Annotated in this window: 109 protein-coding genes and 1 tRNA gene (1 of these 110 only partly in view); 55 read left to right on the top strand and 55 right to left on the bottom strand. The window is 62.7% G+C overall.

The annotated features are described in order from the left end of the window. The 4 genes from WA950_RS01000 to iolG form a co-directional block, all read left to right on the top strand. Positions 1-518: the 3' portion of a sugar ABC transporter substrate-binding protein gene (locus tag WA950_RS01000; protein ID WP_424549804.1), read on the top strand. It extends 412 nt beyond the left edge of the window; only the last 518 of its 930 coding nucleotides appear in the window; the start codon falls outside the window, past its left edge; it ends in the stop codon at positions 516-518. Positions 519-623: 105 nt separating this feature from the next. Then, positions 624-2,162, top strand: coding sequence for a sugar ABC transporter ATP-binding protein (locus WA950_RS00995; RefSeq protein WP_424549803.1), 1,539 nt, complete (start codon positions 624-626; stop codon positions 2,160-2,162). 51 nt (positions 2,163-2,213) lie between these two features. Continuing rightward, positions 2,214-3,233: an ABC transporter permease gene (locus WA950_RS00990; protein ID WP_424549802.1), complete on the top strand. Its 1,020-nt coding sequence runs from the start codon at positions 2,214-2,216 to the stop codon at positions 3,231-3,233. Between the two features lie 101 nt (positions 3,234-3,334). Continuing rightward, entirely contained in the window at positions 3,335-4,327 is a 993-nt protein-coding gene (gene iolG / locus WA950_RS00985) for an inositol 2-dehydrogenase (protein WP_424549801.1), read from the top strand. A 50-nt stretch (positions 4,328-4,377) separates the two neighbouring features. Here the strand turns inward: iolG and WA950_RS00980 are convergent, their stop codons facing one another. Continuing rightward, positions 4,378-5,598 (bottom strand): ROK family transcriptional regulator, encoded by a 1,221-nt coding sequence (locus WA950_RS00980; RefSeq protein WP_424549800.1) that lies wholly within the window; start codon positions 5,596-5,598, stop codon positions 4,378-4,380. A 245-nt stretch (positions 5,599-5,843) separates the two neighbouring features. On the opposite strand from WA950_RS00980, the gene xylF reads away from it, so the two are divergent. The 4 genes from xylF (at position 5,844) to WA950_RS00960 (ending at position 9,469) form a co-directional block, all read left to right on the top strand. Next, positions 5,844-6,884: a D-xylose ABC transporter substrate-binding protein gene (gene xylF / locus WA950_RS00975; RefSeq protein WP_424549799.1), complete on the top strand. Its 1,041-nt coding sequence runs from the start codon at positions 5,844-5,846 to the stop codon at positions 6,882-6,884. Positions 6,885-7,102: 218 nt separating this feature from the next. After that, a complete protein-coding gene (locus WA950_RS00970; RefSeq protein ID WP_424549798.1) occupies positions 7,103-8,416 on the top strand; it encodes a sugar ABC transporter permease in 1,314 nt (437 codons plus the stop codon). Positions 8,417-8,430: 14 nt separating this feature from the next. Continuing rightward, positions 8,431-9,216 (top strand): ATP-binding cassette domain-containing protein, encoded by a 786-nt coding sequence (locus tag WA950_RS00965; RefSeq protein WP_424549797.1) that lies wholly within the window; start codon positions 8,431-8,433, stop codon positions 9,214-9,216. 176 nt (positions 9,217-9,392) lie between these two features. Continuing rightward, positions 9,393-9,469: transfer RNA gene (locus WA950_RS00960), tRNA-Arg, on the top strand. A gap of 301 nt (positions 9,470-9,770) precedes the next feature. Here WA950_RS00960 and WA950_RS00955 read toward each other — a convergent pair. Continuing rightward, positions 9,771-10,430: a GntR family transcriptional regulator gene (locus WA950_RS00955; protein ID WP_424549796.1), complete on the bottom strand. Its 660-nt coding sequence runs from the start codon at positions 10,428-10,430 to the stop codon at positions 9,771-9,773. 363 nt (positions 10,431-10,793) lie between these two features. On the opposite strand from WA950_RS00955, the gene WA950_RS00950 reads away from it, so the two are divergent. The 7 genes from WA950_RS00950 to WA950_RS00920 all read left to right on the top strand — a co-directional run bounded on the left by WA950_RS00950 (position 10,794) and on the right by WA950_RS00920 (position 17,634). Then, entirely contained in the window at positions 10,794-11,915 is a 1,122-nt protein-coding gene (locus WA950_RS00950) for a mandelate racemase/muconate lactonizing enzyme family protein (protein ID WP_424549795.1), read from the top strand. A 137-nt stretch (positions 11,916-12,052) separates the two neighbouring features. Beyond that, complete coding sequence (locus tag WA950_RS00945) at positions 12,053-12,952, top strand: amidohydrolase family protein (RefSeq protein WP_424549794.1); 900 nt, start codon at positions 12,053-12,055, stop codon at positions 12,950-12,952. 15 nt (positions 12,953-12,967) lie between these two features. Then, positions 12,968-13,939, top strand: coding sequence for a hypothetical protein (locus WA950_RS00940; protein WP_424549793.1), 972 nt, complete (start codon positions 12,968-12,970; stop codon positions 13,937-13,939). 259 nt (positions 13,940-14,198) lie between these two features. After that, complete coding sequence (locus WA950_RS00935) at positions 14,199-14,861, top strand: ABC transporter permease (RefSeq protein ID WP_424549792.1); 663 nt, start codon at positions 14,199-14,201, stop codon at positions 14,859-14,861. After that, positions 14,858-15,973, top strand: coding sequence for an ABC transporter ATP-binding protein (locus WA950_RS00930; RefSeq protein WP_424549791.1), 1,116 nt, complete (start codon positions 14,858-14,860; stop codon positions 15,971-15,973). The genes WA950_RS00935 and WA950_RS00930 overlap by 4 nt, the downstream gene beginning before the upstream one ends. Continuing rightward, entirely contained in the window at positions 15,970-16,722 is a 753-nt protein-coding gene (locus WA950_RS00925; RefSeq protein ID WP_424549790.1) for an ABC transporter permease, read from the top strand. Before WA950_RS00930 ends, WA950_RS00925 begins: the two co-directional genes overlap by 4 nt. Before the next feature lie 21 nt (positions 16,723-16,743). Then, on the top strand, positions 16,744-17,634 hold the full coding sequence (locus tag WA950_RS00920) for a glycine betaine ABC transporter substrate-binding protein (protein WP_424549789.1): 891 nt from the start codon (positions 16,744-16,746) through the stop codon (positions 17,632-17,634). A gap of 178 nt (positions 17,635-17,812) precedes the next feature. On the opposite strand, the gene WA950_RS00915 is transcribed toward WA950_RS00920, so the two are convergent. Continuing rightward, positions 17,813-18,859, bottom strand: coding sequence for a CatB-related O-acetyltransferase (locus tag WA950_RS00915; RefSeq protein WP_424550051.1), 1,047 nt, complete (start codon positions 18,857-18,859; stop codon positions 17,813-17,815). A gap of 293 nt (positions 18,860-19,152) precedes the next feature. On the opposite strand from WA950_RS00915, the gene WA950_RS00910 reads away from it, so the two are divergent. Beyond that, positions 19,153-19,965, top strand: coding sequence for a chromate resistance protein ChrB domain-containing protein (locus WA950_RS00910; RefSeq protein ID WP_424549788.1), 813 nt, complete (start codon positions 19,153-19,155; stop codon positions 19,963-19,965). Positions 19,966-19,970: 5 nt separating this feature from the next. Continuing rightward, positions 19,971-21,371: a chromate efflux transporter gene (gene chrA, locus WA950_RS00905; RefSeq protein WP_424549787.1), complete on the top strand. Its 1,401-nt coding sequence runs from the start codon at positions 19,971-19,973 to the stop codon at positions 21,369-21,371. A 134-nt stretch (positions 21,372-21,505) separates the two neighbouring features. On the opposite strand, the gene mntR is transcribed toward chrA, so the two are convergent. Then, the gene (gene mntR, locus WA950_RS00900; RefSeq protein ID WP_424549786.1) at positions 21,506-21,973 is read right to left on the bottom strand and encodes a manganese-binding transcriptional regulator MntR; all 468 of its coding nucleotides are present in this window, start codon (positions 21,971-21,973) and stop codon (positions 21,506-21,508) included. Positions 21,974-22,168: 195 nt separating this feature from the next. Between mntR and WA950_RS00895 the strand changes: the two genes are divergently transcribed. Next, the gene (locus tag WA950_RS00895; RefSeq protein WP_424549785.1) at positions 22,169-23,299 is read left to right on the top strand and encodes a multicopper oxidase domain-containing protein; all 1,131 of its coding nucleotides are present in this window, start codon (positions 22,169-22,171) and stop codon (positions 23,297-23,299) included. Beyond that, a complete protein-coding gene (locus WA950_RS00890; RefSeq protein WP_424549784.1) occupies positions 23,296-24,492 on the top strand; it encodes a ZIP family metal transporter in 1,197 nt (398 codons plus the stop codon). The genes WA950_RS00895 and WA950_RS00890 overlap by 4 nt, the downstream gene beginning before the upstream one ends. Positions 24,493-24,514: 22 nt before the next feature. Here WA950_RS00890 and WA950_RS00885 read toward each other — a convergent pair whose 3' ends face one another. From WA950_RS00885 to WA950_RS00870, 4 genes are all read right to left on the bottom strand, one after another. Further along, complete coding sequence (locus tag WA950_RS00885; protein WP_424549783.1) at positions 24,515-26,236, bottom strand: hypothetical protein; 1,722 nt, start codon at positions 26,234-26,236, stop codon at positions 24,515-24,517. Positions 26,237-26,363: 127 nt separating this feature from the next. Further along, complete coding sequence (locus tag WA950_RS00880) at positions 26,364-27,068, bottom strand: hypothetical protein (protein WP_424549782.1); 705 nt, start codon at positions 27,066-27,068, stop codon at positions 26,364-26,366. A gap of 166 nt (positions 27,069-27,234) precedes the next feature. Continuing rightward, positions 27,235-28,014, bottom strand: a complete 780-nt coding sequence (locus tag WA950_RS00875; protein WP_424549781.1) for a hypothetical protein — start codon at positions 28,012-28,014, stop codon at positions 27,235-27,237. 244 nt (positions 28,015-28,258) lie between these two features. Then, positions 28,259-28,819 carry a dual specificity protein phosphatase family protein gene (locus tag WA950_RS00870; protein WP_424549780.1) on the bottom strand — a complete coding sequence of 187 codons (561 nt, stop codon included), beginning with the start codon at positions 28,817-28,819 and terminating at the stop codon, positions 28,259-28,261. Here WA950_RS00870 and WA950_RS00865 point away from each other — a divergent pair. Beyond that, complete coding sequence (locus WA950_RS00865; protein WP_424549779.1) at positions 28,818-29,006, top strand: hypothetical protein; 189 nt, start codon at positions 28,818-28,820, stop codon at positions 29,004-29,006. The two genes, WA950_RS00870 and WA950_RS00865, sit on opposite strands and share 2 nt — an antisense overlap. Before the next feature lie 3 nt (positions 29,007-29,009). On the opposite strand, the gene WA950_RS00860 is transcribed toward WA950_RS00865, so the two are convergent. After that, on the bottom strand, positions 29,010-30,140 hold the full coding sequence (locus WA950_RS00860) for a hypothetical protein (RefSeq protein WP_424549778.1): 1,131 nt from the start codon (positions 30,138-30,140) through the stop codon (positions 29,010-29,012). Positions 30,141-30,465: 325 nt separating this feature from the next. Here WA950_RS00860 and WA950_RS00855 point away from each other — a divergent pair, with 325 nt between their 5' ends. Next, positions 30,466-31,482 (top strand): substrate-binding domain-containing protein, encoded by a 1,017-nt coding sequence (locus WA950_RS00855; RefSeq protein WP_424549777.1) that lies wholly within the window; start codon positions 30,466-30,468, stop codon positions 31,480-31,482. A gap of 2 nt (positions 31,483-31,484) precedes the next feature. Here the strand turns inward: WA950_RS00855 and WA950_RS00850 are convergent, their stop codons facing one another. The 4 genes from WA950_RS00850 to WA950_RS00835 form a co-directional block, all read right to left on the bottom strand. After that, complete coding sequence (locus tag WA950_RS00850) at positions 31,485-32,528, bottom strand: Gfo/Idh/MocA family protein (RefSeq protein WP_424549776.1); 1,044 nt, start codon at positions 32,526-32,528, stop codon at positions 31,485-31,487. A gap of 7 nt (positions 32,529-32,535) precedes the next feature. Next, positions 32,536-33,321, bottom strand: coding sequence for a ThuA domain-containing protein (locus WA950_RS00845; protein WP_424549775.1), 786 nt, complete (start codon positions 33,319-33,321; stop codon positions 32,536-32,538). Positions 33,322-33,425: 104 nt separating this feature from the next. Then, entirely contained in the window at positions 33,426-33,767 is a 342-nt protein-coding gene (locus WA950_RS00840; RefSeq protein ID WP_424549774.1) for a DMT family transporter, read from the bottom strand. A 60-nt stretch (positions 33,768-33,827) separates the two neighbouring features. Beyond that, positions 33,828-34,388 (bottom strand): TetR/AcrR family transcriptional regulator, encoded by a 561-nt coding sequence (locus tag WA950_RS00835; protein ID WP_424549773.1) that lies wholly within the window; start codon positions 34,386-34,388, stop codon positions 33,828-33,830. A gap of 135 nt (positions 34,389-34,523) precedes the next feature. Here WA950_RS00835 and WA950_RS00830 point away from each other — a divergent pair, with 135 nt between their 5' ends. Together WA950_RS00830 and WA950_RS00825 are read left to right on the top strand one after the other, a co-directional pair. Further along, a complete protein-coding gene (locus tag WA950_RS00830) occupies positions 34,524-34,940 on the top strand; it encodes a group II truncated hemoglobin (protein WP_424549772.1) in 417 nt (138 codons plus the stop codon). Positions 34,941-34,945: 5 nt separating this feature from the next. Beyond that, positions 34,946-35,311 (top strand): DUF423 domain-containing protein, encoded by a 366-nt coding sequence (locus WA950_RS00825; protein WP_424549771.1) that lies wholly within the window; start codon positions 34,946-34,948, stop codon positions 35,309-35,311. 55 nt (positions 35,312-35,366) lie between these two features. On the opposite strand, the gene WA950_RS00820 is transcribed toward WA950_RS00825, so the two are convergent. The 5 genes from WA950_RS00820 to WA950_RS00800 all read right to left on the bottom strand — a co-directional run bounded on the left by WA950_RS00820 (position 35,367) and on the right by WA950_RS00800 (position 38,141). Continuing rightward, on the bottom strand, positions 35,367-35,681 hold the full coding sequence (locus tag WA950_RS00820; protein ID WP_424549770.1) for an antibiotic biosynthesis monooxygenase family protein: 315 nt from the start codon (positions 35,679-35,681) through the stop codon (positions 35,367-35,369). A gap of 14 nt (positions 35,682-35,695) precedes the next feature. Further along, positions 35,696-35,938 carry a hypothetical protein gene (locus WA950_RS00815; RefSeq protein WP_424550050.1) on the bottom strand — a complete coding sequence of 81 codons (243 nt, stop codon included), beginning with the start codon at positions 35,936-35,938 and terminating at the stop codon, positions 35,696-35,698. A gap of 23 nt (positions 35,939-35,961) precedes the next feature. Beyond that, on the bottom strand, positions 35,962-36,360 hold the full coding sequence (locus WA950_RS00810) for a DUF2325 domain-containing protein (RefSeq protein WP_424550049.1): 399 nt from the start codon (positions 36,358-36,360) through the stop codon (positions 35,962-35,964). 400 nt (positions 36,361-36,760) lie between these two features. Further along, positions 36,761-37,648 carry a TonB family protein gene (locus tag WA950_RS00805; RefSeq protein WP_424549769.1) on the bottom strand — a complete coding sequence of 296 codons (888 nt, stop codon included), beginning with the start codon at positions 37,646-37,648 and terminating at the stop codon, positions 36,761-36,763. A gap of 61 nt (positions 37,649-37,709) precedes the next feature. Then, positions 37,710-38,141 carry a hypothetical protein gene (locus tag WA950_RS00800; protein ID WP_424549768.1) on the bottom strand — a complete coding sequence of 144 codons (432 nt, stop codon included), beginning with the start codon at positions 38,139-38,141 and terminating at the stop codon, positions 37,710-37,712. Between the two features lie 237 nt (positions 38,142-38,378). Between WA950_RS00800 and WA950_RS00795 the strand changes: the two genes are divergently transcribed. The 6 genes from WA950_RS00795 (at position 38,379) to WA950_RS00770 (ending at position 43,358) form a co-directional block, all read left to right on the top strand. Further along, positions 38,379-39,425 carry a hemin-degrading factor gene (locus WA950_RS00795; RefSeq protein WP_424549767.1) on the top strand — a complete coding sequence of 349 codons (1,047 nt, stop codon included), beginning with the start codon at positions 38,379-38,381 and terminating at the stop codon, positions 39,423-39,425. A 41-nt stretch (positions 39,426-39,466) separates the two neighbouring features. Beyond that, positions 39,467-40,417, top strand: coding sequence for a heme/hemin ABC transporter substrate-binding protein (locus WA950_RS00790; protein ID WP_424549766.1), 951 nt, complete (start codon positions 39,467-39,469; stop codon positions 40,415-40,417). Positions 40,418-40,454: 37 nt separating this feature from the next. Next, positions 40,455-41,525, top strand: coding sequence for a FecCD family ABC transporter permease (locus WA950_RS00785; protein WP_424550048.1), 1,071 nt, complete (start codon positions 40,455-40,457; stop codon positions 41,523-41,525). Between the two features lie 7 nt (positions 41,526-41,532). Further along, positions 41,533-42,321: a heme ABC transporter ATP-binding protein gene (locus tag WA950_RS00780; protein ID WP_424549765.1), complete on the top strand. Its 789-nt coding sequence runs from the start codon at positions 41,533-41,535 to the stop codon at positions 42,319-42,321. A gap of 126 nt (positions 42,322-42,447) precedes the next feature. Further along, on the top strand, positions 42,448-42,846 hold the full coding sequence (locus tag WA950_RS00775) for a glycine zipper domain-containing protein (protein WP_424549764.1): 399 nt from the start codon (positions 42,448-42,450) through the stop codon (positions 42,844-42,846). A gap of 80 nt (positions 42,847-42,926) precedes the next feature. Next, positions 42,927-43,358: a hypothetical protein gene (locus tag WA950_RS00770; RefSeq protein ID WP_424549763.1), complete on the top strand. Its 432-nt coding sequence runs from the start codon at positions 42,927-42,929 to the stop codon at positions 43,356-43,358. Between the two features lie 33 nt (positions 43,359-43,391). On the opposite strand, the gene WA950_RS00765 is transcribed toward WA950_RS00770, so the two are convergent. The 3 genes from WA950_RS00765 to WA950_RS00755 form a co-directional block, all read right to left on the bottom strand. Beyond that, positions 43,392-44,897 carry a sensor histidine kinase gene (locus WA950_RS00765; protein ID WP_424549762.1) on the bottom strand — a complete coding sequence of 502 codons (1,506 nt, stop codon included), beginning with the start codon at positions 44,895-44,897 and terminating at the stop codon, positions 43,392-43,394. A gap of 119 nt (positions 44,898-45,016) precedes the next feature. After that, complete coding sequence (locus WA950_RS00760) at positions 45,017-45,571, bottom strand: RNA polymerase sigma factor (protein ID WP_424549761.1); 555 nt, start codon at positions 45,569-45,571, stop codon at positions 45,017-45,019. Positions 45,572-45,579: 8 nt separating this feature from the next. After that, a complete protein-coding gene (locus WA950_RS00755; protein WP_424549760.1) occupies positions 45,580-45,741 on the bottom strand; it encodes a NepR family anti-sigma factor in 162 nt (53 codons plus the stop codon). 182 nt (positions 45,742-45,923) lie between these two features. On the opposite strand from WA950_RS00755, the gene WA950_RS00750 reads away from it, so the two are divergent. Further along, positions 45,924-46,718 carry a response regulator gene (locus WA950_RS00750; RefSeq protein ID WP_424549759.1) on the top strand — a complete coding sequence of 265 codons (795 nt, stop codon included), beginning with the start codon at positions 45,924-45,926 and terminating at the stop codon, positions 46,716-46,718. A 270-nt stretch (positions 46,719-46,988) separates the two neighbouring features. Here the strand turns inward: WA950_RS00750 and WA950_RS00745 are convergent, their stop codons facing one another. From WA950_RS00745 to WA950_RS00705, 9 genes are all read right to left on the bottom strand, one after another. Continuing rightward, a complete protein-coding gene (locus tag WA950_RS00745; RefSeq protein ID WP_424549758.1) occupies positions 46,989-48,572 on the bottom strand; it encodes an FGGY-family carbohydrate kinase in 1,584 nt (527 codons plus the stop codon). After that, positions 48,572-49,264 (bottom strand): HAD family hydrolase, encoded by a 693-nt coding sequence (locus WA950_RS00740; protein WP_424549757.1) that lies wholly within the window; start codon positions 49,262-49,264, stop codon positions 48,572-48,574. The genes WA950_RS00745 and WA950_RS00740 overlap by 1 nt, the downstream gene beginning before the upstream one ends. Positions 49,265-49,338: 74 nt before the next feature. Continuing rightward, positions 49,339-50,823: a mannitol dehydrogenase family protein gene (locus tag WA950_RS00735; RefSeq protein ID WP_424549756.1), complete on the bottom strand. Its 1,485-nt coding sequence runs from the start codon at positions 50,821-50,823 to the stop codon at positions 49,339-49,341. Between the two features lie 61 nt (positions 50,824-50,884). Continuing rightward, a complete protein-coding gene (locus WA950_RS00730; RefSeq protein WP_424549755.1) occupies positions 50,885-51,658 on the bottom strand; it encodes an L-iditol 2-dehydrogenase in 774 nt (257 codons plus the stop codon). Continuing rightward, a complete protein-coding gene (locus WA950_RS00725; protein ID WP_424549754.1) occupies positions 51,655-52,656 on the bottom strand; it encodes an ABC transporter ATP-binding protein in 1,002 nt (333 codons plus the stop codon). The genes WA950_RS00730 and WA950_RS00725 overlap by 4 nt, the downstream gene beginning before the upstream one ends. A gap of 25 nt (positions 52,657-52,681) precedes the next feature. Then, positions 52,682-53,506 (bottom strand): carbohydrate ABC transporter permease, encoded by an 825-nt coding sequence (locus WA950_RS00720; protein ID WP_424549753.1) that lies wholly within the window; start codon positions 53,504-53,506, stop codon positions 52,682-52,684. A 68-nt stretch (positions 53,507-53,574) separates the two neighbouring features. Further along, complete coding sequence (locus WA950_RS00715; protein ID WP_424549752.1) at positions 53,575-54,447, bottom strand: carbohydrate ABC transporter permease; 873 nt, start codon at positions 54,445-54,447, stop codon at positions 53,575-53,577. Between the two features lie 143 nt (positions 54,448-54,590). Further along, complete coding sequence (locus WA950_RS00710) at positions 54,591-55,901, bottom strand: ABC transporter substrate-binding protein (RefSeq protein ID WP_424549751.1); 1,311 nt, start codon at positions 55,899-55,901, stop codon at positions 54,591-54,593. A gap of 178 nt (positions 55,902-56,079) precedes the next feature. After that, positions 56,080-57,033: a sugar-binding transcriptional regulator gene (locus WA950_RS00705; protein WP_424549750.1), complete on the bottom strand. Its 954-nt coding sequence runs from the start codon at positions 57,031-57,033 to the stop codon at positions 56,080-56,082. A 256-nt stretch (positions 57,034-57,289) separates the two neighbouring features. Between WA950_RS00705 and WA950_RS00700 the strand changes: the two genes are divergently transcribed. After that, positions 57,290-58,651 (top strand): NAD(P)-dependent oxidoreductase, encoded by a 1,362-nt coding sequence (locus WA950_RS00700; RefSeq protein WP_424549749.1) that lies wholly within the window; start codon positions 57,290-57,292, stop codon positions 58,649-58,651. Between the two features lie 12 nt (positions 58,652-58,663). Next, entirely contained in the window at positions 58,664-59,977 is a 1,314-nt protein-coding gene (preA, locus tag WA950_RS00695; protein WP_424549748.1) for an NAD-dependent dihydropyrimidine dehydrogenase subunit PreA, read from the top strand. A 155-nt stretch (positions 59,978-60,132) separates the two neighbouring features. Here the strand turns inward: preA and WA950_RS00690 are convergent, their stop codons facing one another. Continuing rightward, a complete protein-coding gene (locus tag WA950_RS00690; RefSeq protein WP_424549747.1) occupies positions 60,133-60,771 on the bottom strand; it encodes an exopolysaccharide biosynthesis protein in 639 nt (212 codons plus the stop codon). A 120-nt stretch (positions 60,772-60,891) separates the two neighbouring features. On the opposite strand from WA950_RS00690, the gene WA950_RS00685 reads away from it, so the two are divergent. Then, positions 60,892-61,821, top strand: a complete 930-nt coding sequence (locus WA950_RS00685) for a DMT family transporter (RefSeq protein WP_424549746.1) — start codon at positions 60,892-60,894, stop codon at positions 61,819-61,821. Between the two features lie 25 nt (positions 61,822-61,846). Here the strand turns inward: WA950_RS00685 and WA950_RS00680 are convergent, their stop codons facing one another. Beyond that, a complete protein-coding gene (locus WA950_RS00680) occupies positions 61,847-62,497 on the bottom strand; it encodes a TetR family transcriptional regulator C-terminal domain-containing protein (protein ID WP_424549745.1) in 651 nt (216 codons plus the stop codon). Between the two features lie 273 nt (positions 62,498-62,770). Here WA950_RS00680 and WA950_RS00675 point away from each other — a divergent pair, with 273 nt between their 5' ends. The 12 genes from WA950_RS00675 (at position 62,771) to WA950_RS00620 (ending at position 75,968) form a co-directional block, all read left to right on the top strand. Further along, the gene (locus WA950_RS00675) at positions 62,771-64,021 is read left to right on the top strand and encodes a Zn-dependent hydrolase (RefSeq protein WP_424549744.1); all 1,251 of its coding nucleotides are present in this window, start codon (positions 62,771-62,773) and stop codon (positions 64,019-64,021) included. Further along, a complete protein-coding gene (locus WA950_RS00670; protein WP_424549743.1) occupies positions 64,018-64,458 on the top strand; it encodes a hypothetical protein in 441 nt (146 codons plus the stop codon). Before WA950_RS00675 ends, WA950_RS00670 begins: the two co-directional genes overlap by 4 nt. Further along, positions 64,455-65,909 carry a dihydropyrimidinase gene (gene hydA, locus WA950_RS00665; protein ID WP_424549742.1) on the top strand — a complete coding sequence of 485 codons (1,455 nt, stop codon included), beginning with the start codon at positions 64,455-64,457 and terminating at the stop codon, positions 65,907-65,909. The genes WA950_RS00670 and hydA overlap by 4 nt, the downstream gene beginning before the upstream one ends. Next, on the top strand, positions 65,909-66,085 hold the full coding sequence (locus WA950_RS00660) for a hypothetical protein (RefSeq protein ID WP_424549741.1): 177 nt from the start codon (positions 65,909-65,911) through the stop codon (positions 66,083-66,085). The genes hydA and WA950_RS00660 overlap by 1 nt, the downstream gene beginning before the upstream one ends. Before the next feature lie 175 nt (positions 66,086-66,260). Continuing rightward, the gene (locus WA950_RS00655; RefSeq protein WP_424549740.1) at positions 66,261-67,055 is read left to right on the top strand and encodes an ABC transporter ATP-binding protein; all 795 of its coding nucleotides are present in this window, start codon (positions 66,261-66,263) and stop codon (positions 67,053-67,055) included. After that, positions 67,055-67,390, top strand: a complete 336-nt coding sequence (locus tag WA950_RS00650; RefSeq protein ID WP_424549739.1) for a hypothetical protein — start codon at positions 67,055-67,057, stop codon at positions 67,388-67,390. The genes WA950_RS00655 and WA950_RS00650 overlap by 1 nt, the downstream gene beginning before the upstream one ends. Before the next feature lie 3 nt (positions 67,391-67,393). Then, positions 67,394-68,278: an ABC transporter permease gene (locus WA950_RS00645; protein ID WP_424549738.1), complete on the top strand. Its 885-nt coding sequence runs from the start codon at positions 67,394-67,396 to the stop codon at positions 68,276-68,278. Beyond that, a complete protein-coding gene (locus tag WA950_RS00640) occupies positions 68,275-69,144 on the top strand; it encodes an ABC transporter permease (RefSeq protein WP_424549737.1) in 870 nt (289 codons plus the stop codon). The genes WA950_RS00645 and WA950_RS00640 overlap by 4 nt, the downstream gene beginning before the upstream one ends. 21 nt (positions 69,145-69,165) lie before the next feature. Beyond that, the gene (locus WA950_RS00635; RefSeq protein WP_424549736.1) at positions 69,166-70,158 is read left to right on the top strand and encodes an ABC transporter substrate-binding protein; all 993 of its coding nucleotides are present in this window, start codon (positions 69,166-69,168) and stop codon (positions 70,156-70,158) included. A 344-nt stretch (positions 70,159-70,502) separates the two neighbouring features. Further along, positions 70,503-71,663, top strand: coding sequence for an efflux RND transporter periplasmic adaptor subunit (locus tag WA950_RS00630; protein WP_424550047.1), 1,161 nt, complete (start codon positions 70,503-70,505; stop codon positions 71,661-71,663). Between the two features lie 156 nt (positions 71,664-71,819). After that, the gene (locus tag WA950_RS00625; RefSeq protein WP_424549735.1) at positions 71,820-75,131 is read left to right on the top strand and encodes an efflux RND transporter permease subunit; all 3,312 of its coding nucleotides are present in this window, start codon (positions 71,820-71,822) and stop codon (positions 75,129-75,131) included. Between the two features lie 153 nt (positions 75,132-75,284). Then, positions 75,285-75,968 carry a Crp/Fnr family transcriptional regulator gene (locus WA950_RS00620; RefSeq protein ID WP_424549734.1) on the top strand — a complete coding sequence of 228 codons (684 nt, stop codon included), beginning with the start codon at positions 75,285-75,287 and terminating at the stop codon, positions 75,966-75,968. Between the two features lie 28 nt (positions 75,969-75,996). Here the strand turns inward: WA950_RS00620 and WA950_RS00615 are convergent, their stop codons facing one another. From WA950_RS00615 to WA950_RS00560, 12 genes are all read right to left on the bottom strand, one after another. After that, complete coding sequence (locus WA950_RS00615; protein WP_424549733.1) at positions 75,997-76,635, bottom strand: Urease operon accessory protein; 639 nt, start codon at positions 76,633-76,635, stop codon at positions 75,997-75,999. Between the two features lie 10 nt (positions 76,636-76,645). Beyond that, a complete protein-coding gene (locus tag WA950_RS00610) occupies positions 76,646-77,062 on the bottom strand; it encodes a lysozyme inhibitor LprI family protein (protein WP_424550046.1) in 417 nt (138 codons plus the stop codon). 224 nt (positions 77,063-77,286) lie between these two features. Next, positions 77,287-78,405: a branched-chain amino acid ABC transporter substrate-binding protein gene (locus tag WA950_RS00605; protein WP_424549732.1), complete on the bottom strand. Its 1,119-nt coding sequence runs from the start codon at positions 78,403-78,405 to the stop codon at positions 77,287-77,289. A gap of 112 nt (positions 78,406-78,517) precedes the next feature. Then, positions 78,518-78,862 carry a DUF6867 family protein gene (locus tag WA950_RS00600; protein WP_424549731.1) on the bottom strand — a complete coding sequence of 115 codons (345 nt, stop codon included), beginning with the start codon at positions 78,860-78,862 and terminating at the stop codon, positions 78,518-78,520. Positions 78,863-78,964: 102 nt separating this feature from the next. Then, positions 78,965-79,690 carry an ABC transporter ATP-binding protein gene (locus WA950_RS00595; protein WP_424549730.1) on the bottom strand — a complete coding sequence of 242 codons (726 nt, stop codon included), beginning with the start codon at positions 79,688-79,690 and terminating at the stop codon, positions 78,965-78,967. Next, the gene (locus tag WA950_RS00590; protein WP_424549729.1) at positions 79,687-80,598 is read right to left on the bottom strand and encodes an ABC transporter ATP-binding protein; all 912 of its coding nucleotides are present in this window, start codon (positions 80,596-80,598) and stop codon (positions 79,687-79,689) included. The genes WA950_RS00595 and WA950_RS00590 overlap by 4 nt, the downstream gene beginning before the upstream one ends. Continuing rightward, positions 80,598-81,989 carry a high-affinity branched-chain amino acid ABC transporter permease LivM gene (gene livM, locus WA950_RS00585; RefSeq protein ID WP_424549728.1) on the bottom strand — a complete coding sequence of 464 codons (1,392 nt, stop codon included), beginning with the start codon at positions 81,987-81,989 and terminating at the stop codon, positions 80,598-80,600. Before livM ends, WA950_RS00590 begins: the two co-directional genes overlap by 1 nt. A 4-nt stretch (positions 81,990-81,993) precedes the next feature. After that, entirely contained in the window at positions 81,994-82,896 is a 903-nt protein-coding gene (locus WA950_RS00580) for a branched-chain amino acid ABC transporter permease (protein WP_424549727.1), read from the bottom strand. A gap of 438 nt (positions 82,897-83,334) precedes the next feature. Further along, positions 83,335-83,889, bottom strand: coding sequence for a sarcosine oxidase subunit gamma (locus WA950_RS00575; RefSeq protein WP_424549726.1), 555 nt, complete (start codon positions 83,887-83,889; stop codon positions 83,335-83,337). Positions 83,890-83,899: 10 nt separating this feature from the next. Further along, positions 83,900-86,854 carry a sarcosine oxidase subunit alpha family protein gene (locus WA950_RS00570; protein WP_424549725.1) on the bottom strand — a complete coding sequence of 985 codons (2,955 nt, stop codon included), beginning with the start codon at positions 86,852-86,854 and terminating at the stop codon, positions 83,900-83,902. Then, positions 86,851-87,126 (bottom strand): sarcosine oxidase subunit delta, encoded by a 276-nt coding sequence (locus WA950_RS00565; RefSeq protein ID WP_424549724.1) that lies wholly within the window; start codon positions 87,124-87,126, stop codon positions 86,851-86,853. The genes WA950_RS00570 and WA950_RS00565 overlap by 4 nt, the downstream gene beginning before the upstream one ends. Positions 87,127-87,134: 8 nt before the next feature. After that, positions 87,135-88,385, bottom strand: a complete 1,251-nt coding sequence (locus WA950_RS00560) for a sarcosine oxidase subunit beta family protein (protein ID WP_424549723.1) — start codon at positions 88,383-88,385, stop codon at positions 87,135-87,137. A gap of 190 nt (positions 88,386-88,575) precedes the next feature. On the opposite strand from WA950_RS00560, the gene cysQ reads away from it, so the two are divergent. After that, positions 88,576-89,382, top strand: a complete 807-nt coding sequence (cysQ, locus tag WA950_RS00555; RefSeq protein ID WP_424550045.1) for a 3'(2'),5'-bisphosphate nucleotidase CysQ — start codon at positions 88,576-88,578, stop codon at positions 89,380-89,382. Between the two features lie 17 nt (positions 89,383-89,399). Here cysQ and WA950_RS00550 read toward each other — a convergent pair whose 3' ends face one another. From WA950_RS00550 to WA950_RS00540, 3 genes are read right to left on the bottom strand one after another with little or no spacing between them, the layout of a single operon-like run. Further along, a complete protein-coding gene (locus WA950_RS00550; RefSeq protein ID WP_424549722.1) occupies positions 89,400-92,495 on the bottom strand; it encodes an efflux RND transporter permease subunit in 3,096 nt (1,031 codons plus the stop codon). Beyond that, the gene (locus WA950_RS00545; RefSeq protein WP_424549721.1) at positions 92,492-93,565 is read right to left on the bottom strand and encodes an efflux RND transporter periplasmic adaptor subunit; all 1,074 of its coding nucleotides are present in this window, start codon (positions 93,563-93,565) and stop codon (positions 92,492-92,494) included. Before WA950_RS00545 ends, WA950_RS00550 begins: the two co-directional genes overlap by 4 nt. Further along, a complete protein-coding gene (locus tag WA950_RS00540; protein ID WP_424549720.1) occupies positions 93,562-94,632 on the bottom strand; it encodes an efflux RND transporter periplasmic adaptor subunit in 1,071 nt (356 codons plus the stop codon). Before WA950_RS00540 ends, WA950_RS00545 begins: the two co-directional genes overlap by 4 nt. A gap of 169 nt (positions 94,633-94,801) precedes the next feature. Here WA950_RS00540 and WA950_RS00535 point away from each other — a divergent pair, with 169 nt between their 5' ends. Continuing rightward, on the top strand, positions 94,802-95,032 hold the full coding sequence (locus WA950_RS00535; RefSeq protein ID WP_424549719.1) for a hypothetical protein: 231 nt from the start codon (positions 94,802-94,804) through the stop codon (positions 95,030-95,032). Between the two features lie 132 nt (positions 95,033-95,164). On the opposite strand, the gene WA950_RS00530 is transcribed toward WA950_RS00535, so the two are convergent. After that, positions 95,165-97,477 (bottom strand): methyl-accepting chemotaxis protein, encoded by a 2,313-nt coding sequence (locus WA950_RS00530; protein ID WP_424549718.1) that lies wholly within the window; start codon positions 97,475-97,477, stop codon positions 95,165-95,167. Positions 97,478-97,823: 346 nt separating this feature from the next. Between WA950_RS00530 and WA950_RS00525 the strand changes: the two genes are divergently transcribed. Then, positions 97,824-98,777: a ring-cleaving dioxygenase gene (locus WA950_RS00525; protein ID WP_424549717.1), complete on the top strand. Its 954-nt coding sequence runs from the start codon at positions 97,824-97,826 to the stop codon at positions 98,775-98,777. Positions 98,778-98,846: 69 nt separating this feature from the next. Continuing rightward, the gene (locus WA950_RS00520; protein WP_424549716.1) at positions 98,847-99,404 is read left to right on the top strand and encodes an NADPH-dependent FMN reductase; all 558 of its coding nucleotides are present in this window, start codon (positions 98,847-98,849) and stop codon (positions 99,402-99,404) included. Positions 99,405-99,471: 67 nt separating this feature from the next. On the opposite strand, the gene WA950_RS00515 is transcribed toward WA950_RS00520, so the two are convergent. Together WA950_RS00515 and WA950_RS00510 are read right to left on the bottom strand one after the other, a co-directional pair. Next, a complete protein-coding gene (locus WA950_RS00515) occupies positions 99,472-101,028 on the bottom strand; it encodes a VOC family protein (protein ID WP_424549715.1) in 1,557 nt (518 codons plus the stop codon). Between the two features lie 153 nt (positions 101,029-101,181). Beyond that, positions 101,182-101,400, bottom strand: coding sequence for a hypothetical protein (locus WA950_RS00510; protein WP_424549714.1), 219 nt, complete (start codon positions 101,398-101,400; stop codon positions 101,182-101,184). Between the two features lie 656 nt (positions 101,401-102,056). Between WA950_RS00510 and WA950_RS00505 the strand changes: the two genes are divergently transcribed. Then, positions 102,057-103,478 (top strand): efflux transporter outer membrane subunit, encoded by a 1,422-nt coding sequence (locus WA950_RS00505; protein WP_424549713.1) that lies wholly within the window; start codon positions 102,057-102,059, stop codon positions 103,476-103,478. A 36-nt stretch (positions 103,479-103,514) separates the two neighbouring features. On the opposite strand, the gene WA950_RS00500 is transcribed toward WA950_RS00505, so the two are convergent. Beyond that, positions 103,515-104,207 carry a GntR family transcriptional regulator gene (locus tag WA950_RS00500; RefSeq protein WP_424549712.1) on the bottom strand — a complete coding sequence of 231 codons (693 nt, stop codon included), beginning with the start codon at positions 104,205-104,207 and terminating at the stop codon, positions 103,515-103,517. Positions 104,208-104,326: 119 nt separating this feature from the next. On the opposite strand from WA950_RS00500, the gene WA950_RS00495 reads away from it, so the two are divergent. Next, positions 104,327-105,166, top strand: a complete 840-nt coding sequence (locus tag WA950_RS00495; RefSeq protein WP_424549711.1) for a fumarylacetoacetate hydrolase family protein — start codon at positions 104,327-104,329, stop codon at positions 105,164-105,166. A 61-nt stretch (positions 105,167-105,227) separates the two neighbouring features. Here the strand turns inward: WA950_RS00495 and WA950_RS00490 are convergent, their stop codons facing one another. Together WA950_RS00490 and WA950_RS00485 are read right to left on the bottom strand one after the other, a co-directional pair. After that, positions 105,228-105,389: a hypothetical protein gene (locus WA950_RS00490; RefSeq protein ID WP_424549710.1), complete on the bottom strand. Its 162-nt coding sequence runs from the start codon at positions 105,387-105,389 to the stop codon at positions 105,228-105,230. Between the two features lie 109 nt (positions 105,390-105,498). After that, positions 105,499-106,137, bottom strand: a complete 639-nt coding sequence (locus tag WA950_RS00485) for a thermonuclease family protein (RefSeq protein ID WP_424549709.1) — start codon at positions 106,135-106,137, stop codon at positions 105,499-105,501. A gap of 538 nt (positions 106,138-106,675) precedes the next feature. Here WA950_RS00485 and WA950_RS00480 point away from each other — a divergent pair. Beyond that, positions 106,676-106,891 carry a hypothetical protein gene (locus WA950_RS00480; RefSeq protein WP_424549708.1) on the top strand — a complete coding sequence of 72 codons (216 nt, stop codon included), beginning with the start codon at positions 106,676-106,678 and terminating at the stop codon, positions 106,889-106,891. Between the two features lie 168 nt (positions 106,892-107,059). Here the strand turns inward: WA950_RS00480 and WA950_RS00475 are convergent, their stop codons facing one another. After that, the gene (locus tag WA950_RS00475; protein WP_424549707.1) at positions 107,060-108,181 is read right to left on the bottom strand and encodes an acyltransferase family protein; all 1,122 of its coding nucleotides are present in this window, start codon (positions 108,179-108,181) and stop codon (positions 107,060-107,062) included. Positions 108,182-110,144: 1,963 nt separating this feature from the next. On the opposite strand from WA950_RS00475, the gene WA950_RS00470 reads away from it, so the two are divergent. From WA950_RS00470 to WA950_RS00460, 3 genes are all read left to right on the top strand, one after another. Continuing rightward, entirely contained in the window at positions 110,145-110,453 is a 309-nt protein-coding gene (locus WA950_RS00470; RefSeq protein WP_424549706.1) for a hypothetical protein, read from the top strand. Between the two features lie 395 nt (positions 110,454-110,848). After that, on the top strand, positions 110,849-111,016 hold the full coding sequence (locus WA950_RS00465; protein WP_424549705.1) for a hypothetical protein: 168 nt from the start codon (positions 110,849-110,851) through the stop codon (positions 111,014-111,016). A gap of 245 nt (positions 111,017-111,261) precedes the next feature. Continuing rightward, positions 111,262-112,176 (top strand): hypothetical protein, encoded by a 915-nt coding sequence (locus WA950_RS00460; RefSeq protein WP_424549704.1) that lies wholly within the window; start codon positions 111,262-111,264, stop codon positions 112,174-112,176. Between the two features lie 214 nt (positions 112,177-112,390). On the opposite strand, the gene WA950_RS00455 is transcribed toward WA950_RS00460, so the two are convergent. Next, a partial coding sequence (locus WA950_RS00455; protein ID WP_424549703.1) for a DUF1515 family protein occupies positions 112,391-112,737 on the bottom strand: 347 nt, incomplete at its 5' end.

Genomic DNA, 112,737 nt, shown 5'->3' with positions numbered 1-112,737 from the left:
AGGAAGTCTGCCGCCTACTTAACGGCAAGGGCAAGGTCGTCGTCATGATGGGCGAACTGTCCAACCAGGCGGCCCGCATGCGCACGCAGGACGTCAAGGACGTCATCGCGACCGACGAATGCAAGGGCCTCGAAATCGTCGAGGAACAGACGGCAAACTGGCAGCGTACGCAGGGCCAGGACCTGATGACCAACTGGCTCTCGGCCGGTGTGGAATTCGACGCCGTCATCTCCAACAATGACGAAATGGCGATCGGCGCGATTCAGGCGCTGAAGGCAGCCGGCCGCTCGATGGACAGCGTTGTCGTCGCCGGTATCGACGCCACCCAGGACGCGCTTGCCGCGATGGCGGCGGGCGATCTCGACGTGACCGTGTTCCAGGACGCAGCCGGTCAGGGCAAGGGCTCGGTCGATACCGCGCTGAAGCTCGCAAGGGGCGAAAAGGTCGACTCGAAGGTCTACATCCCCTTCCAGCTCGTGACCCCGGCCAATATTGCCGACTTCCAGGCGAAGAACTGATCGGTTCTCGCCTGTAAAGGACGAAACGACCAGACTGTTGTGGACGCGCGCACGCCAGCGTGCGCGCGTCCGACCCGTTTCAGGTTGCTCCGGGAGGGAGGGACGATGGTTAGTCCGACCACCATGGCCGCGGTTCGTGCAAGCGGCGCCATTCCGAATGCCGATTATCTCCTGTCTGCGGAAGGTATCCGCAAGGAATTCCCGGGCGTCGTGGCGCTCGACGATGTGCAGTTCAAGCTGAAGCGCGGCAGCGTGCACGCCCTGATGGGCGAGAACGGCGCGGGCAAGTCCACGCTCATGAAGATCCTCGCCGGCATCTACACGCCGGACCAGGGCGAGGTCCTGCTGAAGGGCCAGAAGATCCGGCTGCAATCGCCGCTCGATGCGCTGGAAAACGGCATTGCCATGATCCATCAGGAGCTGAACCTGATGCCCTTCATGACCGTTTCGGAAAACATCTGGATCCGCCGTGAACCGAAGAACCGCTTCGGCTTCGTCGATCATGGCGAGATGAACCGCAAGACGGCCGCGCTCTTCAAGCGCCTCAACATCGCGATGGACCCGGAAACGCAGGTGCGCGACCTTTCCGTCGCCAACCGCCAGATGGTTGAGATCGCAAAGGCCGTTTCCTACGAATCCGACGTCCTCATCATGGACGAGCCGACCTCGGCGCTCACCGAGCGCGAGGTGGACCACCTCTTCACGATCATCCGGGACCTGCGCTCGCAGGGCATCGGCATCGTCTACATCACCCACAAGATGAACGAGCTGTTCGAGATTGCCGACGAGTTCTCGGTGTTCCGCGACGGCAAGTATATCGGCACCCATGCCTCCACGGATGTCACCCGCGACGACATCATCCGCATGATGGTCGGCCGCGAGATTACCCAGATGTTCCCGAAGGAAGAGGTGCCGATCGGCGACGTCGTCCTGTCGGTCAGGAACCTCACCCTGAAGGGCGTCTTCCACGACGTGTCCTTCGATGTGCGCGCGGGCGAAATCCTCGGCCTTGCCGGCCTCGTCGGCTCGGGCCGCTCGAATGTCGCCGAAACGATCTTCGGCGTCACGCCCGCCACCTCCGGCAGCATCGAGATCAACGGCAAGCCGGTGAACATCGACAGCCCGAACAAGGCAATCCAGCATCGCATGGCGTTCCTCACGGAAGACCGCAAGGATACGGGCTGCCTCCTGATCCTCGACATCCTGGAAAACATGCAGATCGCGGTCTTGCAGGACAAGTTCGTCAAGAACGGCTTCGTCTCCGAGCGCGAGCTGACGAAGGTCTGCGAGGAAATGAGCCGGAAGCTGCGCGTCAAGACGCCGAACCTTTCGGAGCGCATCGAAAACCTTTCGGGCGGCAACCAGCAGAAGGTGCTGATCGGCCGATGGCTGCTCACCAATCCGCGCATCCTTATCCTCGATGAGCCGACGCGCGGCATCGACGTCGGCGCCAAGGCGGAAATCCACCGCTTCGTCACCGAACTCGCCCGCGACGGCGTCGCCGTCATCATGATCTCGTCGGAAATGCCGGAAGTGCTAGGCATGAGCGACCGCGTCATGGTCATGCACGAGGGTCGCGTCACCGGCATTCTCGACCGGGCGGAGGCGACGCAGGTCAAGGTGATGGAACTGGCGGCCCAGTAAGATCTGGCCCCTAAAATTCAGGGCCGCCAGGCGGCCGCAAGGGAGGTAATCATGAGCACGAATTCCGCCGCGCAGGCTACAGCCGCCGCGCAGAAACCTGCCCGCCGGCTCCCGCCGGAACTCAGCATCTTTCTCGTCCTCGTCGGCATCGCGCTGGTCTACGAAGTCCTCGGCTGGATCTTCGTCGGCCAGAGCTTCCTGATGAACCCGCAGCGCCTGACGATCATCATCCTGCAGGTCTCGGTCATCGGCATCATCGCCGTCGGCGTGACGCAGGTCATCATCACCGGCGGCATCGACCTGTCATCCGGCTCGGTCGTCGGCATGACGGCGATGTTCTCCGCCTCGCTCGCCCAGGCCTCCACCTGGCCGCGCGCACTCTATCCTTCACTGACCGACATGCCCGTCATCGTTCCGGTAGCGCTCGGCGTCGGTGTCGGCCTGCTTGCCGGCTTCATCAACGGCCAGCTCATCGCCAGAACCAAGATCCCGCCCTTCATCGCCACGCTCGGCATGATGGTGTCGGCGCGCGGCATCTCCAAATGGTACACGAAGGGCCAGCCGGTCTCGGGCCTCAGCGAACAGTTCAGCTTCATCGGCACCGGCATCTGGCCCGTCGTCATCTTCCTCGTCGTCGCCGTGATCTTCCACATCGCGCTGCGCTACACCCGCTACGGCAAGTTCACCTATGCGATCGGCGCCAACGTGCAGGCCGCCCGCGTCTCCGGCATCAATGTCGAATCCCACCTCGTCAAGGTCTATGCGATTGCCGGTGCGCTGGCAGGTCTGGCCGGCGTCGTCACCGCCGCCCGCGCCCAGACTGCACAGGCCGGCATGGGCGTGATGTACGAACTCGACGCCATCGCCGCGACCGTCATCGGCGGCACCTCGCTTGCCGGCGGCGTCGGCCGCATCACCGGCACGGTCATCGGCACCGTCATCCTCGGCGTCATGACATCCGGCTTTACCTTCCTGCGTGTCGATGCTTTCTACCAGGAGATCGTCAAGGGCGTGATCATCGTGGCCGCCGTCGTCATCGACGTCTATCGCCACAAGAAGCGCAAGACGTAACAGGAATTCTGCGGTCCGGCCGCGGCGCTTTTGCGGGGCGAGCGTATCGCCCCGTCCCTTCCCCGGCGGCAAGGCCGCCGGTTCGACCAGAGAGAATGAAGATGACTGTGAGATTTGGTCTTCTCGGCGCAGGCCGCATCGGCAAGGTGCATGCCAAGGCCGTGACCGGCAATCCCGATGCCGTGCTCGTCGCCGTCGCCGATGCATTTCCGGCAGCCGCCGAAGCGATCGCCAAGCAGTATGGCTGCGACGTGCGCACGATCGAGGCGATCGAAGCCGCCAAGGATATCGATGCCGTCGTAATCTGCACGCCGACCGACACCCATGCCGATCTCATCGAGCGCTTCTCGCGCGCCGGCAAGGCGATCTTCTGCGAAAAGCCGATCGATCTCGACGTCGACCGCGTGCGGGCCTGCATGAAGGTCGTCGAGGAGACCAGGGGCAAGCTCATGGTCGGCTTCAACCGCCGCTTCGACCCGCATTTCATGGCCGTACGCAAGGCCATCGACGACGGCCGCATCGGTGACGTCGAGATGGTGACGATCACCTCGCGCGACCCCGGCGCGCCCCCGGTCGACTATATCAAGCGTTCTGGCGGCATCTTCCGCGACATGACGATCCACGATTTCGACATGGCCCGCTTCCTGCTCGGCGAAGAGGTCGTCTCGGTGTCCGCCACGGCCGCCGTGCTTGTCGATCCGGAGATCGGCAAGGCCGGCGACTATGACAGCGTCTCGGTCATCCTCCAGACGAAGTCCGGCAAGCAGGCGGTGATCTCCAATTCCCGCCGCGCCACCTACGGCTACGACCAGCGCATCGAGGTGCACGGCTCGAAGGGCATGGTTTCGGCGGAGAACCAGCGCCCGGTCTCCATCGAGGTCGCCAATGGAGAGGGCTATACCCGCCCGCCGCTGCACGACTTCTTCATGACCCGCTACACCGAAGCCTATGCCAACGAGATCGCGGCCTTCATCGCGGCAATTGAAAAGGGTGCCGCCATTTCGCCTTCCGGCGCCGATGGCCTCGCGGCCCTCGCGCTCGCCGATGCCGCCGTGAAGTCGGTCGAGGAAAAGCGCCAGATCTCCGTCGCCTGACGGAAACCTCCTCCCAGGCAACTGGCCGGGCGACCCGTCGCCCGGTCTTTTTATTCGCCCGGCGTCCTGGCGGTGATGATGTCGTGATCCATTTCCGCCAGCGCCCGGTCGAGATGACCTTCCAGCACCAGCGTCGCCTCTTCCGGCACGACGGAAATCGGCGGCGCGCCGAAAAGGCGTATCTGCTGCGACTGCGCCAGCCCCTCCTCGAGACCGCGCTGGATGAGATCGAAATAACGCGTGCCCGGGCCGGTGATCGCAATCGGCATGTTCTCGTAGAGGCTGACCATGCGTGACAGCCCCTGCCCCAGGGCAAGCCCGGCCTGGCGGAAGGCATATTCCGACATGCGATGCCCCTGCCGGGCGCGCAGCGCGATCTTATCCATTTCGGCCAGCGGCACGAACTTTGCCGGGATCGTATCCGGCGGCACCTCAAAGGCGGTGCGCAGAATGCCGTAAAAGCCGGCGGACGCCTCGATGCAGCCCTGCGCGCCGCAGCGGCACAGCTTGCCATCCGACGAATTCAGCATGTGCCCGAAATTCGGCGCGGTGACGGTGAGTTCGCCCGACCGGTCGAACCGCGCAATGCCAAGCCCAATGCTATGACCGAGCGACAGAGCGGCGACGGCCTGAAGATTTTCGACGCCCGCCTTGCGCATGCGCAACGCCATGGCGTGGGCAACGAGCAGCGTTTCGTTGCTGAGCAGGATCTTCGCCCGCCAGCGCGGTTCCAGCAGCGCCATGAAATCCACCTGCTGGTCGCCGAAGACCGGGGACCAGACAAGCCGCGCGGAGGCCGGATCGACAAGCCCCTTGCTGCTGATGGAAACGACCAGAACCTTTTCCCGCTCGATCCCCGAACGGCTCACCAGCTTGTCGAGCGCAGCGACAAAAGCCTCGGCAAAGGGCCGCGTCGTGTTGTCCGCGTGATTGCGCGGCTCTTCAAACCGGTCGATGAGCGTGCCGCCATAATCGGCCAGCGAGTACTGCACGATATCGGAGGCGATGCGCACGGCGATGAGATAGCCCGCACCACGGCGCTGGCCGAAGATGACGCGCGGCCGGCCGCGCGTGACCGCAGCCTGCTGCTCGCGCCGCTCCAACACCTCGGCCTTTTCAAGCTCGGCCGTGATGACGGAGACCGTGGCGGAGGCAAGGCCCGTGTGATGGGAAATATCCGTATGCGCAAGCGGCCCGTGCCGGCGCAGCGACGAGAGAACGAGCGCGCTGTTTTGCTGACGGACAAGCTCCGTGCTCGACTTGGTCAGCATCTCTCGTTTCCGCCCGCTTTCATCTCACGCAACACATGCCCCTCCCAAAGCATCTGTCACGCCGTCACACAAGGCCCTTTCAAGGCGTGTTGACAGCCTCCGAAAGTTCTGACATTTATTTTCTCGACTGTCGAGAAAAAAGTCCCGGCACCGTCGGGAGGGGTATCGAGGCAGTGTTATCGTGGCCGGTCGTTGATTGGACGGGAGGTTCGTCCAGACGGCCGGTGTTCACCTGGGAGGATAATATGAAATCCGTTTTGAAGCTGATGGCAGGGGCTGCCATCATCGTTTCCATGCATTCTGCCGTTCACGCCAAGGACCTCGTGGTCGGCGTTTCCTGGTCTAACTTCCAGGAAGAGCGCTGGAAAACCGACGAAGCCGCCATCAAGGCAGCGCTCGAGGCTTCCGGCGACAAGTACATTTCGGCTGACGCCCAGTCCTCCGCAGCAAAGCAGCTGACGGACGTCGAGTCGCTGATCGCCCAGGGCGCGAACGCCATCATCGTTCTGGCGCAGGACAGCGACGCCATCGGCCCGGCCATCGAGAAGGCCGCCGCCGAAGGCATTCCGGTCGTCGGCTACGACCGCCTGATCGAAAACCCGGCAGCCTTCTACATCACCTTCGACAACAAGGAAGTCGGCCGCATGCAGGCCCGCGAAGTGTTCAAGGTGAAGCCGGAAGGCAACTATGTCTTCATCAAGGGCAACTCGGCCGATCCGAACGCCGACTTCCTCTTCGACGGTCAGCAGGAAGTGCTGAAGGAAGCAATCGACGCCGGCAAGATCAAGAATGTCGGCGAAGCCTATACCGACGGCTGGAAGCCGGAAAACGCCCAGAAGAACATGGAACAGTTCCTGACGGCGAACGACAACAAGGTCGACGCAGTCGTCGCCTCGAACGACGGTACGGCCGGCGGCGCGATCGCGGCGCTGGCAGCGCAGGGCCTTGCCGGCTCCGTTCCGGTCTCCGGCCAGGACGCCGACCACGCCGCGCTCAACCGCGTTGCGCTCGGCACGCAGACCGTCTCGGTCTGGAAGGACTCGCGTGAACTCGGCAAGCGTGCCGCGGAAATCGCAGCCCAGCTCGCCGGCGGCAAGACCATGGACGAGATCGAAGGCATGACCACCTTCAGCGGCGGCCCGAAGGGCGTCGAGATGAAGTCGGTCTTCCTCGCTCCGCTGCCGGTGACCAAGGACAACCTGAACGTCGTCATCGACGCGGGCTGGATCTCCAAGGAAGCCGCCTGCCAGGGCGTCGCTGCCGGTTCCGTCGCGGCCTGCAACTGAGCCAGCACCATCCGGATCTGACCTGATCATTGCCGGGCGCCGCAACGACCTTCGTTGCGGCGCTTGCGCAAGGTGGGCAGCGGGCAGAGGATGAATGCGGCAGACATCCTCGAAGCGGGATGAAGACAGGCGGGCGGCGGCATTCCGTTTTACCCCGCCTGGGCTGGCGACCGCGCCCGGACGACACGTTCAACAAAAGTGAGGGGGACGGCAGAGCCATGGCCGACATCACGAATACCGCCCATGCCAATCGCGCGCGATCGACGAGCGAGAATCCGGTGAAGCGCTTTTTCCGCGCAACGGAGATCGATACGCGCCTGCTCGGCATGGTCGGCGCGCTGCTGATCATCTGGATCGGCTTCAACATCCTGTCCGGCGGCCTGTTCCTGACGCCGCGCAACCTCTGGAACCTTTCGGTCCAGACCGCTTCCGTCGCCGTGATGGCGACCGGCATGGTGCTCGTCATCGTCACGCGCAACATCGACCTTTCCGTCGGCTCGATCCTCGGTTTCGTCGGCATGATCATGGGCGTGCTGCAGGCCGAACTCCTGCCGCAGCTCATCGGCTTCAACCACCCGGCCACCTGGATCGTCACGCTTGCGGCGGGCATCGCGCTTGGCGCAGCCATCGGCGCGCTGCACGGCTCGATCATCGCCTTCCTCAAGGTGCCGTCCTTCATCGTGACGCTCGGCGGCCTGCTCGTCTGGCGCGGCGCCACCTGGTTCGTCACGAGCGGGCGCACGGTCGCCCCGATGGATTCCACCTTCCGCCTGATGGGCGGCGGCACCGAAGGCTCGATCGGCGCAACGGCCAGCTGGATCGTCGGCATTCTCGCCTGCATCGCCATCGTCGCGACGATCGCCAACTCGCGCAAGCAGCGCAAGCGCTTCGGCTTCCCGCTGCGCCCCATGTGGGCCGAATATTTCCTGGTCGCCGTCGGCTGCGCGCTGGTGCTCGGCGCCATCGCCGTCGTCAACAGCTATCCCTGGCCCGTCGCCATCGCCCGCAAATATGCCGACGCCAACGGCATCGCCTGGCCGGAAGGCGGCCTGTTCATCCCGCACGGCATCGCAATTCCCGTGCTGATCGCCATCGTCGTCGGCATCGTCATGACCTTCATCTCGACACGCCTGCGCTTCGGCCGCTATGTCTTTGCGCTGGGCGGAAACCCGGAAGCGGCGGAACTTGCCGGCATCAAGACCCGCTGGGTGACGGTCAAGATCTTCGCGGTCATGGGTATGCTTTGCGCCATCGCCGCCGCGATCTCCACCGCCCGCCTCAATGCCGCAACCAATGCGCAGGGCGAGCTTGACGAGCTCTACACGATCGCCGCAGCCGTCATCGGCGGCACCTCGCTTGCCGGCGGCATGGGCACCATCGCCGGCGCCATGCTCGGCGCCCTCGTCATGCAATCGCTGCAATCGGGCATGGTGCTGGTCGGCATCGATACCCCGTTCCAGCGCATCGTGGTCGGCATGGTCCTCGTCGTCGCCGTCTGGCTCGACACGATCTACCGCGCCCGCGCCAAGTAAGAGGAGCTCACCCAATGACGGACACAAGCACGCCCCTCGTGGAGATGAAGAACATCTCCATCTCCTTCGGTGGCATCCACGCCGTGGACAATGCCTCGATCGATCTCTACCCCGGCGAGGTCGTCGCCCTGCTCGGCCATAACGGCGCCGGCAAGTCGACGCTGATCAAGATCCTTTCGGGCGCCTACCGGCGCGACAGCGGCGAGATCCTGATCAACGGCGAGCCGGCAGACATCAACAATCCGCGCGACGCCAAGAAATACGGTATCGAGACGATCTACCAGACGCTCGCCGTCGCCGACAATGTCGATGCCGCCGCCAACCTCTATCTCGGCCGTGAGCTGCGCACCGCCTGGGGCACGCTCGACGACGTGGCGATGGAGGCCAAGACCCGCGAGGTGATGGGCCGCCTCAACCCGAACTTCCAGCGCTTCAAGGAGCCGGTGAAGGCGCTTTCGGGCGGCCAGCGCCAGTCGGTGGCGATCGCCAGGGCTATCCTCTTCGACGCCCGCATCCTCATCATGGACGAGCCGACCGCCGCGCTCGGCCCCCAGGAGACGGCGCAGGTCGGCGAACTGATCAAGCAGCTGAAAAAGGAAGGCATCGGCATCTTCCTCATCAGCCACGACATCCACGACGTCTTCGACCTCGCCGACCGCGTCTCGGTGATGAAGAACGGCCAGGTCGTCGGCCACGCCCGAACCGAGGACGTCACCAAGGATGAAGTGCTCGGCATGATCATCCTCGGCAAGGTCCCGGAAAAAGCCACCCCCGGCCCCGGCGCCATGCAGACCGCCTGACCGGACCGCCCCGAACCCGAAGGAGCCGCCGAAAACCCCGGCGGCTCTTTCCTTTCAGCACGATCGCGACAGCAAACCGCAGAAGAGATCGCCTTTGCGCAATTTCCCGATTGAAGCCTGCCCACAGCTAGGCTAAGAACCCTCTCATCGGACAGGCGATTCATCGCCTAGGGCAAGCACCCGTAGCTCAGCTGGATAGAGTGTTGGATTCCGATTCCAAAGGTCACAGGTTCGAATCCTGTCGGGTGCGCCATCTACGAGCCGGAACCGTCCCACCGGCCATCACCAGACCTTAAAGTACACTCCGCCTTCCGTGATACGGATGCGCTCATGGCGCGAAGCCAGGCTTGGTGGAACGATACATCGCCGCCTAGCGGATTGGCGCGCATGACCTCCTCGGAAGGCGCTATCTTCGCTTCCATAAGTCGCGCCCAGGGCCGCAACTCGGCAACGGTGCGCTCGAAGGCGGTCAGTGCGATATCGCGCGCGGCCTTTACGGCCCTTCGGTACACAGGTCGGGCAGTCACGATAACGATAGCGGCCGGATTTGCCGTTCAGGCAAAACTTGAAGCGCCCACCCCCAGCCTTTGCAAATAGGCTTCCTTCGCGGGGCGCATATGATCGACAACGAGCTTGCTCAACACGTCACGTTCCTGATTCACAATCGCGTCGATCATCGCCGCGTGTTCTTCCACTGCGCGATTCAGCATGGCCGGATCTCCAATCGAGTACGAGCGGCAGACATGCGTTTTTTGACAATAGGACTCGATGGAGTCGGCAAGAGCGTCATTGTTCGCAGCCGAATATACCGTTCGGTGGAAGGCGAGGTTCAGGTGGAAGACCTTGCGGAGGTTTCCGGCGCGCACGCAGGCCTGATGTTCCTCATGGATCGCGGTTAGCTTCTCGACGATATCCGGTGCGACCGGAAGGGGCATGATCTGCACGGCGCCTTCTTCGAGCAGCCTTCGCACGACATAGAGGTCCTCTACTTCGTGCGGTGTGAGGCTGCGCACCATTGCGCCCTTGTTGCGCTCTCGCACGAGCAGCCCGGCGACCTGCAGGATCGACAGGGCCTCGCGGACAATGTGCCGCTTGACCTTGAAGCGATCGATCAGGTCATCTTCGATCAACCGCTCCTTGGGAAGCAATCTCCCGAGGACGATTTCCTCTTCCAGCTGCGCAGCAATATTCCGTACGGTTGATTTGCCTTGCATGAACTTTCGACGCCTGCTTGTGAACGGTGTGTGGCTTGATTACGCTCGGATGCAACCGGATTTCAGGATGCGGCGTGGTCCGGCTCAACCGCTGATACTATGCGTGGTGCAGTGCCCCTGGCGCAAGCAGTCCCAGCCATGTCGTGCATCCTTCCAAGTGTTCCAGCCGTAGCCTCATCGACCGCTTGACTGTGGAATTTTTCCGCTGCGTTGCGGGAGACGTGGCCTCATTCATAGTGCCAGATGGAAATCCGCGCAATGTCAAAATAATTATTAATAATCGTATTGACATTGAAGCGCGATGAAGAGAGCTTGCCGTCAATAGTTTCCTGTCGATGGAGACGTCATGCTCTTGGAGGTCAAATGAGCAAGATTACCGCTGTGCGGGCACGTGCGGTCCGCGTACCGCTGGATCAGATCACGTATCTTTCCACCCGTCAGATCGAGGCGCGCGAATATTGCCTGGTCGAAGTCGAGACCGCCGATGGGCAGGTCGGGATAGGCTTCTGCTATGCGGGGCACACCGCCGCCAAGCTCGTGGCCGAGGCCGTCCGCCTCCTGCTGGCTCCTGTTGTCATCGGGCAGGACAGCCACCGGGTCGAGGGAATCTGGCGCGAAATGTATCAGGAGGGCCTGCTGCATGGCCGCTCCGGCAGCGTGCTGCGTGCGATCAGCATCATCGATGTGGCCATATGGGACCGCAACGCCCGCGCCGCCGGCCTGCCGCTCTACAAGTATCTGGGCGCCTGCCACGAGGGCAGCGTCCCCGCCTATGCCAGCGGCGGTTACTATGTCGATGGAAAGACGCCTAAAATGCTCGGTGAGGAGCTTGCCGGCTACGTTGCGGCAGGCTTCAAGGCGGTGAAGATCAAGGTTGGCCGCGGCAGCGTTGCCGAGGAGCATGCCCGCATTGCGGCTGCCCGCGAGGCGATCGGCCCCGGCATCCCCCTCATGCTGGACGCCAACAATGCCTGGGCGGATCTGGAAACGGCGCTGGGCTACATGAAGGTATTCGAGCCCTATGATCCCTACTGGATCGAAGAGCCCTTCAGCCCGGATGATATTGCCAATCACGCGCGCCTTGCGGGCCGCACCTCCATACCGGTGGCGACCGGGGAGATCGAAGTGGGGCGCTGGCGCTTCAAGCAGTTGCTGGAAGCCGGCGGCGCCATGATCCTGCAGACGGATGCTGCCGTTTGTGGCGGCATCACCGAATTCCGGCGCATTGCGGCCACGGCTGACAGCTATGGCGTCACGATGAGCCCGCACTGGTTCCATGACCTGCACATTCATCTCGTGGCTTCCACGCCGAATGCGCGCTTCGTGGAATTCTTCCCGGACAACCAGGTGCTGAATTTCCGCAAGCTTGTCGGAAAACAGCTTGAATTCCGCGATGGCCGCCTGCAATTGCCGACGGATCCAGGGCTTGGCTTCGATTTCGATCGTGCGGCGGTAGACCGGTTTGCCACCGAGGCATGGCACTAGAAACCGTTTCGGGAGACGGCTCGTCTCCCGAAACAGTCCCCAGACGGTTCAACCTTTCTGGTGCGGCCTGAGGCAGTCCCTGTGCCATTGCACAGGGCTGCTGGGAAGCATCGTGTTATTCTGGACAGGCGATAGCGATGCATGCGGACGAACGGCGTATAGACGGGCATGTTCATTTTTATACGGAGGCGGATCTGACCCGGGTGGCCGGCCCGGTACCCTATGCCTTGCCCGCACCCCACTCGATAACAGCCTATCTTGACGGGCTGATCGACAAGGGACACACACCGAAACTGCTCAACAATGTGCATTTGAGCATTCTGCCGGATTCCGAGAATGTCTTTGCCTCCTTCGCGGAGCTTGCGGCATTGCAGGCGCGCGATCCCGAACGCTACGGGGCGATCCGGTTGTGGGGTACGATCAAGGCCGATCCGGACTATGCCGATAGTGAACGGCTCTCCCATCCCCAGGTCGCCGGTATCCGGATCGTTCTGCTGGATGCGGCCCCTGAGGCGGTTTCCGACGACGCCTATTGCGGAACAGAATGGCAGGCGCTGTTTGCACGGCTCCGACCGGACCAACACATTCATGTCTATGCCCAGCAAGCGGCGACCAACCTCAAGGTGCTGCGGCAGATGCCAGGGCATCTTCGCGTCATCATCGACCACCTTGGCAGCGGCTACACCGAAGAGGGATGCAATAGTCCCGCCTTTTGCGACTTGCTGGCCGAGGCGCGCCGAAGGGGCAATGTCTGGTTCAAGGGCCCCGGCTACCGCACGTCGATCGACGTTGACGATGTCGTGCCCTTTGCCGTTCGCATCGTGAGAGACGTGGGGGCAAGCCGGTTGATGCTCGAGGCAACGGATGCTCCCCATGTCGGCCGCGATCACCAGCAGCGGGCCTATGCACATCACTTCACCCCGCTCCAGACTTTCGACTTCTGTACTCAACTCGCCGAAAAAGTCGCTGAAATCACGGAGGTAGCGGCACAGACGCTCCTGCGTGACGCAGCCTCCGAGATTTTCCCCTCGTCCTGATGAAAAGAGACTGACATGGACATTGGCATTGAAGACATCGTATTCACCGTCAACTATGGCGACGAAGAAATTGACCTGACGGGTCAGGTGTTTCGTCCCAGGAATTTCGAAGAAAAATCAAACCTGCCGCCGATTGTCTTCAATTCGGGGTTTGCCGGCGGTGTCAGCATGTATGGCCAGCTGTTTGGCCGTGCGCTGGCCGAGCGCGGCTATTGCGTCATGACCTACGACGTCGCGGGCTTCTACACGAACAAGCATGCCCGCAATATCGTTCAGCAGGGTAATCTCACCCTCACGAATGTGAGCCTGGAAGACCAGAAGGACGAAGTGCTGGGTGCGATCGCCTGGACGCAGAAGGCATTCGGTCGGATGCCGGCGGTGGTTTCCTGGGCCATGGGTGGAACTGCAAGTCTCGCAGCGATCGCGCAGCTGGCGCGCGCCGGCGGACCGCAGGTCGCATTCTACGCCCCCCTGAACTATACCCGCATCTCGTCGCTCCAGAATCTGCGGGCGGACAAGGCAGCCGCCCATGCGTCCTTGATGGCGCTGGCAGACGACGACGCCATCCCGCCCTTCGACACGGGCACGCAGAAGACCAGACTGGGCTTCTATCCTCTTGATACGGATACCCAGGCCTATGTCGACGAGCAGCTCGGCGCCTATACCGAAGCGGCAAGCGTCGAGCGCTGGCCGGGCTGCAGTCACATGACCGCAAGTTCCTACAAGGACTATGTGGCCTTTGACCCGGAGGCCGGACTGAACGGCTCGGCAGGCTTCCCGCCGGCACTGATCGTCCACGGTGCGGACAATACCCTGCACCTGCCTGAAGAAGCGGTCCATCTGCATGGCGTCTATCCGGGCGATGCGACGGACGGCCCCTACATCATCGGCGGGATGGCGCACGGCCAGCAGAACCAGCCGGACAATGCCATTTTCCGGCAGATGATCGACCAGATCGACCGGAATATCGCCACGCGGGCCGTCTGATCCTGCGAGAGACAAGGATGCGGCCCGTCACAGGGCCGCATCCTTTCCGTGAACCTCTTCTGTCATCCGGGAATCTGATCTTGATGCTGCTGTCTGATAGTACCGGCCCGATCGACGGCCTTGCGCCCGACGCGGGTGGCATGAAGAAGCAACGGTCGATGCATGGCAGGTCGAGGGCGCGATGCCCCTCCGCTTCACGTTCGAAAAATGCAGCCACACTTTATCGGACACTCTAGGTAGCGAAAGGCAGGCTGCAAAAATGGAAATCGTCCGGTTCATCTTTGAAAATCTGGGCATCATCGGCACCCGTGCGATCGAGCACATATCGATCGTCTTTCTGGCGGTGGGGATCGCGATTGCAACGGCAGTACCAATCGGCATAGCGATCACCCAGTCCAGGGTGGCGGCCGATACCGTCCTCTACCTTGCGTCGATGATGATCACCATTCCGTCCATAGCGCTGTTCGGGCTGATGATCCCGCTCCTGTCGCCAATCGGGCATGGCGTGGGCTATGTGCCGACCGTCGTTGCCGTGATCCTCTATTCGCAGCTGCCGATCATCCGGAACACCTACACCGCCATCACGAATGTCGATCCCGCTCTTCGCGAGGCCGCCCAGGGGATGGGAATGAGCACCTGGCAACGCCTGCGCCAGGTCGAGATACCACTCGCCATTCCCGTCATCATGGCCGGCGTCCGCACGGCAGTCGTCATGAATATCGGCGTGACGGCGATTGCCGCCTATATCGGCGCGGGCGGGCTCGGAACGTTCATTTCACGCGGTATCAGCCAGTCCGATCCCCGGCAGCTCATTACCGGGGCCTTGGCAATCTCGCTGCTTGCGATTTTCGCCGATCTCTTCCTTGCGCTCGTGCAGCGCCTTCTCACGTCACGCGGCATCCAGAGGAACACGACACCATGATCCGGCTAGAGAACCTGACCAAACATTTCGGTTCTGCGTCCAACCCGTTCGTCGCGGTCGACAATGTCAGCCTTGACCTGCCGAGCGGCGAGATCTGCGTGCTGCTGGGCCCTTCCGGTTGCGGCAAGACGACCACGATGAAGATGATCAACCGCCTGATTCAGCCGACGAGCGGTAAAGTCTTCATCGACGGCAAGGACACGAGCACGGTAGACCTGATCGAACTGCGCCGCTCCATCGGATATGTGGTCCAGCAGATCGGCCTGTTCCCGAACAAGACGATTGAAGACAATATCTGCATCGTTCCCGACCTCCTGGGGTGGGACCGCCGCAAATCGCGTGTACGGGCGAAAGAACTCCTTGATCTGGTCGGCCTTCATCCAGACCTCTACCTGAAGCGCTATCCAAAAGAACTGTCGGGCGGCCAGCAACAGCGTGTCGGTGTTCTGCGGGCACTCGCAGCGGATCCGCCGGTGATGCTGATGGATGAGCCATTCGGCGCGATCGATCCGATCAACCGGGAGACGATCCAGGAAGAATTCCTGAAAATGCAGCAGGAGATCCGCAAGACGATCATCTTCGTTTCGCACGATCTCGACGAGGCGGTTAAGATGGCGGACAAGATCGCGATCTTCCGGGGCGGAAAGCTGGAGCAGTACGCAGCGCCCGACGATCTTCTGGCGCGCCCCGCCAATTCGTTCATCGAGGATTTCCTCGGGTCGGACCGGGCGCTCAAGCGGCTTCGGCTGGTTAACGTCAGCGCCGCGATGGAGACGGGTTTCGTCACTGTCTCGCCCTCGTCTTCCGTGGAAGAGGCCCTGCGCGAGATGCGGGCCATGCGCAGCATCGCCGCCTTTGTCCTTGCGCCGGACGGCGCGCCGCAATTCCTCCTGAGCGATGAGATGGCGGCAGGACGCTCGGGTACGGTCGGTGATCACATGGTGCCGGTGAAGGGCTCCGTGCGGATGGGCAACGACCTGCGGCAGGCCGTTTCCCTGATGTTTGCCCATGACATGCCGCTGCTGCCCTGTGTCGATGAAAACGGCAGAATGGCCGGGGTGGTGAGCTATCGTTCCATCGTCTCGAATCTCGGCCATGGAGAAAACGGATGAGCGTCTCCTCCGTCCAAGCCGCAAAGCAGGGGCGTCGCGCCGGGATCGTTCAGGCCGTTGCGCTGGTATCGCTGGCCGGTATTCTTGTCTGGCTGTGGTCCAGCGGAATGGCGGATGAAATTCTTACCTATTCCGACGACATCTCCTACCTCGCATTTCAGCATCTGGAGCTTGTCGCCTGGGCCGGTGCTCTGGCCATCCTGTCGGCCGTGCCGATCGGCATCGTGCTCTCGCGCCCTGCCCTCCGCTCCATTTCGGAGGCGGCGATGCAGGTGTTCAACATCGGCAGCACGGTGCCGACGCTGGCAATCCTCGCCTTGTCCATGTCCGTTCTGGGCATCGGCACCGTGCCGGCGGTTTTCGGCCTCTGGGCCGCGACCCTTCTTCCGATCGTGCGCAATACCTATGCCGGCATTTGCGCGGTTCCCCCGCACTTGGTGGAGGCCGCGACCGGTATGGGAATGACGCCGCGCCAGGTTCTCTGGCGCGTCGAACTGCCGAATGCCCTGTTCGTGATCTTCGGCGGCATCCGGACAGCACTGGCGATCTGCGTGGGTTCGGCGCCACTGGTCTTCCTGATCGGCGCGGGCGGCCTCGGCGAACTGATCTTTACCGGAATAGCCTTGAACGACCTTCAGATGATGCTGGCGGGGGCCATCCCCACGGCATTGATCGCGGTCCTGGTCGATTTTTCCATCGGCCAGATCCAGTACCATCTCGTCCCCCGCGGCATAAATCCGCTGCGATAATAAAATGAAAGAGAGGAACAAATGACCTTCGTATCGAAATTCACCAAGACCCTGCTGTCCGCTGCCGCAGCAGCCCTCGTCGCGACATCGGCCTGGGGCGCCACCATTACCATCGGGAGCAAGAACTTCACCGAGCAGCTCATCATTGCCGAAATGACCAAGCAACTGCTGCAGTCCAAGGGCTACACGGTCAACAAGAAGGAAGGCATGGGCACGAGCATCGTTCGTGCGGCATTGGAGAACGGCGAGGTCAGCCTCTACTGGGAATATACCGGCACGTCGCTGATCACCTTCAACAAGGTGACAGAACGGCTTTCGCCGGAGGAGACCTACGAGCGGGTCAGGGCGCTGGATGCTGAAAAGGGGCTGGTGTGGCTGGCGCCGTCGCGCGCAAACAACACCTATGCCTATGTTATCAAGCCGGACAATCCGAAGACACAGGGCTTCGAGACGATCTCCGACCTCGCCAAGGCCTATACCGATGGTGTTGCTGTGCTGATGGGCACGACCGCCGAGTTTCCGAGGCGCGCAGACGGCCTGATCGGCTTGCAGAAAGCTTACGACTTCGAGGCCGGACGCGCCAATCTGCGGCCCATGGATATCGGTCTTGCCTACAATGCACTCGCCAACGGCGATATCGATACGCTCACGGCACAGGCAACCGACGGGCAGATCGCAGCAATGGGCCTGAAGGTTCTGAAGGACGACAAGGAGTTCTTCCCGAGCTACGTGCTGACGCCGGTCGTGCGCAAGGACGTTCTCGATGCAAATCCCGAGCTGAAGGATATTCTCGAAGCGGTTTCCATCAAGCTGGACGATGCGACGATGGCGCGGATGAACGGCCAGGTCGAGGTGGACAAGAAGACCATCGAAGCCGTTGCTGCTGACTACCTGAAGTCGCTCGGCATGTAAGCCGCGAACACGCGATTTCCATTTCTGCCTCGCTCACCTGACCCTTGCGGCGGTGGGCGAGGCGTTAAACCGATCCTCATTGATTCCGACTTGTTTCACCGCCGGTGCCGGCGTTCCGCGCCAGGTCGACATGCAAGGGCGCTACTGGCTGGCGGCGGCCCTGACATCGTGAAATTGTTCAGCCGATGATCGAGGCCTTGAAAAGCGAAAGCGCCAGATCGATACGCTTCGGTCTCCACCGCTGAATAGAACCGGCAGCTTCTCTCTCGATCAATTCCTTGAGAAGGCGCTCAGGGTCCGACCAGTGCGGCGGAAGGTCGACGATGTTGAATTCCCACCATTTCGTCTCCAGTAGAAGATCGATCAGCGCGCAATCGAAGCGCTTTCGGATGGGCCTGGCCGGCACGCCTCCGACAATTGTGTAAGGCGGCACGTCCTTCGTGACGACTGACCGCGTGGCCACCACAGCCCCATCGCCGATCGTGACGCCCTTGGCGATCACCACCCCCTCCCCGATCCAGACATCGTTCCCAATTGTGACAGGTACGTCGGAGACACTGTACGGCTCTTGTATCAGCTCGCGGCCATAGTGTTCCCGAGCGACATCCTGGAAGCCTGGATGATAGGTGACGGGATGCGTCGTAAGACGCTCCATCGGGTGGCTGTCACCCATGATTTGAACGTTCGAAGCAATGCTGCAATAGCGACCAATGGAGATGTTTCCCCGCGTCGGCCCGACGACATAGCTGTAGGCGCCCATCTCGGCGAAAGCCCGAAAGGGAAGTGTTACCTCGGGTTCGACAAAGACTTGCCTTCCGAACACGACGAATTCGTCCTGTGCATAGACGTCGTCATACTGACCGCCGTGACGCAAGAACACACGATTTCGCTTGAGGAATTCCGTGCAGCCTTCCGTCCAGGTAAAGCCCAGCGGATAACTGAGCTCGACCCTTTCCATGAAAAGCGTCACGCCGGGCTGCCAACCGTGAATTGCCGGAAGAACAGGCCCCTCGTAGCGAGTTTCTGAAACGCGATTGAGCAGGGCTGTCGGCTGCTTCTCTCCACTCACCAGGATGATCGCGCCTTCATGGGGGAGCCAGTACATCATACCGGGGTGCTGATGATTGAGAATGCGGCCCCGCTCATTGAGGATTATGGCGTTGGCGATGATGCCGTCAGAACTGCCAAACTGCCAGAGATGGTCGCTTATATTGTCGTCAAGCACCAAAACCAACACCCCTATGAATTGTGCTCAGATCGATGAAATCGACAACGTGTAGTTAGTATCTTGCGTGGGGCTGATGTGGCGAAAATTGCCTGAAGGAATGCAAATCGTCGTACTTTGATCATCGGTCACCTCACCCCCTCCCGATCACCGCCATCGCGATCGCGAGCCGTTTCAGCGCTTGACAATAGAAATGGCGGCTGCAAAATCTTCCCTCATGGGGTTGCGATCACCCCACGAGGCCACGGCCGAAGAATCGCGTCCTTTGAACCCGATAAACGGAGGGACGCGTTATGCCTTCATTCCTTGAAATTGCATCCGACAAGCTTGCCCGCATCATCGGCACGCCCAATTTGCCGACCATCATCGACGTCCGTATCGACGACGATTTCCGCGCCGATCCCCGCCTGATCCCGGGATCGATCAGGCGGGACTTCCGACGGGTTACCGAATGGGGGACGGAGATCAGCGCCCCCGCCATTGTCCTCTGCCAGAAAGGACAGAAACTTAGCCACGGGGTCGCCGCGCATCTCCGGGCGATGGGAAAGGAAGCGGAAGTCCTTGAGGGAGGGTTCGAGGCCTGGTGCGGCACCCAAGGAATTCTCGTTCCGGAGAACAAGCTTCCTCCGCGGGACGCGAAAGGGCGGACGGTCTGGGTGACAAGGTCTCGGCCGAAGATCGATCGCATCGCCTGCCCGTGGCTCATCCGGCGTTTCGTAGACCCTTCCGCAATATTCCTGTTCGTTCCCGCGAGTGACGTTGCATTGGTGGGTGACCGGTTTGGCGCAACGCCGTTCGATATCGAAGACGTCTTCTGGAGCCACCGCGGCGAGCTGTGCACCTTCGATGTCATGATCGACGAGTTCGGGCTGAAGACGGAGCCGCTCCTTCGCCTTGCGACGATCGTACGCGGAGCCGATACGGCCCGCCCGGACCTCGCTCCCGAAGTGCCGGGCCTCCTGGCAGTCTCGCTTGGCCTTTCACGCATGTTCAACGACGATCTGGAGCAACTCGAGGCTGGGCTGATGGCCTACGACGCGTTCTATCGCTGGTGCCGGGACGCTACGGACGAAACGCACAACTGGCCCAATCCGCGAAAAGGATGATGGCAATGGCCGATCTCGCGAAAAGCTCCGTTCCCAGCCGCTCCGCGTCTGACGGGGACGTCGTTCCTCTGTCGGAAGCCGTAAAGGTCTGGGCGCGTGTCGCCGCCTTGAGCTTTGGCGGCCCAGCAGGCCAGATCGCGGTCATGCACCGCATCGTCGTGGATGAAAAGCGCTGGATCGGGGAACACCGGTTCCTCCACGCTCTCAACTACTGCATGCTTCTTCCCGGCCCCGAAGCTCACCAGCTCGCCATCTACATCGGCTGGCTGCTCAACAAGACCAGGGGCGGCATGATCGCGGGGCTGCTGTTCGTTCTGCCCGGCTTCGTTTCGATCCTGGCGCTCAGCTATATCTACGTCCTCTTCGGCGATGTGACCGTAATCGAAGGGATGTTCTTCGGGCTGAAATGCGCGGTGCTGGCGGTGGTCGTCCAGGCGGTGCTGCGGATCGGCAGCCGCGCTCTCAAGAACAGGGTGATGGTTGCATTTGCGGCCGCCGCTTTCGTCGCAATCTTTTTCCTGCACGTGCCCTTCCCGCTCATCGTCATTGGCGCGGGCGTCATCGGGTATTTCGGCGGCCGCACCGGGGTCGCAGCGTTCAAGGTCGGCGGAGGACACAGGCCCGGCTCCGGGAAAATCCTCGAGGATCGTGACTCGGTTCTCGGCGAGGAAATCCCTCTCCATGCCCGGCCGAACCTCGCGTGGTCCATGAAAACGTCCGGCGCACTGGCGGCGCTCTGGCTTCTTCCCGTAGCCGTGCTCCTCCTGATGCTCGGCCCCGACAACGTGTTTTCCAAGATAGGTGTCTTCTTCAGCCAGATGGCTGTCGTGACATTCGGCGGGGCGTATGCGGTTCTCGCCTATGTGGCGCAGGAGGCGGTCCAACAATTCGGCTGGCTCCGCCCGGGCGAAATGCTGGACGGCCTCGGCATGGCCGAGACCACTCCGGGTCCACTGATCATGGTCACTCAGTTCGTCGGCTTTCTCGCCGGCTATCGCGATGCCGGAGCGCTAAATCCCCTGACCGCGGCCACCCTCGCCGCGATCCTCACGACCTGGGTGACCTTCCTGCCGAGCTTCCTCTGGATTTTCGCGGGAGCGCCGTTCATCGAAAGGATGCGCGGCAACATGGCGCTGACCGGAGCCATGTCCGCCATCACCGCAGCCGTGGTCGGCGTCATCCTGAACCTGGCCGTATGGTTCGGCCTTCACGTGCTGTTTGCCGAGGTCAGGACGATTTCGGTTGGCCGATTGTTCTTGGAGGTCCCTGTCGTAAGCTCCATTGCATGGCCGTCGCTGGCGTTGACCGTACTGGCCGCCCTGGCAATCTTCCGGCTAAAGCTGTCGGTTATCACGACACTCCTGGTTTCCGCAGGGCTGGGGATCGGCTGGAGGGTTCTTGTCTGATTGGACCTGCCGGAGCCTGCAATGGCCGGCGATTTGGCCTGCGCCGTCGGGCCGGCAGGCTGTGGTGAAGCTGATCAGGCCAATCCAGCCTCAAGTACCAGCAGGCCCAAGAAGCCAACAGACGGCTGCGTTCCTTACTTTGTTGCCGTTCTCGCAGCCGTGAATTTTTTAAGTGCCTCGAGTGTCTCCGGGCTAACGTGGTGCTCTATGCCCTCCGCATCCATACGCGCGGTCTCGACGCTGACACCGATCGAGCAGAGAAACGATTCCACGATTTGATGCCTCTCCCGACTAAACCGGGCCAGTTCCTTGCCGATATCTGTCAGGAAGACGCCCCTGTACGGGCGCTGCTGAATATAGCCCTCAGCACTCAGCCGCTTCAGCATTTTGGCGACAGTCGGTTGCGCGACCCCGAGGCGCTGAGCGATGTCCACCTGCCGCGCCTCGCCGCCGTCGGCGAGAAGGTCGGCGATAAGCTCGACATAATCCTCCACGAGTTCGCTGCGACGGTTGTGTCGCGCCTGCCTGAAGCTCTCCATCTGGGTGTCGGGGGCGATGAGCGAACTCTCGATTTCGGTAGGCTGACTATTCGTGTCGTTCAATTCAATTCTGCCCGCTTAAAATTCAAATCAAGAATATGATAACATAGCAATAGCTATATTTCCAACCTCCCTTTGCATCCGACGCTGCCAGCCTGGGCCTTGCCGTTCACATTCGCTCGGAGTAATATAGCATATGCTATGATAATGCTCTAATGCTCTTCTTCATTGAAACGGCTAATAAAAGAGGTTTCAAGAATGCTGAGGTGGGCACAAACGACCTTGAGTAGAAGAAGCCTGCTCGGTGGCGGGGTGGCTGCCCTCGGCGCGACGAGCATCTGCACCAGCACGACGACGGCCCAGGAAGCCCATTCGGGCGATCACGGCGCTGCCGCATCCGTGGTGAAAAACGGGGATGCCGTTGCCGCTCACAGATCAGCGCATGGCGCCATGATCACCGTCGGAACAGTCGACAACGCCCGCAACGGCTTCGATCCGACGAGCATGCTTACCGACTGGTACACGGGCGAACCGAGCGCCCTGCCTGACGGACGCAAACTGCGCAGCTTCGAAATCACCGTCGAGGAAAAGGAAATCGAGATCGCACCGGGCGTCATGTTTCCTGCCTGGACCTACAACGGCCGCGTCCCCGGCCCCGCCCTTCGAGCGACCGAGGGCGAGCGCTTGAGAATCAAGCTCATCAACAACGGCTCGCACCCGCATTCACTGCATTTCCACGGCATCCACGCCGCCCGAATGGATGGCGTCCCCGGCGCTGGCGTCATCGGTCCGGGTGAAGAGTTCGTCTATGAATTCGACGCCAGGCCTTTCGGCTGCCACCTCTATCATTGCCACGCCCTTCCGCTTGCCCGCCACATCCACAAAGGCATGTACGGCCTCTTCGTGATCGATCCCGACCCCGCACGCCATCCCGACCATCTCGAGGTCGCCAAGTCGCGGCTGCTGGGGTCCCCAGAAAATGCACGATGGCAGGAAATGGCTATGGTCATGAACGCCTTTGACACGAACTTCGACGGCGAGAACGAGTTCTATGCCTGCAACACGATTGCCCACTGCTACGCGAAGGAACCGATCAGGATCGTCAAGGGACGGCCGGTCCGCATCTATCTCGTCAACATCGTCGAGTTCGATCCGATCAACTCGTTCCACCTGCATGCCAATTTCTTCGACTACTACGATCAGGGAACGACGCTGACGCCGACGCTGAAGACGGTCGATCTCATCATGCAGTGCCAGGCGCAACGGGGGATTCTCGAATTCACCTTCGAGGGGCACGAGCCGGGGCTCTACATGTTCCACGCGCATCAATCGGAATTCACCGAACTTGGCTGGATGGGCATGTTCGACGTTGTGGAGGCCCTGTCATGATCCGCGAAAAGACCGACGCTGCGACCGCGCCCGCGGCCTCCGGCTTGTCTCGCTATCTCTGGCTACTGCTGCCCGTCGCGGTTCTCGCGATGGCCATCGTCTGGCTGCTCCAGACAAACCCGCTGCAAGGCTTCAACAACGGCGCGCCGCCCGTCGAGAACCTGACGATCGAGCGCACGATCCTCGATCACGGCGGCCTGCGGTTGCTGGTCCGCGCCGGCGGATCAGACCCGATGACGGTCGCACAGGTCCAGGTCGATGCCGCCTATTGGGAATTCCAACAGGAGCCGCAAGGTCCGATCACCCGCGGCGACACGGCCTGGATCAGCCTCCCCTTCCCGTGGGTTCTGGGAGAAACCCACCACGTGACCTTCGTCACCAATACGGGAGCAACATTCGACCACGAGATCACCGTCGCCGTACCGACCCCCGTCGCCACCTCCGGCAGTCTCTGGTCGCAGGCCATACTCGGAGCCTTTGTCGGCATCCTGCCTGTCGCAATCGGCCTGATGTGTTATCCAGCCCTTCGTGGCGCGGGCCAGGGAACGATGACCTTTCTCCTTGCCCTGACCGTGGGTCTGCTTGCATTCCTTCTGGTCGACACGGTCGTCGAAGCGCTGGAATTCGCCGCTACGTCGGCGCCGATCTTCCAGGGGAGCGTCATGGTCGTCCTGACGGCCGCAGCCAGCTTCCTCATCCTGATGGCGGTCGCCCACCGACATGGCGCCCCGACGGGACTGGCGCTGGCGACCTTCATCGCGCTTGGCATCGGACTGCATAATTTCGGCGAAGGTCTGGCCATCGGGGCGGCGTTCGCAGCCGGCAGCGCTGGACTGGGCACCTTCCTCGTCCTCGGCTTTACCCTGCACAACATCACCGAGGGCATCGGAATCGCCGCACCCGTTCTCAAGGAAAAGCCCAGCCTGCTTTCCTTTGTGGGGCTGGCTCTGCTCGCGGGCGGTCCGGCGGTGCTCGGCATCTGGACGGGTAGCCTCGCCTACGCACCACAGTGGACCGCAATCGCCCTTGCCATTGGCGCCGGCGCGATCGCTCAGGTGATCGTCGAGGTCGGCGGCCTCATGGGCCGCTCGAACGGCCAAGGTATCAAGGCATTGCTGACACCTGCGTCCTTCGGCGGCTTGGCGGCGGGTGTCACCTTCATGTACGCGACCGCCATGCTCGTCAAAATCTGAGTTCTGCCCGCAGCTTCGGCGCTCACTCCGGCAGGCGCTGCGCCACGTCGAGATAGTGGATGCCGACCTGCACCAATTGGCGTAGCGCCTCCTGCAGATCCTCGTCGCTGGGCCCTTCCGGCAGTGTCGTGATGGGCGACGCCTGCAGGATTGCCAGGGCCTGGGTGAAGGCTTCCTGCATTTTCGCGATCAGAACTCCGGTTGCCGCATCGAGCGGCTCGTGCTCACGCAGGATGCTGAACTGTTCACCGAGGAACTCCATGCCGATGGCGCGGTCTTCGCGCACGGCGGTGTTGAACCGCTCGAAAAGGAAACGTTCCAGATCGAGCGTGATACCGGTATCGATGAGCACGTCGTCGCGCGCCGGCGCGCGCGCTTCCATCGGCGGATCGATGCGGTTCGATTTAAGGACGACGAAGACGCTGGTATCCTCCTGCGCCTCCAGGCCGGCGATGAAATGCGCCGGGCTGCGGCCCGTGCCGGAAACGTCGGCGATGATCGTGCGCTGGCCGCGCAGGCGCGAGAAATAGGCGGCGTAAGCCGGGCTGTCGGCGAGGAACAGGTCGCGCGACGACGGGAAATAGTGCACGGCCATTTTGCGCGATGAAAGCCCGAGCATCCAGCGCAGCAGATGCACCCACATGTTGGAATCCCGGCCGCACATCAGCAACGTGTCCGCCTCGACGGCGTTCGCCCGCCGGATGAGAAGCATGCCGGCGACGATGAGGAGCGGGATGTTGGCGTCGAATTGCGCCTGCTGCGCCTGCCGCGCCGTCCTGTCGAAGGAGAAGCTGGTCAGCCGGGCCTTGCGCACGGCCTTGGCGAATTCGGTGAGGCCGACCGAGCAGAGGACGGTCTCGCCCATCGACCAGGCGGAGGTCGTGACGTGCTCGGCCTCGATGCCGACCTTGCGCGCCTGCACGACATCCGAGTGATGGTTGTCGCCGTAATGGCGCAGGATGCGATGCCCGGCGAGGATCGTCGGCCATATCGTGCCGTGGTGCTTGCCGTGATTGCTCAGATGGATCGTCAGCCCCGGCAGCCCGCACTTCTCCTCGACGATCTTGCGCAGGAAGGATTCCGGCAGGTACATGTCGGAAATGATCAGATCGTCGTGCCGGACGCGGGCAACCATTTCCTGAATCGGGAACAGGTTGTCCCACTCCTCGGCCAGCTCCAGCATCTTGAGCCGCTCGATCAGGCGTTCCGGCCAACCCGTGGCCTCGGCCAGCTTCGCATAGACGTCGTCGAGGGTGTAGTTTCCACTCCGCCAGAGATCCGCCTCGAGACTCTGGCGGAGCCTGGCAAAACCCTTTGCCCGGGCCTTGGCCTCCACCACATCGAAAACGGCAAGCGGGTCGACGCAATAGCGCGCGACGAGCGTGTCGAACAGATCGAAGGTCTGCACCGCCGGCAGATCGTTCCTCAGCGCCAGAGGCTTGAAGTAGTGCAGGTGCACCTCCTCCTGCAGCAGGAAGGGACCGACGATCTCCCGGCTGCCATCATCCGCTTCCATCAGGATGGTGACGCAGGACGGCGTCCCGTCCTCACGCAGGATGAGCAGCCTGTCGCCATCGATCCGCCAGCCCGCCTCGTTCGGGTGCTGATAGCCGCCGATCCGTCCGTCCTTTTCGAAGGTAAGACTGGATGTTACCTGATGGCGTTGCGGCCCCACTTCGAAACTGAAGACATGCCGCATCAGCCAATCGGCCGTGAGGGGCGTTTTTTCAGGTACCGCCGGCATGTTCGGTTCCGTTTGCCAGGAGATCAAGGGAGGGGCGATCAGGTTCACAGCGTGGCTCCGGGTGTTGCATCATCGTGGACGGCGCCCACCCGGATCGTCGCGGGTGGACGAATGGCGAGCTTGAGGCTTACTTCTTCTGGATCGCGATCATCTTGACCCGCCAGTGGTCGGTCCCGCCGCGCTCGTCCCAGTGCACGAAGACATTGGCAATCTGCGACTGGATCAGCTCCCGCCTGAACTCGTTGATGTGCGGGCTGTCGAGCAACCCGGTCAGCAGGTACTTCTGGAATATCTCTTCGGTCCGGGGGGTGGGCGGCAGGACGTCATCGACTTCCTGGTTGTGCCAGTGAAGGTCCTCGATGACGTAGAACCCGCCCGGCTGCAGTTTTTCGAACAGTTCCGAAAACGCCACCTGCTGATGGTAGGGGCAATGCGAGCCGTCATCGACAATGATCTTGAGCGGCGGCGTATTGCGCTTGACCGCCATAAGGGATTCACGCGAGCCCGCATCGCAATGGAAGAAGGTGAACCGTTCGCGCCCGTTCAGGGACGAGAAGTCGGAAATATCGATGCCGTAGACATAGGCGTTCGGGAAGAAGTTGAGCCACATCTCGACGGAGGGCGCGCTGGCGGAAACGCGGTTGGCCGCGAGCTGCTGGTTCTGCGGGCCGATCTGAAGGCCGATTTCGAGCATGTAGAACGGCTGCTCGCGAAAACCGCCGAACAGAAACGAATAAAGCGGCGCATAGTTGTGCGCGTGGTGGACGACATCCCCCTTGTCAGACCCAAAATGGTTGGCAAGCTTTGTCAGGTTCGGGGCTGGGTTCAACAAGGCATTTCTCCGTTCTCTGGCTCTCCAGACTGATTACGCGCCGACAGCGCCGATGAGATCTTTCGGGCCGCAAGGCCCCGCCTCCCCGCGGCGCTCGCCAGACACAGGACCGGAAATACCAAAAATACGGCTTCCGTCTTACCTGAGGCTTGCGGGGCAGCCTCCCTCAAAGCGGCGGCGGCGCGAGCTTCGGCAGGGCGAACTGTTCGCCGAAAAGATGCAGCCACAGGCGCTCGAGGATGTAGCCGTAGACCGCGATGCCGGATATCGAGAGATTGCGCAGGATTTCGATGGACCCGGCGGGAACCGATGCAACCCTTCTGTTGCGGACAGCGAAGACGGCGCCGTAGGAAAACACGCCCACCATATGGCGCTCGGCCTCTGCCGCCAGATCCTCGAGCCCGGCGAGGTTCAGGAAATGGCTTGCAATGTTGGTGCCGTCAGGCAGGCCGCCGTGGATCGCGCGGTACACGTTGCCCATGCCCCAGGCGCCCTGATCAACGAAGTCGATCGGCCCCCAGGTCAGCAGCGAGAACCGTTCGAGGCGCACGCGCGGACGGCCGAACAGGCCGCGTTCATATTCCGAAAGGAGGAGCGGCGGCGGCACGTTCTTTTCGGCGAGCCACTGCCACGACATGGGCTGCAGATCGTCCCAGTTCTTCCAGGTGTGGAGGAGGCTGATGAAATCCGGGCTATGCTCGAAGGGGCCGCCCTGGGCATAGACGGTGAAGTCATCGTCGTCGCGCGCATCGGTCAGCATGTGATGCAGGTAGGTTTCCGATTCCCGCCCTTCGTTGGGACGGTCGATGATTTGCGTGGCGCGCCGCAGAACGGCGGGCGATTCGATCCTGTCGCCCTTGTTGTAGATGATGACCTCGAAGTCGTCGGGGATCAGCTTGATCCACTCCAGCGGTTCGCAGTAACGGGCAAGCACGATACGGTTCATCAAAAGCCTCCAGCAGGTCACAGGCACCTGAAAGGAGGCTTTCACAACCGAAAGGCTTCGGGCCGCATCCATCAGTTCCGGCTCAGCCTATGGCATGAATATCTTGCTCGTGGCTTGTCGCACGCAAGGCCGGCCGGAGCACCTGGAGCAATTGCGGTGAAACCGGATCATCGCAATTGCTCCAGGGGCTTGTTTTTGCCGCATTATCCGACGTCGAAGCGATACCGCTTCGACTGGAAATGCTCTAGCCGCCGGCATGCGCCGCCTCCATGTCCTCCCAGCTTTCGTCCATGGCATAGGTCGGCGACAGATAGGGGATGCCGATATGGCCATAGCGCACGGAAAGCTGGCGCTCCGCCGTCTCCTCGTCCAGATCGGCAATGCGGGCCAGATAGATGACCGATGCGAGCCCCGTCCGGTCTGCGCCCGAGCGGCAATGGATGAGCAGCGGACGAGGCGCATCGCGCAAGGTCGCAACCAGCTTGTCCGCCGCTTCCGCATCGAGGCGGCGGTCGGCCTGCATGGGAAAATCGATGAGGGTGACGCCGTGGCGCGCGGCGGCCGCAGCCTCTTGCCTGTACCAGTCCGCTCTTTCGTCCCGGCCGCGCAGGTTGACGATGGTCCGGATCTTGTAGCGGTCGGCATAGGCCGCGATATCGGCCGGCGACGGCTGGTTCGAGCGGTAGACCTCGCCGGGCACGACGGCAGCGAAATTGCCCGTCATCTGGATGACGACCAGATAGATGCCGAGCCCGGCGGCAAAAGTACCCAGGGCGAGCCCCGCCCATTTCAGGAATGCTTTCATGTCTGCCTGCCCTGTCAATCCTGGCGGCAGGATCGGCCGCCAGCCTGACAGGGCGCTGAACGTCAGCCATGCATGGGCACCTTGCGCGCCTCACCGTGCGCACGGCGCTGCGCGAGAAGGATACGCGCTCGATGCGAAGGAGGATGGCGAGAAGGTGATTGGCGACGACGGCCAGCGCCGCGTCTGATCCTCAGGCTTCCGAGGCTAGCCGCGCTGCTGTCAGGTCCAGGCCGAGAGCCGCGCGAAGGGTCGCCTCGCTCTGGCCGGCAAAGCGCAAGGCCGCCCGGTGCCCACGCCCTTCATCCCGCGGCGGCAGCGGGCCGGCAAGCCGCTCGACGGCATCCTCGGCGACCGCGGCGACATGGTGCAGGTTCTCAACGATGCACAGGCGATGGGCGAGCGAGCCCTGTCGCACGATAACCGGGATGCCGAGCTGCGCCGCGCGCCCGAGAATGCCGGAAGCATGATCGCCGGCGCGCGGGTAGAGACACCAGACCGCGTCACTCGCCGCATAGGCGCCGAGCAGTTCGCAATCGCCAATCGACCGGTCGACTGTCACGCCGCCGGCCTCGTTTAGGACTGCGGCATGCTCCACCGCATCGGGAGCCACCTTGCCACAGGCGATGAACTGGTAGTGCGCACGCAGTTTCACGGATCGCGCGTAGATATCCGCGAAAAGATCGAACCCCTTCTGCGCGCTCTGGCTGCCGATCGCCATCAGCACAAGCCGGTCGCCCGGCCGCCGCTCGTCGCGCAGGAGATTCACCGCCTTGCGCTCCTCCTCCGTCAGGTCCCACAGCTGGAAATCATGGATCCAGTCATCGGCAATCGACGCGAAAGCCGGGAAGACGCTGAAGGGCAGGATCGTCAGGGTCCGCACGGAGCGACAGCGCTTCAATCGCCGTAGCACCATCCGCTTCAACCGATGCCGCCAGCGCGCCGACGCGGCAAGCGGCATCGGGCGGAGCAAAAGCCCCGCCGTGCGCCGGCCAATCGCGGCGCGCAGCAAACCGACCATGGCATAAAGCAGGAAAGCCTCCTCAACCACCATGAACAGCACGGGTGAACGGGTCAGCAAAAGATCGCGATGCCGCGCCCGGCGGGCATCGAACAACCGCTCCAGCGTGCGAAAATAGGACGGCCGCCGGCCCGTATCGGCGCAGCCGTAGACCAGCGGGACGGCCTTCTGGCTCGCGGGCTTTTCGTGCCGCGCACGCGCCCAACGCAGCAACCTAGCAGCCCTGGTTGCAAGGTTCTCCCGCAGCAGGTCCAGTCGCGCAGACAGCCCCTTTGCGGCCGGCACATTCGAGCCCGCCTGCATGATCTTCCCCCGAAAATCGACGCGAATTTCCGTCGAGGCTGTCCGCCTCAAAAAACGACTGGCACCAGGTAGCCTTGGCGTTGCCGTCAGCCAACAACGCCTTCAGGAGTGAGCAACACCCCGGACACAACCATATCGCTAATATTGAGACTTTAACGTGTTATTGACAAAATTCAAGCGGGATTTCACAACCCCTGCGCGGCATCTGCGTGTGACCTGCACAGCCGCGGCGAGCGCCGAAAACGCCCGGCAGCCGCTTGCTTGCGACAGTACGCTGGAGGGTTCATAAAGGCCCGAATCGATCGACCGCACGCAGAGAACCAGGATGAACCTCAAGGAATTTTCCGCCAGCATCGGCCTGTCCCAGACGACGGTGAGCCGGGCGATGAGCGGATATCCGGAGGTAAAGCCGGAGACCCGGGCGCGCGTGCTGGAAGCGGCCGAACGGCTCGGCTACCGGCCGAACATCAGCGCCCAGCGACTTGCCACCGGCCGGGCGGGCGCGATCGGCATCGTCTTCCAGGGCGGCGGTCGTTTCGGGCCCCATTCCAGCGAGTTCATGGGCGGACTTTCGACCCGCCTGCAACGGGATGGCATCGACATTCTCGTCTCGACCGTCGAGACCGGGGAAGACGAGGCGGCCGCCTATAGACGGTTTGCCGCCAGCAAGCGGGTGGACGCGGTGATCGTTCACACGCCCGCCTGCACGGATGCCCGCATTGCGCTGCTGCAGGCCCTGGAACTGCCCTTCATCGTGCATGGCCGCAGCGAGGCGAAAAACCCCTTCGCCTTTCTCGACATCGATAATTTCGGGGCGATCGAGACGGCGACGAAACACCTTGTCGATCTCGGCCACCGCCGTATCGCGCTCATCAATGGCGACACGGTCAGCACCTTTGCGCGGGATCGCGACAGGGCCTATCACAAAACGCTCGCGGCCCGTGGGTTCGATGCCGATCCGGCTCTGGTCGGCCGTGGCGAATTCACGGACGAAACCGGCTTCCGGCTGATGCAGGCGTTCCTCGGCCTGCCCGTTCCTCCGACCGCCGTGATCGCCGGATCCATGATGTCGGCGCTCGGCGCCATGCGGGCGATCCGCGTTGCGGGGCTCACCGTCGGCAGGGACGTCTCGCTGATCGCCCATGACGACGTCTTTCCCTATCTCAGCCCGGATAATCTGGTGCCAGCCGTCACCACGACGCAATCGCCGATCCGTGCGGCGGGCGAACGGATCGGCGACATGGTATTGCGATTGTTGCAGGGCGAAGCGCCCGAGGCATTGCAGGAGGTCTGGCCCGTCGATTTGCGCATTCGCGGCTCGACAGGCCCTGCCCCCGCCTGAGATCAGACTTTCAGTTCGCACCGCCCCTTCTCGGTCTCGATGGCAAGGTCGAGAACCTTCTGAAGCTCGGCGGCATGGCGGAAGCCGGGTTCGATCTTTTCGCCGGCCGCGACGGCCGCGGCAAAGCGCTGATAGTTGGTCGGCACCGTGCCGGCATCGATCTCCCGCCAGACAGCCAACTCGACATCCTCGCCGAGGCAGCCGCGCAATTGCGATCCCTCGGTCGAATGAATGACTTCGAGGGCTCCCCTGTCGCCATGCATGCGCAGGCGCAGTTCGTTGAGATGGCCCGTCGCCCAGCGGGTCGAATGAATGACGCCGAGCGCGCCATTGGCGAAATCGACCGTCATGGTGAAGCTGTCATTGGCATCGAGATCGTATTCGCCGATGCGGTTGTCCGGCGCCTTGTCGAAAGCCTTCAGCCGCGCGAAGACATGTTCCACATCGCTTGCCGCGCCGTAGCTGGCAAAATCGAGGATATGGACACCGACATCGCCGAGTACGCCGTTCGAGCCGTGCCGGGTGGAAAGCCGCCAGAGCCACTGGCTCTCCGTCGCCCAATCGCCCCAGGCCTTGGAGACGAGCCAGCTTTGCAGATAGGAGGCCTCGACATGGCGCACGTGGCCTATCTGACCGGCGAGCACCATTTCGCGGGCCTTCTGCAGAGGCGCGACGTTGCGGTAGGTGAGGTTTACCATGGTGACGAGGCGGGATGCCTCGGCGGCGCGCGCCATTTCGTCCGCCTTGGCGTAGTTTTCCGCCAGAGGCTTTTCGCACATGACGTGTTTTCCCGCCGCCAGCAGCGCCAGCGTCGTGGGATGGTGGGCGCGGTCTGGCGTCACATTGGTCGCCGCATCGAAGCCATCCCAGGCGATCGCCTCTTCCAGCGAGGTGAAGACATTCGGGATGCCGTGCGTCTCGGCAAAAGCCCTGGCGCGCGAGGGGTCCACGTCGACGGCGCCGACCGGGTCGACGCCGTCGATGGCGGCAAAATTCTGGGCATGGGTATTGGCCATGCCGCCTGTTCCAAGAATGAGAAGACGCATGGATTCCTCAGCGATAACCGGCTTCGCCGGCTTCATGCAGCTTCGGACCGCGCTCCACGATCGGCTCCAGCGCCGCTTCCACCGGCACATTGGGCGCGTCATGGATCGCCGTGTGTGCGCCCTGCGGATTGAAGGCCCATTTCACGCCGTTGGCGAGCACCTTCTGCACGGTGGCGTCGTGATAGGTCGGATAGGTCTCGTGGCCCGGGCGGAAATAGAAGATGTTGCCCGCGCCGCGCCGCCAGGTGAGACCCGAGCGGAAGACCTCGCCGCCCGCAAACCACGAGATGAACACGGTTTCCAGCGGTTCCGGCACGGAAAACTGCTCGCCGTACATCTCCTCGTTTTCCAGCACGAAATTCTCGCCGAGACCTTCGGCGATCGGATGGCGCGGATTGATGACCCAGACGCGCTCGCGCTCGCCGGCCTCGCGCCATTTCAGCGCGCAGGGCGTGCCCATCAGGCGCTTGAAGATTTTCGAGAAATGGCCGGAGTGCAGGACGAGAAGCCCCATGCCTTCCCATACCCGCTTTGCCACGCGCTCGACCACCTCGTCGCTGACGGCACCGTGGTCCTTGTGGCCCCACCAGACAAGCACGTCCGTCTCGGCAAGCCGGGCTTCCGTCAGGCCGTGCTCCGGCTCCTGCAACGTGGCCGTGGTGGCAGCAATGGCCGGATCCGCATTGAGCGCGTCGGCGATCGTGTTGTGCATGCCGTTCGGATAGATCGAGCGGACGATCGCGTTCGTCTGCTCGTGGATGTTCTCACCCCATACGATGGTGCGTATCGCCATGTCCGCTCCTTTGAAGCCAAAATTTAAACCGCTTTCAATTCGTCGGAATCGATAGAATCAGACCCGCTTCTTGGCAAGCGGGATCATGCCAATTCCAGCGTCTTTCAGTGGAAAGTCGACTTGGAGAAGAGATTCAGCACCAGAACGCCCGCGATGATGAGGCCAAGACCGACAATGGCGGCGAGATCGAGCTTCTGGTCGAAGACGAAATAGCCGACGACCGAGATCAGCACGATACCGAGGCCGCTCCAGATCGCATAGGCGATGCCGACCGGAACGTAGCGCAGGCTCCAGGAAAGAAAGAAGAAGGCTATGGCATAGCAGACGATCATCGTGACGGTGGGCACGAGGCGCGTGAAATGCTGGGCCGCCTGCATGGCCGAAGTGCCGAGCACTTCAAAGACGATGGCGACGACGAGGACGGCATAGACGGTGGTGAGATTCATGACGGGTCTCCGGCGCGAGCCGCGCTAATGGGCGCCTTGCGGCGCGAATTGCAAAGGGGGTCAGCTACGCGAGAGCGCCAGCAGCCGCTCGACCATGGCCGCGCGGGTCGCCGCATCCATGGTCGGCGTGTCGAGAAGGTCGGCAAGCCAGAGGCCATCGACGGCGTAGCGCACCAAGAGGGCATCGAGCGCGGAATCCGTGCCGATATTTTCCGCCAGCTGTCGTTCCACCCATTGTCGCCAGCGCTCGCGCAGATGCGGCTCGGATATCAGCGCGACGGTCAGCACCTTCCACTGATCGCCATCCGCCATGCCCTCCGGCAGGACCCAGACGGCGACATAGGCCCGCGTGAAGCGCCCTTTCGGCTCGGGATCCTCGCGCATCCGCTCGGCAAGCGCTCGGTCAAACTTTTCCGTCATGTCATCGAACAGACCGTCGAGCAGCGACATCTTGTTGGGAAAATGATGCAGAAGGCCACCCTTGCTAACGCCGGCCGCCTGTGAGACCGCATCGAGCGTCACGCTCGCCGGCCCTTTTTCCAGCGACAGTCGCGCCGCGACCTCCAGCAACTGCTGGCGGACGGCTTCCGGGTGTTTCTTGCGGTGATGGGCCTTGCTCATGGGTGTAAACATACCGTCCGGACGGTTTCTTGTCAATCGACACATATGCAGTCGCTTGCGCGCTTCGTCGCAGCGAAAAGCCCGCCATTGCGCGGCGGATGCTCCGGCGCTAAGACGCCTGAAACGGAATGGGCCATGACGGATACGAGCGACAATCAGGAGCGAAAGGGCGAGACGATCACCCTTTACGAGGCCGTCGGCGGCGATCCGGCCGTGCGGGCGCTGACACGCCGGTTCTATGAGCTGATGGACACCCTGCCGGAAGCGGCGCGCTGCCGTGCCATCCATCCGAAGGACCTCTCCGGCAGCGAGGAAAAACTCTACGACTACCTGACGGGCTGGCTTGGCGGGCCGCCGGTCTATGTCGAAAAGCATGGGCACCCGATGCTGCGCCGCCGCCATTTCATGGCCTCGATCGGCCCGGCGGAGCGGGACGAATGGCTGCTGTGCTTCGTGCAGGCGCTGGAGGAGACCGTACCGAGCGAAGGCCTGCGCAAGATCATCCTCGAGCCGGTAACACGGCTCGCCCATCACATGCAGAACAAGGAATGAACCCGATGACCTTTTCGCTTCGTTCGGCAAGCCTTCTCGTTGCCGGGCTGATGGGCCTTGCCGGCGTGGTCACGGCCGCAGCGGCCTCCCATGGCAGCGATCCGCGCCTGATGGCCGGCGCTTCGGCCATGTGCCTTGCCCATGCGCCGGCGCTGATCGCGCTTTACGCCGCCTGGCCATCCCTGCGCACGGCGCCGCTCGCCGCACTACTTCTGATCCTTGGCACCGCGCTCTTTGCCGGCGATCTCGTCTACCGTCACTCCACGGGACAAGGGCTCTTCCCGATGTCGGCACCGACCGGCGGCGTCACCATGATGGCGGGATGGCTGGCAGTCGCGCTCGGCGCGTTCCTGCCGCGGCAGCAAAGCTGAGCTCAGCGCCTCAAGGCAAAACGGAAGCCCAAGAAAAGACCGTCGTCGCTTGCGCTCACGCGCCGACGACGGCGGTAAAGCCCTCGAATGTCGGCGGACCAAGGTAGATGCCACGATTGTCGCCGGCATTCTTGTGCGCCTGGCGGAAGTTTTCCGATTTTGTCCAGGCGGTGAAATCGTCCTTGCTCGCCCACACCGTATGGGAGGCAAAGAGCGTGAAGCCCTCCTCCGCATTGGTGTCGCCACGCAGCAAGTGAAAGGTCTTGAAGCCCGGCATTTCAGCCAGGCTCGACTCGCGCCCCTTCCAGATATTCTCAAAGGCTTCCTCGTGCCCGACGACGATGCGGAAGCGGTTCATGGCGATGAACATGAGAGGCCTTTCTGTCAGAACTGATCCCGGGCCGCGCGATGCGGCACAGGGAAAGCTACGACATTATCGTTACGCGCTTCAAGAACGCCTGCGCCCTCAAAATCGACGGTGCGCGCCGGCGGACGGGCGCTATGTACCGGGAACTCGGTGACATTGTCGCTTTCCAGCATCTCCGCGCGGCGCGTCAGCAGGGCATAGAGTTCCGGCACGAGGCCGTCACCGTTCTGCGCGGCCAGCTTGTGCAGGCCGATCATCATGAAGGCTTCAGGTCTTTCGTCACTCACTGCGCATTGTCTCCTTGGCTCATGCTCTGCAGGGCGCGCTCGAAGGAGGATTTGCTGCCATTTCGCAGCGGCACGAAGGCCTTCTCCCACTTCTTGCAACCCGTCTTCACGCGAATACAGGCATCATGACTGATACAGTCGATGGGGCAGAAGACGCAGTCCACCGAGGGAAGCACGTTGTCGATGCGGGAGACCGCCTCCCGAAGGCCGCCGTCATGGTGGATCAGGTTGGCGCCGTAGGAGCTGGCGATCTGGCGCAGATGCGCCACCTGGCAGTCGCGACCGCCGACATAGAGGAAACTGCGCCCTTCGAGCCCCGCCTTGCTGTCCGCCGCCTGAGCGTCATTCACTTGCCCCTGGCGAGCCAGTTGCTGCTGCCTTTGCTTCTCGCGCATCGCCCTTCTCTCCGCTTCGCCGGTCCGGCGCTTGGTCTTGCTGACGTCCACGTTGCGGGGCGCCCGCGGCGCCTGCACCTCGATCTTCGGCACGGCCGGCACAGGCGCCGCGACCTCCTGCGGCTCAGCCGTCAACTGCTTCTTCAGCGCAGCGAGCTGGCGCTCAAGGTCAGCAATGCGCCGGTCACGTTCGGCAATCGCTGCCTTCAAGACCGCTTCCATGCGGCCGGCACTCATCACATTCATGCAGCATTCCCCTTTGGCACTCCGCACGGGCGGAACCTCATTTCAGGGAGAACCTACAAAACATGAGTTTCAGAGTAAAGTATAAACATGACTAGGAAAGTCATATTTTCTGACAAAAAAATCCCGCCGGCTGGAAAGCGGCGGGAAATGGATCTCAGTTGAAGACGATCGGCACGTTGAAGGGCCAGGACGCCCTGCCCGCCGCCTCGGGAATCTTCGCGAAGGGGGCGGCACGCTGCACCGAATCGACAGCCGCCCGGTCAAGCGCCGCGCTGCCGGAGCTGCGCGCAACGCGAACGCCGCTCGCCTGCCCGCCCGAACCGACGACGAAGCTCACCACCACGCTGCCGCGTTCGCCGCCCGGCGCACGCCGCTTGGCGCGATTGATCTTGTTGCGGACCTTGCCGGGATAGTTGCTGACGGCGGCATTGCCGGCCGCAGAGGAATTGCCCTTCTTCTGGCCGCCGACCGACGCGGACTTCACGTCCGCCGAGCCATCGACCTCGCCCTTTGCGGCGCTTTCCCGCGCCTTGCCCGTCTCGCCGGCCTTCTTGACGATCTTCTGCTTCGGCTTCTTGCGCTCGACCTTCTTGACCGGCTCTTCCTTCTTCGCCTCGGGAGCCGGCTTGATCGCCTCTTCCGGCTCGACGACCGGCTTGATTTCCGGGATCGGAATCGCCGCGATCTCCACTTCCGCGGAGGGAACGATCAATTCCTGGATCGGTTCGGACACGACCGGATCGACCGGCGCAATCTCGGTCACTTCAGGCTGGATCTCGGTCGGCTGGATTTCCGCGACTTCCTGCGGCTCGGTGACATCGGGCTGGATCGCCTCGGGCGTGATCACATCCTCGGGATTACCCGATTCCACAGCCTCGAAAGCGCCGTTGCCAAGCATCGCCACTTCAGCGACGACACCGCCAGCGATCAGCGCCTCCTCGCTCTGCGCCGCAGGCGTCATCGTGAGGATTGCGGCCGCGCCGGCATGGGCGAGCAGGGAAAAGGCGCCCGCGCCGATCCAGAGCCACTTGCTTCCAGCCATTTTGTCACCCGTCAATTCGTTTCATGTGCCGCCGCGCATCATGCGCCGCGCTACCCGTCATTCAGCCTTCAAGGCCCGCCGCCGCCTTGCTGCGCGTGACGATGCCATCCATGCAGCGGCCCTTTTCAAGCCCCTCGCCTTCGCACACCGGCGCATCGTTGATCAGGAGGTTCTTCACCGCCTCGCACTTGATGCCCGGCACATCGAACTGGCGCACCTTGGACTTGCCCGCCGGCAGGTCGCGGAAATCGAGCAGCGCCAGGCGCTCGACGGTGCCCTTCTCATTGAAGATCACGAATTCGAAGGAGACCTTCGAGACATTCTGCGCAAAGCCGTTCTCGGCAACGAATGTGAAGAGGCAGCCCTTCTGCGAACTTGCCAGCGCATTCAACTCCACGTCCAGCCCCTTGGTCGCGGCGGCCTCCTGCGCGAAGGCGCCGGAAACGGCGGCAGTGGAAAGCATCGCAGAGAGAAGAATGGTGCGTAGGATCATGGGCTCGCCTGTTTCACAATTTCGCCGGAGCGCCGGGCAGGATCTGTCACTTGGCGTCCGTCAAAGAATTAACATGACTTTTAGACACCGGTATTGCGTGGATAAATAAATATGAGTAAGGAAGTCAAGATAGTAAACGCCAAAATCCGTGTCAAACCCCTGTTCCACCAAGAAAATTTAATCGGAATGGGACAGTAGCGACGGAATGGCACCATGCATTTGGATGAAGGCCGCGCCATGACCAACACAACCCGCCCGACCCCCACCGAAATTCGCGCCTTCCGCGCCGAGAACCCGAAGATGCGCGAGCGCGACATCGCCGCCCAGCTCGGCATTTCGGAAGCAGCCCTCGTGGCGGCCGAAGTCGGCCTGACGGCGGTGCGCATCGATGGCGACGCCAACCGGTTCCTGGAGCGCTCTGAAGCGCTCGGCGAAGTCATGGCGCTCACGCGCAACGAAAGCGTCGTGCATGAGAAGATCGGCGTCTACGAGAAGATCACCACCGGAAAGCATGCCTCCATCGTGCTCGGCGAGAACATCGACCTGCGCATCTTCCCAAGCACCTGGGCGCATGGCTTCGCCGTGACCAAGACCGATGGCGATCAGGTTCGCCGCAGCCTGCAGTTTTTCGATAAGGCCGGTGAGGCCGTACACAAGGTGCACCTGCGCCCGGCTTCCAACCTCGAAGCCTACGAGGCCATCGTCGCCGACTTCCGTCTGGAGGACCAGTCACAGGAATTCGTTGAAGTCATCACGGAAAAGACCGTCGAGACCGGCCCGGTCGACGTTGCCGCGCTGCGCGAGGGCTGGAGCGCCATGACGGACACCCACCAGTTCTTCGGCATGCTGCGCAAGTTGAAGATTGCCCGCCAGGACGCCGTACGCAGCGTCGGCGAGGATTTCGCCCATGAAGTGCGTGCGGATGCGGTCACCGAACTGCTGCGCGCCTCTGCCGAGCGGGAGGCCGAAATCATGTGCTTCGTCGGCAATCACGGCACGATCCAGATCCACTCCGGCCCGGTGAAGAACATCCAGCCGATGGGACCGTGGATCAACGTTCTCGATCCGACCTTCCACATGCACCTGCGCACCGATCACATCGCCGAGTGCTGGGTGGTTCGCAAGCCGACCTCCGACGGTCATGTCACCTCGCTCGAAGCCTATGACGCGAACGGCGAGATGATCGTCCAGTTCTTCGGCAAGCGGCTGGAAGGCGTTGCGGAGCGCCCTGACTGGCGCGAGATCGCGGAAAGCCTGCCGCGCCCGGGCAGCGTCGCCGCCTGAACCCGAAATCCGCGACGGATCACGACCCAAGGATCACAAACATGAGCAAAAGCTTCGATTTCCGCCGTGCCCGTCCCTGGGAAGTGGCCCTCACCGCCTTTGCGCTTGCCGCTCCGCTGCTGTTGCCGCTCACCGCGAACGGCGATAGCGGCTTCATCCGCAAGGCCGTCGCGCAGGAAATGCAGCAGGTCGATACGTCGAAGCTCGTATCGATCGGCGGCGCGCTCACCGAAATCATCTATGCGCTCGGGGAAGAAGGCCGGCTCGTCGCCCGCGATTCCACCAGCATGTATCCGGAAGCGGCGATGCAGCTGCCGGATGTCGGCTATATGCGCGCGCTTTCGCCGGAAGGCGTGATCGCCGTCAACCCGACCGCAATCCTTGCCGTCGAAGGCAGCGGCCCGGCCGATGCGCTCGCCGTCCTGAAAAGCGCCGGCATACCCTTCGAAACCGTACCGGAAGGCTATGACCGCGCGGCGATCCTGGAAAAGATCGACATCGTCGGCAAGTTCCTCGGCGTGCCGGAAAAGGCGAAGGAGCTGGAAGCCAAGGTCGGCGCGGAACTCGACGCCGCCGTTGCCGAAGCCGCCAAAACACCGGATGCCCAGCGCAAGCGCGTGCTCTTCGTCCTGAGTTTCCAGGGCGGCCGCGTCATGGCGGCGGGCAACAAGACGGCAGCTGACGGCATCATCGGCCTTGCCGGCGGCATCAACGCCACGGACGGCACTTTCGAAGGCTACAAGCCGATCACCGACGAGGCGATCGTCAATGCCAAGCCGGACGTCATCATGGTCATGTTGCGCGGCGGCCAGGGTAGCACGGACGAAGAGATCCTTGCCCATCCCGCCATCTCAGTAACCCCGGCCGCCGCGAGCAAGACTGTGCTGCGCATGGATGGCCAGCACCTGCTCGGCTTCGGCCCGCGGACCGCTTCGGCCATCACCGACCTCAACAAGAAGCTCTACGGCAAGGCAGGCAATGTCTCTCAATGATGCCGTGCGCACCCCCCTTGCGCGCCGTTCTGTCCTGATGCGCTCCAGCAAGGCCCGGACCGCCGGCGACCGCACAGCGATCGCGCGTCTGACACTCGTTTTCCTCGTCGTCCTCTCGATCGTCGCACTCGCTCTTTCCATCGCGACCGGCGCCTCGGATGCCTCCGCAGTGGGGGTCATCGGAGCGCTCCTCACCGGCGCCGAGGATACCGCGCTCAGCGTGCGCGACCGCATCATCGTCTTCGATATCCGCATGCCCCGCGCCCTGCTCGGCTTCCTGATAGGCGGCGCGCTCGCAATGTCCGGCGCTGTCATGCAGGGGCTTTTCCGCAATCCGCTCGCCGATCCCGGCCTTGTCGGCATTTCCTCCGGCGCAGCGCTCGGCGCGGTGCTGATGATCGTGCTCGGCAGCAGCCTGCCGGTCGGCCTGATGCTCACGCTCGGCGCCTATGCCCTGCCGCTGGCCGCCTTCGCAGGCGGCCTGCTGACGACGCTGCTGCTCTATCAGATCGCCACTCGTGGCGGGCAGACCTCCGTCGCCACCATGCTGCTCGCCGGTATCGCGATCTCGGCGCTTGCGGGCGCCGTGACCGGCGTCCTCATCTACATGGCAGACGACAAACAGTTGCGCGACATCACCTTCTGGGGGCTCGGTTCGCTTTCCGGCATGACCTGGCTGAAACTGTTCACCGCCGGGCCGATCATCCTGCTCGCCCTTCTCGTCGTGCCCTTCCTGTCGCGCGGCCTCAATGCGATCACGCTTGGCGAGGCCGCGGCCTTCCACATGGGCGTGAAGGTGCAGCGGCTGAAATATATCGCGGTCGTCGCCGTTGCCGGTGCGGTCGGCGCTTCCGTAGCCGTCAGCGGCGGCATCGGTTTCGTCGGCATCGTCGTGCCGCATCTGCTGCGCATCGTCATCGGACCGGATCACCGCTACCTGCTGCCGGCATCGGCGCTGCTTGGCGGCGTGCTGATGCTCGGCGCCGACATGCTGGCACGCACCATTGTCGCTCCTGCCGAACTGCCGATCGGCATCATTACGGCGCTCGCCGGCGCGCCCTTCTTCCTCTGGGTACTCTTGCGCGACCGCTCGCGGAACGGCTGGTAGAAACATCATGATCATCGCAAAGAACCTCACCGTCAGCCTGTCCGGCAAGACCATCGTGCATGGCGTCAGCCTTGAGGCAAAGGCCGGTGAAATCACCGCCATCGTCGGCCCCAACGGCTCCGGCAAGACGACGACGCTGAAGGCGATCGCTGGTGAACTGGCAAGCAAGGGCGAAATCACCCTCAACGGCAAGGATATCCGGAAGCTCGAACCCTGGCAGCTCGCCGTCAAGCGCGCCGTGCTGCCGCAGGCCGCGACCATCGCCTTTCCCTTTACCGTGCGCGAGATCGTCCGCCTCGGCCTCACGGTCGGCCCGAACCGCCACGCCGACCGCATCGACACGATCACCGCCGAAGCCCTTGCCGCCGTCGATCTGGCAGGTTTCGCCGGCCGCTTCTACCAGGAACTTTCCGGCGGCGAACAGCAGCGCGTGCAGCTTGCCCGCGTGCTCTCGCAGATCTGGGAACCGACGCTCGAAGGAGAGCCCTGCTTCCTGATGCTCGACGAGCCGGTCTCCGCGCTCGACATCCGCCACCAGCTCACCATCATGCGGCTTGCCCGCCGCTACTGTCAGGGCGGCGGCGGGGTCATCGCGGTCATGCACGACCTCAACCTGACGGCGATGTTCGCCGATCAGATGGTGATGATGAAGAACGGCCGCATCGAGCGGTCGGGGCCGCCCTCCAAGGTGATGACCGACGATGCGATGGAGGCCGTCTTCAGCTGCCGCATGTGCATCAACGGTGTGCCCAGCGCCGGCGTCCCCTTCGTGCTGCCGCACACCGCTTCGGCCTGATTTCCCAGCGCCTTACGGAACCTTTTGCAACCATTCGCGTTCATTGCCCCGGAAGCTCGATCCGCCAGGGGGTGGATCGCTGTTCGGCCCGCGCCTGACGCGGGCGACCTGCAAAAGGAGAAAAGCATGGCCAATGGACTGTTTTCATCCCGCAAGAAGAGCCTTCGTGACGGGCTTGACGACGAAGCCCAGGCCATCGAGGACCAGATCGCGGAACTGCGCGAGGAAATTGCCACGCTCGCCCGCGTCTTCGCCAGCGATGCCGCCAGCGGCGCAAACGGCATTCGCAAAAAGGCCCGTGCGGTGAAGTCCGAGGCCAGCGACGCCGCCCATGGCCTGAAGGACCGCGCCGAGCACGACCTCCGCGACATGATCTCTGCTGGCGAAGACATTCTCGCCGACTTCCAGGCCCGGTATCAGGATTCCAGCCGCAAGGCGCGAAAGGCGGTGCATGACCACCCGCTTGCAACGCTCGGCATTGCCGCCGCGGCCGGCTTCGTTCTTGCCGCGCTCCTGCGGCGCTGATCCGACCATCGCGCGACCCGGGGCGCCCAAGGGCGGCCCCTACGGGCCAATGCCCATCATTCTTGTGGAGTACAAACGGCATGCTGTCACTGGGGGCCATTCTCGTCCAGAATCTCGTTTCCCGCGTCAGCGACCGGGTGGACGAAACCGTGGATATCGCCAAGCGTAGCGTCATTGCGGGCCTCGTCATCGGCGTCCTGCTGATAACCGCTTACGTGCTCACCATCGTCGGTGCAGCCGTGCTGCTGTCCGAACGCTATGGCACCGTCGCTGCCCTTTTCGGCCTTGCCGGCGGTTTTCTGCTTCTCGCGCTCATCGTGCTCGCCGTCGCCGCCGCCGGCAACAGGCGGGAGCGCGAACTGCGCCGCCTCCGCCGTCAACAGCTCACCGCCCGGCGTGACCTGATGGCGGCCGCGGCTACCGTCACCATGAAGAAACCGCTTGCTGCCACCGCCGTGGCGCTGGCCCTCGGCTTCCTGCTCGCGCCGAAATCCCGCCGCAAGGACGACTGATCCGGCCGGCTGATCTTCTGGAAACCGCGCCGCTTACAGCGGCATGCGCACGACCGCGGTCACGCCCTTGGGAAGATATTCGACATGCACGCTGCTGCCGAGCACCTTGTCGAGGCTGCGCTCGATCAGGAGCGAGCCGAAGCCGCGCCGGCCTCCCTGCTTTACGGGCGGCCCGCCAACCTCGTGCCAGGTCATGTTGAGCACACGCTGGCCATCCTCCGCGACGACGCGCGCCGTGATCACCACCTTGCCCGACCGGACAGACAGCGAACCGTATTTGCGGGCGTTGGTGGCAAGCTCGTGCAGCACGAGACCGAGGCCGACCGCCTGATCCGGCCCCAGTTCCACTTCATCCTTGTGGATCTCTATCTGCGCTTCGTAATCCATCGCATAGGGCAAGATCTGCTTTTGCAGCAGCATCTGCAGATGAATGACACCCCATTCGTGATCGCTGAGCAGGCCATGCGCCTCGGAAAGCGATTGCAGACGGCCGGCAAAGGCATCCATGAATTCGACCGGGTCGCTCGTCTGCCGCAAGGTCTGTCGCGCCAGTGATTGCAGCATGGCGAGCGTGTTCTTGACCCGATGGTTCAGCTCGCGCAGCAGGAGGCGCGTCCGCTCCGAAGCCAGCTGTCCGTCGGTCACATCGACATTGATGCCGAGGAAGACCGCCGGTCGGCCGTCTGTATCCCATTCGTGCACACGGCCCCGGCCAAGCAGCCACCGACCGGATTTCACCGTCCGAAACAGCCCGTCATATTCCTTGCCGCTGGCCAGCGCATCGCGCAGGAGGCCGATGGTAAGCTTGCGATCCGCCGGATGCACCGCCTTGAAGAACCTGCGTGCACTCATCTCTTTGGCCGGCTTGATGCCGAGCATGCGGTAGAAGGTCTGGTTGCCGGAAACGGTTCCCCTCGATACGTCCCATAGCCAGCTCGCCACATTGGCGGCATCGAGCGCCAGTGCATGGCGCTTTTCATCGCGCGAGACGGCTTCGGCCGCCAGCAGGCGCTGCCGCGCTTCCTCCTTCAGCCGGATGAGCGAGGCGGCGAGTGATGCGAGGCGCTCGAGAGATGGCAGAAGGTCCGGGGCGATGCGCGTATGGGGCTTCACATCGAAGACGCAGACACTGCCAATGGCCTGCCCATCCAGGACGATCGGCGCCCCGGCGTAATACCGCAGATGCGGCGCGCCGACGACGCTCGGCAGGCCGGCAAAACGCTCATCCTTGCGGGCATCGAGCACGACGAGCGGCTCGCCGCCAGCCCCAGCGATCATGCGCGCGCAGAAGGAATCTTCCGAGGGAGCCCGAATTTCCGGCGTACCCTGGCGGGCAAGGAACCACTGGTCCGTCCGGCCAAGAATGGTGACGAGCGAGATCGGGGTAGAGGACAGCCCGGCGGCAAGCGCGGCGAGATCGTCGAAATCGGAATCCGGCCCGAGAAAAACCGGTATGGCAGCGTCGAGCGCCGCCAGACGGTCGGGCGAGCCCAGGACCGCAGCAACATCGGACGGCAATAGCTGAACGTTGTCCTTCATAGGCTCTCGGTAGGCGATTCTGTGCCTTATTTCACCCGGCAGTCATGGCAAAAGGCGCATAGTCGCACCAGCCCTCATTCGTTCCGCCGCCCGCCTGTAACGGGCGGCGTCTTGCTCGATCAGGAGGCAAATGCGCGCGACGTAATCGGCGCCGATACTGCGTCCGGGCCGTAATCGCTCTCGCCGCTGACCTGCAGCAGTTCCTGAAGACGCTGACGGGCACGGTTGACACGGCTCTTGATCGTGCCGAGCGCGCAGCCGCAGATTTCCGCCGCCTCTTCGTAGGAAAAGCCCGAGGCGCCGACAAGAATGATCGCTTCGCGTTGCTCTTCCGGCAGCTTTTCCAGCGCCCTCTTGAAATCCTGCATGTCGAGCGAGCCGTATTGCGAGGGGTGCTGCGCCAGGTTCTCGGTAAAGACACCGTCGGAATCCTGCACTTCGCGGCCGCGCTTGCGCATCTTGCTGTAGAGTTCGTTGCGCAGGATCGTGAAGAGCCAGGCCTTCATGTTCGTGCCCATCTCGAACTGTTCCTGCTTCGCCCAGGCCTTCATGATCGTGTCCTGCACGAGATCGTCGGCCTGGTCATGGCGGCCGATCAACGAGATCGCAAAAGCGCGCAGGCTGGGCAGAACCGCCAGCATTTCACGCTTGAAAGTGGTCTCTCCCTTTTCCATCGCGTCCCTCACTCGGCCCTTTGAGCACTGTTTTCGACAGCATCCAATTTTTCGAGAAGATCCAGGAACTTCTGAGGGAGCGCTTCGTCCTGTACCGAGCGATAGAAGGCGCGCAGCTTTATCCCGATCTGTACGTTCGGATCGTTCGCTGGCTTGGGAGGTTTGCTCACGCTAGTTTTCATGTTGAGGCTATTCACTCTTGGCCACTTTCATCTTTGTCCACGTCCCGTGACGAATTCGGCTGGGAAACGCCCAACATCAAAAAAAGTTCCCCTTGCTGGAACCTAAAATCGGTCCCCGCGTTCAAACCGTCAACTGCCACTGCAGGCAATCGAGAACAGGGGACAAAATCATGCCCATCTCCGACCGCATCGGGCCACATCTTCCCGCGCTCCGCCGCTATGCGCGCGCCCTCACGGGCACCCAGTCCTCCGGCGACGCCTATGTGGCCGCCATGCTCGAAACGATCCTGATCGACCCTTCGGTGCTGCCGGGCGGCGAGGACGACAAGGTGAAGCTCTTCGGTCTCCTCAGCCGCATTCTCACCTCCTTTCCCGTTGCCATAAGCCCCGGCGCGGGTGCCATCGTGCCCGGGACGGAAACGCCGTTCGATCTTTCAGGTGTTCCCCCGCTCGGCCGGCAGGCGTTGCTGCTCACCACCGTCGAAGGCTTTAGCGCCGAAACAACCGCCGAGATCCTCGATGCAGAGGCGAGAGCCATCCGCACGCTTCTCGACACGGCCTTTGCCGAGATCGCCGCGCAGGCCGAAACCGGCATCATGATCATCGAGGATGAACCGCTGATCGCGCTGGATCTTGCGCATATGGTCAACAGCATGGGCCACCGCGTCACCGGGATCGCCCGCACGCAGAGGGAGGCCGAAACGCTCTGGCGCAGCAGCCAGCCCGGCCTGGTTCTGGCCGATGTGAGGCTCGCAGACGGTTCGTCCGGCATCGATGCCGTCAACACGATCCTGTCCCGCACGACGATCCCGGTGATCTTCATCACCGCCTACCCGGAAAAGCTCCTGACCGGCGAGCGCCCGGAACCAGCTTTCCTCGTCTCCAAACCCTTCAACCCGGAGCAGGTGAAAGTGCTGATCAACCAGGCGCTCCTCTTTACGCCGCAGACCCGCGCAGCGGCCTGATCTCGCTCCCGGACAGCCGAAGCAGCGGAGCGGCGGCGGCGGTGGGCAAGCCCCACCGCCGCATCCATTTGTTCACCCCCGCAACAAAAAACAGCCAGCGCCTGGGAGGCGCCGGCTGCTTGAGTATCCACGCACCGGAGGGGGACACGGTATCGTGGCGATCACCGATCGAGGGCCTCGCATTTGGGGGATATGCGCAGACCGGTGACAGCGTCAAAACCCGCCAGGGGACGTTTGGTTCCACCGGCTCGCAATTTTTTTCAAAGGTTTTTAGTCGATCGCTTCGAGTTCCGCCCGGTGGCGGTGGAGCGCGAGGAAGCGGCGATAATCCCGGTCGTAGCCGGCCTTGCGGCTGGCATCCGGCAGCCCCTCGATGCCCCCCGGATACATGCCGGAGCCTGCCGCCGGAAGATCCGGGAACATGCCGCCCGCGACGGCCGCGACCATTGCCGTCCCGAGCAGCACCGCATCGCTGGTATCCGGCACCACGACGCGGCAACCCGTGACGTCCCGGTAAAGCTCCATCAGCAAGGGATTGCGCACATGCCCCCCGGCAACGTGCAGCGTATCAAGCGAATAGCCTTCCTCACCGAGCTTTTCGATGATGTGGCGAATGCCGAGCGCAATGGCGAGCGAGGTGCGCCAATAGAGCCGGCAGAGCCCGTCGAAGGAGGCGTCAAGCGCAAGCCCGCTGATGACACCGAGCGCGTGGGGATCGGCGAATGGCGAACGGTTGCCGTGGAAATCCGGCAGGACATGCAGCCGGGCGGCAAAGGCTTCGCCCTCTTTCTCCCGCATCTCGCGGATACGGGCGATGATGCGCGCATGATTGGCCGCTGTCGGCTCGCCGCCGGCGCTATGCGCACGCACGATATGGTCGAGCAGGGCACCCGTCGCCGATTGGCCGCCCTCCACCAGCCAAAAGCCCGGCAGAACGGCCTCGTAATACGGCCCCCACATGCCGAAGCCGAATTTCTCCGTGCGCGAAAAGGCGACGATGCAGCTCGAGGTGCCACCGATCAGCGCGAGCTGGCGTTCCAGCTTCTGCGGCTCCCCGGCAAAGCGCCCCAGAACGCCGAGCGTGCCGGCATAGGCGTCGATCAGACCCGTCGCGACCACACAATCCGTATCCAGACCGAGATCACCCGCCGCGCAGGCCGTCAGGCGCCCGACAGCCGAACCGACGGCCAGCGTTTCCTCCGGCAGCGAACCACGCTCGCGCACATCCTCAAGGCCGATGGCCTTCAGGAAGCTCGCATTCCAGGGGTGTTCTTCATGGGCGAGATAATTCCACTTGGCGGCCATGGTGCAGCGCGAGCGGGCATTCGAGCCGGTCGCCCGCCAGGTGATGAAATCAGCAAGGTCGAAGAAGTATCCCGCCCTCGCCCATTGCTCCGGCCGATGGCGCTTCAGCCACATGAGCTTCGGCATCTCCATTTCCGGCGACATGGCGCGCCCCGAATGGGCAAGCACGGGATGCTGTGTCGCCGTACAAAGATCGGCTTCCGCCAGCGCACGATGATCCAGCCAGACGATGGTGTCCCAGCGGGCATCCTCGCCGCCGGACACTGCAAGCGGGCGGCCCGCCGTATCCCGCACGACGAGAGAGCAGGTCGCATCGACGCCGAGCGCGGCAATGCGTGCGGCACTCGCCCCGGCCAGAGTGCAGGCGGCTTTCACCGCAACGCAGACGGCCTGCCAGATATTTTCCGAATCGTGCTCGGCGTGGTTAGCGCTCGGCCGGCGCATGGCGATCGGGTGCTCGGAGCGCCCGAGCAGCATGCCGCTTCGATCGAACACGCCGGCGCGGGCACTGCCCGTGCCTATGTCCACCGCAACGATCAGATCGCGCATCAATATTCTTTCCCGCCGTCCTCTTCCTGGCGGACAAACTGTAACAATTCCCGCATGTCGTCAAACAGGGCGTCGGGATTGAGGCTGAGCAGGCTTTCGCGATGCTCCGGCGTGCGCGCATGCGAGCCACCCGTAAAGGCGACGACCCGCATGCCGGCGGATTTTGCCGCCGCGATGCCGGCCGGGCTGTCCTCGACGACGACGCAGTGGCCGGGTGCCACCCCCATCGCCGCGCTGGCATGCAGGAAGAGATCGGGCGCCGGCTTGCCGCGAGTCACCATGCTGGCGCTGAAGATGTTCGGCTCGAACCGATCGATGAGGCCGGTAACCGTAAGCGAGAGGCGAATGCGTTCCGGCTGGCTGGACGAGGCCACGCAATGGACGATGCCGAGCGCATCGACCGTCTCGGCGATACCGTCGATGGGTTGCAGCTCGGCGCGGAACCGCTCGTAGAGCACCTTGCGCATGGCTTCGAGGAAGGCCGCATCGATGGCAAGGCCGTATTCGTCATGCAGGATTTCCGACATGCTTTGCAGGCTGCGGCCGAGGAAACGGTCATGCGCCTCCGCCTCGCTCATCGCGACACCCGCCGCAGCGAGCGCCTCGACCAGCACCGCAATCGAGATCGGCTCGCTATCGACCAGCACGCCGTCGCAATCGAAGATGACCAGTTCTGTCGTTTTGGCGGCCATGGCTTTCCGTTCCATTTCGGGCCCCCGTGGTACTGTCTGCCCTCTTCGATGAAAAGCCCCGGATTTCAAGGACCTCAGTTTGCCAGCGTGTTTTCCAGATAGCGCATCAACGTCGCCCGCGCGCCGTTCTGCTGGAGCGATCCGAGGGCGGTGGCGAAACGATTCCTGAAGAGATCCGAGGCCGCCACGGTGCCGAAGATGTCCTTGAGTTCCAGGAAAGCCATCGGATCGCGCCTTGCGGCGGTCGCGGCGGCATGGAGGCGGTCGATATTGGGGTCATTGAAGGTGATCGCCTTGCCGCTGTCGGTCGTGCCCGCAAGATAGTGGCACCATAGCGCAGAGACGAGCGAAAGGCCGGTGACGTCCTCGCCACGCGCCAGCCGGTCTGCCGTGGACGGCAGGATGAACTTCGGCTGACGGTTGGAACCGTCCTGCGCCAGACGCGGGATCGTGTCGGCGATCTTCGGATTAGAAAAGCGCCGTTCGATGAGGGAAAAGTAGTCGTTGAGATCGGTGTCCGGAACCGGCGGAATGACGGGGATGATCTCTTCACGCTCCAGCTTGGCGAGAAAGGCGCGGATGTCCGGATCCTGCATCGCCTCGTGCACGAAGTGAATGTCGAGCAGGGCCGCCGGATAGGCGATCGCCGCATGGCCGCCATTGAGGATGCGGATCTTCATGTGCTCGTAGGGTGCGACATCCGGCACGAACTGCACGCCGACCTTCTCCAGCGCCGGGCGGCCCTCGGGAAAGCGATCCTCCAGCACCCATTGCTTGAATTCCTCGCAGAACACCGGCCAGGCATCGTCGATGCCGTAGTCGTCCGCCACGATGCCGATCTCGCGTGCACCCGTCGCCGGGGTGATCCGATCGACCATGCCGTTCGGGAAGGCGACATTGGCGTCGATCCAGTCGGCAAGACCGGGGTCGGAGAGGCGCGCAAGACCGGAAACAGCTGCATGGGTGACTTCGCCATTGCCGGGAATGTTGTCGCAGGACATGACGGTGAAGGGCGCGATGCCCTTGTCCCGGCGCGCCCTGAGGCCGGCAAGGATGAGGCCGAAGACCGTCTTCGGCCCGGCGGGATTGGCAGCATCCGCAGCGATTGCCGGATGTGCGGGATCGAAGGCGCCGGAGGCCGGATTGATGAAGTAGCCGCCCTCGGTGATCGTCAGCGAGACGATGCGGATCGCCGGATCGGCAAGCCGCGCGACGGTGGCTGCCGCATTGCCGGGCGCAGGATAGTCGATCATCGCGCCGGTGACGCGCGCGCCGGAGCGGTTGTTGTCCTGCTCCACGACGGTCGTCAGGAAATCCTGGCCGGCGAGCTTGTCGCGCATCGCCGCATCGGAGGGAAGAACACCCGCGCCGACAATCGCCCAGTCGTGGTCGAGGCCGAGGTTGAACAGGTCGTCGAGATAGACCGCCTGATGGGCCCGGTGGAAGTTGCCGACACCGAAATGGACGATGCCCGCCGTGAGGCTATCGCGCTCGTAAGCCGGCACGCCTGCGGTCTTCGAGGCTTCCTTGAGGGTGGCGAGCGACAGTTTCGTGGTCATGGTCCATTCCTTCCGGTTTATCCGGTCTCTGCGTATTCCTGCCCCGAGGTGGTGCGGAGCCTCAGCTCATCCAGTTGCCGCCGTCGACATTGTAGGTCTGCGCGACGATGTAGTTGCTCTCCTGCGAGGCGAGGAAGATCGCCATGCCGGTGAGGTCGTCAGCCGTTCCCATGCGGCCGAAGGGCACTTCCTCACCGACCAGCCGCTTCTTCTCGCCGAGGGGACGGTTCTCGTATTTGGCGAAGAGCGCATCGACGCCGTCCCAGTGCTCGCCGTCGACCACGCCGGGCGCGATCGCATTGACGTTGATGCCGTGCTTGATGAGGTTCAGCCCTGCCGACTGGGTGAGGCTGATGACGGCGGCCTTGGTGGCGCAATAGACCCCGACGAGCGCCTCGCCGCGCCGGCCGGCCTGGCTTGCCATGTTGATGATCTTGCCGCCGCGGCCCTGCGCGATCATCTGTCTGGCCGCGGCCTGCAGCGTGAAGAGCGTGCCCGCGACATTGATCGAGAACAGCCGGTCATAGCTCTCCCGCGTGATCTCGACGATCGGCGCAAGGTCGAAGAGCGCGGCATTGTTGACGAGGATGTCGAGCCCGCCGGCTTCCTTCACGCAAGCCGCAATGGCCGCATCGATCGAGTCCTGCCGCGTCACGTCCATCCCGACGGCATAGGCCGCCGGACCTATCTCCCTCGCCGTCGCCTCCGCCCGCTCCATGTTGATGTCGGCGATGGCGACGCGTGCGCCCTCGCGAATATAGGCCTCAGCAAAAGCCCGGCCGATGCCGCGCGCCGATCCCGTGATCAGCGCGCTCTTGCCTTGTAGTCTCTTCATCTTTTTGCCTGTCCGTTTTCGTCGAAGCGGTGGATGCGGGTTTCTTCGGGGGTGAGGTGGACGATGTCGCCGTGCTTGACGGGGAAGTCGCCGTCGGCGCGCACGGTCATCATGCCGATGCCCTCGACATTGACATGCAGGAAGGTGTCGGAGCCGAGATGCTCGGCGACGCCGACGACGCCCTTCCAGCTGCCGCTCTCCTTGGACAGTTTCAGATGTTCAGGACGGATGCCGACGGTCGGCGCGTTCCACGGCTTTGCCGCCTCGCCCTTGACGAAATTCATGCGCGGCGAGCCGATGAAGCCGGCGACGAACAGGTTGTCCGGCTTGTTGTAGAGGTCGAGCGGCGAGCCGACCTGCTCGATATTTCCGGCATTCAGCACGACGATCTTGTCGGCCATGGTCATGGCCTCCACCTGATCGTGGGTGACGTAGATCATCGTGGTCTTCAGTTGGTGATGCAGTTCGCTGATCTCGAGCCGCATCGTGCCGCGCAGCGCCGCGTCGAGGTTCGACAGCGGTTCGTCGAACAGGAAAGCGGACGGTTCGCGCACGATCGCCCGGCCGATGGCCACACGCTGGCGCTGGCCGCCGGATAGCTGGCCCGGACGGCGCTCGAGATAGTTGGTGAGGTTGAGCACGCGGGCGGCTTCCGTCACCTTCCTGTCGATCGTCGCCTGATCCATTTTCGCCATCTTCAGGGGGAAGGCGATATTCTTGGCGACGCTCATATGCGGGTAGAGCGCGTAGGACTGGAACACCATGGCAAGGCCGCGCTTTGCCGGCGCTTCCCCGGTGACGTCCCGGCCGTCGATCTCGATTGCGCCGCTGGTGGTGTCCTCGAGGCCCGCGATAAGACGCAGCAGCGTGGACTTGCCGCAGCCCGACGGGCCGACGAAGACGACGAACTCGCCATCCTCGATGGTGAGGTCGATGCCCGGAATGACCTGCGTCGTGCCGAAGCTCTTGTTGACTTTCTTCAGGATGATCTTGCCCATGGGTTTCCTCTCCGGTCTGGTCGTCTTACTTCACGGCGCCGAAGGTCAGGCCGCGGACAAGCTGTTTCTGGCTGAACCATCCCATGATGAGGATGGGGGCGATGGCGAGCGTCGAGGCTGCCGAGAGTTTGGCCCAGAAGAGACCCTGCGGGCTGGAAAACGAGGTGATGAAGGCAGTCAGCGGCGCAGCGTTGGTCGTCGTCAGGCGGATCGTCCAGAAGGCTTCGTTCCAGGCGAGGATGATGTTGAGCAGCAGCGTCGAAGCGATGCCCGGCACCGCCATCGGCGTCAGCACGTAGACGATCTCGCCCCAAAGGCTGGCGCCGTCCATGCGCGCGGCTTCCAGGATTTCGCCGGGGATCTCGCGGAAATAGGTGTAGAGCATCCACACGACGATCGGCAGATTGATCAGCGTCAGCATGACGGTGAGGCCGACGCGCGTGTCGAGCAGGCCCGTATCGCGGAAGATCAGGTAGATCGGCACCAGCACCGCAACCGCCGGCATCATCTTGGTCGAGAGCATCCACATCAGGATGTCCTTGGTGCGCCGCGTCGGCGAGAAGGCCATCGACCAGGCCGCCGGGATCGCGACGGCCAGCGCCAGCAGCGTCGAGCCGACTGAAATCACCACCGAGTTCAGGAAGAACTTGAAGTAGTTGCTCTGCGCCTGCACGGCCGCATAGCTTTCGACCGTGCCCGAAGGGATGATGTTGAACCCCTGGATCGCCTCGGTCTCGGATTTGAACGAGGTGATGATCGTATAGAGGATCGGAAAGAAGATGATCAGCGCGATGATCCAGGCGGCGATCGTGAAGGCGACGGTTCTTCGGGTCGAAACGGCACGGGCCATGGTCTTGCCTCCCTTAAAAGCTGTTCCAGGAAACGCGTGGAGCGGTTTTCCGTCCGGAACTGCGGTAACTACTTGTCGAGGTTCTTGCCAACGGCGCGCATGAGGAAGAGCGCAACGATGTTGGCGAGGATGACGGCGATGATGCCGCCGGCCGATGCGCCGCCGACGTCGTAACCCAAAAGCGCGGTGCGATAGATCAGGAACGGCAGGTTGGTGGACGCATAGCCCGGCCCGCCATTAGTGGTGACGAGGATTTCCGCATAGACGCCGAGCAGGAAGATCGTCTGGATCAGGATCACCACCGTGATCGAGCGCGAAAGATGCGGCAGCGTCAGGTAGATGAAGCGGTTGACGAAGCCGGCGCCGTCCATCTCGGCCGCTTCCTTCTGCTCGCCGTCGAGCGATTGCAGCGCAGTGAGCAGGATGAGGGTGGCAAAGGGCAGCCATTGCCAGGCGACGATGATGATGATCGACAGCAGCGGATACTGCGCGAACCAGTCGACGGGCTGGAGGCCGAGGGCCCGGTTGATATCGGCAAGCACCCCGTAGCCCGGATGCATGATCATGTTCTTCCACACCAGCGCGGCCACCGGCGGCATGACGAAGAACGGCGAGATGATCATGATGCGCACGATCCCCTGCCCCCACATCGGCTGGTCGAGCAGGAGCGCAATCGCGATCCCGCCGCAAACGGTGATCAGAAGCACCCCGCCGACGATCAGCAGCGTGTTCCAGATCGACTGGAAGAAGGCCGGATCGGTGTAGAAATACTGATAGTTGAACAGGCCCGCCCAGCTGACATTGCCCGGGTTCAGCAGGTTGTAGTTCTGGAACGAGAACCACAGCGTCATCGCCAATGGCACGACCATCCAGACCAGCAGCAGCCCAACCGAGGGTGCCAACATCCAACGCGCCAAACCACGCGTGTTCTCAGTCGCCATGTCTTCCTCCCGAAAGCCGGTTTGCCGGCCGATGCAGTCAGTTCGTATCCGCTGTGGCAAGGAATGAGGGCAGGCGCGAAAGGCAAGCCCGTTTCATCGGCTGCCCGGAACGCGTCCGGGCAGCCCGTCCTTGAGGAGGAGGCTTACTTGATGTAGCCGGCGCGGGTCATTTCCCGCGTCGTCACCGACTGCGCCTGAGCCAGCGCGTCATCGACAGAGGACTGGCCGGCAAGCACTGCCGAGAAGAGCTGACCGACCGTCGTTCCGAGGCTCTGGAATTCAGGGATCGCCACGAACTGGCCGCCCGTATAGGGCACCGGCTTGACCGACGGCTTGGTGATGTCGGCTGCGTCCATCGCCGCAAGGGTCGGAGCCGCGAAAGCAGCAGCCTTCTCATACTCGGCGTTCTTGTAGAGCGAGGTGCGCGTGCCCGGAGGAACGTTCGCCCAGCCTTCCTTACTGGCGACGAGTTCGGTGTAGCCCTTGCCGGTCGCCCAGGAAATGAACTTCTGCGCAGCTTCCGCCTTGGTCGAGCTTGCCGGAACGGCAAGGTTCCAGGACCACAGCCAATGACCATGGTTGCCATTGCCCGTGTCGGGGAAGATCGCGTAGCCGACCTTGTCGGCAACCGTCGAATCCTTCGGGTTGGACACGAAGGAGGCAGCGACCGTCGCATCCATCCACATGCCGCACTTGCCCTGCTGGAAGAGCGTCAGGTTTTCGTTGAAGCCGTTCGACGAAGCGCCCTGCGGGCCTGCATCCTTCATCATGTCGACATAGAACTGAAGGGAGGCCTTCCATTCCGGCTGGTCGAACTGCGGCTGCCAGTTCTCGTCGAACCAGCGACCGCCGAAGGAGTTGTTGAGCGCGGTGAGGAACGCCATGTTCTCACCCCAGCCGGCCTTGCCGCGAAGGCAGATGCCGTTGATGTCGGCGCCGCGGTCCGTGATCTTGCGGGCAGCCTCGCCGATGAATTCCCAGGTCGGGGAATCGGGCATGGTGAGGCCGGCCTTCTCGAACAGGTCCTTGCGGTACATTATCATGGCGGATTCGCCATAGAACGGCGCGGCATAGAGCTTGCCGTCCACCGACAGGCCGCCGCGGATCGCCGGCAGCAGGTCATCGACGTCATAGTCGGCGCCGAGGCCTTCGAGCGCGACCAGCCAGCCCTGCTTCGCCCAGATCGGAACTTCGTAGTTGCCGATCGTGACGACATCGTACTGGCCGCCCTTCGTCGCGATGTCGGTCGTGACGCGTTCGCGCAGTACGTTTTCCTCGAGCGTTACCCACTCGAGCTGGATGTCCGGGTTCTTCGCGGTGAAGTCTTCCGTCAGCCCCTGCATGCGGATCATGTCGCCGTTGTTCACGGTGGCGATCGTCAGCGATTCTGCGTTCGCGACTCCGCACAGGAGAGCAACCGAGCAGGTGCCCAGCAGAAAGGTTCTCAAATTCATCGTCTTCCTCCCAGAAGGATATTGAGCATTTGCTTCGCTCATGGGCAATTACTCATGAAGCGGCGCAACAAGTCAACGACCATTCGTTGCTGCAATGCACAACGCAGAGCAGCCAGCCTTGAATCTCATGGGATTTTTTTGTTGCGGCGAGCCGCCCAACAGGCCGAAGGAGCCGCCGTCAGGCCGAAAGCAGGTGGCGCGCAGTCGTTTCGTCGGTGATGACGCCGTTGATCATGCTGCCGCGGAGCGCTGCGAGAAGAGCCGTATACTTACGCTTTCCCTTGGCAAGGCCGATGACCGTCGTCGTCTCGCGCGGCGGCAGCGGCACGGAGGCGACGCGTTCGTTGATGCTGCCTTCGAGCAGCTTGCCGTCCCGGTCGAACATCCAGCCGCAGATCTCGCCGGCGGCTCCCTCTTCCATCAGCCGCGCCATTTCTTCGGGATCGAGGAAACCGTCGAGGCACAGCGGCGCATCCGCGCCGAGTTCGCCGACACCGACAAAGGCGACGTCCGCCTCGCGGCCGAGCTGCAGCGTCGACTGCACGAGGCTCTGTCTGTGCAGGAGGTCACGCTCCTCGATGGAGGAAACAAGCACCGGCAGCGGCATGGGATAGTGCCGCGCCTTGACCGCATCGGCCATGGAGAAGATGACGTTGTAATAGGCAGCCGAGCCGTCCGGGCCGATATTGCCGGTCAGCGACATGATGCGGTGCTGCGGACATTCCATCGCCGGAAGCTGGTCGATGGCAGCCTTCAGCGTGCGCCCCGTACCGACCGCAAGCACGATAGGCTCGCTCTTCTTCAGCCAGCGCTCGATTTCCGCCGCGCCCGCCTCCGCTATGCCTATTGTCGTCGATGAGGAGCCGGGATCGCTCGGCACGATATCGACATGCACGAGAGCAAATTTTTCACGCAGCGCCTCGCCGAGTTCAAGGCATTCGGCAATGGGGTGGTCGAGGCGCACCTTTATCAGCCGCTCCGCGACGGCGAGCGAGACAAGGCGCTGCGCCGACTGGCGGGAGATGCCCATGGCGGAGGCGATCTCGTCCTGCGTGCGGCCGGCAACGTAGTAGAGCCAGCCTGCCCTTGCCGCATCGTCAAGCCGCCCGGCTGTTTCGCTCCGCTTCGCCATTGTTTACCCCGATTGCTTCACACGATTTGCTGCATCTTTTCATGCGGTCTGTCAAACGTCGCCGATGCCGTCACCAGAACAGTCTTCGACGCATCTCTTTACTGCCGGGGGAAAAACATAACTTGAAATCTCATGTTTAAATTTGCCAAACCACCCGGAAAACCAGCATTTCTCAGGAAATTTTACCGTTTGATAAAAAAATAAACCTGAGTTACCGTTCCCTTATTCAAAAAGCCCACTCGAATGGGAGATAACTATGGGAACGACGCAATCTGGGATCCATAATGGGCGTCTTGCGCCCGCCGAATACGAGACGAACTTTTCAGACCTCCACCCGCGCCTCGACGACCATGAGGCGCTGGTCGCAGCCGACCGCTGCTACTTCTGTCATGATGCACCGTGCATGACGGCCTGTCCCACCTCCATCGACATTCCACTGTTCATCCGCCAGATCTCGACGGGCAACCCGCTCGGCTCGGCCAAGACGATTTTCGACCAGAACATCCTTGGCGGCATGTGCGCCCGCGTCTGTCCCACTGAAACGCTCTGCGAACAGGCCTGCGTGCGCAACACCGCCGAGCATCGCCCCGTCGAGATCGGCCGCCTGCAACGCTACGCAACCGACGTGGCGATGACGGAAAACAAGCATTTTTACGAGCGCACGGCGCGCACCGGCAAGGCGATCGCTGTCGTCGGCGCCGGCCCGGCAGGCCTTGCCTGCGCCCACCGGCTTGCCATGGCCGGCCATGACGTCGTGATCTTCGAGGCCCGCGAAAAAGCCGGCGGCCTCAACGAGTACGGCATCGCCACCTACAAGGCGGTCGACGACTTCGCACAGCGGGAAGTCGACTATGTGCTCGCCATCGGCGGTATCGAGGTGAAGAACGGCCTGAAGCTCGGCCGCGATTTCTCGCTCGCCGACCTCAGCGCCAATTTCGACGCCGTCTTCCTCGGCATGGGCCTTGCCGGTGTCAACGCGCTCGGCGCGGAGGGCGAAAACCTTCCCGGCGTGGTCGATGCGGTCGATTTCATCGCGGAACTGCGCCAGACGGCGGACAAGGCCACCCTTGCGGTCGGCCGGCGGGTCGTCGTCATCGGCGGCGGCATGACGGCCATCGATGCGGCCGTGCAGGCAAAGCTGCTCGGCGCGGAGGAAGTGACGATCTGCTACCGCCGCGGCAAGGAGCACATGAACGCCTCACCCTTCGAGCAGGATCTCGCCACCTCCAAGGGCGTGATGATCCGCCACTGGCTCCAGCCCAGGCGCGTCATCGCAAAGGACGGTCACGTCGCCGGCATCGAGATGGAATATACCGAACTGCGCGACGGCAAGCTCGTCGGCACCGGGGAAACCGGGGCGCTTGCCGCCGACCAGATTTTCAAGGCCATCGGCCAGACTTTCGAGGCCGCCGGCCTCGGCTCGCTGGCAATGTCCGGCAACCGCATCGCCATCGATGCCGAAGGCCGCACCTCCGTCGCCAATGTCTGGGCCGGAGGTGACTGCGTGAAGGCGGGCGAGGACCTGACGGTCACGTCGGTCGCTCAAGGTCGCGATGCCGCCGATTCGATCAACCGCATGCTGGCTGCCGCTGCGCAGCCTTCCATTGCCGTCGCTTGAGGGAGATGAGACATGGCTGATCTTCGCAACAACTTCGTCGGCATCAAGTCGCCCAACCCGTTCTGGCTCGCTTCCGCACCGCCGACCGACAAGGCCTACAATGTCGAGCGCGCCTTCAAGGCCGGCTGGGGCGGCGTGGTCTGGAAGACGCTCGGCGAGGCAGGCCCGCCGGTCGTCAACGTCAACGGCCCGCGCTATGGCGCGATCTGGGGCGCCGACCGCCGCCTCCTCGGCCTCAACAATATCGAACTGATCACCGACCGCGACCTCTACACGAACCTGCGCGAGATGAAGCAGGTCAAGATGAACTGGCCGGATCGGGCGCTGGTCGCCTCGATCATGGTGCCCTGCGAGGAGGAGAGCTGGAAGGCGATCCTTCCGCTGGTGGAAGAGACCGGCGCCGACGGCATCGAACTCAACTTCGGCTGTCCGCACGGCATGTCCGAACGCGGCATGGGCGCCGCCGTCGGGCAGGTGCCGGAATATATCGAAATGGTCGTGCGCTGGTGCAAGCAATATACGCGCATGCCGGTCATCACCAAGCTGACACCGAATATCACCGACGTGCGCAAGCCCGCCCGCGCGGCAAAGGCGGGCGGCACCGACGCCGTGTCGCTGATCAACACGATCAACTCGATCGTCTCCGTCGATCTCGACAATTTCGCACCCAACCCGACGGTCGGCGGCAAGGGTACCCATGGCGGCTATTGCGGCCCGGCGGTCAAGCCCATCGCGCTCAACATGGTGGCCGAAATCGCCCGCGATCCTGAAACCTACGGCCTGCCGATCTCCGGCATCGGCGGCGTGACGACCTGGCGCGACGCCGCGGAGTTCCTGGTGCTTGGCGCCGGCAACGTACAGGTCTGCACCGCGGCGATGACCTACGGCTTCAAGATCGTGCAGGAAATGATCTCGGGCCTTTCCGACTGGATGGACGCCAAGGGCCACCGCGACCTCGACGACATCTGCGGCCGCGCCGTGCCCAATGTCACGGACTGGCAGTATCTCAACCTTAACTACATCGCGAAAGCCCATATCGACCAGGATGCCTGCATCAAGTGCGGCCGCTGTCACATCGCCTGCGAGGATACCTCGCATCAGGCGATCACGCAGTTCGTCGATGGCATCAGGCATTTCGAGGTGATGGAAGACGAGTGCGTCGGCTGCAATCTCTGCGTCAACGTCTGCCCGGTGGAGAACTGCATCACCATGGTCGGGCTGGAACCCGGCGTGCTCGACCAGCGCACCGGAAAGCCCGTCGACCCGAACTACGCCAACTGGACCACCCATCCGAACAACCCGATGGCGCGCCAGGCTGCGGAGTAAAACGAAACAGCCGGGGTCTTTGGCCCCGGCCGCTCTTCAACACTTTCACCGGTCCTCCCGGCCACCCACGCTCCTCTTCCGTCACCCTCGATCCGAGGTCCCGACGGAAGGCGGGGCGTGGGTGGTGAGCCGGGAGCGCTTTTCGGCTCGAAGGCCTATCCGAAGATATTGAAACTCTGTCCGGCGCTATAGGCCAGCAGCGCAAGGCCCGCGAAATAGACGATCGTCAGCACGACCATCACGTAACCAGCGAGAACCACCAGGCCGTCACGCTGCGAAATGCCGGCGGCGAGCAGCAGGATGGCGACGCCCGGCAGCGTGTTGGAAAAGGGAATGAGCCCGAGCGGCGCCATGAGCAGAAGGCCAGCCCCCATCAGCACGAGACCGTTCACCCGGTTCATCACCGCACCGGAAGTCAGCGACATCATGCGCGGCTTGAAGAAGCGATCGAACTTGCGCAGGAACGTCACGCCGCGCTCCAGCACGGGCCTAAGCTTGCTGCTTTCGAGCCGACGGTCGGCGACCTTGCCCGGCAGCCAGGGCAGGCGGTTGAGCGTGATCGCCGCACTGATCAGCACGATGCCGGCTCCAAACACCGTCGAAACGCCGGGGATCGAAACCGGGAAAAGGAAGGGCAGCGACAGGAAGGCACAAAGCAGCAGGAGACCGCTCTCCCCCATCATCGACAGAAGATCGCGCAACGTGATGTGCTCGCCCTTGATCGAGTGGATGATGTCCTCGAGCAATTCGCTCGTCTTGCGATCCGTGTCCTTGAAGCCGATGGCCGTCGTCATGAAGTGTCCTTTCGAATATCGCGGGCATATGGGCGGAGATTGCGGCTTTCCTGTGGGGGTGGCGCGCCGCTCCGCAGGGGGCTATGAGCATGCCTCGATACAGACAATAGGATGATTTTCTTGACGAAGCGTATGCCGGCCCCGATGGGCCATGCCGTTCATGCCAAAGGCCGTGAAAAGCTCAAGGGTCATCTCGCCATGCTGCTCTTCGCCGTGCTGATCGCCGGCTCCTTCTCCTTCGGCGGACTGGCCGCACGCTACATGGATGCAGAGCCGCTGATGCTCTGGCGCTATATCCTGACCATCGGCGTGATGGCGGCGCTTGCCTTCGGCGTTTTCCGTGTCCCCGCCACCCTGCCGAAGGAGATCTGGCGCTTCCTGCTGCTCGGCGGCCTCATCGCGGTCTATATGCTGACGATGTTCATGGCGCTGGAATTCACCAGCCCCGTCGCCACCGGCGCGGTCTTCACCCTGATGCCGCTTCTGAGCGCCGCCTTCGCGCTGCCGGTGCTGGGCCAGAAGACCCGTCCCGGCGTGCTCGCAGGCCTGGTCATCGCCGCAGCCGGCGCGGTGTGGGTGATCTTCCGCGGCAATATCGACGCGATTGTCTCCTTCGACATCGGCACCGGCGAGATGATCTTCTTCATCGGCGTCTTTTGCCACGCGCTCTACGTGCCGCTGATCCGCCGCTTCGACCGCGGGGAATCCGCCGTCGCCTTCGGCTTCTGGGTCACGGTGGGCGCGACGCTCTGGCTGATTCCGCCGGGCATCAAGGGCCTCCTTGAGGTCGATTTTTCCGCCCTGCCCTTTTCCGTCTATGCCGCCGTCACCTATCTCGCGGTCGTCACCACGGCCGGCACCTTCCTGCTACTGCAATATGCCTCGATGCGCCTGCCGGCCTCCAAGGTCCTCGGCTACGGCTATCTGACACCGAGCTTCATCATCCTGCTTGAAGGCCTTCTCGGCCACGGCTGGGCAAGCATTCCGGTGCTGGTCGGCGCTCTCGTCACCGCAGGCGGCCTTGCGATGATGGCCTTGCTGCCGGATTGAACAGCGGCCTTGCGTGAAGGGCCTGTCAGGCCGGCTGATCGCTGATATGCAGGCCGTTCAGGAAGAGTTGCTCGAGGAAGCGCGCCGCATCCTCGAACCGCCCGGCATCCGAATGGTCCTGCCCCAGCACGGCGCGGACCTGAACATCGAAGTCGGCATAGTGCTGCGTCGTCGACCAGATCGAAAAAATGAGGTGGTACGGATCGCATTTGGCGATCTTGCCCGCCTTGGCCCATGAGCGGATGACCTCCGCCTTCTCGTCGACGAGGGCCTTCAGCGGACCTTTCAGCTCGTCCTCGATATTCGGCGCGCCCTGCAGGATTTCATTGGCGAAAAGCCGGCTTTCGCGGGGAAAATCGCGCGCCATTTCCAGCTTGCGGCGGATATAGCTGCGGATCTCCGAAACCGGATTGCCCTGCGCATCGAATTCACGCAGCGGATCGAGCCAGGTATCGAGAACCCGGGTGATCAACGCCCGGTGCATCGCCTCCTTGGTGCGGAAATAGTAGAGCAGGTTCGGTTTGGACATGCCGGCCACATCGGCGATCTGATCCACCTTTGCGCCGCGGAAACCGTGGAGCGAAAAGACCTCCAGCGCGGCTTCGAGGATCTGCTCCTCCTTCGCTTCCTGGATGCGCGTGCGTCGCTGTGTCCTCGCCGCCCTCGGTAATGCCATCATGCCTCCCGGGCCTCTTCCGTCGCGCGGAAAAGTGCCGTCAAATCCACCAGTTTAACCAGCCGCCTTTTTCTTGGCGCTCTACCGAGGTTTTTGGTTTTTCGGCTTGAGTGCCGCAACGGAAGCTGTAATGTTTACCAACCGGTCAAATTATCAGGCAGTTGTCAAGTAAAGGCAACTACTGTGAACGGACGGCGCAAAACAAACAATCGCGCTGCCAGCCGGTGGGAACAAATAGGGCCTCAAGAGCCCGAAGACGTGGGAGCATACGACATGGCCGCACCCGGCGAGAACATGCGTGTCAACGCGGACCGCCTATGGGATTCCCTCATGGACATGGCGAAGATCGGCCCCGGCATTGCCGGCGGCAACAATCGCCAGACGTTAACCGATTCCGACGCCGAAGGGCGGCGTCTCTTTCAGACATGGTGCGATGACGCCGGCCTGACGATGGGCGTCGACACGATGGGTACCATGTTCATGACGCGCGCGGGTTCCGATCCCGACGCCCTGCCCGTCTATGTCGGCTCGCACCTCGATACCCAGCCGACCGGCGGCAAATATGACGGCGTGCTCGGCGTGCTCGCCGGCCTCGAAGTCGTCCGCTCGCTGAACGATCTCGGCATTACGACAAAGCACCCCATCGTCGTCACCAACTGGACGAACGAGGAAGGTGCCCGCTTCGCCCCCGCCATGCTCGCCTCCGGCGTCTTTGCCGGCGTGCATACGCAGGACTACGCCTATAGCCGCAAGGATCCCGACGGAAAGACCTTCGGCGACGAGCTGAAGCGTATCGGCTGGATCGGCGACGAGGAGGTCGGCGCGCGCAAGATGCACGCCTATTTCGAGTATCACATCGAACAGGGCCCGATCCTCGAGGCGGAAAACAAGGCCATTGGCGTCGTCACCCATGGCCAGGGCCTGTGGTGGCTGGAATTCACGCTGACCGGCCGCGAGGCCCATACCGGCTCGACGCCGATGGCCATGCGCGTCAATGCCGGCCTTGCCATGTCGCGCATCCTCGAAATGGTGCAGACGGTCGCCATGGACAACCAGCCGGGCGCCGTCGGCGGCGTCGGTCAGGTTTTCTTCTCGCCGAATTCGCGCAACGTGCTGCCCGGCCAGGTCGTCTTCACGGTCGACATCCGCTCGCCCGACCAGAACAAGCTCGACGGCATGCGCGCCCGCATCGAGGCGGAAGCGCCGAAGATCTGCGCGGCGCTCGGCGTCGGCTGTTCCGTCGAGGCGGTCGGCCATTTCGATCCCGTCACCTTCGACCCGACGCTGGTCGCCACCGTGCGCAAGGCTGCCGAGGACCTCGGCTACAGCCACATGAACATCATTTCCGGCGCCGGCCACGATGCCTGCTGGACCGCCAAGGTCGCGCCCTCCACGATGATCATGTGCCCCTGCGTCGGTGGTCTCTCGCACAACGAGGCGGAGGATATCTCCAAGGAATGGGCCGCCGCCGGCGCCGATGTGCTGCTCCATGCGGTGATCGAAACGGCGGGGATTGCGGAATGAGTCCAGACAAGCTCCCGGAAGACACCGAAGCCAGCGGCGGCGAGAAGGCGACAATCGAATACTCCTTCACCATGCGCCTGAACGGGCTTTCTCAGGCTGAAATCGACCATTTCGTCGCTGATATCGATGGCTGGACGATAAAACCCGGGCCTGACGAAATCTTCCTATACCCTCGCGGTGAGGATGGCGTCGGCGGTAACGCCGGCGAGTACCTGCACGGCGTCATTTCCCGTCATGAGAAAGTGTTCTCGGCAGCCGCGCAGATCGGCACCTCCCGCGAGATCAGCCTCGCAATCTATTTCGACGCAAACCGGATCGCGGCGATCTGCCCCGACTTCGACACAGCGATCATCCGGCGTCTGGCGGACCTGAAGTTCTCGCTCGAAATCTGCGTATTTCCGAGCAGCTTTGAAGATGATGAAGGGACGGAAGAATGAGCACTGTCATCAAGGGCGGAACCATTGTTACCGCGGACCTGAGCTACAAGGCGGACGTCAAGATCGAGGGCGGCAGGATCGTCGCGATCGGCCCGGACCTCTCCGGCGACGAGGTGCTGGATGCGGCGGGCTGTTATGTCATGCCGGGCGGAATCGATCCGCATGTGCATCTCGAAATGCCCTTCATGGGCACCTATTCGGCCGACGACTTCGAAAGCGGCACGCGCGCCGGCCTTGCCGGCGGCACGACCATGGTGGTCGATTTCTGTCTGCCCGATCCCGGCCAGTCGCTGCTGGACGCGCTCAAGCGCTGGGACAACAAGTCGACCCGCGCCAACTGCGACTATTCCTTCCACATGTCCGTCACCTGGTGGGGCGAACAGGTCTTCGACGAGATGAAAGCGATCGTCGACGAGAAGGGCATCAACACCTTCAAGCACTTCATGGCCTACAAGGGCGCGCTGATGGTGAACGACGACGAGATGTTCGCCTCGTTCCAGCGCTGCGCGGCGCTCGGCGCACTGCCGCTCGTCCATGCGGAAAACGGCGACGTGGTCGCCGCCATGCAGGCAAAGCTGATGGACGAGGGCAACAACGGCCCCGAGGGCCACGCCTATTCGCGCCCGCCCTCCGTCGAGGGCGAGGCTACGAACCGCGCCATCATCATCGCCGATATGGCGGGCAGCCCGCTCTATGTCGTGCACACCTCCTGCGAACAGGCGCATGAAGCCATCCGCCGCGCGCGCCAGAACGGCATGCGCGTCTATGGCGAACCGCTGATCCAGCACCTGACGCTCGACGAGAGCGAGTATTTCAACAAGGACTGGGACCATTCCGCCCGCCGGGTGATGAGCCCGCCCTTCCGCAACAAGCAGCATCAGGATTCGCTCTGGGCCGGCCTTGCGAGCGGTTCGCTGCAGGTGGTGGCGACCGACCATTGCGCCTTCACAACCGCCCAGAAGCGCACGGGCATCGGCGATTTCCGCGCGATCCCGAACGGCACCGGCGGTCTCGAAGACCGCATGCCGATGCTGTGGACCCACGGCGTCAATACCGGCCGCCTCACCATGAACGAGTTCGTGGCCGTCACCTCCACCAACATCGCGAAGATCCTCAACGTCTATCCGCGGAAGGGCGCCATCCTCGTCGGCGCCGACGCCGATATCGTCGTCTGGGATCCGAAACGCTCCAAGACCATCTCCGCAAAAAGCCAGCAGTCCTCGATCGACTACAACGTCTTCGAGGGCAAGCAGGTGACCGGCCTACCGCGCTACACGCTGACGCGCGGCGTGGTCGCCATAGAGGAAAGCACCGTCAAGACCCGCGAGGGCCACGGCCAGTTCGTCAGGCGCGAGCCGTTCACCGCCGTCAACAAGGCGCTTTCGACCTGGAAGGAAATCACCGCCCCGCGCAAGGTGGAGCGTAGCGGCATTCCGGCGAGCGGCGTGTGATGCACGCCGCCCGCTCGCTCCCCGCCCTTCTTTTCGGCTTTGCTCTCGCCGGTCCGGCGGGGGCGGCGGCCGGCCTTGTCGGTTCGAGCTGTGGCGACCAGGCACATGGCGGCAGCGACACCAACAGCTTTCCCGACGGCACGCTCCGGGGGCCGCTGACGAGGTGCGAGCAGTGACGGTCAGGCATCAGACACCCAACCTGCTTTTTCACCGCCATCCTCTCGTTTCCCGGCTCGGGCAGAAGATTTCCGCGCCTGGAGCGATACCGCAGACAATGCCGATTGCAATGCTGAGTATGGACATGCAGTCTGCCCAAAACCGCGCTGTGCGAGGCGCCGAAAGATGAGCTGCATGTCCCCATCCGATACTGTCGTCTCAGCAAAAGATCTCGGTCTCACCTTCCAGACCGCCGACGGCCCGGTCACGGCGCTGACCGGTGTTAATCTCTCAGTCGAAAAGGGCGATTTCGTCTCCTTCATCGGCCCTTCGGGCTGCGGCAAGACGACGTTTCTGCGCGTCATCGCCGACCTCGAAAAGCCGACCTCCGGCGCGATCACGGTCAACGGCATGACGCCGGAAGAAGCCCGCAGGCAACGCGCCTACGGCTACGTCTTCCAGGCCGCCGCGCTCTATCCCTGGCGCACGATCGAGAAGAACATCGCGCTGCCGCTCGAAATCATGGGCCACTCGCGGCAGGAGCAGAAGGCTCGCGTCGAACGCACGCTCGACCTCGTCAATCTCTCCGGCTTCGGCAAGAAATATCCCTGGCAACTTTCCGGCGGCATGCAGCAACGCGCATCGATTGCCCGCGCGCTCGCCTTCGATGCCGATCTTCTCCTGATGGACGAGCCCTTCGGCGCGCTCGACGAGATCGTGCGCGACCACCTCAACGAGCAGCTCCTGAAACTGTGGGCCGCCACCCGAAAGACGATCTGTTTCGTCACCCATTCGATCCCCGAGGCGGTCTATCTCTCGACGAAAATCGTCGTCATGAGCCCCCGCCCCGGCCGCGTGACCGATATCATCGAATCGCCGCTGCCCAGGGAGCGTCCGCTTGGCATCCGCGAAACGCCGGAATTCCTCGAGGTCGCCCATCGGGTCAGGGAGGGGCTGCGCGCCGGCCACAGCTATGAGGAGCACGCCTGATGAAGCTCTCCTTCATGCTCTGGCTCGCCGGCTCGACGGCTGTCTTCATCGGGGCGGCCACCGCATCGCGCGCCTATGTCGGCACGACCAACATCCTCTACCTGGCGCTCTCGTTGACCCTCTACATCGTGGGCAACCTGTTGATGCTGAAATTGATGAGGGAGGGCGGGCTTGGCCTTGCGGTCTCGCTCTCCGCCATCACGCAGCTTCTCATCATCAACGTCATCGCCTTCCTGTTCTTCGGCGAACGGCTGAGCACCACCCAGCTTGCCGGCGTCGGCCTCGGCATTCTCGCCATGGGGCTGATGCTGCTGCCCTCCCCGTCGCGGAGCTGACCCATGGAACAGGCAAGCTTCCTTCGTGACCGCCTGCTTCCGATAGGCACCGTCCTCATCGCGCTCATCGCGCTCTGGTACGTCTTCGTCGTCGTGCTGAACGCGCCCTTCGAGCGCGACAAGGCGGCCCGCGCCAATACGACCATCAGCTTCATGGAACTGCTGCCGAAGACGATGGCGCAGGAGCGGCCGGTGCTGCCGGCCCCGCACCAGGTCTTTGCCGAACTGTGGGACACGACCGTCAACAAGGCGATCACCTCGAAGCGCAGCCTCGTCTATCATTCCTGGATCACGCTGTCGGCGACATTGCTCGGCTTTGCCATGGGGGCGGTTCTCGGCGTCCTTCTCGCCATCGCCATCGTGCACAATCGCGCCATGGACCGCTCGCTGATGCCCTGGGTCATTGCCAGCCAGACGATCCCGATCCTCGCCATCGCGCCGATGATCATCGTGGTGCTGAACGCCGTCGGCATTTCCGGCCTGATGCCGAAGGCGCTGATCTCGACCTATCTGTCCTTCTTCCCGGTCGTCGTCGGCATGGTGAAGGGGCTGCGCAGTCCCGAACAGATTCAGCTCGACCTCATGCACACCTACCATGCCTCCGGCGCGCAGACCTTCTGGAAGCTGCGCTGGCCGGCCTCCATGCCCTATCTCTTCACCTCGCTGAAGGTGGCGATCGCCATCTCGCTCGTCGGCGCGATCGTCGGCGAATTGCCGACCGGCGCCGTCGCCGGCCTTGGTGCCCGCCTGCTCGCCGGCTCCTACTACGGCCAGACGGTGCAGATCTGGGCGGCGCTCTTCATGGCCGCGGCGGTGGCGGCGCTGCTCGTCATCGTCGTCGGCATCGCCCATAGCCTCGTCCTCAAGCGCATGGGGGAACGGGCATGAACCTCTCCATCCTCATCGCCGCCATCGTCTTCTGGCTCGCCGCCTGGGCGTTCAACGAATGGCTGGTGCGGCAGAAATTTTCGAGCCCCGCCGCCGACCGGACCGCCCGTCTCGCCGTGCCGCTGATCTTCGGCGCCACCATCCTCGTGCTGTGGGAAGGCATCGTGCGGGGCTTCAACATCCCCTCCGTGCTGCTGCCGCCGCCAAGCATGATCTGGGTGCGGCTGATCAATTCCGTTCCCACGCTCTGGGCGGACTTCCGCCAGACCTTCCTGAAATCCGTACTCGTCGGCTATGCGCTCGGCTGCGGCCTCGGCTTCCTCGTCGCGGTTCTCATCGACCGCTCGCCCTTCCTGCAGAAGGGCCTGCTGCCGCTCGGCAATTTCGTCTCTGCACTGCCGGTGATCGGCATTGCTCCCATCATGGTCATGTGGTTCGGCTTCGACTGGCAGTCCAAGGTCGCCGTCGTCGTCATCATGACCTTCTTCCCCATGCTGGTGAACACCGTCTCCGGCCTTGCCGCGACCAGCCATATGGAACGGGACCTGATGCGCACCTACGCCGCCGACTGGTTCCAGACCCTCGTCAAACTCCGGCTTCCCGCCGCCTGGCCCTTCATCTTCAACGCGCTGAAGATCAATTCCACGCTCGCACTCATCGGCGCCATCGTCGCCGAATTCTTCGGAACGCCCATCGTCGGCATGGGCTTCCGGATTTCCACGGAAGTGGGCCGCATGAATGTCGACATGGTTTGGGCCGAAATCGCGGTTGCCGCGGTGGCTGGCTCTGCCTTCTACGGGATCGTCGCGCTTATCGAGCGGGTCGTCACGTTCTGGCACCCGTCTGTCCGCGGTGGACAGGCGTAAAATAAGAAAGAGGGAACTGACATGAAAACGAAGATCGCATCGCTGCTTCTGGCAAGCGCCTTCTCGCTTGCCGCGTTCCAGGCCGAGGCCGCCGACAAGGTGACGCTCCAGTTGAAATGGGTCACGCAAGCCCAGTTCGGCGGCTACTACGTCGCGAAAGACAAGGGCTTCTACGAAGAGGAAGGCCTCGACGTCGAAATCAAGCCGGGCGGCCCCGACATCGCCCCCGCGCAGGTGATCGCCGGCGGCGGCGCCGACGTCGTCGTCGACTGGATGCCGTCTGCCCTTGCCACCCGCGAGAAAGGCGTACCGCTCGTCAACATCGCCCAGCCCTTCAAGTCGTCGGGCATGATGCTGACCTGTCTGAAGGAATCCGGCGTTACCGGCCCGGAAAACTTCAAGGGCAAGACGCTCGGCGTCTGGTTCTTCGGCAACGAATATCCGTTCCTGTCCTGGATGAGCCACCTGAAAATCCCGACCGAGGGTGGGCCGGACGGCGTGACGGTCCTCAAGCAGGGCTTCAACGTCGATCCGCTGATCCAGAAGCAGGCTGCCTGCATCTCCACCATGACCTACAACGAATACGGTCAGGTTCTCGATGCCGGTATCAAGCCGGAGGACCTCGTGACCTTCAAGTATGAGGACCAGGGCGTCGCGACGCTGGAAGACGGTCTCTACGTGCTGGAAGACAAGCTCAAGGACCCGGCCTTCAAGGAAAAGATGGTCAAGTTCGTGCGCGCCTCCATGAAGGGCTGGAAATATGCCGAGGAGCACCCGGACGAAGCCGCGGATATCGTTCTCGAAAACGATTCCACCGGTGCACAGACCGAAGCACACCAGAAGCGCATGATGAGCGAAGTCGCCAAGCTGACCGCCGGCTCAAACGGCGCGCTCGACGAGGCGGACTACAAGCGCACGGTCGCCTCACTGCTCGCCGGCGGTTCGGATCCCGTCATCTCCAAGGAGCCGGAAGGCGCCTGGACGCACGAGATCACAAACGAAGCACTCAAGTAATCCTCATTTCGAGGAAAACAGCGCGTGCGGGGCCCTGCCCCGCACGTTTGGTTTCAGGCAGCCGAAAGCGCCGCGATTGCTGGCGAAATTCCAAACGCATAAAATAATGAGGCACCATTCCGTTGCCTCTTGTAAGGTGAACGGACGCGGATTACATAGACCGCACAGCAAGAGCAGGGAGAGGCTGAGGAGCCTTCCATGTCGCTATGCTGGCAGGGAATAAAGTCCGGCACAAAGTATAAAAAGAACGTCCGGACCAAGATCATAAAGTCATGCTCTTTGGGAAAGTTCGGCTTATGGCTTCTGGACACAGGAAAGTCTTCTCTTTTTCCGCCGCCGCTTTCATGACGCTCACCCCGGTTCTTGCCTTCGCCGCCGATGCGGCCACCGGCAAGGCCACCGAACAGCAGCAGTCACAAAATCTTCCAGCGATCGTCGTCACCGCCGCTGAAACGCGCGCCATCGTCGACCGCGTGATCGCGACGGGTACGATACAGGCCGTCGAGGAAGTCTATGTCAGCCCACTCGTCGAGGGCCTTTCCATCCGCACGCTGGCCGCCGATATCGGCGATACCATCGAGGCCGGCGGCACGCTCGCCACGCTGAACGACGATGCTCTGCTGCTGCAGAAGAGCCAGACCGAAGCATCTCTCGCCAAGGCCGAAGCCGCGCTTGCACAGATCGAGGCGCAACTCGTCGAGGCGAAGGCCAATGCCGACGAGGCCGTCCGCGTTCGTGACCGCGCCCAGAGGCTCGTCAAATCCGGCTCGCAATCCCAGGCAAATGCCGACCAGGCCATCGCCGCCGCGGATGCCGCTCTTGCCCGTCTCAATTCGGCAGAGCAGGCGATCACGGTTTCGCAAGCCGACATCAAGGTGGCCCAGTCGCAGATCGACGACATCGACCTGAAGCTCGCCCGCACGGCGGTGAAATCGCCGGTTGCCGGCGTCGTCTCCGCCCGCACGGCGAAGGTTGGCGCAATCGCCAGCGGCAGCGCCTCACCGCTGTTTACCGTGATCCGCGACGGCGAAATCGAACTGAAGGCCGACGTTTCGGAAGACGGGATCCTCAAGCTGGCGCCGGACCAGAAAGCAAGCGTCACGCTCGCCGGCGGTGCGGCAAAACTTACCGGCAAGATCCGCCTCGTCGAACCGACGCTCGACCCGCAAAGCCGTCTCGGCCATGTCTATATCCGCTTCGACGAACCCGGCAAGGCACGCGCCGGCATGTTTGCCAGCGCCGAGATCATCGTCGAGGAAAGACAGGGCATCGCCCTGCCGCTTTCCGCCATCACCACGGCGGACGGCAAGACGGTGGCACGCAAGGTGGAGAGTGGCGTCGTCAAGCTGGTCCCGGTCGAAACCGGCATTCAGGATGGCCAGGTGATCGAGATCGTCAGCGGCCTTGCCGCCGGTGACGAAGTGGTCGCCAAGGCCGGCGCCTATGTTCGCGATGGCGACCGGGTCAATCCGGTTCACGCCGAAGAGGCATCCGCCACGAAATGACATGAAGGCCTCGCCGCGGCGGGGCTGCCTTTGACTGTGCAGTCGGAAATACCGGGCCCGGTGCCCGGGGCATGACGAGCAAACCCGGAAATTGCGTAGCGGTTTTGCGTCGAAACAAACGATGGTGTCTGGTCTCTCAACAAGGACTTTGGGGACATGAACTTTTCAGCTTGGTCCATTCGCAATCCGATTGCGCCGCTGCTCGCGTTTTTCCTGCTGATGTATGTCGGCATCCAGTCCTTCTATGCGCTGCCGATCACGCGGTTCCCCAACATCGACGTGCCGATCGTCGCGATCAGCGTGACCCAGAGCGGCGCCGCCCCGGCCGAGCTCGAAGTGCAGGTCACCAAGGAGATAGAGGACGCTGTGGCCGGCATTGAGGGCGTCGACGACATCATGTCGACGGTCACCGATGGCAGTTCCGTTACCTCCGTGCTCTTCAAGATCGAAAAGCCGACAAACCAGGCGCTTCAGGACGTCAAGGATGCGATCGACCGCATCCGAAGCGATCTGCCGGCCTCGGTCGAGGAACCGGTCGTCACCAAGATCGATGTGGAAGGCCAGGCGATCCAGACCTTTGCGGTCTCCTCGCCGAACATGACGCTGGAAGAACTGTCCTGGTTCGTCGACGACAAGGTCAAGCGTGCCCTGCAGGGACAGCCCGGCATCGGCAAGATCGACCGCTTCGGCGGCGCCGACCGTGAGGTCCGCATCGATCTCAATCCCGACAAGCTGGCGTCCTTCGGCATTTCCGCCGCCGACGTGAACCGCCAGATCCGCAGCATGAATGCCGATGTCGGCTCGGGCCGCGGCCAGATCGCCGGGGCCGAACAGGCGATCCGCACGCTGGGCGATGCCCGTTCCGTCGAAAAGCTCACCAACACGATGATCGCGCTGCCGAACGGCCGCTTCGTGCGCCTTTCCGAACTCGGCAACATTACCGATACCTATGAGGAGCCTCGCTCCTTCTCACGCTTCAACGGCAACCCTGTGGTGACATTCGCGGTCTTCCGCTCCAAGGGCGCCAGCGAAGTGACGGTCGCCGAATCCGTCGCCAACTCGCTGGAAAAAGTGCGCGCGCAATATCCGGACGTCTCGATCAGCCTGGTCGACGATTCGGTCTACTTCACCTACGGCAACTACGAGGCCGCGCTGCACACGCTGATGGAAGGCGCATTGCTCGCCGTCATCGTCGTCCTGCTGTTCCTGCGCAACTGGCGGGCGACGCTGATTTCCGCAGTGGCGCTGCCGCTGTCGGCAATCCCCACCTTCTTCGTCATGGACATGCTGGGTTTCTCGCTCAACCTCGTCTCGTTCCTGGCGCTGACGCTCGCCACCGGCATCCTGGTCGATGACGCGATCGTGGAGATCGAGAACATCGCGCGGCACATCCGCATGGGCAAGACGCCCTACCGGGCCGCGATCGAGGCTGCCGACGAAATCGGCCTTGCCGTCATCGCCACCACCTTCACCATCATCGCGGTCTTCGTGCCGGTCTCCTTCATGCCGGGCATTCCAGGCCAGTACTTCATCCAGTTCGGCCTGACGGTGGCGGTGGCGGTGTTCTTCTCCCTTGCCGTGGCGCGCCTGATAACACCCGTCATGGCGGCCTACCTCATGCGCTCCGGCGACGCGGACGGCCATGGCGAGGAGAAGGAAGGCGCCATCATGCGCGGCTACACCTGGCTCGTTAGCAAGACGACCAGCAAGTGGTATGCCCGCTATGCGACGCTCCTTGCCGCCATCGTCTTCCTCGTCGCCTCGGTCAGCCTGCTCTTCACCGTTCCCGGCAGCTTCCTGCCGCCGGAAGACGCCTCGCGCGTCGTGCTTTCCGTCGAGCTGCCGCCGGATGCTATGCTGGAGGATACGGACCGCACGACCACACAGATCTACGACAGGGTCAAGGACATCAACGGCGTTGAAAGCGTCTTCGTGCTCGGCGGCTCCTCGCCGAAGGGCGATCTGGAACTGCGCCGCGCCTCCGTGACCGTCATCCTCGACAAGCTCGAACATTCGCTGGTCCACAAGCTGGTGAACGATGTCGCCGGCAACATTCCGGTGATCGGCGCATACCTGCCGAAGATCGAGGCGAAGGGCCGTGTGCGTCCGCAATGGGATATCGAGAAGGAAATCTTCGCGACGCTGCGCGATATCCCCGACGTGCGCATCATCAAGCTCAACGACCGCGGCGAACGCGACCTTGCCTTCAACCTGCTCTCCAACAACGAGGCGGACCTCAACAACACCGTCGCCGTGCTGGAATCGAGGCTGCGCGCCGATCCGCTGCTGTCGAATGTCAGCTCGGAAGGCTCGCTGCCGCGGCCGGAACTGCAAATCCGCCCGCGCGACGACCAGATGGCCCGTCTCGGCATCACCACGGCGCAGATCTCCGAAGTCGTGCGCGTCGCCACCATCGGCGATATCGACTCCCAGCTGAGCAAAGTCTCGCTCGACGACCGGCTGATCCCGATCCGCGTTCAAGTCGACCGCAGCTTCCGCACCGACCTCGCCGCAATCCGCAACCTCAAAATCCAGACGGCAGGCGGCCAGTTCGTGCCGCTGTCGAGCGTGGCGGATATCGACTATTCGGAAGGCCCGAGTTCGGTGAAGCGGCACAACCGCAACCGCGTCGTCTCGATCGGATCCGACCTGCAGCAGGGCGTGGCGCTCGACACGGCAACCGCCCGATTCAAGGACATCGCCTCCAACATCGACATGCCGGCGACCGTGCAATTCGCCGAAAGCGGCGATGCGGAAATCCAGGCGGAGATGCAGCAATCCTTCGGCAATGCCATGCTGCTCGGCCTGCTGCTCGTGCTGATGGTGCTGATTCTGCTCTTCAAGGACGTGATCCAACCCTTCACCATCCTCCTCTCGCTGCCGCTGGCCATCGGCGGCGTGGCGGCGGGGCTGATCCTGACGCAGAACGCACTTTCCATGCCCGTCCTCATCGGCATCCTGATGCTGATGGGCATCGTGACGAAGAACGCGATCCTGCTCGTCGACTTCGCCATCGAGATGATGCACCACGGCATGGACCGGGTGGAGGCGATGATCGAAGCAGGCCGCAAGCGCGCCCGGCCGATCGTCATGACCTCCATCGCCATGTCGGCCGGCATGCTGCCCTCGGCGCTCGGCGTCGGCGAAGGCGGCTCGTTCCGCTCGCCGATGGCGATCGCGGTGATCGGCGGCATTATCGTGTCGACCGTGCTGTCGCTGGTCGTGGTGCCGTCCTTCTTCCTGATCATGGACGACGTGTCTCGCTTCCTCGGCTGGCTGTTCGGCCGCTTCGTCGGCAAGAAGGACGAGGAACTGCTGGCCATGGAGCCGGAAGCCCTCACCCGCCTTGCCGACCAGACCGCCCGCGACGTGAGCGATCTCGAAAAGCGGATCGAAACACTCGAAAAGAAGGATGGCGGGCGCAAACCGTTCAGCGTGGTGCACCGCTCGCCGCTCGCGGCCGAATAGACGCACCGCTGCGAAATAATCGGCTGGCCAAGGTTGTACCGGGCCAGCCGTTTTCGTCCTGATTGATCGAAATCAAGTAGGACTTGCCCGACCTCGACTATCGTCCTGTCATCGAAATTCGAACGACGCCTGCGGGAGCATGGAGTGAGATCGATGAACAGGCTGATGAAACCCGGCGCACGGGAACGCGAAACCCTGCTTAATTCGGGGCTTCTGTCCGCGCTCGGTGTCGAGAGCGTCACGGGGATGATGGAAATCGCGGCCATAGGCAGCCTGCCGGCGCGCCAGATATTGTTCCGCGAGGGCGAGCCCGCCGACATGCTGCATTGTGTGCTCTCGGGCTATCTACGCGTCTACAAGCTCGACCCGGACGGACGGGAGGCCGATGTGGAGCTCTACGGCCCCGGCGACCTGATCGGCGCCAGCGTCGTACTCGATGGCGGCCGCTATAGCGCCACCGCACAGGCTGCGGAACCTTCCCTGATCGCCCGCTTCGACCTCAAGCGCGTGCGCGAGATCGCCAATCGCAGACCGGACCTTGCCCTGGCATTGGCGACGTCGCTCTCCGCCCAGTTATCCAGGGTGTTCGGAAGTCTTGCCGATGACCGGCTGCACACGGCCCCGCAGCGCGTGGCGCGCTATCTGCTCGGCCATTGCCCGACGGATGGCAAGGCGGCCAGCTTCCGCCTGCCCTATCAGAAGAGCCTGCTGGCCGGCAAACTCGGCCTTGCGCCGGAAGCGCTGTCACGCGCCTTTTCCATGCTGCGGAGCCATGGCGTCAGCGTGCGCGGCCGGCTCGTGCATATCGACGACCCGGAAATGCTTCGGCGGATCTGACGCAACCCGCCCTGCACCAGCAGGACGACTACGGCCCTCGATCGGCTCGCCCGGGAGGATCGAGGCGATGGAGGCGCCCGGCGGCGATGCGGTCCTCCACCCAGCGACGCTCCGCTGCGAAGGGATGCCATTGCCAGCCCTGATGGCCGAAACCGGCGATGGAGATATCGTCATCAGCGTCCGCCATGTTGTCGAGCACATGAGCGATAACGATCAGCCCGGAACTCGGCACCACATAGGGCGAAGGATCGAACCCGGCGAGCGAGGCATCGAGCGCATGATGGACGGTGGCCGGAACGACGCGCAACCGCCGGCCGGTCGCTTGCGCAAATGTCTCGAACCCCGCCGTATAGTCATCGCAGAAATCGTCGAGATCGGGATGGCTCCGCGAGAGCGGTTCCCGCATGGCGGCAAACATCTGCGACGCGCGCACGCACCAGATTTCCCTCGCCTGCCGCACGCATTCGCTTGCCTTCCATTGCCCGCCCGCCAGCATTTCCAGCGCCGGACGGCCGGTATTGCAGACGGCAATGATATCTGTGCGCGATCCACCGTTTCCGGCAGAACGGCACAGATTGAAGCGGATCACGATATCGGCAGCATCGATCGCGCTGGCCGCCTCTTCCGGGATAGGGCCGTTTCCAACGATGGCGATCCGGCGCGGCACCTGCTACTCCTCAGTTTTTCGTCTCGTAGACTGTCTTCAGCTCCGCCGTACGCTTGCGCGTCAGGTCGGCAAGGCAACCGGAAACGAGCATGGGCTCCATCGAGCCGCCGCGCGCCTCGAACCCGGAAAGTTCGCATTGACCGTCGCGATAGCCGATCCAGGATCGCTGGGCACGCTTCAGCGCATCGACGGCACCGACATATTGCTCGCCCATATCCTTGAGATCAGCGTCCATCTTCTGCGTCGCCTCCGTCGCCTTCTTGTAGGCCGCGTTCAGCTCCTCATCGGCATCCGCATAATCGCGATGCGCGCAGATATTCATATCCATCTGCGTTACGGCATTGCTGCAATCGACCGCCGGCTCTTCCTGAGCCGTAGCGAACGAAACCGAGACAAGAAGGGTTGCGGAGGCAAGAAGCATGCGGATCTGAAAAGGCATGTGAGGGTTCCCTATAACGGTCTGGCTGAAGTTATGGATTTGACGTTTCACACGGGCGGGATCACGCAGCTGCCAGCAAAAAAAACATAGTGCCGTATCCCTGCGATCTCAACCGGCTCGAAAAGCCGCCACAAAGAAGCCCGGCGCGAAGGCCGGGCTTGAAGTGGAAAAGGCCGGGCGGCGTGCATGCACCGCCCGTTCCGAAGGAAAAATCAGTCGTTCTGGACGTAGGTGTACTTGCCGTCGTCACCCTTCTTCCAGGTGTACATGACGTAGTCCGGACGGGTGATGTCGCCCTTTTCGTCAAAGCCAAGCTCGCCGATGGCGGTCTTGAACGGACCCTTCGACTTGATGGCTTCGGCAACAGCCTGCGGATCGGTTCCGCCGGCAGCCTTGGCAGCTTCAGCGATGACCTGAAGGGCTGCGTAGGAGTAGAGCGTGTAGGCTTCCGGCTCGAAACCGGCAGCGCGGAACTTCTCGACGAGCTCCGTGGCGGCGGGGTTCTTACGCGGATCGGGCGCGAAGGTCATCAGCGTGCCATCGACGGCGTCGCCGGCGATCGATGCCAGTTCGTTCGAGACGATACCGTCACCCGAGATGAAGGTTGCCTTCAGGCCCTGGTCGGCAGCCTGGCGCTCGATGAGGCCGAACTCGGTGTGCAGGCCGCCCCAGTAGACGACCGATACGCCAGCTTCCTTCATCTTCGCGACGAGCGCGGAGAAGTCCTTGTCGCCGACGTTTACGCCTTCGTAGAGGACTTCCGTCACGCCGGCTTCATTGGTCGCCTTCTTGGTTTCGTCGGCAAGGCCCTGACCATACGGGGTCTTGTCGTGGAGAACGGCGAGCTTCGCGTCCTTGAAGTTGGCAGCGATGAAGGAGCCGGCTACGGCGCCCTGCTGGTCGTCACGGCCGCAGGTACGGAACGTGTTCCACAGGCCGCGCTCGGTGTAGGTCGGGTTGGTGGAAGCCGGCGAAACCTGCAGGATGCCGTTTTCGGCATAGATTTCCGAAGCCGGGATGGAAACGCCCGAGTTGAAGTGGCCGACAACGAACTTCACACCGTCAGCAACGAACTTGTTGGCGACCGAAACGCCCTGCTTCGGGTCGGACACGTCGTCGCCCAGCACAACCTTGATCTGTTCGCCATTGATGCCGCCGGCCGCATTGATATCGGCTGCAGCCTGTTCGACACCCTTCTGGATCTGTGCGCCGAATGCGGCGTTCGGACCGGTGATCGGGCCGCCGACGCCGACCAGGATGTCGGCCCAGGCGCTGCCGCTGAACGCGACCATTGCAGCCAAAGCAACAGCCGACATGAGAGACTTCTTCATATTATTACTCCCAGATTTAATAGCGGGCTGGTCTCGACCGGGCGCAACACCCGCTTTCATTGCGCCGGTATCTCTTTACCGCGACCGAAGAACAGCCGTGGCGTTCCCTTTGTTATTTCGACTTCCAGGAGAAGGGTGAGACCTTTTCATAGAGCCAGTAGTAGTTGTTGGACATTTGCCGCGTGCGATAATAGCGGAAGCCGAGCGTAGCAAACAACAAAAGCACGATCGTGTCCACGATATAGTATTGTGCCGTCAGCATGCTGCCGTGGAACAGGGCATGATGGATGAAACGGATCGCGGCGCCCAGAAGCAGCACATACACGACCAGCGTTCCATAGTTCTGCCAGTTCTCCGCAACGCTCTTGCCGGTGCGCCAGGCAGTCCAGCCGCCCATGATGACCGTGATGAACAGGAACTGCCAGACGGACGGTTCTTCGTAGAGAATTCCCTGCATTTTCTTAACTCCCCTACAGCGCCACGCATCATGAAACGCGCGCAGCTTGCTGTAACTTCCTGCATCTGCACGTGACCCCACGCGGGATCACGTGCGGCCAGCCTAGTGGCGTCCGCCTTCGAGATAGGCGGCGCGCACTTCCGGGTTGGCCAGAAGTTCCTTGCCCGAGCCGCTCATCGTCACCAGACCGTTGACCATAACATAGGCCCGGTCGGAGAGCTTCAGCGCGGCAAAGGCGTTCTGCTCGACGAGAAACACGGTCAGCCCCTGCTCCTGATTCAAGACCTTGATGGCATCGAAGATCTGCTTGACGATCAGCGGCGCGAGGCCGAGCGACGGCTCGTCGAGCAGCAGCAGTTTCGGACGCGCCATCAGCGCGCGACCGATGGAGAGCATCTGCTGCTCGCCACCCGAGAGCGTGCCGCCACGCTGGGCCTGGCGTTCCTTGAGGCGCGGGAAGAGCGTGAAGATCTTTTCCACATCCTCGTTGAAATACTTCAGATTGTCGAGGCTCGCGCCCATCTGGAGGTTTTCATAGACCGTCATGCGCGGAAAGATGCGGCGACCTTCTGGCGACTGAGCGATACGGCGGCGCGCGATCAGGTGCGTCGGCTGACGGGTAATGTCCTCGCCGTCGAAAATGACGGAGCCGGTACGGGCCTGAGGGCTGCCGCAGATCGTCATCATCAGGGTCGACTTGCCGGCACCGTTCGCGCCGATAAGGCTGACGATTTCGCCCTTCTTCACATCGACATTGACCCCGGCAAGCGCGCGGATATTGCCGTAGTAGGTTTCCACGCCCTGGACGCTGAGAAGTGTATCGCTCATTCCTGCGTACCTCCCTGCGAACCTTCGCCCTCCGCGATCACCTCAATTTCCTCGATCACCTCTTCGACCTCATCATCTTCCACACCGAGATAGGCCGCGATAACCTTCGGATCGTTCTTCACATGGTCCGGCGTGCCGTCCGAAATCTTCTGCCCGTATTCGAGCACGACCACATGGTCGGAGATTTCCATGACCACCGACATGTCGTGCTCGATGAGCAGGATCGACGTGCCGCTGTCCTTGCGGATGGAGCGCAGGAGTTCGTTGAGCGCCAGCGACTCGCGCGGGTTGAGGCCTGCCGCCGGTTCGTCGAGGCACAGGAACTCGGGTCCCGTGCACATGGCGCGGGCGATTTCGAGACGCCGCTGCGCGCCGTAGGGCAGATCGCCGGCCGGGTCATCGGCACGCTCGGTAAGATTGGCCTTGTCCAGCCAGTACCGGGCGACCTCGATCGATTCCGCCACGGCCTTTTTGTAGGTCGGAAAGCCGAGCAGGCCGAGGATCGTGTAGCCGGATGCCTTCATCAGCGGGTTGTGCTGGGCGACCAGCAGGTTTTCCAGCACGGTCAGCCCCGAGAAGAGGCGGATGTTCTGGAAGGTACGCGCCACCTTCGCATCACGGGTGATCTCGAAGTCGGTCATGCGCTCGAGGAGGAACTCCTTGCCCGCCTTCTGGCGCATGGTGATCATGCCCATGGTCGGCTTGTAGAAGCCGGTCACGCAGTTGAAGACCGTGGTCTTTCCGGCGCCGTTGGGGCCGATGAGCGCCGTGATATCGCCGCGCTGCGCCTCGAAGGAGAAGTCGTTGATGGCCATGAGACCACCAAAGCGCATCGAGAGGTGCTCGACTTTGAGGATGGGATCGTTCGTCATCGTATTCGTCGCTACCGTATTCGTCGCGAGGGCCATCAGCCGTGCCCTTCCTTGGTGAAGCTGCCGGAGACTGCCTTGCGTTCCTTGAGGAAGGCAGTCGGCTCCCGGCTTCCAACGAAGCCGCGCGGCTTCCAGACCATGACGGTCACCATCGCCAGACCAAAGATCAGCATACGATAGAGTTCCGGCGTGAATTCGGGTCCGAAGATCTGCTTCAGGAACTGCATCTCACGCAGGAGTTCCGTGCCGCCAACCATCACCGCCGCAGCAACCGCAATGCCCACGAGCGAGCCCATGCCGCCAAGCACCACGATGGCGAGAATGATAGCCGATTCCAGGAAGACGAAGGATTCAGGCGAGACGAAACCCTGGCGCACGGCGAAGAACGCCCCGGCGAAACCGCCGAACATCGCGCCGATGGAAAACGCCGTCAGCTTCGTGGTCACCGTATTGATACCAAGCGAGCGGCAGGCGATTTCGTCCTCGCGCAGTGCTTCCCAGGCGCGGCCGATCGGCATGCGGCGCAAGCGGATCGTCACGTAGGCCGTCAGCAGGGCGAGCGCCAGGATGAGATAGAACAGGAAGATCTTGTAGTAGGCCGAGGACATCGGCAGGCTGAAGACCTTGGCGAAATTGTTCGGGGCGCTGACATCGAAGGACCAGATGCCGAAGACAGAGGCCTTCGGAATGCCCGAAACACCGAAGGTGCCACGGGTCACTTCCGTCCAGTTGATGAGGACGAGACGGATGATCTCACCAAAGGCGAGCGTCACGATGGCCAGGTAGTCGCCCTTGAGGCGCAGCACCGGGAAGCCCAGGATCATGCCCCAGAAGGCGGCAAGGATGCCGGCGAGCGGCAGGAGGATCCAGAACGAGAAGCCGAAATGCTGCGAGAGCAGAGCGTAGGAATAGGCGCCGACCGCATAGAAGGCGACGTAGCCGAGGTCGAGCAGGCCGGCAAGGCCGACGACGATGTTGAGACCCCAGGCCAGCATTACGTAGATGAGGATCTGGATACCGAAATTGTCGACCCATTTCAGCGAGCCCTGCACGCCGAAGAGCATGACCATGAGCGGCGGGTAGAAGATCAGCGCGACGATGGCGATCTTGCTGAAGTTGCGCTTGAAGAAGCTTTCCTCGCCTTCCTCCGATGGCTTTGCGGCGGTGGCGGCCTTGCGGGCTGCCATCCAGGGACGCAGATAGGCGACGCTGAGGAAACGGCCGACGGCGGCGACGATCACGAAGACCGCCAGCAGCCCCCAGCGCTGGTTCAGCACAAGCTCGTTGCGGATGTTCTGCGTGGTCTCGAGACCGACGAACAGGACGAACAGACCAAGCGAGACGAGGCCGGCAAAAGCGCCCTCGCGCAGAGCCCGCGCCGTCAGGTTACCGTCGGCGCTCTCAGTAGTTTTAGAAATGTTGGACATGAAATCAAACCTTCTCGACTTCCGGTCGTCCGAGTATCCCGGACGGCTTGAAGATCAGGACGATGGCGAGAATGGAGAACGTCGCGACGTCCTTGTAGTCGATGGTGAAGTATGCGGACCACAGGCTCTCGATAAGGCCAATGAGCAGACCGCCGAGAACAGCGCCCGGAAGCGAGCCAATGCCGCCCAGAACCGCGGCCGTGAAGGCCTTGACCCCCGGAATAAAGCCGTCCGTGAAGACAGTCACGCCGTAATACATCAGGTACATCGTACCGGCGACGGCAGCGAGGCTGGCGCCCATGATGAAGGTCACGGAAATGGTGCGGTCAACGTCGATGCCGAGCAGTGCCGCCATCTTGCGGTCCTGTTCCGTCGCGCGCTGGGCACGACCGAGCGAGGTCTTGTTAACGATGTACCAGAAGATCGTCAGCAGGGAGACCGTCAGGACCATGATGATGATCTGCTTCAGCGAAATCGAGATGCCGAAGACGTTGTAAACCGTCGAGACCATCGGCGGGATCGGCTTGTTGCGCGGACCCTGCGTGACCTGAATGAAGTTCGACAGTGCGATCGACATGCCGATGGCGGTGATCAGCGGCGCCAGGCGGAACGAGCCGCGCAGCGGCCGGTAGGCCATCTTTTCAATCGTCCAGTTCCACAAGGACGCCGTCAACATGGCGGCGATCATCATGACCAGCAGCAAAAGGACGACCGGAAGGCCGACGAAGAAGCTGCTGAGAACGAGGAAGACGATGAGAGCGGCAAATCCACCCAGCATGAAGATATCGCCATGGGCGAAGTTGATCATGCCAATGATGCCGTAAACCATGGTGTAGCCGATGGCTATCAAACCATAAATAGATCCAAGCGTCAGCCCGTTGACGAGCTGCTGGACGAAATATTCCATTTTTAATCCCCCGGATGCGGTTCCTGATCGGCCACATCTCTTGTTCTTGTCGCTCATTTTTGAGCTTGTTAGACAATGCTGATTCCATACCGCTTTCGATACAAAAGAAAAGCCCAAAACGGTCGGATCGACATTTTCTTTAGCAAGAAACGGAAAATGACGCATTCCGCGCCGGAAAAACCAAAAAACAGGCAGCAACAACGGCACTTTTGCGCAAAATAATGCACGAAAGTTGCAGAAGGCGATGCTCCCGATTGAAACATCGCCCTGATTTGTACTGTAGGTCGTTCATCCGTGCATTGTCGAACCGGATGCGTGGCATAGTCGCCCGACGGCACCCAGCCGCACAGATGGACCGGTTCGCCGCCAATGATGCGCAGCCGGAGCACGCCGCCTGATTCGCGCCCGCAGAAGCGTCATGCCACCTGGGTGCTTCTGTCAGCGGGTGGCGAAATCCACCGACAGGTCGAAGCTGCGCGACATGATCTTGAGATCGCCCACCAGGGCTTCGGCGAAGGAACGCATCACGACGAGGTCGAAACTGGTTTCGCCGGTGCGGGCGAGGTTGACCGGCAGGTGTTGGCAAAGAGCGTTCGCCGCCCGGCCGATCGGGAATGCATCCGCGTGCAGATCGACGGCGATGCCGTTTGCGAGGATACGGGCGACATCGGGACCGCTGAGCGTCAGCACGACGCGGCCATGGCTCTGATCGACGATGTGGGCGAAATCGCCGAGCCGGATGGAGAGTTCGGCAGCCAGCGTTTCCGGCGCATGCACCTCCGACAGCACCAGCCATTCGCCGGGGCCGCAAAAGCGCGCCTCGAAGTCGCCATTCGCGACGAGAATGCCGGCTGCCTCCGCCGTCCGGCCGGGCGCGGCCATGACAACGGCAATCGCCATCGCACGGTGAACGGCCAGATGGTTCGCCCGCCGCTCGGAGATCGCCCCGATCGTGCCATCCAGCGCATGCACCGCCTGATAATCGTATGCCATCGCTTCTACCTCACGCCATCAGCTTGCGATTTTCCGGATCGACGAAGACCGGATCGCAGACTTCCGCCGCGGTCTCGACGCCGCGAAGCTGGTCCCAGACCACGATTTTCTCGCCGTACCGCTCGCGGCCTGACTTGAGGAAGGCAAGCGCGATAGGAGCGCCGAGCGTCGGCGAAAAGCAGCTGGAACTGACCCAGCCCTGATCGTTCAGCGTCGAGGGCTTTGCGCCGTCCTTCAGAAGATGGGCCCCGGCCCGCATGTCCTTGTCCATCTCCAGCGCCTTGAGGCCGACGAGCTGCGCGCGATCCGCCGCTGTCAGGCCAAAGCGGGTGGAGAGGCGCTTGCCGATGAAGTCCGGCTTGCTGTTCGCCATCATCCGGCCGAGGCCGGCATCGTCCGGCGTCACGCGGCCGTCGAGTTCGGCATGGGTCACATGGCCCTTCTCGATGCGCAGCACGTTCAGCGCCTCCACGCCATAGGCGCAGATGCCGTGCGCCTGCCCTGCCCGCATCAGCGCATCGGCCGCGGCTTCGCCATAGCCGGCCGGCACCGCAAGCTCATAGGCAAGCTCGCCGGAGAAGGAGATGCGGAAAAGCCGCGCCTTCAGATTGCCCTTCAACCGCACCTCGCGGGCGGCAAGGAACGGGAAGGCCGCATTGGACAGATCGTCCTCGATGACGGCCTGCAAAATTGTGCGCGCCTTCGGCCCGGCAATCGACATCTGCGCCCACTGGTCGGACACGGAGAGGAAGCGCACCTTGAGGTCGGGCCAAAGGACCTGCGCGGCAAACTCCATATGGGAGAGCACCCCGGAGGCCATGGCTGTCGTCGTCGTGACGAGGAAATGCTCCTCCCCGAGCCGGCTCACCGTGCCGTCGTCATAGACCATGCCGTCCTCGCGCAGCATCAGGCCGTAGCGCGCCTTGCCGACGGGCAGTTTCAGGACCGAATTGCAGTAGAGCCGATTGAGGAATTCGGCGGCATCCGGCCCGAAAACCTCGATCTTGCCAAGCGTCGAGACGTCGCAGAGGCCGGCATTTTCGCGCACGTTGCGCACTTCGCGGTCGACGCTTTCCCGCCAGGCCGTTTCCCCGGCCCTCGGGAACCACGACGAACGATACCAGAGCCCGGCATCGATGAAGACCGCGCCGTTGCGCGCCGCCCAGCCATGCAAAGGCGAGCGGCGGGTGGGCATGGCATGTTCACCGACGGCGGTTCCGGCCAGCGCACCGAAGGAGACAGGCGTGTAGAAAGGCCGGAAGGTCGTGGTGCCGACCTCCGCCGGGCTGACGCCGCGCATGGCCGCAAGAATGCCGATGGCGTTGATATTGCCGAGCTTTCCCTGATCGGTCGCCATCCCGCCCGTCGTGTAGCGCTTGGCGTGCTCGACATGGCCGAACCCCTCGCGCACGGCAAGACCGAGATCCCTAGTGTGCACGTCGTTCTGGAAATCGACGAAGGCCTTGGATTTCGCACCCGGCACATGCCAGAGCGCAGTGAAGGAGGGATCGGTCTCTTCACCGACAACGGGGCGCTCGAAACCTGCGACACGTCGTCCTAGCGTCTCCACGATGGCCGACGCCTTGCGTGCGCCATCCTCGAAGCATTCGGAGAGCCGATAGTGACCCGCCGCGGCACCGGCCATGACGAGGCCGCCCACCTGCGGCGCGAGGAAGGCCTGCAGCGCCTCGGACCATACCGGCTTGCCGCCGCGCTGGCAGGCAAGATGGACGACCGGGCTCCAGCCGCCGGACATGGCGACGGCATCGCAGGCGATCAGTTCCTCGAAACCGCCGCGATCCGTGACGATCCCGCGAACCCGCTGGCGGCCTTTCGTATCGACGATGGAACCGCCGCGAATGATCCGGACGCCCTCCGGCACGGCATCGGCCGCTTGCGTGCGGCAGTCGATGAGCGCCGCAATCCCGACGCCTTTCGCCGCAAGCACCTCGGCGGCGCGATATCCGGAAGAACCGTTGGTGAAAATCGCAACCGACTTGCCGGCAGCGACGCCGAAGCGGTTAGCGTAGGTGCTGACGGCGCTCGCCGTCAGGATACCCGGCCGGTCGTTGCCGCCGAAGACCAGAGGCCGCTCTTCCGCACCGGTCGCAAGGATCGCCTCTCTTGCCACGATGCGCCTCAGGCGTTCCACCGGCCTTGCCGCATCGATGGTCGCGCTGTGTTTCTGCACCCGCTCGACGGCGCCGAAGACATTGTCGTCGTACCAGCCGAACACGGTGGTACGCGGCAGCAGCGTCACGTTCGGGCTGTTCTGGAGTTCGTCGATCGCGCGCCGGGCGAAGATGAAGGGCGCTTCGCCATCCAGCGGGGTGGTCTCGGAAAGCAGCGCGCCGCCGAGCGCGAAATCCTGCTCGGCAAGGATGACCCGCAGGCCAGACCGGGCAGCAACCAGCGCCGCGGCAAGGCTCGCCGGGCCGGAGCCGGCGACGAGCAGGTCGCAATGCGCCCAGCTCTTCTCGTAGCAGTCGGGATCGCGCGGCAGATCCGTGCGGCCAAGCCCGGCGGCGCGGCGGATCAGCGGCTCGTAGACCTTCTCCCAGAAGGCGGCGGGCCACATGAAGGTCTTGTAGTAGAAGCCGGCCGACAGGAAGCGCGACATCCGGTCGTTCACCGCGCCGATATCGAAGGCAAGGCTCGGCCAGCGGTTCTGGCTGGCGGCGACGAGGCCATCGTAGAGTTCCGCGCCCGTCGCCTTGGTGTTCGGGTCGCGCCGCGCGCCGCTGCCGATGGTGACGAGCGCATTGGGCTCGGACGGGCCTGCCGTCACGATGCCGCGCGGGCGGTGATACTTGAAGCTGCGGCCGACGAGCAGCCGGTCATTGGCAAGCAATGCCGAGGCGAGCGTATCGCCGGCATGGCCCGAAAGGCTCGTGCCGTCGAAGGAAAAGCGCACGGCATGACTGCGGTCGATGAGGCCGCCGGAAGCGAGACGATAGGCGGTCATTGCGCGTCTCCCCTTTCCGCGGCGGCGTCGCGCACGGCAAAGACCTCATGGGTAAAATTGTCCCGCTCCACCACAAGCCAGCGGCGGCATCCGGCGACGTGCTGCCAGTGCTCGCGGATGCGCCCGCGCGGATTGGCGCGCACATGCACATAGTCGTGCCAGGCCTCGTCTGCGGCCAGCGGCGCGGGACGCACCGGCGTCGCATCGCCGCGAATGGCAAATTCTTCCTTGGGGCGCGTGCCGCAGTGCGGACAGGAAATCAGGCTCGCCATGGTCTATCTCAATGCAGGTTCGGCTGGGTGCCGGCACCCGCCTCGTCGATCGGGAAACCGCGCTCGAAACGATCGAGCCGCAGCGCGCGCGCCACATGATGGCTCTCGCCCCTGGCGATCAGATGCGCGAAACAGAAGCCGGAGGCCGGCGTCGCCTTGAACCCGCCATAGCACCAGCCGCAGTTGAGGTAGAGGTTTTCGATGGGCGTGCGGTCGATAATGGGCGAACCGTCCATCGACATGTCCATGACGCCGCCCCAGGCGCGCAGCACGCGCACGCGCGAAAGGCCGGGGATCATCGTCACCCCCTCCTCCATGACATGCTCCGCCGTCGCAAGATTGCCTCGCTGCGCATAGGAGGAATAGCCGTCGATCTCCGCGCCGAACACCAGCCCGCCCTTGTCGGACTGCGAGATGTAGAAGTGCCCTGCGCCATAGGTGATGACATGGTCGATGCAAGGTTTCAGCCCCTCGGTGACGAAGGCTTGCAGGACATGGCTCTCCAGCGGCAGCTTCAGCCCGGCCATCTCGCCGACGCGCGACGTATTGCCGGCCGCCGCCAGCGCCAGCTTGTTGCAGCCGATGAAGCCTCTGGTCGTCTCGACGCCGGTGACGACACCGTTTTCGCGGCGGATACCGGTGACCTCGCAATTCTGGATGAGATCGACGCCGTGCCGGTCGGCACCGCGCGCAAAGCCCCAGGCGACCGCATCGTGCCGCGCCGTGCCCGCACGCCGCTGCAACAGGCCGCCGACGATCGGGAAGCGGGCATGGTCGAAATTGAGGAAGGGCAGCATCTTCTTCAGCGTCTCGCGATCGAGCTGCTCGGCTGCAACACCCTCCATCATCATGGCATTGCCGCGTCGCGTATAGTGATCGCGCTGGCTGTCATTGTGGTAGAGGCTGATGATGCCGCGCTGCGAGAGCATGACGTTGTAGTTGAGGTCCTGCTCCAGCCCTTCCCAGAGCTTCAGCGAGAATTCGTAGAACGGCTCGTTGCCGGGCAGCATGTAGTTCGAGCGCACGATGGTCGTGTTGCGCCCGACATTGCCGGAGCCGAGATAGCCCTTTTCCAGCACCGCGATGTTGCGCATGCCGAATTCCTTGGCGAGGTAGTAGGCCGTCGCAAGCCCATGTCCGCCGCCGCCGACGATGATCACGTCGTAATGCGGCTTCGGCTGCGGCTCGCGCCAGGCTGGTTTCCAGCCGAGATTGCCGGAAAGGGCTTGCTTGAAGATGGAAAGGGCGGAGTAGCGCATGCGAAATCCCGGATCAGTTGGCCCACATTCGCATATGCAGCACAAACAGCAAGGCGGGGCGGTGTCACACCCTGCACAAGCGTCACTCTTTCCACATGACCTTGATGGCACACAACATTGCTTTCAGCCCGGCACGCGTCTAAGCCAGTGGCAGAAAAGGCCGGAGACGATGCAGGCAGACCTTGCGGAACTGAAACAGGTGATGGAGCGCGCCGCACTGGCAGCCGCCCGCGCCATCATGGCGATCCACAGCGCCGGGCCCGACGTGCAGTACAAGCCGGACAGCTCGCCGGTGACGGAGGCGGACGAGGAGGCCGAGCGGCTGATTCTCGCCGCGCTCGGGCAGCACTTTCCCGCCATCCCCGTCGTCGCCGAAGAGGCGGTCGCTGCCGGGAATATTCCAGACATTTCCGGCGGCCTGTTCTTCCTCGTCGATCCGCTCGACGGCACCAAGGAATTCATCGCCGGCCGCGCCGAATTCACCGTCAATATCGCGCTCATCCGCGATGGCGCGCCCATTGCCGGCATCGTGCTTGCGCCTGCCCTGTCCTGCGGCTTCGTCGCGGTGGAAAACCGCGCCGAGCGCTTCACAGTGACGAGCGATTTTTCCGTCGGCGAAAGACAATCCATCGGCTGTCGCGACCGCGGCAAGGCGCTGACCGCCGTCGCCAGCCGCTCGCACGACACGCCGGAAACCGCGCGTTTTCTCGACGACCACGGCATCGATGCCTGCACCGCCATCGGCTCGTCGCTGAAATTCTGCCTCGTCGCCGAGGGCCTTGCCGACGTCTACCCGCGCTTCAGCCGCACCATGGAATGGGACACGGCGGCGGGCGACGCGGTCCTGCGCGCCTCCGGCGGCGAGACGCACACGCTGGATGGCGCGCCGCTTGCCTACGGCAAGCGCAACCAGGCGCATGATGCGGATTTCGCCAATCCCAACTTCATCGCGGCGGGCACCGGCTGGAGCGCCAACGTCTCCGCCGTGGCGGACTGACCGAGCCGTCAAGCGGCCTATGTCGCGGGGACCGTATCCTCAGGCGCGGGCGTGGGGACGTCCCCTTCCTCCCTGGCTTCCGGCTTGATGCGGAACCAGGCGATGTAGAGCGCCGGCAGGAAGAGCAGCGTCAGCACCGTACCGACGATGATGCCGCCCATCATGGCGTAGGCCATCGGGCCCCAGAACACTTCGCGCGAGATGGGGATAAGTGCGAGGCTTGCCGCCGCCGCCGTCAGCATGATCGGCCGCATGCGGTGTTCCGTCGCCTCGCGCACCGCATCCCAGGGATGCATGCCCTCCCGCCTCAAGTCCTCGATCTGCACGACAAGGATGACCGAGTTGCGGATCAGGATGCCGATCAGCGCCAGCACCCCGAGGATCGCGACGAAGCCGAGCGGCGCGCCGCTGCCGATGAGCGCGATGACCACCCCGATGAGCGCCAGCGGCGCCACCGCGAAGACAAGGAAGAGCCGCGAGAAGCTCTGGAGCTGGAGCATCAGGATCGTCGCCATGGCGAAGAGCATCAGCGGCACGACCGCAACGATCGGCGCCTGGCTGTTGGTGCTCTCTTCCACCGCACCGCCGATGGCGACACTGTAGCCGGACGGCAGGCTCTCGCTGAATGCCGAGACATCCTTTTCCATCTGCGAGACGATCGTCGCCGGCTGCACCCCGCCGGTGACGCTTGCCTTGACCGTGATGGTGGGCTGGCGCGAGCGCCGCCAGACGACGGGCTGCTCCATTTCGTAGCGGAAGTTCGCGACGGCGGCGAGCGGCACCGAGGTGCCGTTTGCCGTCGGAAGCTGCATCTGGCGCAGCGTGTCGATGGATTCGCGTTCGCTCGCCCGTGCCCGGCCGACGACGTCGATCAGGTAGACGTCGTCACGGATCTGGGTGACCGTCGTGCCGCCGACGACGCCGTTCAGCGCGTAGGAAATGTCCTGCGAGGTCACGCCAAGCTGGCGGGCCTTGTCCTGCAGCACATCGACCTTCACCACGCGCGCAGGCTCGTTCCAGTCATAGACGATGTCGCCGAGCCGGTTGTTCTTGCCGAGCAGTTCGCCGAAGGAGAGCGCGTGGGCGCGTACTTCCTGAATGTCCGGTCCGCTGACGCGGTACTGAATCGGCCGGCCGACCGGCGGTCCGATATCGAGCAGCTTGACCAGCGCATCCGTGCCGACGAAGGTCGTGCGCAGATAGGCCTCAAGATCCGCCTTCAGCCGGTCGCGCGCCTCCAGGTCCTTGCTGACGATGATCGTCTGGCCGAAGGCCGGCGACGGCGGCTGCACGTCGAAGGACAGCAGGAAGCGCACCGCGCCCTCGCCGACATAGGAAGACCAGCGCTCGATATCCGGATTGCCCTTCAGCTTCTCCTCCTCGAACCTGGCGATTTGCACATTGGTCTCGGCAATCGAGGCGTTCTGCGGCAGCGCCCAGTCGATGACCAGCTCCGGCCGGTCGGAAGACGGGAAGAACTGCTCCTGCACGAAGCGCATGGCGAAGACCGAGACGCAGAAGACCAGCACGGTCGCGACGATGGTCGTCCATTTCCAGCGCATGCAGACATCGAGCAGACGCGCGAAGGTCCGGGTGACCCAGCCCTTCTGCTCATGGTGCTTCTTCATGCTGTTCGGCAGGATGGTTACGCCGAGCAGCGGCGTGAAGATGACGGCGACCACCCACGACACGACAAGCGAAATCGCGATGACGACGAAGAGGCTGAAGGTGAACTCACCGGCCGCGCTGTTGTTGAGGCCGATCGGGATGAAACCCGCCACCGTCACCAGCGTCCCGGTCAGCATCGGGAAGGCGGTGGACGTATAGACATAGGTCGCCGCCTTGCGCAGCGAATCGCCCGCTTCCAGCCGCGACACCATCATCTCGACGGCGATCATGGCGTCGTCCACGAGAAGGCCGAGCGCGATGATCAACGCGCCGAGCGATACACGCTGCAAGGATATGCCGTCGTAGTACATGAAGACGAAGGTGATCGCGAGCGTCAGCGGAATGGACAGCGCCACGACGAGGCCGGCGCGAAGCCCGAGACTGATGAAGCTGACGATGAGAACGATGGCAACCGCCTCGAACAACGCGCGCGTGAAGCCGGAAACGGCCTCCTCGACGACCTTCGGCTGGTCGGAAACGAGATGCACGTCGACGCCGACCGGCAGTTCATTCGACAGAAGCTCGATCTCCTTTTCGACGGCGGCGCCGAATTCCAGTAGATTGGAGCCCTGCTTCATGCCGATGGCAAGGCCGATCGCCGGCTCGCCATTGAAGCGGAACAGCGCCGATGGCGGGTCCTGGTAACCGCGGGTAATCGTTGCGATGTCGCTAAGGCGGAAGAAGCGGTTGTTGACGCGCAGATTGACCTCGCGAAGGCTCTCTTCCGAGGAGAACTGCCCGCCGACGCGCACGCTGACGCGCTCGCCGCCTGCCTGCACCACGCCGGACGGCGCAATCGCATTCTGGGCCTGGAGCGTCGAGACGACCTGCTGGATGGAGATGCCGAGGGCCGCAAGCTGGCGCGTCGAGAATTCAAGATAGATCACCTCGTCCTGCGCGCCGACGAGATCGACCTTGCCGACATTCGGCACGGTGAGGACGCGCCTGCGGGCATCCTCGACGTAGTCGCGCAACTGGCGCTGCGTCAGGCCGTCGGCGGTGAAGGCGTAGATATTGCCGAAGACGTCGCCGAAGCGGTCGTTGAAGGCCGGGCCGACGACGCCCGAGGGAAACTCCCCGCGAATGTCGTTGATCATGTTGCGCACGGTCACCCAGGTCGGCGCCACATCGCGCGCACGGGTCGTCGGCTTCAGGTTGACGAAGACCAGCGTCTGGCCGGGCGTCGTCACGCTGCGGCTGAAATCGAGCGATTCCAGCTCTTCGAGCTTGCGCTCGATGCGCTCGGTCACCTGCCGCGTCGTCTCTTCCACGGAAGCGCCGGGCCAGGCGGCGCTGATCGTCATCGTCTTGATGACGAAGGACGGGTCCTCCTCGCGGCCAAGATTCTGATAGGTGAAGAAACCGAGCAGCGCGAAGACGATCATGAAGTACCAGACGAGCGACGCGTGATCGAGCGCCCAGTCCGAAAGGTTGAACTTCTTCATAGGCTTGCCTCGTCTTCGATCTTGATCTTCTGACCTTCTTCGAGGCTGTTCACCCCAGCGGTGACGACGCGGTCACCTTCCTTCAGCCCGCTCGGCACGGGAAGATAGCGGCCGACGGCAGCGCCCGTCTCGATCGGCGCCAGATGCACCTCGCCCTTGGCTCCATCAACGAGCCAGACATGCGGCTTGCCGTCTTTTTGCAGCACAGCCGTTTCCGGCACCATGATGACGGTGAGGTCCGGCCCTTCAAGCTCAGCGGTTATGGTCGTGCCGAGCCGGACCGTCGCAGGCGGGTTTTCCAGCGCGATCTTGACGCGCCGGGTGCGGGTAAGCGCATCGGCGGAGGGCGCAACCTCGCGCACTGTGCCCTTGACGACGATCGCGGGGTTGATCTGCAGGGATACCGTGAACCGGCTGCCCACGGCGATTGCTTCCGCCGTTTCGGGAATATCCACGACCGCGTCCCGCTCATCCGGCCGGGCGACGGTAACGATGGCCTCGCCGGGCGAGACGGTCTGCCCGACCTCGGCGCCCGTCGCGACGACGACACCATCGAACTCGGCCAGGATCCGGGTATAGGAAAGCTGTTCCTCCGCCTTGACCAGCGCCGTGCGGGCGCGAATGAGACCGGCATCGGCCGCCTCGCGCGACTGTTCGGCGCTTTCAACCGCAGCCTTGGCCGCCGCATTCGACTGGAGCAGCGTCGTCTGCCGCTCTTCGGTTGCGATGGCGCTCGAAAGCGTCGCCTCGGCGCTGGAAAGTTCGGCGCGGGCAGAACGGACCGCAAGCTCATAGGCCGTCCCATCAAGCACGGCGAGCACGTCGCCCTTCCGCACGAGATCGCCGACATGGACGCTGCGCGAGACGAGACGCCCGGCGACACGCGAGCCGAGCACAGCCTGCACCTTCGCCTGCACTACGCCGGCAAAACGCGTGCCGGGCAGCGCGGTCGGCGCGACGATGATCGAAAGCACGGGCCGCGGCGGAGCGGCCGCTTCCTCTTCCTTGTTGCAGCCGGCAAGCGCGGCGGCGGCGATGAAGGCCATGACCAGCGGGAAGGAAATCCTCATTGAGTGGCTCCTTCCGTCGCGATGACGGTCTGGCCGGGCCGGAGCAGCTTCGTGCCGTCGGCGACATAGGTCTCGCCTTCCTCGACGCCGCCCGAAACGAGGGCGGAGCCCGTTTCGAAGGACAGCACCTCGACCGGACGCAGGCTGACGGTGTTCTTTTCCTTGTCGATGATCCACAGCGCCGGTTTGTCGTCGATGCCGGCAAGCGCCTGCCACGGCACGACCGCGACACGGCGCGGCGCGAGCGCCCCGACGCCGACGACGGAAGCACCGAGCGTCATTTCCGGCGGCGTATGATCCATGGCGATCTTCACTCGCACCGTGCCGGTCTGGCTATCGATGGTCGGCGAGACCTCGCGCACATTGCCGGTCGTGCGGATCTTGTCGTCGCTGAGCAGCGTGACAACCACGCCATCCTTGGCGGGCTGGGCGAAAAACAGCGATTCATAGACATCGAAGACGGCATCGCGCGGGCCGGTATCGGCAATGGTGAACATGGTCTGCGCCGCCTGCGCGACCTGGCCGCTCTCGGCAAGACGCGCCGTGACGATGCCGTCGGCGGGCGCGCGCAGTTCCGTATAGGAAAGCACTTCCCTGGCCGTATCGCGCTGGGCGATCGCCGCCTCGCGGGCGCTTTCGGCGGTGCGCAGCGCCGTCTCGGCGTCGTCAAAGTCGCGCCTTGTGCTGATGCCGTCGTTCAGCAGCGATTTCTGGCGGTCGAAATTGGTGCGGGCGAGCTTGAGCCGGGCTTCCGCCGCGCGCACGCCCGCCTCCGCCGCCTCCACATCCGCCTTCTGCTCTTCGGGATCAAGCCGGGCCAGAACCTGACCTTCCTTCACCGCATCGCCCACATCGACGAACCAGCCGGTAATGCGCCCGCCGACACGGAAGGACAGATCGGTCTCCAGCCGCGCCACGACCTCGCCGGTGATGGTGATCGACTGCTTGCGTTCCTCGAAATGCACCGGTGCGATATGCACCGGCCGCGCCGCGCCATCGGCCAGGGCCGGCAAGGCAGCGGCGGAAAGCAGAAGCGCCGCCAGCATGATACTTCCCGATCGGGTCATCCTCGTCTCCACCCTTGCAGAAGCCACAACTTACTGTGGACCCTCATTATATCGCGGGGAGCAAGCTGGCAAGCCGCCACCACCAGACGTTGACATGCCACCGGCAAGTGTGGCGGAACCCGGGGAGAAAGCCAATCGGGGCCATCCTTTCAGAGGAACAAAATAGGCCATGTTCTTCCGCGGCCCAGGGCAGCGCCGCGCCAGAAACAGAAAAGCCGCCGGCAGCCTCGAAACCTTGGCGGTTTCCGCGAAGCTGCACGACGGCTTTACCGGAGCGCCATTCTTTGGACGCTTCTATCAAGGCCCCCTCTGGACCCATCGCCATAAAAAGCAGGAACTATGCCAGTTCCGCGAATTTCAACATCACGATGCGATTTCAAACAATTACAGAAATCACTAATTCACCGAAGGCTTGGCCGGATCCGCCCCGGCTGTTCAATTCCTGTGCAATGCCCAAATCCGGTTCATCGCCCGCCCGGCAAAAAGGCGACCGTCACCGGCCGCCTTCCTGGTTTTCAGATTGCCGGAAGGCTCAGAATTCTTCCCAGTCCTGTGCCGCGGCGGCCGCCTGCCCGCCGCCAAAGGCGGTGGCGAGCTTGCTGCCGAGCGCCCGCGCGCCCGAGGCAACCGGACGATGCTCGGCCGAGGATGCCGCCACCGCGCGAGTGGCGCCGAGACCCGCGCCCAGGCGGAACTGCGCAAGCAGGGTGTTCAGTGCCGCGGCCTCGCTCGCCAGCGCGTGGCTCGCCGCCGTCTGCTCTTCCACCATGGCGGCGTTTTTCTGCGTGCCCTGGTCGATGGAGTTCACCGCCGCATTGATCTCGTTGACGCCGGTCGACTGTTCGCGTGCCGAACGGACGATCGCCGCTACGTTCTGGTCGATGTCCTGCACCTGATTGACGATTTCCGCGAGCGACGAACCGGTCTCGCCGACGAGCGTCACGCCGAGATGCACCTGTTCACCCGACTTGGTGATCAGCGCCTTGATTTCCTTGGCGGCATTTGCCGAGCGCTGGGCGAGTTCGCGCACTTCCTGTGCAACGACCGCAAAGCCCTTGCCGGCCTCGCCTGCCCGCGCCGCCTCGACGCCGGCATTGAGCGCCAAAAGGTTTGTCTGGAAGGCGATCTCGTCGATGACACCGATGATGTTGGAGATTTCGCGCGAGGAGTTTTCGATACCGCTCATCGCGCTCACGGCGCGGCGCACGACTTCACCCGACTTCTCGGCGCCCGCGCGGGTACGCTCGACGAGCTGTCCGGCGTCTTCCGCCCGCCTGGTCGCGTCCTTGAGCGAGGTTGTGATCTGCTCGAGCGCCGCTGCGGTCTCCTCGACGGAAGCCGCCTGCTGCTCGGTGCGCTTTGCCAGATCGTCGGAGGCCGATCGGATTTCATCCGAGCCCGCCTGGATGGCGTTTGCGTTTCTGCCGACCGAACGAAGCGCCGATTGCAGTTTTTCGACCGAGACGTTGAAGTCGTGGCGGACCTGATCCAGCGAGCCGGCAAAAGCCTGTTCGATCCGGTGCGTCATGTCGCCGTCGGCAAGCTTCTGCAGGCCTTCGGCCAGCGCCTCGACGGCAAACCGCGTCTGGCGCTCGCGCTCGGCGGTCTCCTCGGCGCGCTGACGGCGCTCCTCTTCCGAAAGGGCACGGTTCTGTTCCGCTTCACCTTCAAGGCGAACCTTGGCGAGCGTCGCATCGCGCAGCACGGCGAGCGAACGGGCCATTTCGCCGATTTCGTCCTGACGCTCCGATTCCGAAAGATCAACATCCGTACGGCCGCCGGCGATTTCGCTCGTAGCGACGATGACCTTGTCAAGCCGCTTGCGGAAACGCGCGGCCAGCAGCCAGCCGATGGAGATCATCAGGCCAGCGGCAAGCGCGATGACGATGATGGACGTGATGGCCAGCGTCGAGAGGCTGGCGAAGAGCACGGATTTGGGCACGGAGACCACAGTGAACCAGGTCGTGCCCGGGACGAGCGGCACCGGTACGGCGACCGCAAAGGAGGGAACACCGGCGGCATCCTTGATTTCCATCGCGGTTTTCGGGCTGGCGAGCAACGCCTGCCATGCTGCCGCGTCAAGGCCGGAATCGGCAAGGCTCTTGCCGAGCACGGACTGATCCGGGTGGCTGATGATGCTGCCGCCCTGGGTGAGCAACGCGACATAGCCCTCTCCGAGCGGCTTCAAGCCCGCCATGTCGGCGGCGAGCGCGTCGAGTGCGATGTCCACGCCGGTCTCGCCCTGGAACGTGCCGTCGAAGAGCAGCGGGGCCATGAAGGAGGTCATCAGCACGTTCTTGCCGCCGATGACATAGCTGTAGGGCTCGGACAAGAAGTCCTTCCCGGTCGCCTTCGGCACCTGATAATAGTCGCCGACGCCGGGCGTGTCGTAATCCTTCAGCGCTTCCAGGCCGACCTTGCCGTCGTTCCGGACGAAATAGGGAATATAGCGGCCCGTTGCGTCATGGCCGGGCTGGTTCTTGTACTGGTCGTCCTTGCCGTCGAAGGCATTCGGCTCCCAGCCGGAGCTGACGCCGAGCACGAAGGGATTGTCGGCCATCAGACGGTCGAAGATGCCGTTCATCGTCTCGCGGTTCGGCTCGCCCGTCGCCTTCATCGCATAGAGCGTGGAGCGCATGTTCCAGCTCAGCCCTTTGACCTGCGCAAAGTAGGTTTCCACCTTGCCGGCGCTTGCCTCTGCCGCGTTCACCATTTCAGAGATCGACCGTTCTTCCACGGTGCGATAGGACAGCCAAAGCAGAACCCCGGCCGTCGCCACGGTCGTGGCAACACCAGCCGCCACAATGGCGAACATATTTCGGGCAGTCGCAGTCTTCGGCAACATCGAGCGTCTCCTCCCATCCGGGCGGAAACTCCGCACCGGCACGCATCAGAAATGGCAGCACATGCCGACGATGCGGCGAAAACAGAGACGAAGTCATTTCGCAGGATGCAACCTACGGGACGGCTGGTTTATGAAACGCTAAGATTCGAATGATCGGCATTGGACGGAACCCGCAGAAAGCCGGCCGCGTTTAAGCCCAGAAGCGTTGTTCAGGAAAAGTGAACGATCCGTTCGCCGCCCTCGGTCTACCGGGAACGCTAGCGAGGGGCGATATTCACCTCAACGCAAAGCCCCGATAGCGGGGTACGCAGCAGAATATCCGGTGCTTTCCGGAAAGGAGTCCACCATGTCCCTGCAGCTTACAGGCATCCATCACCTGACCGCAATCACTGCCAACGCGGCGCAAAACCTGCGCTTCTATACGCAGCTCCTCGGCCTGCGCCTCGTCAAGAAAACCGTCAACCAGGACGACACGACGGCCTACCATCTCTTCTATGCCGATGGGATCGCAGCGCCGGGCACCGACCTGACCTTTTTCGACTGGCCTGTCGGCCATGAGCGGCGGGGCACGCATAGCGTTTCCCGCACGGGCCTGCGCGTCGCCAGTCTTGCTACCCTCGAATGGTGGAAGGCCCGCTTCGACGAGAAGAAGATCAAGGCTGGCGAGATCCGTGATATCGGCGGCCGCGCCACGCTCGATTTCGAGGATGACGAAGGCCAACGCTTCCGCCTGACCGTCGACAATGCTGGCGCTCCGTCCAATCCCTGGGAGAAAAGCCCGGTCCCGGCCGAACACCAGATCAAGGGTCTCGGCCCGATCACGCTCAGCGTGCCGGATATCCGCAATACGGAGACCGTGCTCGTCCACGTCATGAACATGACGCAGACCTCGACCTATCCGAACCCGGATGGCGCAGGCGATGTCCATGTCTTCTCGATGGGCGAAGGCGGCCCGGCAGCCGAGCTGCATGTCGCCGTCGAACCGGACCTGCCGACTGCCCATCAGGGCGCGGGCGCCGTGCACCACGTTGCCTTCCGCGCACCGGATGTCGAGGCGCTGCATGCCTGGACGGAGCGGTTGCGCGGCTTCCGCCTGCCATCCAGCGGCGAGGTCGAGCGCTTCTACTTCCGCTCGCTCTATTTCCGCGAGCCGAACGGCATCCTGTTCGAGATTGCAACGGACGGTCCCGGCTTTGCTGTCGACGAGCCGCTCGAAACGCTTGGCGAGAGCCTGTCGCTGCCGCCATTCCTCGAACCGCGCCGCACGCAGATCGAGGCGAGATTGAAGCCGCTCTCCTAACCTGATCGAAACCCCGGCGTGACATACAGTCCGCCGGGGTTTCCTGTATCCATAGAATGGAGGAATACGATGACGAAACTGGTGGCAATCTCGGGCAGCCTGCGAAAGGCCTCCTTCAACACGGCGCTGCTGCGCGCCGCTCTCGGCATGACGCCGGATGGCACCGAAATCGTCGAGGGCTCGATCCGCGGCATTCCGCTCTACGACGGCGACGTGGAGGCGGCCGATGGAATCCCGGAAGCCGTGACACGCCTGAAAGACCTTGTCGCGGACGCGGACGGCGTCATCATCTTCACGCCGGAATACAACAATGCCATTCCCGGCGTCTTCAAGAACGCGATCGACTGGATGAGCCGCCCCTCCTCCGACATCGCCCGCGTCTTTGGCGGCAAGCCCTTCGCCATTACGGGCGCCTCGCCGGGCAATTTCGGCACGCTGCTGTCACAGGAAGCCTGGCTGCCCATCATGCGCACGCTCGGCACCGTGCCGTGGTTCGGCACCAAACTGATGGTTTCGCGCGCCGGCACCATCATTCAGGACGGCCGGATCGCCGACGAGGCGACCGAGAAGAAGTTGCGCGACTTCGTTGCCGGCTTCGCCGCCTTCGTCGCCGAGTACAAGCGGTAAGCACGAGAATGGAAGCGGAAAGGGCGCGTCTTGCGACGCGCCCTTATTTTTGTGTGCTCCATCGGCATCAGCCGATGATGCGTTCCTTGTAGGCCTTTGCCAGTTGCGCATCGGCGGAACCGATATCGTGTCCGGCGGCAAGCAGTTCATGCTCGACCGAAGCTCCTCTGGCCTTCAGGTGCCGCTCGAGGTCTCCGGCAAATCGGCCGTAGGGATCCGACTGGCCGCTCACCATCAGCACGTTCGCGCCGGGAAGATCCGTTGCCGGCACGTCTTCAAGCACGTTCATGCCGCGCAGCAGCACGGCGTTGCGGATGACGCCCGGATGGAGCAGCATGACAGCGCCGATCATGTTCGCGCCGTTCGAGTAACCGACGAACAGCGTCTTTTCCGGGTCGAGCCCATAGGCGGCATTGGCGCCCTCCATGAAGGAAACAAAAGCCTCCGCCTCGTTGACGATATCCTTCTGGTCGAAGGTGACGGCCGTCAGGCGGCGGAAGAAACGCGGGTAGCCTTCGTCGGCGCTGCGGCCGCGCGGGCTGAGGAGCACTGCATTCGGCGCAAGGCGCGCGCCGAAAGGCAGAAGACTGGTCTCGTTGCCGCCGGTGCCGTGCAGCAGAACGACGGCGGTGCCGTCCGGGTTTTCCGGTCGATGCACCCGGTGGATGAAGGGCAGGTCTCGTTCGGTCATTCTTTCGTCTCCGGGCAGGGAAAATTGCGGAAGCCGGGCCCGGACATCCTCCGGATCGGCACGAAAATGTTTCGGCACGAACAGCTTGTCGCCAAGATGCTCCAGCGGCTCATCGATCGTCATGCCGGGGCCGTCTGTCGCATATTCGACGAGCGAACCGCCGGGCTCGCGGATATAGAGCGAGTAGAAATAGGTGCGGTCGTGCATGTTCACGTCGCCCGTATCCTCAGTGGCAAGCTTGCCGGCCATCGCTTCCACCGCGGCCCGGTCCGGGGCGCGCAGCGCGATATGGTCGATCGTCCCGGTGCCGGGCGCGGACGTCCAGAACCCGCTGGCATTGCGGATGTCGAGCACGTCGCCCGCCTCCCCGGCCAGCCGGGTGACGCCATCCGCCTCGGCAACCTTGCGGAAGCCGAAATGCCCGCCGATGAACGCCGCCGTTTCCGCCGGCCTCTCCGACAGGATCGTCGCACCGCGAATGCGCTGGATCGCATCCGCCGCCGCGATGTCCTTCGTGACGAACGGTGCCGGACCTTCCACACCCGCCTCGCCCACCAGCTTGACGATGATGCCGTCCGGGTCCTTGAGGCGGAGCACGGGTTCGCCGAACTCCTGCGCCGGGCCGGTCATGGCGATGTTGTGCGTCAGCGCCCGCGTCAGCCAGAAGCCGATCGCCTCCGGCCGGATGGCAAGGGCGATTTCCGACGGCTGGCCAAGACCGACCCGGCCGGGCGAACCGTCCTCCCAGGCAAGGAAGGTGATCAGCGAGCCGGGACTGGCCGCCGCATCGCCATAGAACAGGTGGAGCTGGTCAGCGTCCTCGTACCCGGCCGTCCGCTTGACGAGCCTGAGACCGAGAAAGCCCATGTAGAAATCGACGTTCGCCTGGATCTTCCGGGTGATCGCCGTGATGTGATGGATGCCACTGGTCATGGGGCACCTCCTTTCCAGGACACCCAATCAGGATTTGGCATTCCGCGCCAGCCGGCGCCGGGTGAATGGATTGTTCACAAAATGAAACCGGCCCCGTTGAAAGGCGGGGCCGGTCGAGAACGACACTACGGTGCCGGTTCGTCAGAATTAGGTTCAGGCGGCCGCAATATTGGCCGGAGGCATCGCCCGCGTCGAGGCGGACGGATCGTTGAGGAGACGGCGGATCGCCAGGCGCACTTCGTCTGCCGACGAAAAACGTTGGGAATCCAGGTCCCACACGGAATATTTGACGGCCATGAACTTCAGTCGATCCTCATCGGGAACGACGACGCCAACGGCCTCACCACCGATTTCGATAACCTGCTTTTGCATAACAACTCCTGCCGCGCCCAGAGGCACAGCCAATTCAATCTTGCGCTAAATTCGACGAGGGGAAATCAGGTCACATTCGGCAGATGGCCGTATGCGCTTTCCCTGTAATCGTTTCACGACAGGAGTACGCCACACGCACGGAGGCGATGTTGTTGATATGGCACATGACACACTCCCTCTGGCTGGCGCTGACGCTAAATTGGACGCGTCAGGGTGGGACCGAAACAAAACGCATGCGGCCCTCATGCGATGCTCCAACACATAGTGAAGCCTCCTCTTCTTGTCAATGAAATCCGCAGGAATTTGGAATAAATTGCTGCTGGATTTGTGTGACAATTCGAATCGCAAAATATTCTTCGCGCCTGCAGCATATTTCAGAAAAATATGTCGCGAAGACGGATATTCCGGGGAAATGCCGTGGCGCAATCTGGTGGCGCAACCAGATTCGCCGAACTTGCGCATAACGGGAAAAGAAGCACCCCACCGGGCAATAGCCGCGTTGCAAGGCGGACACACACTTGCGCGCTAACAACGGAAAAAACGTTGTGGGACCATTCTTTTTCAAAGAAGGGCTCGCTCTCGGCGCCAAACATAAATAAAGAGTGAATCAGAGATTTCTTGCGTTAAGCACGCTAAACGGCTGACAGGATAGACCTATGAATTTCACCAGGACCCTTTTCCCTCTGAGCATGCTTCTCCTGTCAGGCTGCGTCGTAGGCCCCGATTACCAGAAGCCGGAGACCGCGCTTCCGGCCAAGTTCTCCGAAAGCAAGGCGTCAAGCGCCGGCGACGTGGCGCTCAATCCGTGGTGGGAATCCTTCCGCGACAAGCGCCTCAACAGTCTCGTCCATCAGGGCCTCGCAGAAAACCTCACCGTGCAGCAGGCGCTGGAGCGCATCACGGCTGCCGAGGCAAATGTCGTCATCGCCGGCGCAGGCGGGCTGCCGAGCATCGGCGCATCCGCTGACGGGAACGTAGGCGGCCAGGACGGCAGCTATCTGCGCCGCACCACCGGAAACGACCATTCGGAATCGAAGTCGATGACGGCAGGCGTCAGCGCCTCCTGGCTGCTCGACTTCTTCGGCCAGTACCGCCGTTCGAAGGAAGCCGCGAATGCCTCGCTCGACGCGGCCTACGACGACGTCGGCGTCGCGCGTCTTGCCTACCTCTCCGACCTCGTGTCGAGCTATGTGAACGCGCGCTACTATCAGGAAGCGCTGGCACTGAACCGCAAGAACCTGGAATCGCGCCGCGAGACCCTGAAGCTCACCAACGAGATCAAGGAAGCGGGCGCCGCCTCCAGCCTCGACGTGCTGCAGACCGAAGGCCTCGTCAACCAGACGCTGGCCGATCTGCCGGCGCTGGAAACCGGCTTCCACCAGGCTGCAAACCACATCGCGACCCTGCTCGGCGTTCCGGCCAGCACGATCACCTCCAGCCTGACCAAGGGCTCGGCCCAGCCGATGCCGCGCTACTCGACCAAGACCGGCATTCCGGCGGACCTGATCCGCAACCGTCCTGACATCCGCGCGGCCGAACGTCGCCTCCAGGCGGCGACGGCCCAGATCGGCGTCGCCGAATCGCAGCTCTATCCGAGCATCGAACTCGGTGGCTCCATCGGCGTGGCGCGCAACTTCAATGCCGTGTCCGGCAGCCTGTCGAGCTGGTCCTTCGGTCCGTCGCTGAGCCTGCCGATCTTCAACGGCGGCGCGCTCAAGGCGCAGGTCAAGATGGCCCGCTCGGAAGCCGAGCAGCAATACCTGTCCTGGAAGTCCACCGTGCTGAACGCGGTCGAGGAAGTCGAGAACGCACAGACGGCGCTCATCCGCGACGGCCAGACGGTCGCCGCCCTGCGCAAGGTCGTGCAGTCCTACGAACAGACGTTGAGCCTTGCCCGCGAAAGCTATCGCGGCGGTGCCAGCACGATCCTCGACGTGCTCGATGCCGAACGCAACGTCGCCTCGGCCCGCCTGTCGCTCGCTGCGGCGATCCGCCAGCTCGCCCGCGACTATGTCGCGCTCAACGTGGCTGTCGGCGGCGGCGCGGAAATCGGCTCGGCGACTGTCGCCAGCAAGTAAGCCAAGGCAAAACAACGAGCAAAGCGGCGGCCCGGTTTAATCGGGGCCGCCGTTTTCGTTCTGGAAGAAGCTTTCGAGCGCTGCGGCCGTCTGGCCGTAGTGTTCGCGAAGCGCGGCAGCCGCGCCCTCGGCGTCCCTCGTCAATGCGCATTCCAGCAGCCGCCGGTGCTCGCCCTCGACATCGCGCGTTGCGCCCAACAGGCTGACCGACATGCGCCGGTAGCGATCGGCGCGCGAAAACAGCTTTCCGCAGATTTCCAGCAGGACGGGAGAACCGCAGGCCGAAATGAGCGCTGCGTGGAAGGCCGCATGCCGCGTCTCCCAATCCTCCCGCATCGCCGAGGGAATATCGTCCCGCGCCTGCGGGATGCGCACCATCAGATGATGGGTGGCAATCACCCGCGCCTCCCAGTCGGCATCGCCTTTCGTCACCGAAAGCCGCAACGCCTCGCTTTCACAGTGCTGGCGTGCCGCCGTGATGTCGCGCAGCTCCGCAAGCGAGAGGCTTGCGACGCTGTAGCCACGATGGTCGTCGAGCACCGTGAAGCCTTCCGCCGTCAGCCGGGCCAGCGCCTCGCGCACCGGCGTCACGCTCATCTCGCAAAGCGCCTGGAGATCGGCAAAACGCAGGCGGTCGCCCGGCTTGAAGCGCCCCGAACGAATTGCCTGCCGGATCGCCTCATAGGCATCGGCTGCCAGCGTCCTCGCCCCTGCCCGCTTCTGGTCCATCGGTTCGCGCCTATCTTATAAAATATGGACGATTTTCGAAAATCGTTGACACGATGTAAAACCGGATGAATGGTGCGCGCAACTGAAATCGGCATGAGCCGGCATTGATGGAGGATCGAATGAAACTGGTGCGCTTTGGCGCGGCGGGCGCGGAAAAGCCCGGAATGATCGATGCGGACGGCAAGATCCGCGACCTGTCCGGCGTCGTAGCCGACATTGCCGGCAGCGTGCTCGGCCGCGAGGAACTGGCCCGCCTCGGCGCCATCGACCCGAAGAGCCTGCCGCTTGCCCCCGAGGGCAGCCGCTTTGGCCCCTGCGTCGGCCGCGTCGGCAATTTCATCGCGGTCGGCCTCAACTATGCGGACCACGCCGCCGAAAGCGGCATGGCGGTGCCGAGCGAGCCGGTGCTGTTCAACAAGGCGCCCTCCTGCATCGTCGGCCCGGACGATACGGTCCTCATTCCGCGCGGCTCTGAAAAGACCGACTGGGAAGTGGAACTTGCCGTCGTCATCGGCGAGCGCGCCTCCTATGTCTCGGAAGCCGAGGCGCTGGACTATGTGGCGGGCTATTGCGTGTGCAACGACGTTTCCGAGCGCGCCTACCAGATCGAGCGCGGCGGCCAGTGGACCAAGGGCAAGGGTTGCCCGACCTTCGGCCCGATCGGCCCCTGGCTGGTAACGAAGGACGAGGTGGACACGAGCAACCTCGCCATGACGCTCAGCGTCAACGGCGAACTGGTGCAGAACGGCTCGTCAAGCACCATGGTCTTCAACGTGCCCTTCCTGGTGCACTACATTTCGCAGTTCATGATTCTCGAGCCCGGCGACATCATCACCACCGGCACCCCGCCCGGCGTCGGCATGGGCATGAAGCCGCCGCGCTACCTGAAGCCCGGCGATCGCATGGAAGTGTCCATTGCCGGTCTCGGCGTGCAGCGTCAGGCCGTTGCAGCAGGCTGATATGCAGACATAGTCTGGAAATGCGAGAGGGGCCTCAGGGGCCCCTCTTTCGTGTCAGCGATCAATGAACGGTCATGGGCGACGCTTCGCCCTCGAGAATGCGAAAGGCCTCGTCCAGCGCCGCCACCAGGACGTCCGTCAGTTCGTCCGCATCATTTTCGAGGAGGAAGAGCGCAACCGTTGCATTGTCAGGATCGCTGAAGCGATCGAGGTCGTTAGACATGTCATTGTCCCTTTCCAGCCGGCACCATCCCGGTTAACGGAAAGCTTAGGGACGCAGGCTTGCGTCTGGCTTGTGCCGGAAAGACACAAACGGCGCAAGGATAAAACCGTCATCCGCACCAGGACTGGCGCTGCCCCGTCCAGGGCCTGGCAAGGCCCTCGCGCACGAGCCTGTTGCCGATCGACTTGCCGCCCCGCAGCACGAGATGCGGCGCAGCGCCCGCCCGTCCGGCGGCCCCGTCCTTCGCTGCCACAAGCGTCACATTTCCTTCGTTCAGAATCTCGCGCAGGCGCAGCTTGGCATCGCCCCCACGCGAACGCTCGGCATCGCAGCGCGCATCGGCGATCGCCGGCGTATCGACATCGGCAAGCCGCACCTTGCGGCCGGCATAGAGAATGGTGCTGCCGTCGAGCACGCAATAATCGGTCTGCGTCGTGCAGATGAACCATTTTCCGGAAAAGGCCGGCAGTTTCTCTTCAACCGCAGGCTTCTGCACCGCGGCCTCGGCCGGTCGCTGCTTCGGCCGCGCCAGCAGGGCCTGGCGGTCGACCTTGTTTTCCTTGCGCTCGATGGAGGCCGTGCGGATCGCCGATGCGCCCTTTTCCGGCCCGGGCGCCCAATTGTCCATGTAGAGGATGCCGCCGATGATCGCCGCGCCCAGCACATACCAGTGCGCCATGCCGCCACGCGAAGCGGCCGAGCGCCGCGTTCCCGAACTTTTCTTCCGCCTGGTCGTCTTCTTCGCCATCACCTGTCTCCTGCCCGGGACAGTGCAACGATCTCTTGAAGATATGGTTACCGGACTATGCGAGGCGCAGCGCCCGGCGGGAACCTGCAGCTTTGCACTGCGTCTGGCCTGATCTGGCCGGACCGGACGGAGGGGCAAGAGCGTCCGCGAATCTCGCCGCGACTGATTCGCCTGTCACAGGGCTGTGGACGGATCCCGCTTCGGCGGCTTCTTTTTTTGCCTTTTGCCAAAAGTGCAACATCTGGCAATTGACCGGTGCAGCACGAGCATTGAATTTACCTGCAACCGCCATGATAGCGGCCAGCGGCTCGTCCGGCGGTGGGCGGGCTGCGCTCTTGCAAGCGCGGGCCGCGCCCTCCTTTTCAATCCTGTTCATCTCCCGTTCATCTGGCAAACCGCAATTTTGGCGCGGTCGCAGCGCATGCGACCCCAAAAAGGCCGGCAACGGCTTTTATATGGACGGGATTGAACCCTACGGTCACTTTCGCGCAAGCATTGTCGGGATACCTCCCGCCTGTAACGCGGCAGGAGGAACAGCATGCAGCGATCATCGGGCGTCTTCGCTACCTCTGCACAGCGAACAGCATGGGGCATCGCAGCCAAGCATCTGGCGCGCGGCCAGAAGGATCCTGTTCAGATGGTGCAGGAGGGCATTGAGCACGAACGGCGGCGCTGCATCGAGCTGCTTCGGGCCGCCGGTATAAACGGCTCCGACATTCCGCTTTTCCTGAAGAACCCCGACGCCGATTGGTGAAACCCGACACGCGTGGCGCTTTATTTGCGAAGACCGGCGCAATCGACAACACGCCTGCGAAGACGAACTGGAGGCGCGCCGCTCCTTGAAGGCTGCGGCGGCATGGTTTGTGTCTGGTCCTGCTTCCCTTAGGTGGCCTTGGAACAAATCTCCATCGCCGAAGTCGCATTAGCCCTTGCTCACTCCTAGCCCCACCGCGCGGGGGACATTTTTCAGAGCCTGGCGGACAAATCGCCTTATCCTCTTTTCTGCATGCAGCACGAGGAAACTGATGAAGAGGACGCTGGCGAGGGCGAGGAGGAAGGAGAGCGGGCCACCAATACCCGCCTGATGAAGCGCGTAGACGACGACCATGCCGATCGTATAGTGGTTCAGGTAGGTCGTATAGCTCATGTCGCCCAGCATGCGCAAAGTCGCGCTCGGCTTGACGTAGCCTTTCCATCGGATTGCGGCGACGAGGAAGATCATAGCCCCGATCCAGACGGCAACGGCTCCTGCGGCGCGGGTGGGGTCCCCCCAATTTCCCAGGACGATCTCGACGATCGCAAACAGGATGAACACGACCAGCGCCGATAGCCTCCCCGGTCGGTTCGCTTGATTGGTCACGTGCCAGAGCAGCATGCCGATCGCGAAGAAAACGCCGTAGCGCATGAGAAAGACTTTGAAGGGGAAGCGCGACAGGAGGGCAACGAGCTGCTCATCGCCGCGAAGGGTGACGGCAAGAAGGACGGCCAGATACAGGGAACTCGCTACGCCGAGCACAAACGCGATCTTCAACAGGGGAAGCGGGCGCGCAAAGGCGATCGCCAGGCCGATGAGCAGATAGAACACGGCCTCCACCACAAGAGACCAGACGACGCCGTCGATATAGGGGCCGATGGGAGACAGCACGGCGGACCGAACGAGACGGTCGAGCAACGGCAGGACAGCCTCGCCGGCATAGAGCAGCGCGATCAGGCTTATCACTGCGGAAATCCAGAGCGCCGGCAGGATGCGGATTGCCCGATCCATCGCGAATTTCAGCGCTCCCGCGCCACCGGCCAGCGGTAGCGCGCTCATGGAAATGACGAAGCCGGATATCACGAAGAAGATTTCGACGCCCGTCGCTCCGATATTCTCGAACATGGCGAGGAAGCCATAGGCACGTTCGGCCGGTTCGAACACGACTTCGGGCCGGCTTGCGGCATAAGTCGCGAAGTGATGCAGCAGAACGAGCATCGCGGCAACGAACCTCAGGAGATCGATTCCCTGAATATGCTCATTTGACGGCTTTCCGACGCGGGCAAGCATCCGGTCATTCCCCTTCGTTGGATTGCATCAGCTTTGTTGCTGGGTCCTCCGCCTGGAACCAAGCCAGATGCAGCAAGCCATTGCAAACGGGGACTACGAACAGTGTTAGCGGATAAGGTAAACGCGCCCGCGCTCTGCGGCAGATCATATCCGTGGGCCGTTCATCGCACCTCGTGCAGCGTGATGATCAGCTTGATCAGCCGTTTCATGTAGATGGTCAGTTCGCACTCTTCCCACTGCACGATGTGGCAAGACCCGCCGCGTTGATGCGTCGTTGGTGAGGGAGACCCGATAGAGCGCAGAAACGTCCGATCGATTTTCGTGGCGATGGAAGTGCAAAGAACAACGCTGGCGCCCTTCGGCAAATTGCTCTCAAGAAATTGGAGAATCCATAAAATTACACTCGATTTACCTCCTGGATTGTGCGTAATACAGTTGAGTTAAACTGAGCCATCCAATTTCAGAAAATCCATTTTTATCTGACGCATACATTCGAAAATAAACACATACTAATCATGTTTTCTCGCAATACCGAGTGGGAAGCCTTCATAGCTTTCACTGAAAAGACCTTGAATACCGGAGAACGCCATCGGGGCTTGCTGATGCGCCGAAAGGTGGATGGTGTCTGGCAGTATCGCCGGCCAACGGCGACCGAGGAGAGCGATTACGTCTCCGGCGACGCCTGGTAGTCAGGAAACCAAGGGCGCGAGCGCGGTCACGATATCCGGTACTGTCCGAGCGCAGTGCACCGCGAATGCCTGGTGCAGGCCGTCTGGCAAATCAATTGTCGTCGCGCCAGTCCAACCCGGCGCAAGGCCGGCATTCCGCGACACAGCGAGTGTCCGATACATCGCGCAGCGCGAAGCCAGCGGTCGAGTAGCAGCCTTCTCTTTTGCAATCCGAGAACTGCTCAAGGAAATCCGGGGCACCGGATGGCATTGGTGAATTGAGGGCTTTGCTATCCCCTGCCGATCTTCACCCTCGAAATTTTCGGCGGGTGGTTCAGGAGGGCGACATGAGAGGGAGGGGCTAGCCGCTGCGGCGCACCGCCCTAGTGCCGGTATGGGAGAGGATAGCTCCGACCGATGGAATGCAGGTACGCCACGATCTGCAAAAGCAAATGGTCGCGTTGGCCGTACTTGCTTGAGATACGGATCAGTTCCGGCTCAATCGCGTCATATACATCGTCTGGCAGATCGGCATCAGCTATGACGTACGCATCCTCTCCGACAGCCCATATATCGCATCCAGTCTCTGCGATATCCCGAACGAACTCCGGTATTTGATCCTCCGTCATCACCCTCACGGTTTCGGCGCTTGCGAAATGTTCCCGGCTAACAGCACGGAACCCTGTGGGATAGATATGGCGTCCCTCAGATTGTCTTCCACCAGAAAGGTTGCCTCGATGTGCCGAGCGTCGGCTATGCTGGACCGCCCCGCGGCAACGCCGTTCATTCGTGAATGAACAAGAAGAAACGGCCGATCCATGCGATCTGGAACATTTTCTGGCTTCCCCTTCATCATCGCCCCTCATGTTGCATGGATTTGCCGAGTGTGGCGGGGAACCGTTGAAAATCAAGGAAAATCAGCTGCAACATAACGCAACGTGCAATTAGCGGAAATCGCCAACTGCGATCCATCTAGATTGTCGATTTTATTGAGAGGTTCGTTGGTAGCGGAGGTCCGTGCAGGTCACTATCACCGACTAGATGGTCCGGAGATTATTGACCTCGGGAACTGGCAGATGCATCTTCGCCGTTCTATTTCCGAATACCTGAAATTTGAGCCGCCGGAAACGGCAAATCTAGGGGGCCCGCCCTGTGACGACAGGCAAGCTGGTAGTGCTGGCGGCATTCACGAAAACAGATGAAGGAGAGTTGGTGCCGGCGACGACGCCGCTCCACCAGTGCCCCCCAAAGACCCAGGCTGGCAATGGCCAATATCAACATCTATGGTGATCGAAATGGATGAACAGTCGGCTTCCCTTCCGAAAGTATTCACTCCAGAAGAGTTGGCAATCCACTTCGGCTGGTCACCACGAAAGATCCGTGAATTTGCTCGCCAAACTGGCGCCTGTCGAATTCTTGGAAACAGGATGGTTTTTACGCAAGAGGACGTAAATGCCTTGTTGGAAGCTCTAAAGCCTCCACCAACCTCTCATCCAATACTGCCGCCATCTGCACTGCCGAACGCAGCTAGGGGCAGCTATGCCGATTTGCTCAAGTTGCGTGAAAAAATGGATAAAAGCAGCAAACCCGGCAGAGCGAAATAATAAGAGCTATGCGGCCCCGGAATGAACGAAAGTCCCCGGGGAAGAAGGAACTCTTGTGGGCAAGGAGCGGTCCTTAACCTCAAGGCTACTCCCGGCCACCTGCCATTCACGATCGCAAGCTTGTGTTGCATATTTTGAAAATAATGCGATTGTTTTGTTGCCCGTAAGGGCGCGGGAGCCTTGGGTGGGAGATCCGGCCTGAGGCGCAAGTCCGGGGGCTTGCTGGCAGTGCACGCACCCTAACGCGCCTGCCTCCCCGCCATTCCAACCTGTTTCATGGGTCAAGGATTCACGAAAGCTGCACTATTGTGCAACACCTGAAGCACGGTGTTGTGCCGTCGAGGGACGACATGACGAGGAATCCTAAGCTTCCGCACATTGAAACGCGGTATGACATGCGCGAGGACGGCACGGGTATGTGGGCGGTCTACGACATCTTCACGGGGCTGACGGCTGAGGTGAATGGTATTCCGCAGGACGGACTGGATATTGAGGTGGCTGACGATCTCGTCGATCTGCTGATCGCTGAATACATCGCCAGACGTAAGGGGACGACGCATTGAGGCATGGAGCGTGATCCCAGCAGGGAAAATTTGAGCCACTATCGCGGTAGACTTGGCGATAGGTACAATTTTAGCTATATTGAGAGAGATCTTAAACGAAAAGCCGCCCCCGGCCAAGGAAAGCGGCTTTCGCGAATGATCAGCAACAAGGCTAGAACACTCTGCACACCCCTAAAATAGCGTTTTTAGGGAAGATTTCTAGCCTTGTTGGGCATCACCTCAACGCACTGAAAAGGCTAGATAAAATGACAGATATAGCCAGTTTGGCGATCACCCCTACTCAGCTCACATTTGACTTGGAGATTGTCGTTGAAGCGGAAATCGACGGCGTCGGCATGGGCGTTCTTGGGGACGGAACGCCGTTTCTGACGTTGCGTGGTCTTTCGCGTATGTGCGGCGTCGCGATTTCCACTCTCGTAAAGCTTACAGACGAGTGGGGGCAGATCCCCACAAAGGGACGCGAGCAGAAAATTCGCGACCTGATTAAAGCCCAGGGTTTTGACGACACCGTGTTCTTTCATGCAGTAAAAAAGAACGGCACGATCCATCACGCCGTTCCAGCCCATGTTTGCATGGCAACTCTCGAATATTATGCCTTCGAGGTTTCTGGGAATGATCACGCGATAAGGAGTTATCGCACACTCGCTAAAAAGGGCTTCACGGACTTTGTCTACGCCCAGGTCGGATATAATCCGGATGGCAAGGTGAGTCTGGCGTGGCAGCAATTCCACGATCGCGTGAGCCTAGTCGCGAATGCTGTCCCATCCGGCTATTTCAGTATTTACCAAGAGATCGCGGGTATGATCGTCCCGATGATCAATGCTGGCGTCGATGTCGGCCCGCACATCGTGCCAGACATCAGCGTCGGGCAGCGCTGGGCCAAGCACTGGAAGGCTGAAAGCCTAGAAGTGGTATACGGCGAGCGTAAGCAGTATCTCCACGAATATCCGGTCTACTTTCCGCAGGCGCTCTCCAATCCCCAGACGCCATTCTGCTACCCGGACGAAGCACTAGGCGAATTCCGTAAATGGTTCCGTAAAAGCTACCTCGGGGATCACCTGCAAGATTACCTGCAGGGTCAAGCTAAGCTCGGGAAAATTAAACCGGCAATCGCCACAAAGGCAATCGAGGCATTTAAGCCGAAGGCCATCGCGAAATAGCTTTCGCGAGGAAAACCACTATATAGCCCGCCCTCACCGGCGGGCTTTTTCGTGGGCGTACCGGAAACGCGGAATCAGACCTTCCCGAAACTCGAGCTGGATCGTAGAGTTCACCGAGTCCGAAAGGCCTCTCCCGCGACGCGGAGCCAAGCGCGTCGCCTTTTGCCCCGCCCTCGTGCGGGGCTTTTTTATCGATTGGGAAGCTTCCTATCCGCTAGCCCTTTCCGATCACCACCATTCCAATGCGCTTCAGCGCTTCGCTGAACGTCACGCCCAGTACCATGCCGCCCACACCCATCATTCCGAGTGCACCCATGCCCATCAGCTTCCAGCGCCGGACCTCATCCGTCACCGGCTTCATATCCCTGACGTCCTTTTCCAGCGTCGCGACGGCCGTCTGCACCTCGGCGGCGGCTCCCACGACTTCGTCGATGCGCCTGTGCATCTTGGTCCGGCTGGCATCGGATCTGTCGTCAGACCGTTGTATCTTGTCCTCGATCCGCCGAAGATCCTCCAGGATTGCCCGCTGGCTGGCGATTAGTTCGCCCATCTGCTGGTGCA

It is taken from the genome of Shinella sp., from assembly GCF_049651085.1.
Classification (GTDB): Bacteria; Pseudomonadota; Alphaproteobacteria; order Rhizobiales; family Rhizobiaceae; genus Shinella.
This window is presented reverse-complemented; position numbering and strand designations above follow the sequence as displayed.

Bases quoted from the DNA above. Each gene is read 5' to 3' on its own strand.
- WA950_RS00745 (WP_424549758.1), bottom strand. From the start codon at position 48,572: ATGCGCGATCTGATCGTTGCGGTGGACATAGGCACGGGCAGTGCCCGC.
- WA950_RS00620 (WP_424549734.1), top strand. From the start codon at position 75,285: ATGAACAGGCTGATGAAACCCGGCGCACGGGAACGCGAAACCCTGCTT.
- WA950_RS00775 (WP_424549764.1), top strand. From the start codon at position 42,448: ATGGCCAATGGACTGTTTTCATCCCGCAAGAAGAGCCTTCGTGACGGG.
- WA950_RS00705 (WP_424549750.1), bottom strand. From the start codon at position 57,033: ATGGCGAAGCGGAGCGAAACAGCCGGGCGGCTTGACGATGCGGCAAGG.
- livM (WP_424549728.1), bottom strand. From the start codon at position 81,989: ATGTCCAACATTTCTAAAACTACTGAGAGCGCCGACGGTAACCTGACG.
- WA950_RS00785 (WP_424550048.1), top strand. From the start codon at position 40,455: ATGCGCTCCAGCAAGGCCCGGACCGCCGGCGACCGCACAGCGATCGCG.
- WA950_RS00470 (WP_424549706.1), top strand. From the start codon at position 110,145: ATGGATGAACAGTCGGCTTCCCTTCCGAAAGTATTCACTCCAGAAGAG.
- WA950_RS00480 (WP_424549708.1), top strand. From the start codon at position 106,676: ATGCAGCGATCATCGGGCGTCTTCGCTACCTCTGCACAGCGAACAGCA.
- WA950_RS00910 (WP_424549788.1), top strand. From the start codon at position 19,153: ATGCCTTCATTCCTTGAAATTGCATCCGACAAGCTTGCCCGCATCATC.
- WA950_RS00965 (WP_424549797.1), top strand. From the start codon at position 8,431: ATGACGGACACAAGCACGCCCCTCGTGGAGATGAAGAACATCTCCATC.
- WA950_RS00845 (WP_424549775.1), bottom strand. From the start codon at position 33,321: ATGGCGATACGCACCATCGTATGGGGTGAGAACATCCACGAGCAGACG.
- WA950_RS00790 (WP_424549766.1), top strand. From the start codon at position 39,467: ATGAGCAAAAGCTTCGATTTCCGCCGTGCCCGTCCCTGGGAAGTGGCC.
- WA950_RS00535 (WP_424549719.1), top strand. From the start codon at position 94,802: ATGTTCTTCCGCGGCCCAGGGCAGCGCCGCGCCAGAAACAGAAAAGCC.
- WA950_RS00815 (WP_424550050.1), bottom strand. From the start codon at position 35,938: ATGATGATCGGCCTGCACAAGCTGGCCGCGCAGAACGGTGACGGCCTC.
- WA950_RS00510 (WP_424549714.1), bottom strand. From the start codon at position 101,400: ATGCAAAAGCAGGTTATCGAAATCGGTGGTGAGGCCGTTGGCGTCGTC.
- WA950_RS00765 (WP_424549762.1), bottom strand. From the start codon at position 44,897: ATGAAGGACAACGTTCAGCTATTGCCGTCCGATGTTGCTGCGGTCCTG.
- WA950_RS00760 (WP_424549761.1), bottom strand. From the start codon at position 45,571: ATGGAAAAGGGAGAGACCACTTTCAAGCGTGAAATGCTGGCGGTTCTG.
- WA950_RS00600 (WP_424549731.1), bottom strand. From the start codon at position 78,862: ATGCAGGGAATTCTCTACGAAGAACCGTCCGTCTGGCAGTTCCTGTTC.
- WA950_RS00805 (WP_424549769.1), bottom strand. From the start codon at position 37,648: ATGGCTGGAAGCAAGTGGCTCTGGATCGGCGCGGGCGCCTTTTCCCTG.
- WA950_RS00850 (WP_424549776.1), bottom strand. From the start codon at position 32,528: ATGCGTCTTCTCATTCTTGGAACAGGCGGCATGGCCAATACCCATGCC.
- WA950_RS00860 (WP_424549778.1), bottom strand. From the start codon at position 30,140: ATGCAGGCGGGCTCGAATGTGCCGGCCGCAAAGGGGCTGTCTGCGCGA.
- WA950_RS00780 (WP_424549765.1), top strand. From the start codon at position 41,533: ATGATCATCGCAAAGAACCTCACCGTCAGCCTGTCCGGCAAGACCATC.
- WA950_RS00970 (WP_424549798.1), top strand. From the start codon at position 7,103: ATGGCCGACATCACGAATACCGCCCATGCCAATCGCGCGCGATCGACG.
- WA950_RS00730 (WP_424549755.1), bottom strand. From the start codon at position 51,658: ATGAAGAGACTACAAGGCAAGAGCGCGCTGATCACGGGATCGGCGCGC.
- WA950_RS00465 (WP_424549705.1), top strand. From the start codon at position 110,849: ATGCGCGAGGACGGCACGGGTATGTGGGCGGTCTACGACATCTTCACG.
- WA950_RS00570 (WP_424549725.1), bottom strand. From the start codon at position 86,854: ATGACCGCCTATCGTCTCGCTTCCGGCGGCCTCATCGACCGCAGTCAT.
- WA950_RS00515 (WP_424549715.1), bottom strand. From the start codon at position 101,028: ATGACCAGTGGCATCCATCACATCACGGCGATCACCCGGAAGATCCAG.
- WA950_RS00740 (WP_424549757.1), bottom strand. From the start codon at position 49,264: ATGGCCGCCAAAACGACAGAACTGGTCATCTTCGATTGCGACGGCGTG.
- WA950_RS00505 (WP_424549713.1), top strand. From the start codon at position 102,057: ATGAATTTCACCAGGACCCTTTTCCCTCTGAGCATGCTTCTCCTGTCA.
- WA950_RS00735 (WP_424549756.1), bottom strand. From the start codon at position 50,823: ATGACCACGAAACTGTCGCTCGCCACCCTCAAGGAAGCCTCGAAGACC.
- WA950_RS00750 (WP_424549759.1), top strand. From the start codon at position 45,924: ATGCCCATCTCCGACCGCATCGGGCCACATCTTCCCGCGCTCCGCCGC.
- chrA (WP_424549787.1), top strand. From the start codon at position 19,971: ATGGCCGATCTCGCGAAAAGCTCCGTTCCCAGCCGCTCCGCGTCTGAC.
- WA950_RS00945 (WP_424549794.1), top strand. From the start codon at position 12,053: ATGCATGCGGACGAACGGCGTATAGACGGGCATGTTCATTTTTATACG.
- WA950_RS00875 (WP_424549781.1), bottom strand. From the start codon at position 28,014: ATGAACCGTATCGTGCTTGCCCGTTACTGCGAACCGCTGGAGTGGATC.
- WA950_RS00575 (WP_424549726.1), bottom strand. From the start codon at position 83,889: ATGGCATACGATTATCAGGCGGTGCATGCGCTGGATGGCACGATCGGG.
- preA (WP_424549748.1), top strand. From the start codon at position 58,664: ATGGCTGATCTTCGCAACAACTTCGTCGGCATCAAGTCGCCCAACCCG.
- WA950_RS00520 (WP_424549716.1), top strand. From the start codon at position 98,847: ATGACGAAACTGGTGGCAATCTCGGGCAGCCTGCGAAAGGCCTCCTTC.
- hydA (WP_424549742.1), top strand. From the start codon at position 64,455: ATGAGCACTGTCATCAAGGGCGGAACCATTGTTACCGCGGACCTGAGC.
- WA950_RS00460 (WP_424549704.1), top strand. From the start codon at position 111,262: ATGACAGATATAGCCAGTTTGGCGATCACCCCTACTCAGCTCACATTT.
- WA950_RS00595 (WP_424549730.1), bottom strand. From the start codon at position 79,690: ATGAGCGATACACTTCTCAGCGTCCAGGGCGTGGAAACCTACTACGGC.
- iolG (WP_424549801.1), top strand. From the start codon at position 3,335: ATGACTGTGAGATTTGGTCTTCTCGGCGCAGGCCGCATCGGCAAGGTG.
- WA950_RS00955 (WP_424549796.1), bottom strand. From the start codon at position 10,430: ATGCAAGGCAAATCAACCGTACGGAATATTGCTGCGCAGCTGGAAGAG.
- WA950_RS00825 (WP_424549771.1), top strand. From the start codon at position 34,946: ATGACCTTTTCGCTTCGTTCGGCAAGCCTTCTCGTTGCCGGGCTGATG.
- WA950_RS00810 (WP_424550049.1), bottom strand. From the start codon at position 36,360: ATGCGCGAGAAGCAAAGGCAGCAGCAACTGGCTCGCCAGGGGCAAGTG.
- WA950_RS00930 (WP_424549791.1), top strand. From the start codon at position 14,858: ATGATCCGGCTAGAGAACCTGACCAAACATTTCGGTTCTGCGTCCAAC.
- WA950_RS00980 (WP_424549800.1), bottom strand. From the start codon at position 5,598: ATGCTGACCAAGTCGAGCACGGAGCTTGTCCGTCAGCAAAACAGCGCG.
- WA950_RS00490 (WP_424549710.1), bottom strand. From the start codon at position 105,389: ATGTCTAACGACCTCGATCGCTTCAGCGATCCTGACAATGCAACGGTT.
- WA950_RS00530 (WP_424549718.1), bottom strand. From the start codon at position 97,477: ATGTTGCCGAAGACTGCGACTGCCCGAAATATGTTCGCCATTGTGGCG.
- WA950_RS00855 (WP_424549777.1), top strand. From the start codon at position 30,466: ATGAACCTCAAGGAATTTTCCGCCAGCATCGGCCTGTCCCAGACGACG.
- WA950_RS00820 (WP_424549770.1), bottom strand. From the start codon at position 35,681: ATGTTCATCGCCATGAACCGCTTCCGCATCGTCGTCGGGCACGAGGAA.
- WA950_RS00990 (WP_424549802.1), top strand. From the start codon at position 2,214: ATGAGCACGAATTCCGCCGCGCAGGCTACAGCCGCCGCGCAGAAACCT.
- WA950_RS00890 (WP_424549784.1), top strand. From the start codon at position 23,296: ATGATCCGCGAAAAGACCGACGCTGCGACCGCGCCCGCGGCCTCCGGC.
- WA950_RS00525 (WP_424549717.1), top strand. From the start codon at position 97,824: ATGTCCCTGCAGCTTACAGGCATCCATCACCTGACCGCAATCACTGCC.
- WA950_RS00715 (WP_424549752.1), bottom strand. From the start codon at position 54,447: ATGGCGACTGAGAACACGCGTGGTTTGGCGCGTTGGATGTTGGCACCC.
- WA950_RS00670 (WP_424549743.1), top strand. From the start codon at position 64,018: ATGAGTCCAGACAAGCTCCCGGAAGACACCGAAGCCAGCGGCGGCGAG.
- WA950_RS00640 (WP_424549737.1), top strand. From the start codon at position 68,275: ATGAACCTCTCCATCCTCATCGCCGCCATCGTCTTCTGGCTCGCCGCC.
- WA950_RS00545 (WP_424549721.1), bottom strand. From the start codon at position 93,565: ATGAGGATTTCCTTCCCGCTGGTCATGGCCTTCATCGCCGCCGCCGCG.
- xylF (WP_424549799.1), top strand. From the start codon at position 5,844: ATGAAATCCGTTTTGAAGCTGATGGCAGGGGCTGCCATCATCGTTTCC.
- WA950_RS00870 (WP_424549780.1), bottom strand. From the start codon at position 28,819: ATGAAAGCATTCCTGAAATGGGCGGGGCTCGCCCTGGGTACTTTTGCC.
- WA950_RS00690 (WP_424549747.1), bottom strand. From the start codon at position 60,771: ATGACGACGGCCATCGGCTTCAAGGACACGGATCGCAAGACGAGCGAA.
- WA950_RS00540 (WP_424549720.1), bottom strand. From the start codon at position 94,632: ATGACCCGATCGGGAAGTATCATGCTGGCGGCGCTTCTGCTTTCCGCC.
- WA950_RS00885 (WP_424549783.1), bottom strand. From the start codon at position 26,236: ATGCCGGCGGTACCTGAAAAAACGCCCCTCACGGCCGATTGGCTGATG.
- WA950_RS00495 (WP_424549711.1), top strand. From the start codon at position 104,327: ATGAAACTGGTGCGCTTTGGCGCGGCGGGCGCGGAAAAGCCCGGAATG.
- WA950_RS00700 (WP_424549749.1), top strand. From the start codon at position 57,290: ATGGGAACGACGCAATCTGGGATCCATAATGGGCGTCTTGCGCCCGCC.
- WA950_RS00560 (WP_424549723.1), bottom strand. From the start codon at position 88,385: ATGCGCTACTCCGCCCTTTCCATCTTCAAGCAAGCCCTTTCCGGCAAT.
- WA950_RS00680 (WP_424549745.1), bottom strand. From the start codon at position 62,497: ATGGCATTACCGAGGGCGGCGAGGACACAGCGACGCACGCGCATCCAG.
- WA950_RS00580 (WP_424549727.1), bottom strand. From the start codon at position 82,896: ATGGAATATTTCGTCCAGCAGCTCGTCAACGGGCTGACGCTTGGATCT.
- WA950_RS00895 (WP_424549785.1), top strand. From the start codon at position 22,169: ATGCTGAGGTGGGCACAAACGACCTTGAGTAGAAGAAGCCTGCTCGGT.
- WA950_RS00710 (WP_424549751.1), bottom strand. From the start codon at position 55,901: ATGAATTTGAGAACCTTTCTGCTGGGCACCTGCTCGGTTGCTCTCCTG.
- WA950_RS00770 (WP_424549763.1), top strand. From the start codon at position 42,927: ATGCTGTCACTGGGGGCCATTCTCGTCCAGAATCTCGTTTCCCGCGTC.
- WA950_RS00675 (WP_424549744.1), top strand. From the start codon at position 62,771: ATGGCCGCACCCGGCGAGAACATGCGTGTCAACGCGGACCGCCTATGG.
- WA950_RS00635 (WP_424549736.1), top strand. From the start codon at position 69,166: ATGAAAACGAAGATCGCATCGCTGCTTCTGGCAAGCGCCTTCTCGCTT.
- WA950_RS00865 (WP_424549779.1), top strand. From the start codon at position 28,818: ATGTCTGCCTGCCCTGTCAATCCTGGCGGCAGGATCGGCCGCCAGCCT.
- WA950_RS00605 (WP_424549732.1), bottom strand. From the start codon at position 78,405: ATGAAGAAGTCTCTCATGTCGGCTGTTGCTTTGGCTGCAATGGTCGCG.
- WA950_RS00565 (WP_424549724.1), bottom strand. From the start codon at position 87,126: ATGGCGAGCCTGATTTCCTGTCCGCACTGCGGCACGCGCCCCAAGGAA.
- WA950_RS00630 (WP_424550047.1), top strand. From the start codon at position 70,503: ATGACGCTCACCCCGGTTCTTGCCTTCGCCGCCGATGCGGCCACCGGC.
- WA950_RS00650 (WP_424549739.1), top strand. From the start codon at position 67,055: ATGAAGCTCTCCTTCATGCTCTGGCTCGCCGGCTCGACGGCTGTCTTC.
- WA950_RS00795 (WP_424549767.1), top strand. From the start codon at position 38,379: ATGACCAACACAACCCGCCCGACCCCCACCGAAATTCGCGCCTTCCGC.
- WA950_RS00800 (WP_424549768.1), bottom strand. From the start codon at position 38,141: ATGATCCTACGCACCATTCTTCTCTCTGCGATGCTTTCCACTGCCGCC.
- WA950_RS00655 (WP_424549740.1), top strand. From the start codon at position 66,261: ATGTCCCCATCCGATACTGTCGTCTCAGCAAAAGATCTCGGTCTCACC.
- WA950_RS00500 (WP_424549712.1), bottom strand. From the start codon at position 104,207: ATGGACCAGAAGCGGGCAGGGGCGAGGACGCTGGCAGCCGATGCCTAT.
- WA950_RS00940 (WP_424549793.1), top strand. From the start codon at position 12,968: ATGGACATTGGCATTGAAGACATCGTATTCACCGTCAACTATGGCGAC.
- WA950_RS00625 (WP_424549735.1), top strand. From the start codon at position 71,820: ATGAACTTTTCAGCTTGGTCCATTCGCAATCCGATTGCGCCGCTGCTC.
- WA950_RS00925 (WP_424549790.1), top strand. From the start codon at position 15,970: ATGAGCGTCTCCTCCGTCCAAGCCGCAAAGCAGGGGCGTCGCGCCGGG.
- WA950_RS00475 (WP_424549707.1), bottom strand. From the start codon at position 108,181: ATGCTTGCCCGCGTCGGAAAGCCGTCAAATGAGCATATTCAGGGAATC.
- WA950_RS00660 (WP_424549741.1), top strand. From the start codon at position 65,909: ATGCACGCCGCCCGCTCGCTCCCCGCCCTTCTTTTCGGCTTTGCTCTC.
- WA950_RS00645 (WP_424549738.1), top strand. From the start codon at position 67,394: ATGGAACAGGCAAGCTTCCTTCGTGACCGCCTGCTTCCGATAGGCACC.
- WA950_RS00840 (WP_424549774.1), bottom strand. From the start codon at position 33,767: ATGAATCTCACCACCGTCTATGCCGTCCTCGTCGTCGCCATCGTCTTT.
- WA950_RS00830 (WP_424549772.1), top strand. From the start codon at position 34,524: ATGACGGATACGAGCGACAATCAGGAGCGAAAGGGCGAGACGATCACC.
- WA950_RS00720 (WP_424549753.1), bottom strand. From the start codon at position 53,506: ATGGCCCGTGCCGTTTCGACCCGAAGAACCGTCGCCTTCACGATCGCC.
- WA950_RS00590 (WP_424549729.1), bottom strand. From the start codon at position 80,598: ATGGCCCTCGCGACGAATACGGTAGCGACGAATACGATGACGAACGAT.
- WA950_RS00725 (WP_424549754.1), bottom strand. From the start codon at position 52,656: ATGGGCAAGATCATCCTGAAGAAAGTCAACAAGAGCTTCGGCACGACG.
- WA950_RS00920 (WP_424549789.1), top strand. From the start codon at position 16,744: ATGACCTTCGTATCGAAATTCACCAAGACCCTGCTGTCCGCTGCCGCA.
- WA950_RS00835 (WP_424549773.1), bottom strand. From the start codon at position 34,388: ATGAGCAAGGCCCATCACCGCAAGAAACACCCGGAAGCCGTCCGCCAG.
- WA950_RS00485 (WP_424549709.1), bottom strand. From the start codon at position 106,137: ATGGCGAAGAAGACGACCAGGCGGAAGAAAAGTTCGGGAACGCGGCGC.
- WA950_RS00995 (WP_424549803.1), top strand. From the start codon at position 624: ATGGTTAGTCCGACCACCATGGCCGCGGTTCGTGCAAGCGGCGCCATT.
- WA950_RS00950 (WP_424549795.1), top strand. From the start codon at position 10,794: ATGAGCAAGATTACCGCTGTGCGGGCACGTGCGGTCCGCGTACCGCTG.
- WA950_RS00550 (WP_424549722.1), bottom strand. From the start codon at position 92,495: ATGAAGAAGTTCAACCTTTCGGACTGGGCGCTCGATCACGCGTCGCTC.
- WA950_RS00935 (WP_424549792.1), top strand. From the start codon at position 14,199: ATGGAAATCGTCCGGTTCATCTTTGAAAATCTGGGCATCATCGGCACC.